The 113,073-nt window shown below is 68.1% G+C and carries 107 protein-coding genes (2 of these 107 cut by a window edge); 68 read left to right on the plus strand and 39 right to left on the minus strand.

The genetic code is table 11. The annotated features are described in order from the left end of the window. From C7R54_RS29125 to C7R54_RS02995, 6 genes are all read left to right on the plus strand, one after another. A protein-coding gene (locus tag C7R54_RS29125) for a DEAD/DEAH box helicase (protein ID WP_240039348.1) crosses the window boundary here: on the plus strand, positions 1-3,047 show its 3' portion. The gene continues 1,666 nt to the left of window position 1, outside the view; the window shows 3,047 of its 4,713 coding nt (coding positions 1,667-4,713); its start codon lies beyond the left edge, outside the window; its stop codon occupies positions 3,045-3,047. A 20-nt stretch (positions 3,048-3,067) separates the two neighbouring features. Beyond that, entirely contained in the window at positions 3,068-3,217 is a 150-nt protein-coding gene (locus C7R54_RS28800; RefSeq protein ID WP_158021135.1) for a hypothetical protein, read from the plus strand. 179 nt (positions 3,218-3,396) lie between these two features. Continuing rightward, the gene (gene imuA, locus C7R54_RS02980) at positions 3,397-4,122 is read left to right on the plus strand and encodes a translesion DNA synthesis-associated protein ImuA (RefSeq protein WP_129148686.1); all 726 of its coding nucleotides are present in this window, start codon (positions 3,397-3,399) and stop codon (positions 4,120-4,122) included. After that, on the plus strand, positions 4,052-5,509 hold the full coding sequence (locus tag C7R54_RS02985) for a Y-family DNA polymerase (protein WP_240039406.1): 1,458 nt from the start codon (positions 4,052-4,054) through the stop codon (positions 5,507-5,509). Before imuA ends, C7R54_RS02985 begins: the two co-directional genes overlap by 71 nt. A 123-nt stretch (positions 5,510-5,632) precedes the next feature. Further along, a complete protein-coding gene (locus C7R54_RS02990; RefSeq protein ID WP_377813590.1) occupies positions 5,633-8,830 on the plus strand; it encodes an error-prone DNA polymerase in 3,198 nt (1,065 codons plus the stop codon). Between the two features lie 102 nt (positions 8,831-8,932). Continuing rightward, positions 8,933-9,154: a hypothetical protein gene (locus C7R54_RS02995; protein WP_192903574.1), complete on the plus strand. Its 222-nt coding sequence runs from the start codon at positions 8,933-8,935 to the stop codon at positions 9,152-9,154. Positions 9,155-9,329: 175 nt separating this feature from the next. Here the strand turns inward: C7R54_RS02995 and C7R54_RS03000 are convergent, their stop codons facing one another. Further along, a complete protein-coding gene (locus C7R54_RS03000) occupies positions 9,330-10,577 on the minus strand; it encodes a D-amino acid dehydrogenase (protein WP_129148689.1) in 1,248 nt (415 codons plus the stop codon). A 208-nt stretch (positions 10,578-10,785) separates the two neighbouring features. Here C7R54_RS03000 and C7R54_RS03005 point away from each other — a divergent pair, with 208 nt between their 5' ends. Beyond that, positions 10,786-11,673 carry a LysR family transcriptional regulator gene (locus C7R54_RS03005; RefSeq protein ID WP_129148690.1) on the plus strand — a complete coding sequence of 296 codons (888 nt, stop codon included), beginning with the start codon at positions 10,786-10,788 and terminating at the stop codon, positions 11,671-11,673. 27 nt (positions 11,674-11,700) lie between these two features. Here C7R54_RS03005 and C7R54_RS03010 read toward each other — a convergent pair whose 3' ends face one another. After that, complete coding sequence (locus C7R54_RS03010) at positions 11,701-12,528, minus strand: 4'-phosphopantetheinyl transferase family protein (protein ID WP_129148691.1); 828 nt, start codon at positions 12,526-12,528, stop codon at positions 11,701-11,703. Between the two features lie 143 nt (positions 12,529-12,671). Here C7R54_RS03010 and C7R54_RS03015 point away from each other — a divergent pair, with 143 nt between their 5' ends. The 18 genes from C7R54_RS03015 to C7R54_RS03100 all read left to right on the plus strand — a co-directional run bounded on the left by C7R54_RS03015 (position 12,672) and on the right by C7R54_RS03100 (position 29,081). Beyond that, complete coding sequence (locus tag C7R54_RS03015) at positions 12,672-13,442, plus strand: beta-ketoacyl synthase chain length factor (RefSeq protein ID WP_129148692.1); 771 nt, start codon at positions 12,672-12,674, stop codon at positions 13,440-13,442. Next, positions 13,439-14,263, plus strand: a complete 825-nt coding sequence (locus tag C7R54_RS03020; protein WP_240039349.1) for a lysophospholipid acyltransferase family protein — start codon at positions 13,439-13,441, stop codon at positions 14,261-14,263. The genes C7R54_RS03015 and C7R54_RS03020 overlap by 4 nt, the downstream gene beginning before the upstream one ends. Next, entirely contained in the window at positions 14,244-14,504 is a 261-nt protein-coding gene (locus C7R54_RS03025; protein ID WP_129148693.1) for a phosphopantetheine-binding protein, read from the plus strand. The genes C7R54_RS03020 and C7R54_RS03025 overlap by 20 nt, the downstream gene beginning before the upstream one ends. 18 nt (positions 14,505-14,522) lie before the next feature. Continuing rightward, positions 14,523-14,777, plus strand: coding sequence for an acyl carrier protein (locus C7R54_RS03030; RefSeq protein ID WP_129148694.1), 255 nt, complete (start codon positions 14,523-14,525; stop codon positions 14,775-14,777). Next, positions 14,774-15,334, plus strand: coding sequence for a COG4648 family protein (locus C7R54_RS03035; protein WP_129148695.1), 561 nt, complete (start codon positions 14,774-14,776; stop codon positions 15,332-15,334). The genes C7R54_RS03030 and C7R54_RS03035 overlap by 4 nt, the downstream gene beginning before the upstream one ends. 8 nt (positions 15,335-15,342) lie before the next feature. Continuing rightward, positions 15,343-17,289, plus strand: coding sequence for an ApeI family dehydratase (locus C7R54_RS03040; RefSeq protein ID WP_158021136.1), 1,947 nt, complete (start codon positions 15,343-15,345; stop codon positions 17,287-17,289). After that, entirely contained in the window at positions 17,279-18,025 is a 747-nt protein-coding gene (locus C7R54_RS03045) for a glycosyltransferase family 2 protein (protein WP_204524280.1), read from the plus strand. The genes C7R54_RS03040 and C7R54_RS03045 overlap by 11 nt, the downstream gene beginning before the upstream one ends. Positions 18,026-18,069: 44 nt before the next feature. After that, positions 18,070-19,044 carry an LpxL/LpxP family acyltransferase gene (locus C7R54_RS03050; protein WP_240039350.1) on the plus strand — a complete coding sequence of 325 codons (975 nt, stop codon included), beginning with the start codon at positions 18,070-18,072 and terminating at the stop codon, positions 19,042-19,044. Then, on the plus strand, positions 19,037-19,471 hold the full coding sequence (locus tag C7R54_RS03055; RefSeq protein ID WP_129148698.1) for an acyl-CoA thioesterase: 435 nt from the start codon (positions 19,037-19,039) through the stop codon (positions 19,469-19,471). The genes C7R54_RS03050 and C7R54_RS03055 overlap by 8 nt, the downstream gene beginning before the upstream one ends. Further along, entirely contained in the window at positions 19,468-20,082 is a 615-nt protein-coding gene (locus tag C7R54_RS03060; RefSeq protein WP_129148699.1) for an outer membrane lipoprotein carrier protein LolA, read from the plus strand. The genes C7R54_RS03055 and C7R54_RS03060 overlap by 4 nt, the downstream gene beginning before the upstream one ends. Then, a complete protein-coding gene (locus tag C7R54_RS03065; protein ID WP_129148700.1) occupies positions 20,057-22,432 on the plus strand; it encodes an MMPL family transporter in 2,376 nt (791 codons plus the stop codon). The genes C7R54_RS03060 and C7R54_RS03065 overlap by 26 nt, the downstream gene beginning before the upstream one ends. A 32-nt stretch (positions 22,433-22,464) precedes the next feature. Beyond that, positions 22,465-23,763, plus strand: coding sequence for an NAD(P)/FAD-dependent oxidoreductase (locus C7R54_RS03070; protein WP_240039351.1), 1,299 nt, complete (start codon positions 22,465-22,467; stop codon positions 23,761-23,763). Between the two features lie 24 nt (positions 23,764-23,787). Then, positions 23,788-24,327 carry a C2 domain-containing protein gene (locus C7R54_RS03075; RefSeq protein ID WP_129148702.1) on the plus strand — a complete coding sequence of 180 codons (540 nt, stop codon included), beginning with the start codon at positions 23,788-23,790 and terminating at the stop codon, positions 24,325-24,327. After that, complete coding sequence (locus C7R54_RS03080) at positions 24,324-26,045, plus strand: beta-ketoacyl-ACP synthase (RefSeq protein ID WP_129148703.1); 1,722 nt, start codon at positions 24,324-24,326, stop codon at positions 26,043-26,045. The genes C7R54_RS03075 and C7R54_RS03080 overlap by 4 nt, the downstream gene beginning before the upstream one ends. A 5-nt stretch (positions 26,046-26,050) precedes the next feature. Then, the gene (fabG, locus tag C7R54_RS03085; protein ID WP_129148704.1) at positions 26,051-26,791 is read left to right on the plus strand and encodes a 3-oxoacyl-ACP reductase FabG; all 741 of its coding nucleotides are present in this window, start codon (positions 26,051-26,053) and stop codon (positions 26,789-26,791) included. Continuing rightward, positions 26,791-28,017 (plus strand): beta-ketoacyl-ACP synthase, encoded by a 1,227-nt coding sequence (locus C7R54_RS03090; protein ID WP_129148705.1) that lies wholly within the window; start codon positions 26,791-26,793, stop codon positions 28,015-28,017. The genes fabG and C7R54_RS03090 overlap by 1 nt, the downstream gene beginning before the upstream one ends. Positions 28,018-28,086: 69 nt before the next feature. Further along, positions 28,087-28,527 (plus strand): excinuclease, encoded by a 441-nt coding sequence (locus C7R54_RS03095; protein ID WP_129148706.1) that lies wholly within the window; start codon positions 28,087-28,089, stop codon positions 28,525-28,527. Between the two features lie 89 nt (positions 28,528-28,616). After that, positions 28,617-29,081, plus strand: a complete 465-nt coding sequence (locus tag C7R54_RS03100; protein ID WP_129148707.1) for a GatB/YqeY domain-containing protein — start codon at positions 28,617-28,619, stop codon at positions 29,079-29,081. Here C7R54_RS03100 and dinB read toward each other — a convergent pair whose 3' ends face one another. Further along, on the minus strand, positions 29,082-30,161 hold the full coding sequence (gene dinB / locus C7R54_RS03105) for a DNA polymerase IV (RefSeq protein WP_129148708.1): 1,080 nt from the start codon (positions 30,159-30,161) through the stop codon (positions 29,082-29,084). An 89-nt stretch (positions 30,162-30,250) separates the two neighbouring features. On the opposite strand from dinB, the gene C7R54_RS03110 reads away from it, so the two are divergent. Then, complete coding sequence (locus C7R54_RS03110; RefSeq protein WP_129148709.1) at positions 30,251-30,703, plus strand: PaaI family thioesterase; 453 nt, start codon at positions 30,251-30,253, stop codon at positions 30,701-30,703. A 30-nt stretch (positions 30,704-30,733) separates the two neighbouring features. Here C7R54_RS03110 and C7R54_RS03115 read toward each other — a convergent pair whose 3' ends face one another. Further along, positions 30,734-31,162 carry a BPTD_2524 family lipoprotein gene (locus C7R54_RS03115; RefSeq protein ID WP_240039352.1) on the minus strand — a complete coding sequence of 143 codons (429 nt, stop codon included), beginning with the start codon at positions 31,160-31,162 and terminating at the stop codon, positions 30,734-30,736. 213 nt (positions 31,163-31,375) lie between these two features. On the opposite strand from C7R54_RS03115, the gene C7R54_RS03120 reads away from it, so the two are divergent. Beyond that, on the plus strand, positions 31,376-33,277 hold the full coding sequence (locus tag C7R54_RS03120; protein WP_377813592.1) for a S9 family peptidase: 1,902 nt from the start codon (positions 31,376-31,378) through the stop codon (positions 33,275-33,277). 235 nt (positions 33,278-33,512) lie between these two features. Here C7R54_RS03120 and C7R54_RS03125 read toward each other — a convergent pair whose 3' ends face one another. Further along, positions 33,513-34,778 (minus strand): MFS transporter, encoded by a 1,266-nt coding sequence (locus tag C7R54_RS03125; RefSeq protein WP_129148712.1) that lies wholly within the window; start codon positions 34,776-34,778, stop codon positions 33,513-33,515. 178 nt (positions 34,779-34,956) lie between these two features. On the opposite strand from C7R54_RS03125, the gene C7R54_RS03130 reads away from it, so the two are divergent. Further along, positions 34,957-35,772, plus strand: coding sequence for an AraC family transcriptional regulator (locus tag C7R54_RS03130; protein WP_129148713.1), 816 nt, complete (start codon positions 34,957-34,959; stop codon positions 35,770-35,772). 324 nt (positions 35,773-36,096) lie between these two features. Next, positions 36,097-38,757, plus strand: coding sequence for a penicillin-binding protein 1A (locus tag C7R54_RS03135; RefSeq protein WP_129148714.1), 2,661 nt, complete (start codon positions 36,097-36,099; stop codon positions 38,755-38,757). A gap of 240 nt (positions 38,758-38,997) precedes the next feature. Here the strand turns inward: C7R54_RS03135 and C7R54_RS03140 are convergent, their stop codons facing one another. Both C7R54_RS03140 and C7R54_RS03145 read right to left on the minus strand, forming a co-directional pair. Then, the gene (locus C7R54_RS03140; protein ID WP_129148715.1) at positions 38,998-39,696 is read right to left on the minus strand and encodes a ribonuclease activity regulator RraA; all 699 of its coding nucleotides are present in this window, start codon (positions 39,694-39,696) and stop codon (positions 38,998-39,000) included. A 31-nt stretch (positions 39,697-39,727) separates the two neighbouring features. Continuing rightward, entirely contained in the window at positions 39,728-40,453 is a 726-nt protein-coding gene (locus tag C7R54_RS03145) for a metallophosphoesterase (RefSeq protein WP_377813594.1), read from the minus strand. A 407-nt stretch (positions 40,454-40,860) separates the two neighbouring features. Between C7R54_RS03145 and C7R54_RS03150 the strand changes: the two genes are divergently transcribed. Then, positions 40,861-41,715, plus strand: coding sequence for an NAD(P)-dependent oxidoreductase (locus tag C7R54_RS03150; RefSeq protein ID WP_129148717.1), 855 nt, complete (start codon positions 40,861-40,863; stop codon positions 41,713-41,715). Positions 41,716-42,158: 443 nt separating this feature from the next. Continuing rightward, entirely contained in the window at positions 42,159-43,010 is an 852-nt protein-coding gene (locus tag C7R54_RS28805; protein ID WP_158021137.1) for a hypothetical protein, read from the plus strand. A 165-nt stretch (positions 43,011-43,175) separates the two neighbouring features. Here C7R54_RS28805 and C7R54_RS03160 read toward each other — a convergent pair whose 3' ends face one another. From C7R54_RS03160 to C7R54_RS03180, 5 genes are all read right to left on the minus strand, one after another. Further along, entirely contained in the window at positions 43,176-43,817 is a 642-nt protein-coding gene (locus C7R54_RS03160; RefSeq protein ID WP_129149421.1) for a nucleotidyltransferase family protein, read from the minus strand. An 87-nt stretch (positions 43,818-43,904) separates the two neighbouring features. Next, a complete protein-coding gene (locus C7R54_RS03165; RefSeq protein ID WP_129148718.1) occupies positions 43,905-44,153 on the minus strand; it encodes a hypothetical protein in 249 nt (82 codons plus the stop codon). 289 nt (positions 44,154-44,442) lie between these two features. After that, on the minus strand, positions 44,443-45,558 hold the full coding sequence (locus C7R54_RS03170; RefSeq protein WP_129148719.1) for an AGE family epimerase/isomerase: 1,116 nt from the start codon (positions 45,556-45,558) through the stop codon (positions 44,443-44,445). Between the two features lie 132 nt (positions 45,559-45,690). Further along, positions 45,691-46,272 carry an RcnB family protein gene (locus C7R54_RS29460; RefSeq protein ID WP_377813277.1) on the minus strand — a complete coding sequence of 194 codons (582 nt, stop codon included), beginning with the start codon at positions 46,270-46,272 and terminating at the stop codon, positions 45,691-45,693. Positions 46,273-46,446: 174 nt separating this feature from the next. Next, positions 46,447-46,662: a hypothetical protein gene (locus C7R54_RS03180; protein WP_129148720.1), complete on the minus strand. Its 216-nt coding sequence runs from the start codon at positions 46,660-46,662 to the stop codon at positions 46,447-46,449. 146 nt (positions 46,663-46,808) lie between these two features. Here C7R54_RS03180 and C7R54_RS03185 point away from each other — a divergent pair, with 146 nt between their 5' ends. The 3 genes from C7R54_RS03185 to C7R54_RS03195 all read left to right on the plus strand — a co-directional run bounded on the left by C7R54_RS03185 (position 46,809) and on the right by C7R54_RS03195 (position 49,464). Beyond that, a complete protein-coding gene (locus tag C7R54_RS03185; RefSeq protein WP_129148721.1) occupies positions 46,809-47,138 on the plus strand; it encodes a hypothetical protein in 330 nt (109 codons plus the stop codon). Positions 47,139-47,324: 186 nt separating this feature from the next. After that, complete coding sequence (locus tag C7R54_RS03190; RefSeq protein ID WP_129148722.1) at positions 47,325-48,308, plus strand: Bug family tripartite tricarboxylate transporter substrate binding protein; 984 nt, start codon at positions 47,325-47,327, stop codon at positions 48,306-48,308. Between the two features lie 55 nt (positions 48,309-48,363). Beyond that, entirely contained in the window at positions 48,364-49,464 is a 1,101-nt protein-coding gene (locus tag C7R54_RS03195; protein WP_129148723.1) for an ornithine cyclodeaminase family protein, read from the plus strand. A 101-nt stretch (positions 49,465-49,565) separates the two neighbouring features. On the opposite strand, the gene C7R54_RS03200 is transcribed toward C7R54_RS03195, so the two are convergent. From C7R54_RS03200 to C7R54_RS03250, 11 genes are all read right to left on the minus strand, one after another. Then, positions 49,566-49,793, minus strand: a complete 228-nt coding sequence (locus C7R54_RS03200) for a hypothetical protein (protein ID WP_129148724.1) — start codon at positions 49,791-49,793, stop codon at positions 49,566-49,568. Positions 49,794-50,223: 430 nt separating this feature from the next. Further along, positions 50,224-50,367, minus strand: a complete 144-nt coding sequence (locus C7R54_RS03205; protein WP_377813597.1) for a glycine zipper 2TM domain-containing protein — start codon at positions 50,365-50,367, stop codon at positions 50,224-50,226. Between the two features lie 188 nt (positions 50,368-50,555). Next, positions 50,556-51,797 (minus strand): cystathionine beta-lyase, encoded by a 1,242-nt coding sequence (gene metC, locus C7R54_RS03210; protein ID WP_129148726.1) that lies wholly within the window; start codon positions 51,795-51,797, stop codon positions 50,556-50,558. Further along, positions 51,794-52,420: a cysteine dioxygenase family protein gene (locus C7R54_RS03215; protein WP_129148727.1), complete on the minus strand. Its 627-nt coding sequence runs from the start codon at positions 52,418-52,420 to the stop codon at positions 51,794-51,796. The genes metC and C7R54_RS03215 overlap by 4 nt, the downstream gene beginning before the upstream one ends. 34 nt (positions 52,421-52,454) lie before the next feature. Then, positions 52,455-53,339 (minus strand): amino acid ABC transporter ATP-binding protein, encoded by an 885-nt coding sequence (locus C7R54_RS03220; protein WP_129148728.1) that lies wholly within the window; start codon positions 53,337-53,339, stop codon positions 52,455-52,457. Beyond that, positions 53,326-54,228 (minus strand): amino acid ABC transporter permease, encoded by a 903-nt coding sequence (locus C7R54_RS03225; protein WP_240039353.1) that lies wholly within the window; start codon positions 54,226-54,228, stop codon positions 53,326-53,328. Before C7R54_RS03225 ends, C7R54_RS03220 begins: the two co-directional genes overlap by 14 nt. Then, positions 54,218-54,955 (minus strand): amino acid ABC transporter permease, encoded by a 738-nt coding sequence (locus tag C7R54_RS03230; RefSeq protein WP_129148729.1) that lies wholly within the window; start codon positions 54,953-54,955, stop codon positions 54,218-54,220. The genes C7R54_RS03225 and C7R54_RS03230 overlap by 11 nt, the downstream gene beginning before the upstream one ends. Beyond that, complete coding sequence (locus tag C7R54_RS03235; protein ID WP_129148730.1) at positions 54,952-56,205, minus strand: aminotransferase class I/II-fold pyridoxal phosphate-dependent enzyme; 1,254 nt, start codon at positions 56,203-56,205, stop codon at positions 54,952-54,954. The genes C7R54_RS03230 and C7R54_RS03235 overlap by 4 nt, the downstream gene beginning before the upstream one ends. Positions 56,206-56,207: 2 nt before the next feature. Continuing rightward, positions 56,208-57,032, minus strand: a complete 825-nt coding sequence (locus C7R54_RS03240; RefSeq protein ID WP_129149424.1) for a transporter substrate-binding domain-containing protein — start codon at positions 57,030-57,032, stop codon at positions 56,208-56,210. Between the two features lie 103 nt (positions 57,033-57,135). Further along, positions 57,136-58,014 (minus strand): transporter substrate-binding domain-containing protein, encoded by an 879-nt coding sequence (locus C7R54_RS03245; RefSeq protein ID WP_129148731.1) that lies wholly within the window; start codon positions 58,012-58,014, stop codon positions 57,136-57,138. 292 nt (positions 58,015-58,306) lie between these two features. Beyond that, entirely contained in the window at positions 58,307-58,987 is a 681-nt protein-coding gene (locus C7R54_RS03250; RefSeq protein WP_240039354.1) for a GntR family transcriptional regulator, read from the minus strand. A 262-nt stretch (positions 58,988-59,249) separates the two neighbouring features. Here C7R54_RS03250 and hydA point away from each other — a divergent pair, with 262 nt between their 5' ends. From hydA to C7R54_RS03280, 6 genes are all read left to right on the plus strand, one after another. Next, entirely contained in the window at positions 59,250-60,812 is a 1,563-nt protein-coding gene (hydA, locus tag C7R54_RS03255) for a dihydropyrimidinase (RefSeq protein WP_129148733.1), read from the plus strand. A gap of 74 nt (positions 60,813-60,886) precedes the next feature. Next, positions 60,887-62,347 (plus strand): amidohydrolase family protein, encoded by a 1,461-nt coding sequence (locus C7R54_RS03260; RefSeq protein ID WP_129148734.1) that lies wholly within the window; start codon positions 60,887-60,889, stop codon positions 62,345-62,347. A 63-nt stretch (positions 62,348-62,410) separates the two neighbouring features. After that, complete coding sequence (locus C7R54_RS03265) at positions 62,411-64,102, plus strand: ABC transporter substrate-binding protein (RefSeq protein WP_129148735.1); 1,692 nt, start codon at positions 62,411-62,413, stop codon at positions 64,100-64,102. Between the two features lie 6 nt (positions 64,103-64,108). Further along, a complete protein-coding gene (locus C7R54_RS03270) occupies positions 64,109-65,050 on the plus strand; it encodes an ABC transporter permease (protein ID WP_129148736.1) in 942 nt (313 codons plus the stop codon). A gap of 24 nt (positions 65,051-65,074) precedes the next feature. Further along, a complete protein-coding gene (locus C7R54_RS03275) occupies positions 65,075-65,977 on the plus strand; it encodes an ABC transporter permease (RefSeq protein WP_129148737.1) in 903 nt (300 codons plus the stop codon). A 76-nt stretch (positions 65,978-66,053) separates the two neighbouring features. After that, positions 66,054-67,742, plus strand: a complete 1,689-nt coding sequence (locus C7R54_RS03280; protein ID WP_129148738.1) for an ABC transporter ATP-binding protein — start codon at positions 66,054-66,056, stop codon at positions 67,740-67,742. A gap of 136 nt (positions 67,743-67,878) precedes the next feature. Here C7R54_RS03280 and C7R54_RS03285 read toward each other — a convergent pair whose 3' ends face one another. Further along, positions 67,879-68,787 carry a LysR family transcriptional regulator gene (locus C7R54_RS03285; RefSeq protein WP_192903575.1) on the minus strand — a complete coding sequence of 303 codons (909 nt, stop codon included), beginning with the start codon at positions 68,785-68,787 and terminating at the stop codon, positions 67,879-67,881. Positions 68,788-68,954: 167 nt separating this feature from the next. On the opposite strand from C7R54_RS03285, the gene C7R54_RS03290 reads away from it, so the two are divergent. The 11 genes from C7R54_RS03290 (at position 68,955) to C7R54_RS03340 (ending at position 78,547) form a co-directional block, all read left to right on the plus strand. Continuing rightward, entirely contained in the window at positions 68,955-69,164 is a 210-nt protein-coding gene (locus C7R54_RS03290; RefSeq protein ID WP_129148740.1) for a hypothetical protein, read from the plus strand. Further along, on the plus strand, positions 69,161-70,570 hold the full coding sequence (locus C7R54_RS03295) for an amidase (protein WP_129148741.1): 1,410 nt from the start codon (positions 69,161-69,163) through the stop codon (positions 70,568-70,570). Before C7R54_RS03290 ends, C7R54_RS03295 begins: the two co-directional genes overlap by 4 nt. A 70-nt stretch (positions 70,571-70,640) precedes the next feature. Further along, positions 70,641-71,813: an ABC transporter substrate-binding protein gene (locus C7R54_RS03300; protein ID WP_129148742.1), complete on the plus strand. Its 1,173-nt coding sequence runs from the start codon at positions 70,641-70,643 to the stop codon at positions 71,811-71,813. An 83-nt stretch (positions 71,814-71,896) separates the two neighbouring features. Further along, positions 71,897-72,763 carry a branched-chain amino acid ABC transporter permease gene (locus tag C7R54_RS03305; RefSeq protein ID WP_129148743.1) on the plus strand — a complete coding sequence of 289 codons (867 nt, stop codon included), beginning with the start codon at positions 71,897-71,899 and terminating at the stop codon, positions 72,761-72,763. 47 nt (positions 72,764-72,810) lie between these two features. After that, the gene (locus C7R54_RS03310; protein ID WP_158021138.1) at positions 72,811-73,779 is read left to right on the plus strand and encodes a branched-chain amino acid ABC transporter permease; all 969 of its coding nucleotides are present in this window, start codon (positions 72,811-72,813) and stop codon (positions 73,777-73,779) included. Beyond that, the gene (locus C7R54_RS03315; RefSeq protein WP_129148745.1) at positions 73,776-74,558 is read left to right on the plus strand and encodes an ABC transporter ATP-binding protein; all 783 of its coding nucleotides are present in this window, start codon (positions 73,776-73,778) and stop codon (positions 74,556-74,558) included. Before C7R54_RS03310 ends, C7R54_RS03315 begins: the two co-directional genes overlap by 4 nt. Further along, positions 74,536-75,246, plus strand: coding sequence for an ABC transporter ATP-binding protein (locus tag C7R54_RS03320; RefSeq protein WP_192903576.1), 711 nt, complete (start codon positions 74,536-74,538; stop codon positions 75,244-75,246). Before C7R54_RS03315 ends, C7R54_RS03320 begins: the two co-directional genes overlap by 23 nt. Positions 75,247-75,248: 2 nt before the next feature. After that, positions 75,249-76,019, plus strand: coding sequence for a glucose 1-dehydrogenase (locus C7R54_RS03325; RefSeq protein WP_129148746.1), 771 nt, complete (start codon positions 75,249-75,251; stop codon positions 76,017-76,019). 30 nt (positions 76,020-76,049) lie between these two features. After that, the gene (locus tag C7R54_RS03330) at positions 76,050-76,871 is read left to right on the plus strand and encodes a phytanoyl-CoA dioxygenase family protein (protein ID WP_129148747.1); all 822 of its coding nucleotides are present in this window, start codon (positions 76,050-76,052) and stop codon (positions 76,869-76,871) included. Positions 76,872-76,903: 32 nt separating this feature from the next. Then, positions 76,904-77,800, plus strand: a complete 897-nt coding sequence (locus C7R54_RS03335) for a polysaccharide deacetylase family protein (protein WP_129148748.1) — start codon at positions 76,904-76,906, stop codon at positions 77,798-77,800. Between the two features lie 108 nt (positions 77,801-77,908). Next, positions 77,909-78,547, plus strand: coding sequence for a flavin reductase family protein (locus C7R54_RS03340; protein ID WP_158021139.1), 639 nt, complete (start codon positions 77,909-77,911; stop codon positions 78,545-78,547). A gap of 144 nt (positions 78,548-78,691) precedes the next feature. On the opposite strand, the gene C7R54_RS03345 is transcribed toward C7R54_RS03340, so the two are convergent. From C7R54_RS03345 to C7R54_RS03370, 6 genes are all read right to left on the minus strand, one after another. Then, positions 78,692-79,510 carry an HpcH/HpaI aldolase/citrate lyase family protein gene (locus tag C7R54_RS03345; protein WP_129148750.1) on the minus strand — a complete coding sequence of 273 codons (819 nt, stop codon included), beginning with the start codon at positions 79,508-79,510 and terminating at the stop codon, positions 78,692-78,694. Beyond that, on the minus strand, positions 79,510-80,706 hold the full coding sequence (locus C7R54_RS03350) for a CaiB/BaiF CoA transferase family protein (RefSeq protein WP_129148751.1): 1,197 nt from the start codon (positions 80,704-80,706) through the stop codon (positions 79,510-79,512). The genes C7R54_RS03345 and C7R54_RS03350 overlap by 1 nt, the downstream gene beginning before the upstream one ends. Continuing rightward, on the minus strand, positions 80,703-81,533 hold the full coding sequence (locus tag C7R54_RS03355) for an HTD2 family dehydratase (protein WP_129148752.1): 831 nt from the start codon (positions 81,531-81,533) through the stop codon (positions 80,703-80,705). The genes C7R54_RS03350 and C7R54_RS03355 overlap by 4 nt, the downstream gene beginning before the upstream one ends. A 104-nt stretch (positions 81,534-81,637) precedes the next feature. After that, the gene (locus C7R54_RS03360) at positions 81,638-82,435 is read right to left on the minus strand and encodes an enoyl-CoA hydratase-related protein (protein ID WP_129148753.1); all 798 of its coding nucleotides are present in this window, start codon (positions 82,433-82,435) and stop codon (positions 81,638-81,640) included. Next, the gene (locus C7R54_RS03365) at positions 82,432-83,586 is read right to left on the minus strand and encodes an acyl-CoA dehydrogenase family protein (protein ID WP_129148754.1); all 1,155 of its coding nucleotides are present in this window, start codon (positions 83,584-83,586) and stop codon (positions 82,432-82,434) included. Before C7R54_RS03365 ends, C7R54_RS03360 begins: the two co-directional genes overlap by 4 nt. 28 nt (positions 83,587-83,614) lie before the next feature. After that, positions 83,615-84,823 carry an acyl-CoA dehydrogenase family protein gene (locus tag C7R54_RS03370; protein WP_129148755.1) on the minus strand — a complete coding sequence of 403 codons (1,209 nt, stop codon included), beginning with the start codon at positions 84,821-84,823 and terminating at the stop codon, positions 83,615-83,617. A gap of 246 nt (positions 84,824-85,069) precedes the next feature. Here C7R54_RS03370 and C7R54_RS03375 point away from each other — a divergent pair, with 246 nt between their 5' ends. From C7R54_RS03375 to C7R54_RS03390, 4 genes are all read left to right on the plus strand, one after another. Next, positions 85,070-85,468, plus strand: coding sequence for a Zn-ribbon domain-containing OB-fold protein (locus C7R54_RS03375; protein WP_129148756.1), 399 nt, complete (start codon positions 85,070-85,072; stop codon positions 85,466-85,468). Next, a complete protein-coding gene (locus C7R54_RS03380; RefSeq protein WP_129148757.1) occupies positions 85,465-86,637 on the plus strand; it encodes a thiolase in 1,173 nt (390 codons plus the stop codon). The genes C7R54_RS03375 and C7R54_RS03380 overlap by 4 nt, the downstream gene beginning before the upstream one ends. 334 nt (positions 86,638-86,971) lie before the next feature. Beyond that, on the plus strand, positions 86,972-87,943 hold the full coding sequence (locus C7R54_RS03385) for a Bug family tripartite tricarboxylate transporter substrate binding protein (protein ID WP_129148758.1): 972 nt from the start codon (positions 86,972-86,974) through the stop codon (positions 87,941-87,943). A 19-nt stretch (positions 87,944-87,962) separates the two neighbouring features. Next, positions 87,963-88,916 carry an NAD(P)H-dependent flavin oxidoreductase gene (locus C7R54_RS03390; protein ID WP_129148759.1) on the plus strand — a complete coding sequence of 318 codons (954 nt, stop codon included), beginning with the start codon at positions 87,963-87,965 and terminating at the stop codon, positions 88,914-88,916. A 189-nt stretch (positions 88,917-89,105) separates the two neighbouring features. On the opposite strand, the gene C7R54_RS03395 is transcribed toward C7R54_RS03390, so the two are convergent. Together C7R54_RS03395 and C7R54_RS03400 are read right to left on the minus strand one after the other, a co-directional pair. Beyond that, positions 89,106-90,098, minus strand: coding sequence for a Bug family tripartite tricarboxylate transporter substrate binding protein (locus C7R54_RS03395; protein ID WP_129148760.1), 993 nt, complete (start codon positions 90,096-90,098; stop codon positions 89,106-89,108). A gap of 171 nt (positions 90,099-90,269) precedes the next feature. Continuing rightward, positions 90,270-91,169, minus strand: a complete 900-nt coding sequence (locus tag C7R54_RS03400) for a LysR substrate-binding domain-containing protein (RefSeq protein WP_129148761.1) — start codon at positions 91,167-91,169, stop codon at positions 90,270-90,272. A 175-nt stretch (positions 91,170-91,344) separates the two neighbouring features. On the opposite strand from C7R54_RS03400, the gene C7R54_RS03405 reads away from it, so the two are divergent. The 5 genes from C7R54_RS03405 (at position 91,345) to C7R54_RS03425 (ending at position 96,934) form a co-directional block, all read left to right on the plus strand. After that, complete coding sequence (locus C7R54_RS03405) at positions 91,345-92,256, plus strand: SDR family NAD(P)-dependent oxidoreductase (protein WP_129148762.1); 912 nt, start codon at positions 91,345-91,347, stop codon at positions 92,254-92,256. A 10-nt stretch (positions 92,257-92,266) separates the two neighbouring features. Then, a complete protein-coding gene (locus C7R54_RS03410) occupies positions 92,267-93,121 on the plus strand; it encodes a MaoC/PaaZ C-terminal domain-containing protein (protein WP_129148763.1) in 855 nt (284 codons plus the stop codon). A gap of 3 nt (positions 93,122-93,124) precedes the next feature. Continuing rightward, positions 93,125-94,321, plus strand: coding sequence for a CaiB/BaiF CoA transferase family protein (locus tag C7R54_RS03415; protein ID WP_129148764.1), 1,197 nt, complete (start codon positions 93,125-93,127; stop codon positions 94,319-94,321). 85 nt (positions 94,322-94,406) lie between these two features. Beyond that, complete coding sequence (locus tag C7R54_RS03420) at positions 94,407-95,567, plus strand: acyl-CoA dehydrogenase family protein (RefSeq protein ID WP_129148765.1); 1,161 nt, start codon at positions 94,407-94,409, stop codon at positions 95,565-95,567. A 2-nt stretch (positions 95,568-95,569) separates the two neighbouring features. Then, the gene (locus tag C7R54_RS03425; RefSeq protein ID WP_129148766.1) at positions 95,570-96,934 is read left to right on the plus strand and encodes an MmgE/PrpD family protein; all 1,365 of its coding nucleotides are present in this window, start codon (positions 95,570-95,572) and stop codon (positions 96,932-96,934) included. A 43-nt stretch (positions 96,935-96,977) separates the two neighbouring features. Here the strand turns inward: C7R54_RS03425 and C7R54_RS03430 are convergent, their stop codons facing one another. After that, positions 96,978-97,415: a PaaI family thioesterase gene (locus C7R54_RS03430; RefSeq protein ID WP_129148767.1), complete on the minus strand. Its 438-nt coding sequence runs from the start codon at positions 97,413-97,415 to the stop codon at positions 96,978-96,980. Between the two features lie 237 nt (positions 97,416-97,652). Here C7R54_RS03430 and C7R54_RS03435 point away from each other — a divergent pair, with 237 nt between their 5' ends. From C7R54_RS03435 to C7R54_RS03450, 4 genes are all read left to right on the plus strand, one after another. Then, positions 97,653-98,621, plus strand: a complete 969-nt coding sequence (locus C7R54_RS03435) for a Bug family tripartite tricarboxylate transporter substrate binding protein (RefSeq protein ID WP_129148768.1) — start codon at positions 97,653-97,655, stop codon at positions 98,619-98,621. A gap of 2 nt (positions 98,622-98,623) precedes the next feature. Beyond that, positions 98,624-99,319 carry a 3-oxoacid CoA-transferase subunit A gene (locus tag C7R54_RS03440; protein ID WP_129148769.1) on the plus strand — a complete coding sequence of 232 codons (696 nt, stop codon included), beginning with the start codon at positions 98,624-98,626 and terminating at the stop codon, positions 99,317-99,319. Positions 99,320-99,334: 15 nt separating this feature from the next. After that, positions 99,335-100,057 (plus strand): 3-oxoacid CoA-transferase subunit B, encoded by a 723-nt coding sequence (locus tag C7R54_RS03445; protein WP_129148770.1) that lies wholly within the window; start codon positions 99,335-99,337, stop codon positions 100,055-100,057. A 134-nt stretch (positions 100,058-100,191) separates the two neighbouring features. Continuing rightward, a complete protein-coding gene (locus tag C7R54_RS03450; protein ID WP_240039355.1) occupies positions 100,192-101,172 on the plus strand; it encodes a tripartite tricarboxylate transporter substrate binding protein in 981 nt (326 codons plus the stop codon). 28 nt (positions 101,173-101,200) lie between these two features. On the opposite strand, the gene C7R54_RS03455 is transcribed toward C7R54_RS03450, so the two are convergent. Next, positions 101,201-102,109, minus strand: coding sequence for a LysR family transcriptional regulator (locus C7R54_RS03455; RefSeq protein WP_129148771.1), 909 nt, complete (start codon positions 102,107-102,109; stop codon positions 101,201-101,203). Positions 102,110-102,280: 171 nt separating this feature from the next. Between C7R54_RS03455 and C7R54_RS03460 the strand changes: the two genes are divergently transcribed. Beyond that, on the plus strand, positions 102,281-103,252 hold the full coding sequence (locus C7R54_RS03460) for a Bug family tripartite tricarboxylate transporter substrate binding protein (protein ID WP_129148772.1): 972 nt from the start codon (positions 102,281-102,283) through the stop codon (positions 103,250-103,252). A 79-nt stretch (positions 103,253-103,331) separates the two neighbouring features. Continuing rightward, positions 103,332-104,471 carry a mandelate racemase/muconate lactonizing enzyme family protein gene (locus C7R54_RS03465; protein WP_129148773.1) on the plus strand — a complete coding sequence of 380 codons (1,140 nt, stop codon included), beginning with the start codon at positions 103,332-103,334 and terminating at the stop codon, positions 104,469-104,471. A 75-nt stretch (positions 104,472-104,546) separates the two neighbouring features. Here C7R54_RS03465 and C7R54_RS03470 read toward each other — a convergent pair whose 3' ends face one another. From C7R54_RS03470 to C7R54_RS03480, 3 genes are all read right to left on the minus strand, one after another. Then, a complete protein-coding gene (locus C7R54_RS03470; protein ID WP_129148774.1) occupies positions 104,547-105,665 on the minus strand; it encodes a mandelate racemase/muconate lactonizing enzyme family protein in 1,119 nt (372 codons plus the stop codon). Positions 105,666-105,722: 57 nt separating this feature from the next. Continuing rightward, positions 105,723-106,700, minus strand: coding sequence for a Bug family tripartite tricarboxylate transporter substrate binding protein (locus C7R54_RS03475; protein ID WP_158021140.1), 978 nt, complete (start codon positions 106,698-106,700; stop codon positions 105,723-105,725). A gap of 117 nt (positions 106,701-106,817) precedes the next feature. Beyond that, a complete protein-coding gene (locus tag C7R54_RS03480; protein ID WP_129148776.1) occupies positions 106,818-107,807 on the minus strand; it encodes a LysR substrate-binding domain-containing protein in 990 nt (329 codons plus the stop codon). Positions 107,808-107,961: 154 nt separating this feature from the next. On the opposite strand from C7R54_RS03480, the gene C7R54_RS03485 reads away from it, so the two are divergent. Then, positions 107,962-108,810, plus strand: coding sequence for an undecaprenyl-diphosphate phosphatase (locus tag C7R54_RS03485; protein ID WP_204524295.1), 849 nt, complete (start codon positions 107,962-107,964; stop codon positions 108,808-108,810). A gap of 4 nt (positions 108,811-108,814) precedes the next feature. On the opposite strand, the gene C7R54_RS03490 is transcribed toward C7R54_RS03485, so the two are convergent. Continuing rightward, on the minus strand, positions 108,815-109,225 hold the full coding sequence (locus tag C7R54_RS03490) for a hypothetical protein (RefSeq protein WP_129148778.1): 411 nt from the start codon (positions 109,223-109,225) through the stop codon (positions 108,815-108,817). 360 nt (positions 109,226-109,585) lie between these two features. Between C7R54_RS03490 and C7R54_RS03495 the strand changes: the two genes are divergently transcribed. Further along, complete coding sequence (locus C7R54_RS03495) at positions 109,586-110,746, plus strand: helix-turn-helix transcriptional regulator (RefSeq protein ID WP_129148779.1); 1,161 nt, start codon at positions 109,586-109,588, stop codon at positions 110,744-110,746. Here the strand turns inward: C7R54_RS03495 and C7R54_RS03500 are convergent. After that, positions 110,743-113,073 carry the 3' portion of a bifunctional diguanylate cyclase/phosphodiesterase gene (locus tag C7R54_RS03500; protein ID WP_129148780.1) on the minus strand. The gene runs 324 nt beyond the window's last position, so the window shows 2,331 of its 2,655 coding nt (coding positions 325-2,655); its start codon lies off the right edge, out of view — the gene reads right to left on this strand; it ends in the stop codon at positions 110,743-110,745. The genes C7R54_RS03495 and C7R54_RS03500 overlap by 4 nt on opposite strands.

Here is a 113,073-nt window from a genome sequence, read left to right on the forward strand (position 1 = left end):
CGGGGCGCGTGCGCGTGGAGGACGCGCACGGCATGGCGCCCAGCATCCCGTTCTGGCTGGGCGAGGCGCCGGGCCGCAGCGACGAGCTGTCGCAAGCGGTCGCGCGGCTGCGCGCACGGGTGGATGGCTGGCTGCGGGATGCGACGCATGCCGCGGACCATCATGCCGCGGACCAGGCTGCCGCGGCGGTGGACGGCGTGGGCCATCATGCCTCCATGACGGCCACCATGACGGCCACCACGGTCGAACCCTCCTCGATCGACCTGCAAGGCGTCATCGACAAGCTATGCGGTGAAACCGGCATCGCCGCGGGCGCGGCGCGCCAGATCGTCGAATACCTGGCGCGCGCGCGCGCCGCCCTCGGCGCGCTGCCGACCCAGGACGTGCTGGTGCTGGAACGCTTCTTCGACGAATCGGGCGGCATGCAACTGGTACTGCACGCGCCCTTCGGCAGCCGTATCAACCGGGCCTGGGGCCTGGCCCTGCGCAAGCGCTTCTGCCGCACCTTCAACTTCGAATTGCAGGCCGCCGCCACCGAGGACGCCATCGTGCTGTCGCTGTCCACCAGCCACAGCTTTCCCCTTGAAGAGGTCTGGCAGTACCTGCGCGCGGCAACGGCGCGCGACGTGCTGGTACAGGCCCTGCTCGACGCGCCGTTGTTCAATGCGCGCTGGCGCTGGAACGCCACCACGTCGCTCGCCATCCCACGCTACAGCGGCGGCCGCAAGCTGGCGCCGCAGCTGCTGCGCATGCGCAGCGAGGACCTGCTTGCGGCGGTCTTTCCCGACCAGGCGGCCTGCCTCGAAAACATCGTCGGCGAACGCGAGCTGCCGGCGCATCCACTGGTGGAACAGACGCTGGACGATTGCCTGCACGAGGCCATGGATTGCGCGGGCTGGCTGGCAGTGCTCCGGCGCATCGAGCAGGGCGACGTGACCCTGCTCGCGCGCGACCTGCCGGCGCCTTCGCCGCTGGCGATGGAAATCCTCGGCGCGAATCCCTACGCCTTCCTGGACGACGCGCCGCTGGAGGAAAGACGCACGCGTGCGGTACAGGCCCGGCGCTGGTCCGACCCTGCCAGCAACGACGACCTGGGCGCGCTGGATCCCGCGGCCATTGCGGAGGTGGCCGCGCAAGCCTGGCCTCGGGTGCGCGGCGCGGACGAGGCGCACGAAGCCTTGATGACGCTGGGCTGCGTCACCGCCGACGAGGCGGCCGGCCTGGGCACGCCGGTCCACGAGGACGATGGCCCGGGGCCGACAGGCGCGGATGCAGGTCCAGGTCCACGTCCAGACCCGGCCCCAGGCGCGGCGCATGATGGTGCCGGCCGCGAGGCCGCGGCCGGCACCGCGACCATGGACACCGCTGCCGTCGGCGACGCTGACTGGCGTCCGTGCTTGCGCAGCCTGGCGCGGTCCGGCCGCGCCACGCAATTGACCCTGCCGGATGGCTCGCGCCTGTGGACGGCGCTGGAGCGCCTGCCCTGCCTGCTGGCGATCCATCCCGATGCCATCCCCGAGCCGCCGTTGATGGCCGCCCCGGAACAGTGTCAACGCGAGGACGCCATCGTCGAACTGTTGCGCGCGCGCCTGTCCGGCCTGGGCCCGCGCACGCTCGCGGAACTCACCGCGCCGCTGTCCCTGACAGCCGCCGAGGGCGTCGCCGCGCTGGCGCGACTGGAACAGGAAGGCGTGATCATGCGCGGCCGCTACACGCCGGCGGCCACGGCGGAACAGTGGTGCGAACGGCACCTGCTGGCGCGCATCCATCGCCTCACCATCGCCCATCTGCGGCGTGAAATCGAACCCGTGACGCGCCAGGAATTCATGCGCTTCCTGTGCCACTGGCAGCGGTTGGCGCCCGCCACGCGCGGCCAGGGAGCGGCGGCGTTGGGCGATGTGCTGGAGCAGCTGGAAGGCTATGAAGCCGCTGCCGGCGCCTGGGAGCCGGACCTGCTGCCCGCCCGCGTGTCCGACTACCAGCCCGCCTGGCTGGACGACCTGGCGCGCGCCGGCCGCCTGGCGTGGCTGCGCATGCCAGGTCCCGCCCGCGGGGCCGCCGCCACGGTACGGGCCACGCCCATCGTGCTGCTGCCACGCCGTCAACTGGCGACGTGGCAGGCCCTGGCCGGGCCGGTCGACCCGGATGCGCTATCGGCGCGGGCCCGCGACGTCCATGACGCCTTGCGAGCCGAAGGCGCGATGTTCTTCGATGAGTTGCTGGCCACCACACGCCTGCTGCCGGTGGAATTGGAAAATGCCCTGGTCGAACTGGTCGCCGCCGGCCTGGTCACGGCGGACAGTTACGATGGACTGCGCGCGCTGCTGCTGCCGGCGTCCCGCCGCGCACCGCCCAGCGGCCGGCGCCGGCGCGGCGGGGCGCCCCCGCCCGGCCTGGACCAGGCCGGCCGCTGGGCCGTGGTGCGCCGCGCGCCGCCGGCCGTCTCCGCGGCAGGAGCGTATGCCGAGGCGGCGGATGCGACAAAAGCAACGCTTGCCAAGGCTGATGCCGGGATCGCGACACGAGATGCGCCGCGACCGGCGCCGCCGCCCGGCCCCGCGGCCGTCACGGCGCGCCCGCCCCGCAGCGATCCGGCGCAGCTGGAATACCTTGCCCGCGTATTGCTGCGCCGCTATGGCGTGCTGTTCTGGCGCCTGCTGGATCGCGAAGCCGACTGGTTGCCGCCGTGGCGCGACCTGCTTCCCGTCCTGCACCGGATGGAAGCCCGTGGCGAGATCCGCGGCGGCCGTTACGTGGCGGGCTTGGCCGGCGAGCAATTCGCCCTGCCCGAGGCCATCCCCATCCTGCGCGGATTGCGCAGGATGGAAGGCGACGGCGCCTGGATCGCCGTATCCGCCGTCGACCCCTTGAACCTGTGCGGCACCCTGCTGCCGGGAGAAAAGATTCCCGCCCTGGCCGGGAACCGCCTGCTGCTGCGCGATGGCCTGCCCATGGCTGCCTGGGTGGCGGGCACTTTCCGGGAATTGACGGCGCTGACGGCCGAGGAACGGCGGGAAGCCCAAGCCGCGTTGTCGCGGCCAGGCTGAAGGGACGTCAAGGAGCGTCGATGGAAGGCGACACGGCCGACATCGACGCCAATGACGAGGCCAACGACGAGGCCACCGACGACGCCGCCAACAAACCGCTTGACAAAGGCGTCGCTCCCTTTATCAGGGTAAATACGTGCAGATCCGGCGCGATTTATCCAGCCCATTGATTTAACAGGGCTTTTTAAATTTTCCAAAAACCTATCCCTAGACTTGTCCACAGAAGATGTTGATAAGTCCGGGGAAGACAGGCCCTGTCCGCCCCTTTTTATTCCCTTTCCAGGACGGCTGGCGGGGGTGATTTTATGCTGTATATTTATCCAGTGCAACGTCCTGTCCTGTCCGTGTCATGTCTTCCGCCGCCCCCCTCTCCCCCGAGCGCATCCATCCCGCCTTGTGGCGCGGGACGCAGCTCGCGCGCGGCACGCGGGCCGCGATACGAACGGGCCATCCCCAACTCACCCGCGAACTGCCGGACGGTGGCTGGCCCACCGGCTCCCTGACCGAACTGCTGCTGGCGCGGCCGGGCATCGGCGAATTGCGCCTGCTGCAGCCCGCCCTGGCCGCGCTGCCTTCCACAGGTCCGATCGCCCTGGTGCAACCGCCCTGTGTCCCGCATATCGCCGCCTGGCGCGGCGCGGGCCTGGACCCCGGCCGCCTGTGGTGGATAGACCCCGCGCGCGAAGCCGATGCGCTCTGGTCCATCGAGCAGATCCTGAAGAACGGCAGTTGCGCCGCGCTGTTGTGCTGGCTGCCCCGGGTGCCCGCGGCCACCCTGCGCCGCCTGCACCTGGCGGCCCAGGGCTGCGGCACCTTGCTGTTCGCCCTGCGACCGGCACGCGACGCCAGCCTGGCATCGCCGGCGCCCTTGCGGCTGGAACTGCGCACCGTCAGCGGCGGCCTGGTCGTCAACCTGCTCAAACGGCGCGGACCCGTCTGCGCCCAACCCTTGTTCATCGCACTGGATACCGCCCTGGTGCCACGCTCCCTGCCCACGCATGCCCATTCCGCTCTGGATCGCCGTATCCCTGCCCAGGCTGGCGCTGGACGCCCTGCGTCCGCCCTGGCCACTTGAAAGCACGGCTTGCGCGGTCATGCAGCAGGATCGCGTCCTGGCCCTGACGACCGCCGCCGCGGACCTTGGCATCCAGCCAGGCCTGCGGCGCGGCGGCGTCACGGCCATCGCCCCGCAGGTCATCATGCTGGAGCGCGACGTCGCCGCCGAGGAAGAGGCGCGCCAAGCCACCGCCCTCGCGTTGCTGCAGTACACGCCCGAAGTCGCGCTGGCCGACGCCGATACCATCCTGCTGGGCGTGGGCGCCAGCCTGCGCGCCTTCGGCGGTGCGCGCCGCCTGCTGCGCCGCGTGCGCGCCACGGTCGCCAGCCAGGACCTGCGGGCGGTGCTGGCCATGGCGCCCACCGCCGGCGGCGCCTGGCTGCTGGCGCAAAGCCCGGCGCGCCGCCGCCGGGTGCTGCGCCTGGATGCCTTGACGCGGCGCCTGGACGCCTTGCCCTGCCGGCTGCTGCCGCAAGCCCGGCCCCACCTGGACTGGCTGCGCGGCATAGGCTGCCAGACGCTGCGGCAATTGCGCGCCCTGCCGCGCGCCGGCCTGCAGCGGCGCTGCGGTCCGGACCTGGTCCTGGCCCTGGACCGGGCCTATGGCCAGGCGCCCCAGGTCCACGCATGGCTGACGGCGCCGGCGCAATTCCGACGGCGCCACGAACTCATCGAACGCATCGAGCACACCGACGCCGTGCTGGCCGTGGCCGGCCGCCTGCTCGAACCGCTGTGCGGCTGGCTGACGGCGCGCCAGCTGGCCGTGCCGCGCCTGCGGCTGGCGCTGGAACACGAACGGGGCCGCCATGCACGGCCGCCAACGCCGCTGGACCTGGCGTTGGCCGAGCCCGCGTGGCAGGCCGATCATCTGCGAACCTTGCTGCGCGAGCGCCTGGCCCGGCTAGTGCTGGAAGCGCCAGTCATCGCGGTGGTGCTGGACGCCTCCGACACCGTGCCGCGGCCCGGCGCCAACACCACCTTGTTTCCGGACCCCGCGCAGCAGGCCGGCGACCAGGCCCGTCTGCTGGACGTCCTGGCCGCGCGGCTTGGGCGCGACCGCGTACGCGTGCCCTGTCCAACCGCCGACCATCGTCCGGAAGCCGCCAACCGCTGGCGCCAGGCGCATGACGCGGCGGGCGCCGCCGGTCCGGCCCCGGCGCTGGACCGGCCCTACTGGCTGCTCGATCCGCCCCATGTCCTGCGGGTACGCGACCAGCGGCCATTCCATGGGTCGCCCCTGACACTGGTGCGCGGCCCGGAACGCATCGAAAGCGGCTGGTGGGACGGAGACCTGGCCTTGCGCGACTACTTCGTCGCCGAGGATGCCGCGGGCGCCCGCTACTGGATCTACCGGGAACGCGACGGGCAGGAGGGGCGCTGGTTTCTGCACGGGCTGTTCGGCTAGCCCGGGGCGAAGGACGGAAGCCGCGCACGGCGGGTGATGGCGCCAGGGGGATAAATCATGCAGGTATTGGACGAAGAGGACGACCGCCACGATGACGGCGACGACGGTGACGGCACCTCCGCCATCGTGCCGACCCTGCCCGGCTATGCCGAGCTTTGCTGCCTGTCGAATTTTTCCTTTCTGCGCGGCGCCTCGCATCCCGAGGAACTGGTCGAGCGTGCCGCCGAACTGGGCTACGAGTCACTGGCATTGACCGACGAGTGCTCGCTGGCCGGCGTGGTGCGAGCACATGTGCAGGCCAAGGCCAGCAAGCTGCGCTTGATCGTCGGCAGCCGCTTCACCTTGTCCTCGGGCATCCACGTGGTGCTGCTGGCGCAGACGCGCGAGGGCTATGGCAACCTGGCCGAACTGATCACACTGGCCCGCACCCGCGCGGCGAAAAAGGGCAGCTACACCCTGACGCCCGAGGACCTGGAAACCCCCGCCGCCAGCCACGCGCATCTGCGCGGCATGCCCGACTGCCTGGCCATCCTGGTGCCGGATCACGGCACGACCGCCGAGGTGCTGACGCGCCAGGCACAGTGGCTGGCCGCGATTTTCCCCGGACGCGCCTGGCTGGGCCTGACCTTGCAGCATTTCAACCGCGACGACCTGCACCGCGCCCACGTCGACGCGGCGGCGCAGGCCAGCGGTTTGCCGGTGAGCGCGCTGGGCCAGGTCGAAATGCACCTGCGCTCACGCAAGCCGCTGCACGATACGATCACCGCCATCCGTCTTGGCAAGCCGGTGCGCGAGTGCGGCTACGCGCTGGCCGCCAATGCCGAGCGGCATTTGCGCTCCCGCCTGCGCCTGGGCGCCCTGTACCCCGAGACCGCCTTGCGCCAGTCGCTCTACATCGCGCGCCGCTGCACCTTCAGCCTGGACGAATTGCGCTACGAATATCCCGATGAAATCGTGCCCAAGGGCGCCACGCCGGCCAGCTATCTGCGGGAGCAGACCTGGCTGGGCGCGCGGCGGCGCTTCGGCGCCATCACCCCGCCGGCGGTGGTCGCGCAGATCGAAAAGGAATTGGCGCTGATCCAGGACCTGCACTACGAAGCCTATTTCCTCACGGTCTACGACATCGTCCTGTACGCGCGCCAGCAAGGCATCCTGTGCCAGGGCCGCGGCTCGGCCGCCAACTCGGCGGTCTGCTATTGCCTGGGCATCACCGAGGTCGACCCGGCGCAGGGCAACAGCCTGTTCGAACGCTTCATCAGCAAGGAACGCAACGAGCCGCCGGACATCGACGTCGACTTCGAGCACCAGCGCCGCGAGGAGGTCATCCAGTACATCTACCGTAAATACGGCCGTCCGCGCGCCGCCCTCACCGCCGTGGTCATCAGCTACCGCCCGCGCAGCGTGCTGCGCGACACCGGCAAGGCGCTGGGCGTGGACCCCGCCATCATCGACGCCGTGGCCAAGGCCCACCAATGGTGGGACGACCGGCGCGCGCTGCTGCAAGGCTTCGGCGCCTGCGGACTGGACCCCGAGTCGCCGGTCGCGCGGCAATGGGCCGCGCTGGCGACGCAGTTGCTGGGCTTTCCCCGCCACCTGTCGCAGCATCCCGGCGGCTTCGTGATCGCGCGCGGCAAGCTGTCGCGCCTGGTTCCCATCGAGAACGCGGCCATGGCCGGCCGCAGCGTGGTGCAGTGGGACAAGGACGATCTCGACGCCATGCGCCTGCTCAAGGTGGATGTGCTGGCGCTGGGCATGCTGTCGGTGATCCGGCGCGCGCTGGAAATGGTCAGCCGGCGCCGGGGCCGGCCTTTCTCCATGCAGGACGTGCCGCGGGAGGATCACGACACGTACCAGATGATCAGCGACGCCGACACGGTGGGCGTCTTCCAGATCGAATCGCGGGCGCAGATGACCATGCTGCCGCGCCTGCGGCCGCAAACGTACTACGACCTGGTCATCGAGGTGGCCATCGTGCGGCCCGGCCCCATCCAGGGCGGCATGGTGCATCCCTTCCTGCGCCGCCGCCAGGGACTGGAACCCATCACGTATCCCAGCGAGAAGGTCAAGGCCGTGCTGGAGCGCACCTGCGGCGTGCCCATCTTCCAGGAGCAGGTCATGCAGATCGCCATGGTGGCGGCCGGCTTCACGGGCGGCGAGGCCGACGAACTGCGCCGTTCCATGGCGGCCTGGCGGCGCAAGGGCGGCGTCGACAAATTCCGCGTCAAGCTTATCGGCGGCCTGCTCGCGCATGGCTATGCCAAGGACTTCGCGGAGGCCATCTTCCGCCAGGTCGAAGGCTTCGGCGAATATGGTTTTCCGGAAAGCCACGCCGCCAGCTTCGCCTTGCTGGCCTATGTCAGTTCCTGGCTCAAGCGCCATGAGCCCGAATCCTTCCTGGCCGCGCTGCTCAACTCGCAACCCATGGGGTTCTATGCGCCGTCGCAGCTGGTGCAGGATGCGCGCCGCCATGGCGTGCGCGTGCTGCCGGTGGATGTGATGCATAGCGATTGGGAATGCACGCTGGTCCATGCCGCGACGGACGCAGGCCCCGTCGCCGCCATCGAAGGCGCGCGATGCTCGCGGCATGCGCCGCAGACCGGTTCCGAACCCCGTCCCGCCGTGCGCCTGGGCTTGAACCTCATCAAGGGCATGTCGCAAGAGACCGCCGACCGCATCAGCGCGGCGCGCGCCGCCGCGCCCTTGCGCGATAGCGAGGACCTGGCGCGGCGGGCCGACCTGAAGCGCCACGAACTCGACGTGCTGGCCGCCGGCGATGCCTTGCGCACCCTCGCCGGCCACCGTCGCCAGGCGCGTTGGGCCGCGGCCGCCGGCGCGCCCGCGCGGGGCCTGCTGCGCGATGCCGCCATCGTCGAGGACGCCGTGCCGGACCTGCTGGCGCCGGACGAAGGCCAGACCATCGTCGAGGATTACCGGGCCCTGGGACTGACGTTGAATCGCCATCCGCTGGCGCTCTTGCGCGAGACGCTGCGCGCGCGCCGCTTCGAGACCGCGCAGGTCCTGCATACCTATCCCGACCGGCGCCTGGCGCGCGCGTGCGGCATCGTCACCGTGCGCCAGCGGCCCGGCACCGCCAACGGCACCATCTTCGTCACCATCGAGGACGAGACCGGCGCGGTCAATGCCGTCATCCGCCCGGAGCTGATAGAAAGCCAGCGCAAGGAACTGCTGGGGGCCTCGCTGCTGGGCATCTATGGCATCTGGCAGAACGTGAACGAAGTGCGCAATTTGATCGCGCGACGCCTGGTGGACCTCACGCCCTTGCTGGGCACGCTGAATACGCGCAGCCGCGATTTTCATTGACGCTCAGCAAGGGCATAACGCTTGCTCGCGTAAGAGGCTCATGCGGAATTCGTCCGCATGAGCCCGCCATCCTGGCGGTCCCGTCAAGCTCAGGAGTTGATGATGAACCAGCAATCGAATCAGCAAGGCCAGAAGCAGCAAGACCAACAAGGCCAGCATGGTCAGCAACAGAACCAGCAATCGCAGCGCTCGCAGCAACAACAGCAGCAGAACCGTCCGGGCCAGCAGCAGCAACCCGGCCAGCAACGTTCGTCAGGCAGCCAGGGCCAGGCGTCGCAGAGCGGCAGCGGCACGCATCAGAAGGACATGCACAAGTCGCGCTGATGGGCACGCCCGCGCTGATCGGCATGTCGCTGCACGCCGTGGGCGCGCAAGGCTGAGCAAGCTCTCGTACGCCACGCACATCCGGCTGTAGAACCACCCCGCCGGCCGCGCCGCCCCGGGCTCGAAACGAGCGCGGGGCGGCGCAAGACCAGGCCGGCGGACTACCCGCCCCGCCTCATCCGGGCAGGAAAGGCGCGGCATCGATGGGCGTGGGCACGCCCGCCATCTGGGCCGTCAACAACGCGGCGCTGCCGCAGGCCAGGGTGAACCCCAGCGCGCCCTGGCCCAGGTTCAACCATAGATTCCGCGCCGCCCGGCTGGCTCCGATGATGGGCTTGCTGCCTGGCGTGGCCGGCCGCAGCCCGGCCCAGGCGGTCGCGGCATCCAGGTCCAGCCGCGGGAAGACCTCGGCCACCTGGCGCTTGAGCAGGTCGATGCGTCGCGGATCGATGGCGGCGTCGGCGCTCCCGATATCGACCATGGCCGCGATGCGCAGCGTCTTGCCCATGCGCGCATAGACGATGCGCCTTTCGTAATCGGTCACGCTGATGGCGGGCCCCTCGTCCTTGCGCGCCAGCGGCACGCTCAGGCTGTAGCCCTTGAGCGGATACAGGGGCACGTTCACGCCCAGCGGCCGCAGCAGCGCGCGGCTGCCCAGGCCCGACGCCACCACGAAGGCGTCGGCCTCGATCTCGCCCCTGTCGGTGTCGGCCGCGGCGATGTCGGCGCCGCGCCGGCGCAGGCCGCGAACATTCGTGCCCATGCGCAAGGTCACGTTCGGCAGCGTCTTCAGGCGCTCGAACAAGCCCTCGGTGAAGAGGCGGCAATCGCCGCTTTCCTCGCTGGGGGTGTAGATGGCGCCCGCCAATTGCCGGCGCATGCCGCCCAGGGCGGGCTCCAGCGCCAGGGTTTCCTCGGCCGAGAGCACCGACTGCTCGGCCCCATGGGCCGCCTGATAGGCCACGAGGCGGCGCGCCTTTTCAAGCAGGCCGGCATCGCGATAGGCGATCAGCTTGCCGTTGCGCACATGGCCGAACTCGATCGGGTCCTGCGCGAGCAGGCCGTGCATGGCATCGCGGCTCAGATAGGACAGGGTCGACAGTTCGGCCGTGGAAGCGCGCGCCACGGCCGCGCGGCAGGCCAGCGCGAAATCCAGGCACCAGCGCCATTGATGCGGGTCCAGTCGCGGCCGGAAACGCAGCGGCGAGTCGGCCCGCAAGAGCCAGTTCGGCACGCTGGGCAGCACGCCCGGCCCGGCCAGCGGCGCCACATAGCTGTAGCTCAGTTGGCCGCCGTTGGCAAAGCTGGAGACCTCGGCGGGCCGCTCCCGCGCATCCGCCAGCGTCACGTCGAAGCCCTGGCGGGCCAGAAAATAGGCAGAGGACACCCCGATCACACCGGCGCCTATCACGCATACGCGCATGAAATCATCCTGAAAGAACCGTCTGCGCCGATTCTGGACTTCGCGCGGCCCCCCCGCAAATGCCAAAGCCGCGAGATGGCATAACCTTTGGATATGGCAAGCGGGCCAAACTGGGTTTTCCTCAGGGTTTCCCTGATAGACGATCCAGAGGGCGCGATTATGGGTAAGCTGCCGCATAACCTACAGCTATTGCTTTCAGAATACGTCCATGCGCCTGCGCCACATAGAATTGTTCGAAGCCATCCGCGCCACGGGATCGCTAAGCCGCGCCGCCCAGACCCTGCACATTTCCCAGCCGGCGGCCAGCAAGATGCTGGCGCATGCCGAGGCGCAAGTCGGCTTCAAGTTGTTCGAGCGCATCAAGGGAAGGCTGCAGGCCACCCGTGAGGCGGACATCCTGGCGCCGGACATCGCCCGCTTGTCACGGGACCTGGAAAGCGTCCGCAAGCTGGCCGCCAACCTCCGGCATCATCCGCAAGGCCACTTGCGCGTGGGTTGCGCGCCCAGCCTGGGCCTGGCCATCGTGCCGCGCGCGACCGGCCTGAGCCGGGCCCGCCAGCCGGACATCACCTTCAGTATCCACACGCACCACACGGGGGAATTGATCGCGGGCCTGCTGGCGCGCGAAATCGACATGGCGGTGACCTACGAACCGCCGGCCCACCCCGGCATCGCGCGCATCGACCTGGACCGTTCCGAAATGGTCCATGTCAGCCGGGAACCGGGCGCCGCGCCGGTGCCCCTGGGGTCCGTCGATGGCAACCGCCTGATCTCCATGGATCCGCAGGACCCGTTAGGCGGGCTGCTGCAAACGGCCCTGGCCGAGCACGGTGTCAGCCTGGGGACGGCGCTGCGGGTGCAGACCCACTACATGGCCTGCGCCATGGTCGAGGCCGGCTGCGGGGACGCCATCGTCGACGCCTACAGCGCCCAGGGCGTTGCACGGCCCAGCCTCTCGCTGCGGCGATTGGAGCCGCCGGTCTATTTCCACATCGGCGCCATGGTGCATGCCGACGACCCGCTGTCCGCGCTGCACCACGGCTTCCTGGACTGCCTGCGCACGGCGTGCGCGGAGGCGGCCAAGTCCCTGCCATAGGGACTTAGGTGCTTGGGGGCTTGGGGTTTAGGCGCTGCCCGCAGGCCCCTGGCGGTCGGGCGTGGCGTACAGGAGACGGACGGACGGCAGGGCGCAACCGCGCGCAACCCGCCAGGCGCCCCCGACGCCGGACGCCACCTCGCTTCGCTCGGGCCCGGGCCGCGCCTCCTGCCGGTCCGCCGCCCCGCCGGGCCCGGACGTCTTCCCATCCTCCGCCACGGACCACGCCACGCTGGCCACCCAGTCCTCGCCAATTTCCCAGCAACGCGCGCCCCAGGTGCCGCGTGGCGTGCGCAAGGTCCATCCCTGTTCCTGCGCGCGCAAACCCACGCCGCGCATATCGGCCGGGAAATCCAGTTCGGCCGCCTTGATGAACGCCTCCTTCAGGGTCCACAGCTGGTAGAAGAACGTCAAGCGCGCGGCCTCCGGAAGTGTGGCCAGATGCGCCCGTTCGCCGGCATCGCAGCACCAGTGCGCCAGCGCATCAAGGTCTCTGGTCCGCCGCCGCTCGAGGTCCACGCCCACCCGCCAGCCCGCCGGCGCCCAGGCGACCAGCGCATGGCCGTCGCTATGGCTGAGCGACCAGGCCCGCTGTGCATTGCCCTGGGTTCCCACGCCGGCCTGCCGCAACGCCGACCGGCTGACGCGCCATTGCAACGACGCCCGCGCGCCGCGAGGCAAGGCCGCCCGTGCGGCATCGGCGGGCGACAGGACGCCCGCGTCGTAATCCGCGGCCGCCGCCGGACCAGCCCACAGCAGGCCGGGAACGCCGCGCGCATCCGCGGTCAAGGTAAAACCACTGCTTGTATCGGAATGCAGCACATCCCGGGGAACTTCCATCTTGAATTCGGACACCCCTCTGTTCCTGTTCAATCGCCTCTAGCGGCCGGACTACCATAACTTACAGAAACCTGAATATAACAAAATGTATTGCATTATGGAGACAGTGTGACAAGAATGTCTCGTGGACGATCGCCCGGCCCGGTACACTGCGCGCCATGCTGAAATTTTCAATTCCGCACTGGCACGCCTGGGCGCCCGGAATTGACAGCGTCGAAGCTTGGCGGCAATGGGCTCAGGCCCCATTCGTCCCGCCTGCCGACACGCCCGCGCCCACGCCACCTCTCGGATTCCTCCCCGCAATGCAGCGGCGCCGTCTCAGTACGCTGGCGCGCATGGCCGTGGGCAGCGCCTGGCCGCTGACCCAGGCGGGCGAAGCCCTGCCCATGGTTTATGCATCCCACCACGGCGAAACCACCCGCGGTTACGAATCGTTGCAAATGCTGGCGCGCGACGAGGCCCTGTCGCCCACGTCCTTCAGCCTGTCGGTCCATAACGCCTGCGCCGGCATGTGGTCCATCCTGCGGCACGATACCACCGAGACGGTGGCCTTGTCGGTGCAGGGAGACGGCCTGGAAAGCGCCATCATCGAAGCCTGCCTGCTGCTGGCCGCCGGCCATCCCGCCGTGCTCGTGGTGCTGGCCGAGGAGCAGGCGCCCGCTGCCTATATGACATGGATCGACGACATTCCCTTTCCCTACGCCCTGGCGCTGCGACTGACCGCCGGTCATGACTACGAACTGGCATGGTCCGACCGCGCCGATCCCGCCGTCGACAACCCGTCGGCGCCCCAGGCGCGCGGCGCCAGGGACGGCGAGTCCCTCGCCCTTCCCAATCCATTGAGCCTGTTGCGCCACCTGGCGCTGGGCACCGTCACCTGGACGCACGCGCACCAACGGCGCCACTGGCGCTGGCAACACCTGTCATGAGCATGGAAAACCGTATCGATCCCGTCGCCGAATCCCTGCCGCCCAGGCAGGACGCGTGGCTGCTGCGGCTGTTCGCCACCGCCTTCGCCTTCGCCGCCTTCGGCGTGGGCGGACTGCTCCTGCGGCTGGCGGTCTTTCCGCCGCAGCGGCTATTCTGCGCGGACCTGTCTCGCCGGCAGCAGCGCGCACGCGGCGCCATCTTCTGGACGTTCGGTGTATTCATACGGCTGCTGGTGCGCACCGGCGTGCTGACCTTCGAATTCCGCGGCGCCGAACGGCTGGGCCGCCCGGGCCAGATGATCGTGGCCAATCATCCGTCGCTGCTCGACGTGGTGTTCCTGCTGGGCCACGTTGCCAACGCCAACTGTATCGTCAAGCACAGCCTCGCGACCAATATCTTCACCGGCGGGCCCGTGCGCAACGCGCGCTACATTACCAACGATGAAAGCCTGGAGATGTTCGACCGCGCCGCCACGGTCCTGCGCGACGGCGAGACCCTGCTGGTATTTCCCGAGGGCACGCGCACACCGCGCGGCGCTTCGCCGCGCTTCCATCGCGGCGCCTGCGCCATCGCGATGCGCGGCGCGCGCGCCGTCACGCCGGTCGTCATCCACATGAACACGCGCAGCCTGACCAAGGGCGAGCCGTGGTACCGCATACCGCGCCAACGCATGCACTACATTTTCGAAGTCGGTCCGGACCTCGATCCGCAGCGATGGACCAGCCAGCACCCGCTTCCCATCGCGGGCCGGCTGATGAATGAACATTTGCATAACTATTTTGAAATGGAGCTGAAGCGGGATGAGCCAGCTGGAAAATGAAATCAAGATCCTCATCATCGAGGCGCTGGGATTGGAAGACATCACGCCCGAGGATATCGACAGCCATGCCGAACTCTTCGGCGACGGATTGGGCCTGGATTCCGTCGATGCGCTGGAGCTGGGGCTGGCGCTGCAAAAGCGCTATCGCATCTCCATCGACCCCGAAACCCGGAACATGCGCAACCATTTCGCCACCGTGGCCAATTTAAGCGAGTTCGTCTCGGCGCAACGTGGCGCCTGAGTATCTGGAGTGAGTGTGATGCAGACCCGGGAAGACATTTTCAACGTGCTTCGCGACGCGATGGTGGACCTGTTCGAAATCGAGCCCGAGCGCGTGGTGCCCGCCGCCAATCTTTATACCGACCTGGAAATCGACAGCATCGACGCCATCGATCTGCTCGATCACATCAAGCGCAAGACCGGCCACAAACTGGCCGCGGAGAACTTCCGCGCCGTGCGCACCGTCCAGGACGTCGTCGACGCGGTGATGCGGCAGCAGGAAAGCGCCGCATGACGCGAGCCGTCCTGGCGCTCGCCTTGCTTGCGGCCGGACTGGCCTACCCGTTTGTCGTTCATGCCGGCCTGCAAGGCGGCGGCGCCCGTTGGATCGCGCTACCGCTGGCCGTGCTGTGGCTGGCGCGCGCCCTGACGGCGCGGCGCGGCCAGGCGGGCGGCCGCCTGCTGCCGGCCCTGGCCCTGGCTTTCTGCCTGGTGCTGGCCTTTGCCGAGGACCCCCGCTGGCTGCTTTGGTATCCGGTCCTGGTCAACGCCGGCCTGTTCACTGTCTTCGGCGCCAGCCTGGTGCGCGGCATGCCGGCCATTGAACGCCTGGCGCGCTTGCGCGAACCCGACCTGCCCGCGTCGGGCGTCGCGTACACGCGCCGCGTGACGCAGGCATGGACCCTCTTCTTCGCCCTCAACGGCGCGGCCGCGGCCGCCCTGGCCCTGTGGGCGCCGACCGCCTGGTGGACCCTGTACAACGGCTGCATCAGCTACATCCTGATCGGCATTCTGATCGCCGGCGAATGGCTGCTGCGGCCCCACGCGCGCAAGGCAGCCCAGGCCAGGTAGACAAGAATATGGCCTGGATTCCTCTTCATGCGCTGCTGGACGGCGCATCCGCCAACCGCCAGGTGGCCCACGACCCCGACCTGGACCTGGCCACGCTGGGGCGGCACAGCCTTGCCCTGGCGGGCGCCTTGCAGGCCCGCGGCGTACGCCGCGCCGGCCTGTGGTTCGACGATGCGGCGCAATTAGCGGTCGCCCTGCTGGCCTGCTGGCGTGCCGGCGCCACGGCGGTGCTGGCGCCGGACGGCCGCGCGGCCACGCGCGCCGACCTGTCGCGGCAGGATGCCGGGCTGGACCTGTGGCTGACGGATGCCGGTCCGGAGGTCGATCCGGACCCGACGGCCGAGTCCGCCGGCATGGGCGGTGACAAGGGCGGTGACAAGGGCGCCGGCATGGACACCAATACGCCGCCGCGGACGCGGCCCGGCCCGGTGGCCGCCACGATCGAAAGCCTGATGGCCGGCGCTGCGCCCTTGCCAGGCGGGCCGCTGAACCTGGATACCGGCGCGGTCGTCCTGTGCACGTCCGGCTCCAGCGGGCAGCCCAAGCAGATCCGCAAGGGCTGGCGCCAGCTGGCAGCCGAGATCGAGGCGCTGGAGGCCTTGTGGCATTGGTCCGAGCGCCCGGCGTGCGTGCTGGGCAGCGTCAGCGCGCAGCATATGTATGGCCTGCCCTTCCGCCTGCTGTGGCCGCTCTGCGCGGGCCGCAGCCTGGCCCGGCGCCAGTTGGTCTACCCCGAAGCCCTGCAGCACGCCAGCCTGCCGCATGCCGGCTTCGTCTGGATCGCCAGCCCCGCCTTGCTCAAGCGGCTGGGCACCTCCCTGGACCACGCCGCGCTGCGTGGCGGCCTGCGCCAGATCATCTCCTCCGGCGGCCCGCTGCCCGCGGAGGTCAGCGACAGCCTGGCGCGCGACCTTGACTGCCGTCCCTGCGAAATCTACGGCAGTTCGGAAACTGGCGCGGTTGCGTGGCGCCAAGGCGCTGCGGCCTGGCGTCCCCTGCCCGGCGCGGAAGTTGGCATTGGCTCCGGTACTGGCTCCGGTACTGGCTCCGGCTCCGGCATCGGCACCGGGCAGGCGCTGTGGGTACGGTCGCCCTGGCTGGAGGGCGGCCAGGCGTTTCACACCAGCGACGCCGTGCAATTGACCGACGAAGGCTTCATCCTGCTGGGCCGCATGGATCGCATCGTCAAGATCGAGGAGAAGCGGATCGCGCTGCCCGCGGTCGAGCAGGCGCTGGCGACCCATCCCTGGGTGCGCGAGGCGCGCATCGACCTGGCGGCCGGCGAGAAGCGCCTGGCGGCCCTGGTCGCGCTGACGCCGCGGGGCGTTCATGCGCTGCGCAATGGCGGCCGCGCCGCGCTGGCCCAGGCCTTGCGCGCCCACCTGGCGCCCACGCAGGAGGCGCTGGCGGTGCCGCGCCATTGGCGCTTCTTGCGGGACCTGCCCTGGAACGCGCAGGGCAAGCTGCCGCGCGCCGATTTCGAACACGCGCTGCAGCGGCCTCGCTGGCCGATGGAAGTCGCGATCGGCGCCGGCGACAAGGCGGCGCCGGACGGCGGCCCCCGCGATGCCCGCGATGCCAGCAACGTCCGTGATACCCCCCACATCGACGGCCCGGCCGGCTCGGCGTCAACGCCGGCCGCGCGCCGCTACGTACTGGACGTCCCCCTCGACTTGCGCCAGTTCGACGGTCATTTCGCCGCCACGCCGGTGGTGCCCGGCGTGGCGCAGATCGACTGGGCCATGAAGCTGGCCCGCCGCGACCTGTCTCCCAGCCTCGCCTTCCGGGGCGTCGACGCGCTCAAGTTCCAGCGCCTGATACGCCCGGGCGATCGCATCGACCTGTCGTTGCGATGGGAACCGGCGCGCGGGCGCCTGTATTTCGAATTCCGCGGAGATGGCCAGCCCTGCTCCTCCGGGCGGATCCTGACGGAAGCGCGTGCCGATGATGTTTAATCCCTGCGCCGTGATCCCCGTCTACAACCACCCCGCCACCGTGCGCGCGGTGGTCGAACGCGTGCGGGCCGCCGGGCTGCCTTGCGTGCTGGTCGATGACGGCTCGCACGCCGAATGCGCGCGCACACTGGATGAACTGGCCGGCGAGGGCCTGGCTCGCCTCCTGCGCCGCCACGTCAATGGCGGCAAGGGCCAGGCGGTGCAGGACGGCCTGCGCCACGCCGCCGCGCTGGGCTACAGCCATGCGCTGCAAATCGATGCGGACGGCCAGCACGCGCTTGACGATATCCCCGCCTTCCTGGACGCTGCCCGTCGCCGTCCCGATGCCGTCATCTGCGGCGCGCCCGCCTATGGCGCCGACGCGCCGCGCAGCCGGCTTTACGGACGCTGGCTGACCCGTGTCTGGGTATGGATCAATACGCTGTCGAGCGCGATTCCCGATGCCATGTGCGGATTCCGCGTCTACCCGCTGGCGCCCACCCTGGCGCTGCTGGCACGCTGCAATCCCGGCCGCCGCATGGACTTCGATATCGCCGTTCTGGTGCGCCTGCACTGGCGCGGCGTGCCCATGGTCTGGCTGTCCACGCGCGTCTCTTATCCGGCGGGCGGGGTCTCGCATTTCAAGGGCTTGCGCGATAACCTCTTGATCAGCCGCATGCATGCGCGCCTGTTCTTCGGCATGTTGCCGCGCGCCCCATCCCTGCTGGCGCGCCGCTTGACGGGACGCGCGCCATGAGCCCGTCCCATCGACCAACCGCGCGACCGCCCGGATCCGATACGGTGGACGCCGCCCGCGCGACGCCCGCCGCCGGCTGCAAGCCGCCACATCCGGACGCGCTTCCGGACAGCCACTGGGCCAGCCGGCGGGAACGCGGCGTGGCGCCGCTGCTGAATCTCACCGCATGGGCTGCCCGCAGCTTCGGACGGCGCACGATGCGGCCGCTGGTCGCGCTGATCGTGCTGTATTTCTTCTGCTTCGCGCCGCGCGCGCGCGGGGCCATCGCCGCTTACCAGCGGCGCCTGCGGTCGCAAGGACTGGCCGGCGCGCTGCCGGCGCGGCGGCCGGTGCTCGGCCAGTTCATGGCCTTCGCCGACGCCATCCTCGACAAGCTCGATGTCTGGCAGGGCCGCCTGACGGCCGCCGACGTCACCATCCTCGATCCGCATGGCGTGCGCACGCAGGTCAATGGCAGCCGCGGCCAGATCCTGGTCTGCTCGCATATCGGCAACATGGACGTCTGCCGCGCGCTGGTCGAGCGCAGCGGCACGCTGGCCCTCAACATCCTGGTCCACACCCGCCACGCCCAGTCCTTCAACCGCCTGCTGGAACGGCACGGCGCCAGCCGCTTGCGCCTGTACCAGGTCACGGAACTGGATCCGGCGACCATGCTGGACCTGCATCAACGCATCGAGCGGGGCGAATGGCTGGCCATCGCGGGCGACCGCGTGCCGGTGCATGGCCAACGTATCGTGACGGCGAACTTCCTGGGCGCGCCCGCGTCCTTCCCGCAAGGCCCGTGGCTGCTGGCCGGTCTGCTGCGCTGCCCCGTCAACCTGCTGTTCGGCACCAAGATCGACGGCCGCTATCGCATCGCCATGGAGCGCCTGAGCGATGGCATCTCGTGGTCGCGCGGCGGCCGCGACGCCGCCATCGCCGAGGCCGCCCAGCGCTACGCCGACCGCCTGGCGCGCGAGTGCGCGGACGCGCCGCAACAATGGTTCAACTTTTATTCTTTTTGGAACGACGATGCGTAAGCGCGGTGTATACAACGTCGAGATATCCTTGACGGTTCCGTTCTTCGACGTCGATTCCATGAACGTCGTCTGGCACGGCCACTATGTGAAATATTTGGAGCAGGCCCGTTGCGCGCTCCTGGATGCCATCGGCTACGGTTACGACGCCATGCGTGTATCGGGCTATGTTTTCCCGGTCATCGACCTGCAACTCCGTTATGTGAACCCCGCCCTGTTCGGGCAGCGCGTGTCCGTCCGCGCCGAACTGGTGGAATGGGAGCATTGTTTGAAGATTCATTATTTGATTACGGATGCCACCACCGGCACCCGCCTGACCCGGGCCAGCACCACCCAGGTCGCCGTCGCCATCGCCAGCCGCGAAATGCAGCTGGTCTCGCCCGAGCCCTTGCTCGCCGCCGTGAGGAAAATACGGGGGGACGCAGCATGAAGCGTTTCCTGCGTTGCCTGGGTGCATGCGGCGCGCTGCTGCTGGGGGCGGCGGCGCTACCTGCCCAGGCCTTCGACCTGAACGACCTGCAACGGCAGTTGCAGGCCACGCCCGTCGTGCGCGGCCAGTTCGTGCAACAGAAGTTCCTGCGCTCGCTGCCGCAGCCGCTGACCAGCAATGGCGCCTTCGTCCTGTCCTCTCAATACGGCCTGCTGTGGGAGTTGCGCGTGCCGCTGTTCCAGGACCTGCTGATCACGCCGGAGGGCATGTTCCGCCGCGCGGACGGCGGCAAGTGGCAGGCCCTGCCGCAGCAGATAGGCTCCGGCCGCGAAACCCGCCTGTTCCTGGCGGTGCTGGCCGGCGATACCCGGGGCTTGCAGGATAACTTCGACATGCAGGTCAGCGGCTCGGCGAGCGCCTGGCAGTTGGTCATGACGCCCAAGTCCGCCCTGCTCAAGCAGATCTTCCAGGACATCCGCATCAATGGCGGCAAACTGGTCGACCGCATCGAGCTGCGCGAGACGCAGGGCGACCGCACCGTGATGGAGATGAAGAACGCACGCGCCGACAACAAGCTGGATGCCGATGAAACCCGAGATTTCGCGCCTTGATACCGAAGCGCCCAGCAAGCGCGAGCGCCTGCTTGCACTGATATTCCGCGTGGCCATGGTGCTGGTGCTGCTGCTGGGCGCCTGGCAAAGCCGCCATGGCCTGCCGGTGTCCTCCAGCCTGCTCGACCTGCTGCCCAATGTCAGCAGCGACACGCTGCGCCGCCAAGCCGACATCCAGATCCAGAAGCCGCTGGCCCGGCAGATGGTGGCGCTGGTCGGCGCCCCGGACCGGGAACGGGCGGTCGAACTGGCGCGCGGCGTGGGCCACCTGTGGAACCACAGCGGCTTGTTCGCCAGCGTGCAGGTAGATGTCGACGTCAACCTGGACGCAGTGCGCCAGCAGTTGGTGGCGCAACGGCTTTCGCTCATTTCCGGCGCCGACCGCAAGCGCCTGATGGACGATCCGGCCGCCTACGCGGCGCAGCGCGTACGGGAACTGGCCGATCCCTTTTCCGTCGGCGGACTGGTGCCCGCCGACCAGGACTTGCTGGGTATCGCGCGCCTGGCGGAAAAATCCCTGCGGCCGCCCGGCAAGCTGCGCTTCGATCTGGCCAGCGGGACCTTGTTGACCGAACAGGACGGCAAGTATTGGGTCCTGCTGCGGGCGCAGACCAGCGGCGATGCCTTCGACCAGCGCTCCCCGGCTGGAATCGCCACGCTGGTGGCCGACACCCGCGCGGGCGTGGCCAAGGACGGCGGCGAGCTGTTGGCCGCCGGCGGCGCGCTCTACGCCGCCGCCGGCCAATCCCAGGCGCAGTCGGAAAGCGGCTGGATAGGCGGCGGCTCGCTCCTGGGCATCGTGCTGCTGTTGCTGCTGGCCCTGCGCCGCTGGCGCGCGTTGCTGGCTTTCGTGCCCGTGGCGGCCGGCCTGCTGTGCGGCGTCGTGGCCTGCGTGGCGGTGTTCGGCAGCGTCCACATCCTGACCCTCGTCATCGGGGCCAGCCTGATCGGCATCGCCGTCGACTTCCCCCTGCACTACCTGGGCAAGAGCTATGGCCTGCCCGACTGGACCGCGCGCGACGCGCTGCGGCGGGTGCTGCCCGGCCTGAGCATCATCCTGGCGGCGACCCTCGTGGGCTACCTCGCCCTGCTGTTCACGCCCTTCCCCGCGTTGACGCAGACCGCCGTATTTTCCGCCGCGGGCCTGGTGGGCGCCTATGCCTGCACGGTATGCGAGCTGCCACGCTGGTTGCGCGGCTGGGCGCCTCGTCCGTGGCAAGGCCTGCCGCGCGTGGCGCAGTCGCTGCTGGAGACGCTGTCCGTCTGGTCCGCGCGCCGCACGCTACCCTGGCTGGCCCTGGGTGTCGCGCTGGTTTGCGCGGGTGGCCTGCTGAAGCTGCGCGTGCAGGACGACCTGCGCCTGTGGCTGAGCCTGCCGCCGTCGCTGTTGGACCAGGCCAAACGCATCGGCGAGATCACCGGCATCATGCCCACCAGCCAGTATTTCCTGGTCCGTGCACCCGACCTGGGCACGCTGTACCAGCGCCAGGCCGCCCTCGGCCAGAACCTGGACGCCCTGGTCGGCAGGCAGGCTTTGGGGTCCTACCTGTCGCTGAACCAGCTGCTGGCCCCCGAATCGGCCCAGCAGCAGTTGCGCGACCGCATGCGCGACCCGGCTTGGCGCGCCCGCCTGACGCCCTCCTTCGAGACGGTGGGCATTCCCGCCTCCGCGGTGCTGGCCAGCATCGATACCCTTGTCGGCCTGCCGCCCGTCAAGATGACGGATGCCCTGGCCGGCCCGCTGGGCGAAAGCCGGCGCGACCTATGGCTGGGCGAGCATGACGGCCAGGTCGCCGCCATCGTCAGCCTGCAAGGCCTGCGCGACACGGCGGCCGCGGCCAGCGCGGCGCAGGGGCTGGAAGGCGTGAGCTACATCGACCAGACGGGCGACCTCAACCGCAGCTTCGCGAGCACGCGCTGGGAAGCCGCGGAACTGAAGCTGTTGTCCTACCTGGTCGCGGCCGGGCTGCTGTGGGCCACGCTGGGCCGACGCGCGACCTGGCGCCTGCTCGCCGTACCCCTGGCCGCGTCGGCCTGCACGCTGGGCGCACTAGGCATACTGGGCCAGCCGCTCACCCTGTTCAGCCTGTTCGGACTGCTGCTGGTCTCCGCCATCGGCCTGGACTACGCCATCGTCATGTACGAGCGGGTGGCAGGCGCCGCCTCCTGCCTCATCGGCGTGGCGCTCGCGGCTCTCACCACTTTGTTGTCCTTCGGCCTGCTCGGCCTGAGCAGCACGCCCGCCATTGCCAATTTCGGCATCGCCGTGGCGCTGGGCGTCACCTTCAGCGTGCTGTTCGCGCCATGGGTGCGGCCGGCGGCACAGTCCCCGCATCCCCCCTCGCACTAGGAAAAGAGAATCAGGACATGCAGCAATCGGACATGCAAGATCCGCATGAAATCGTGGTGATCGGCGCCGGGCCCGCGGGCGCCATCGCCGCGGCGCTGTTGCAGCGCCGCGGCCACCAGGTCACCATTTTCGAACGCCAGCGTTTTCCCCGCTTTTCCATCGGCGAGAGCCTGTTGGCGCACTGCCTGGAATTCGTCGAGGAAGCGGGGATGATGGATGCGGTCCGCGCCGCCGGTTTCCAGCAGAAGAACGGCGCCGCGTTCGCCTGGGGCGACCGCTATTCGGCCTTCGATTTCCGTGAGAAATTCTCGCCCGGCCCCGGCATGACCTTCCAGGTTCTGCGCTCGCGGTTCGACCAGGTGCTGGCCGACGAGGCGGCACGCCAGGGCGTGCGCATCCACTACGAACATGAAGTGGTGGCGGCGGATTTCGATGGCCCACGACCGTGGCTGCAAGTACGCGACCTGAAGGCGGGCGCCGACGCCGCGCCGCGCCGCGTCGATACCCGATTCGTGCTGGACGCCAGCGGCTACGGCCGCGTGCTGGCGCGCCTGCTGGACCTGGAACGTCCCACCAGCTTGCCTCCGCGCCGCGCTATCTTCACCCATATCGAAGACCATATCGACGCCGCCGATTTCGATCGCCAGAAAATCCTCATCAGCGTGCATCCCGAGCACGAAGACGTATGGTTCTGGACCATCCCGTTCTCCAACGGCCGCTGCTCGCTGGGCGTGGTGGGCGCGGAAGAAAAGATCCAGCCCGCCGATGGCGACCTGATGGGGGCCCTGCGCCGCTGGGTCGAGGGCACGCCCAACCTGCGCCGCATACTGGCGCGGGCCGCCTGGGATACACCCGCCAACACGATCGGCGGCTATTCCGCCAGCGTACGATCCCTGCACGGCCAGGGCTGGGCGCTGCTGGGCAACGCGGCGGAATTCCTGGACCCGGTGTTCTCGTCCGGGGTGACCATCGCCATGCATTCCGCCAAGCTTGCCGCCGAATGCCTGCACCGGCAGCTGGGCGGCGAAACAGTGGACTGGGAAGCCGCGTTCGCCACGCCGCTGATGCGCGGCGTGCAGTGTTTCCGCACCTATGTCCAGGGATGGTACGACGGCAGCTTCCGCGACGTCGTCTTCTACGAGCAGGCCCAGCCCCAGATCCGCGCCATGATCTCTTCCATCCTGGCCGGCTATGCCTGGGACGAGGCCAATCCCTTCGTCGCCGAGCACGAGCGGCGCCTGCGCATGCTGGCGGAGGTCTGTCGCGGCGGCTTCAGGGACCGGCCCCTGTCCGACAAGGCCATGGGGCAGGCCACCACCGAACCGGCGTGAACCCCGCATAATGACGCCCAGACCATGATTCAAGCCAGACGCATCCTGTATTCCGCGTTGTCCGCCGCGCTGCTTGCGGGTTGCGCCTCCGCGCCCCCCGCGCCGGTGGCGACCGCGGACCTGCACCTGCCCCGCTGGGTGCGGGTGCATATCAGCAAGCCGGGCCAGCCCGACGAGGACGCCATGCTGGCGGTCCAGGCCGAAGGCCAGGGCGCGACCCGCTGGCTGCTGTACGACCCCATAGGCATGCCCCGCGCGCGCCAGGTCCTGCAGGACGGCAAATGGCGCAACGACGGCTTCATGCGTCCGAACGGCAAGGCCAGCGACATGTTCTCCGCCATCCTGTTCGCGTGGACGCCGGAGCCGTCCCTTGCCAGCGCCTATGCCGGCAAGGACTGGCACAGCCAGCCCACGCCCACCGGCGGCCGCACCCGCATCCTGGACGAGGATTGCTCGCCACGTTGGCAGGTCACCTGGACCGCCAACGCGCCGGACGATACCTTTTCCATCCGCCAGCCCGACGGCACCACGCTGGATATCTCGCCGCTGAAGAACGCGCCATGACAGCACCCTCGACCGCCTGGCTGGGCCGTCCCGGCGTCGTTTGCGCGCTGGGGCAAGGCATGGACGCGGTGCATGCGGCCACCCTGCGCGGAGAAACCGCCGGCATGACGGCGCGAACGGGCTGGCTGCCGGGACGCAGCATCGTGGTCGGCGCCGCCGCCGGCGAACTGGACGAATTGCCCGCCACGCTTGCCGACGGCAAGGCGCCGCCGCCCCACTATCACAGCCGCAACAACCGCCTGCTGATGACGGCCGCCAACCAGATCGCCGATACCCTGCGCGCGGCCATCGCGCGCCATGGCGCCACGCGGGTGGGCATCGTGCTGGGCACCAGCACCTCCGGCATCGGCGAGGCCAGCCTGGCCTTCCGCGCCCGACAACAGGATGGCGCCTGGCCGCCCGACTACGACTACCGCCGCCAGACGCTGGCGGCGCCGGCCACGCTGCTGGCCGATTGGCTGGGCATCGCCGGCCCCGCGTACACCCTGTCGACGGCCTGCACGTCAGGCGCGCGCGCCCTCCTGTCGGCCAAGCGCCTGCTGGATGCCGGCCTGTGCGACGCCGTGATCTGCGGCGGCGTCGACGCGCTGTGCCCGCTCACCATCAACGGTTTCGCCTCCATCGAAGCCATCGCCGCGGGTCTGAGCAACCCCTATTCCGCCCATCGCGACGGCATCAATATCGGCGAGGCCGCCGCGCTGTTCCTGATGCAGCGCGAGCGCCCGCAAGGTGCGGCCGTCCGCCTGCTCGGGGGCGGCGGCAGCTCGGACGCCTGGCACATGTCGGCGCCCGACCCAACCGGCCAAGGGGCGATACTGGCCATGCGCGCGGCCTTGCGCGATGCGGGCGTCGCGGCTGCCGATATCGGCTGGATCAACCTGCACGGCACGGGCACGACGCACAACGACGCCATGGAAAGCCACGCGGTGCACGCCGTATTTCCGCAAGGCGTGCCCTGCACCACCACCAAGCCGCTGACCGGCCATACCCTGGCCGCTGCCGGGGCGCTGGAGGCGGCGCTGTGCTGGGCCGTGCTGGACCCGGCCTCGGACGGCGCCCTGCCGCCGCAGCGCTGGGACGGCGAGGCCGACCCCGCCCTGCCGCCCCTGCGCCTGACCGCGCCCGGCGAGCGCCTGCCTGCCGGCCGGCCCCGTATCGTCATGAGCAATTCCTTCGCCTTCGGCGGCAACAACACCTGCCTGGTGCTGGCGCAAGCCGACGACGCGCCGCCCGCCGACCGGGCGTGGCCGGTCGGCGACTGGCCGGTCGCGGAACTGCTGCCGCACACCGGCGCCGCCGTCCTGCTGGACGCCGTGCTCGCCTGCGACGAGGAAACCCTGCGCGCCAGCGCCACCGTCCGCCGCCACGACGCCTATGGCGACGACGCGGGCGAGCTGCCGCCCTGGCTGGGCCTGGAACTGATGGCCCAGGCCGTGGGCGCCTGGGCCGGCTGCCAGGCGCGCCGCGCCGGCGAACCCATGCAGCTGGGCTTCCTGCTCGGAACGCGCCGCTATGACTGCCGCGTGCCCGCATTCACTCCGGGCATGGCGCTGACCATCACGGTCGAGCGCTCCTTCCAGGACACCGCCGGCATGGGTGTCTTCCTTTGCGAAATCCACCATGGCGCCGAGTGCCTGGCGCAAGCCCGCCTGAACGTCTATCGTCCGCCGGATCCCGGCGCCTTCATCCACGAACCGTCCCCCGTGGACCTCGCCTGAAACCCATGACCTCACCTCTTTCCAACGCCGTCCTGGTCACGGGATCCAGCCGTGGTATCGGCCGCGCCATCGCCCTGACGCTGGCGCGGGCCGGCCACGACCTGATCCTGCATTGTCGCGCGCGCCGCGAGGACGCCGAAGCCGTGCGCGCCGACATCCAGGCCCTGGGCCGCGACTGCCGCATCCTGCAATTCGACGTCGCCGACCGCGCCGCCGCCGCGGCCGCGCTGGACGCCGACGTCCAGGCGCATGGCGCGCCCTACGGCGTGGTGCTCAATGCAGGCCTCACGCGCGACGCCGCCTTTCCAGCGCTGGGCGGCGAGGACTGGGACCAGGTGCTGCGCACCAACCTCGACGGCTTCTACAACGTGCTCCACCCGCTGGTCATGCCCATGGTGCGGCGGCGCGCGCCAGGCCGCATCGTCTGCATGGCGTCGGTATCCGGCCTGGTGGGCAATCGCGGCCAGGTGAACTACAGCGCATCCAAGGCCGGCCTGATCGGCGCGGCCAAGGCCCTGGCCATCGAGCTGGCCAAGCGGCGCATCACGGTCAACTGCGTGGCGCCCGGCCTGATCGAAACCGACATGATCGACGAACACGTGCCAGTCGAGGAAATCCTCAAGGCCATCCCGGCGCAGCGCATGGGGCAACCGGAGGAAGTCGCGGCGGCGGTGGCGTTCTTCATGTCGCCGGCCGCGGCCTACGTCACCCGCCAGGTGCTGGCGGTCAATGGAGGATTGTGCTGATGCATCGCGTCGTCATCACCGGCATGGCCGGCATCAGCGCCCTGGGACGCGACTGGAACACGGTGCGCGCGGCCTTCGAGGCGGGGCGCAACGCCATCCGTACCATGCCCGACTGGAATGTCTACAAGGAACTCAACACCCGCCTGGCCGGCCCTCTTCCCGAATACGCGCCGCCGTCGCACTGGACCCGCAAGCAGCTGCGCAGCATGGGCCGCGTTTCGCAACTGGCGGTCAATGCGGCCGAGATGGCCCTGGCCGACGCCGGCCTGCTGGGCGACCCCTCCATCGCCGATGGCCGCATGGGCGTGGCCTGCGGCTCGTCCACCGGAAGCACGGCGGATGTCATGGCGTTCGGCAACATGCTGCTCAACGGCGTGACCGACGATCTCAACGCCAATTCCTACGTGCGCATGATGCCGCACACCACGGCCGCCAACATCGGCATTTTCTTCGGGCTGAAGGGCCGCATCATCCCCACGTCCAGCGCCTGCACGTCAGGCAGCCAGGGCATAGGCTACGCCTACGAAGCCATCCGCTACGGCCGCCAGCGCATGATGCTGGCGGGCGGCGCCGAGGAGCTGTGCCCCAGCGAGGCCATCGTCTTCGACGCGCTCTACGCCACCAGCCAACGCAACGACACGCCGGAGCTGACGCCCCGCCCCTACGACGCCACCCGCGACGGCCTGGTCATCGGCGAAGGCGCCGGCATGCTGGTGCTGGAATCCCTGGAGCACGCCCAGGCCCGCGGCGCCCGCATCCATGCGGAAGTCGTCGGATTCGGCAGCAACTCCGACGGCACCCACATCACCCGCCCCGAAGCGGCAACGATGCGGATCGCCATGGAAATGGCGCTGGCCGATGCCGGCTTGCCGGCGCAGGCCATCGGCTACGTCAACGGCCACGGCACCGCCACCGAGCAGGGCGACATCGCCGAGACCCAGGCCACCCAGGCCGTCTTCGGCGAACGCATGGCGATCAGCTCGCAGAAAAGCTACCTGGGCCATACCCTGGGCGCCTGCGGCGCGCTGGAATCCTGGTTCACCATCGAGATGATGCGCAACGACTGGTATGCCCCCACCCTGAACCTGAACCAGGTCGATCCGCGCTGCGGCGAACTGGACTACATCACGGGCGACGGCCGGCGGCTTTCCAGCGAATATGCGATGAACAACAATTTCGCCTTCGGCGGCGTCAACACGTCGCTGGTGTTCCGCCGTTGGCCGTAGTTTTTTCCAGTCCACTTTGCAAGGCCATCCTTTTTCAACTCGATCGTTTTCATCCGCTAGGAGTGCTTGATGCATAAGTTTTCCAAAACGCTGGTCGGCCTGACCCTGTCCCTCTCCTGCGTCGCCGCGGCCCACGCGGCCGACCGCATGTCGATGAACTCGTTCCAGGCCGCCGTCGAGGCCGGCAAGGCCGAGGGCAAGCTCGACGGCAGCGTCAAGTTCTACCTGGCCGGCACCGGCCCCAAGGGCAAGATCCTGCAAGCCGACGCGGTCACCAACCGCAAGACCAACGCCTTCGGCAAGAGCGACGACAAAGCCTGCGTCTGGGCGGCCATGTCGGCCCTGATCAGCTTGCAGGAAGCCGCCAAGAAAGTCGGCGCCAACGCGGTCATCAATATCGTCAGCTACTACAAGAAGAACGTGAACCAGAACGCCACGCAGTATGAATGCCATGCTGGCGCGGTGGTCGCGGGCGTCGCGCTGCGCGGCGACCTGGCGGTGGTGAAGTAAACTTTGCGTCTCCCCGCCATGGCGCGGCCCGCGCCCGTCGGCGTCCCCGCCGTGGCGCGTGCCCAACGCTTTTTTTGCAAGGTTCCATCATGAGCACATCCACGCTCAAAGACACCATTTCGGCCCAGGTCAAGGAAGCCATGCGCGCCAAGGACACGGCCCGCCTCGGCACGCTGCGCTTCCTGCTGGCGGCGATCAAGCAGAAGGAAGTCGACGAGCGGCGCGATCTCGGCGATGCCGAAATCACCGCCATCGTCGAAAAGCAGGTGAAGCAGCGCCGTGAATCGATCGCCGCCTTCGAACAGGCCGGACGCACCGAAACGGCGGACCAGGAAAAGGCGGAACTGGCCGTCCTCCAGGAATTCCTGCCCCAGGCCGCCTCGCAAGCCGAAATCGATGCCGCCGTCGCCGCCGCCATCGCCGAGGTCTCGGCCAGCGGCGTGACCGGCGCCCCGGCCATGGGCAAGATCATGGCCATCCTGAAACCGGCGCTGGCCGGCAAGGCCGACCTGGCCGCGGTCTCGCAACAGGTCAAGGCGAAACTGGCCGGGTAGCTAGGGGTCGAGGTCCGCGAACAGGTCCGCCTGGCGCGGCCCCTGCGGGTCATCGGCATCGGGAAAATTGCTCATGCCGACGCCCACCAGCCGGTAGCGCGTGGTGGCCGGCAGCTCCACCCGTGCGCGCATCCGCCGCGCGATCTCGGCCAGCGCCTGTGCCGACGCCGGCAGCACCGGGGACGTGATGCTCCGGGTCAGCAAGCGGAAACGGTCCGTCTTCAGCTTCAGCGTCACCGTATACCCCCGCCCCCGCTTGCGCATCGCCTGCTCCCAGACACGCGCGGCCAGCTTGTCGATGACCTCGCTCAGGTCGGACAGCGGACGGTCATCCTCGAACGTGGTCTCGGCCGACACCTGCTGGGCCAATTGATCGGCCTCCACCGGGCGCTCGTCGATCCCGCGGGCCAATTCATACAGCCGTCGACCATAGCGTCCGAAGCGCAACTCCAGTTCGGGCAGGCTGCGGTTGGACAGGTCGCCCACCGTCAATATGCCCATTTGCTCCAGCTTGCCCTGCATCACGGCGCCCACGCCGGGCACCTTGCGCACCGGCAGCGGGGTGAGGAAGTCCAGCACATCGCGTGGGCGCAGCACGAACAGGCCGTCCGGCTTGTTCCAGTCCGAGGCGATCTTGGCCAGGAACTTGTTCGGCGCCACGCCGGCTGACGCGGTCAGGCCGGTCTCCGCCTGGATCTGCGTCCGGATGGCGCGCGCCACGTCGGTGGCCGACGCCAGCCCGCCCTTGTTCTCGGTGACGTCCAGGTAGGCCTCGTCCAGCGAAAGCGGTTCGATCAGGTCGGTGTGACGGAAGAAAATCTCCCGCACCTGGCGCGAGACGTCGCGATAGCGGTTGAAATCCGGCGGGATATAGATGGCTTGGGGACACAGGCGCAGCGCGCGCGCCACCGACATGGCCGAGTGCACGCCGTAGCGGCGCGCTTCGTACGAAGCCGCGCAGACCACGGAGCGAGGCCCTTTCCAGGCCACCACCACCGGCTGGCCCTTGAGGGTCGGATTGTCGCGTTGTTCGACGGACGCATAGAAGGCGTCCATATCGACATGTACGATTTTGCGCATCTCAACTGCTGGACGGTTCTACCGCCCGTGCCGTCAATACGGCGTAAAAACGCCTATTATGGCGCCTCACTTCATCGGTTAAGAGCAACATGGAAACCAAGCAAGGCACGGCCCCCCAGTTTTCCGTCGACTATTTCGGCGCCCAGATTCCCTTGATGGAGTATCTCGGCCTGATTCCCGAACACATCGAGGCCAACCTGGCGCGCACCCGGCTGCCCTGGCGCGTCGAGCTGACCAACAGCCGCGGCGACGTCCATGGCGGCACCCTGATGAGCGTACTGGACTTCACGCTCAGCGCGGCGGCGCGCGGCTCGCTGGAGCGCGGCGTCAGCATGGCCACCATCGACATGACCACCAGCTTCATGGCGCCGGCCACCGGCGACCTGGTGATCGAGGGCCGCTGCATCAAGCTGGGCAAGTCCATCGCCTTCTGCGAGGGCGACATCCATGACGCCAATGGCCAGCGCGTCTGCAAGGCGTCGGCCACGTTCAAGGTGATCCGGCCCCGTCCCGACGGCGGCGGCAAGGTCGGCACCGACTGAAGTCACCGCCCGGCGCGCCGTGCCCCGCCCTTATTGCTGCGGCGGACGCACCGGATTGTTGGTGTCGCTGGGCATGTAGGACACGCACGTCGGCACCTGGAAGCGGATGGCGTCGCGCATCGCGATCATGGCGTCGCCGTTCCAGATCGAGCGGCCCCACATGGCGATATGCACGTCGCTGTGGCCGGCGTCGATGCCGACGATGTCCACGCGTGCGACGTCATTGTCCGTCAACGGCGCCGTCACCCGCAGGGTGGCCTTGCGGCCGGCGTCATCCACCTCGCCACGCACCTTGTAGGCGTCCTTGGCGGTCAGGCAGAGTTCCGCCTGGGCCCGCGCCGCCTCGTAGGCCTTCCGATAGCCCACCTCGACCTTGTAGTCGCCGCTGGGCGACTGGCCGGGCTGGATACCCATGGAACACCCGGCCAAACTCACGGCCAGCACAGTGGCGGCCGCCATGATCCTCGACATAAGACCTCCAATAAACGGCGCAATTATGCTCCATCCGGCGCCGCCATTGAGCCCGATCGCCGTCAAGTTACCGGGATTGCACAATGCGCAGCCCCACCATCCGCCCGATTCGACACCCCCGACGCCCCTATGGCATGATCAAAGACCCGTCGCGGACGCCTCCTTGCGGCCGCATCACCGGAGAAGCCTTTGTTCAAATTCATGACCCGGTCCCTGCTGGCCGCCACGCTGATCGGCGCCGCCTCGGGCGCGGCCGCGCAATCGCCCAAGCAATATCCGCTGAAAGATTTCTTCCGCAATCCCGACCGTGGCTACTTCCGCCTGGCCGAGGACGGCAAGACCCTGGGATTCATGCAACCTGTCAGCATCGACGGCCAGCCCGCCCGCATGAACATCTTCGTGCAGAAGCTGGACGGCTCGGCCCCGGTGGGCGAACCGCGCAAGCTCACCAACGAAAGCGCGCGCGACATCAGCAACTATTTCTGGAAGGGCTCCGACACCATCCTGTACGCCAAGGATTTCGGCGGCGACGAGAACTTCCACGTCCTGGCGGTCAATGTCGCCGACGGCAAGGTCACCGACCTGACGCCTTACGAGCACGTGCGCGCCGGCATCGAGGACGACCTGGAGGACGACCCCGATCACATCCTGGTCAGCCATAACCAGCGCGACCCGCAGGTTTTCGACGTCTACCGCGTCAACGTGCGCACCGGCGCGTCCGAGCGCGTGGCGGAGAATCCCGGCAACGTCATCGGCTGGCAGACCGACCACGCCGGCAAGGTGCGCGCCGCCGTCACCAGCGACGGACTGAACACCACGCTGCTGTACCGGGACAAGGAAAGCGACCCGTTCAAGCCCCTGATCACCACCGACTACCGCACCAGCGTCAATCCGGCGCTGTTCACCTTCGACGACAAGCGCCTGTACGCCCTGAGCAATCGCGGCCGCGACACGCTGGCGCTGGTGGAGATCGATCCCGCCCGTCCCGATGACGAAAAGCTGCTGTTCGACCCGCAACAGGCCGACCTGGGCGGCATCGGCTACTCGCGCAAGCGCAAGGTGCTGACGGCGGCCGTCTACCAGACCGACAAGACGCACCGCAAGTACTTCGACGACCAGACCGAGGCGCTGCACGCCAAGCTGGCCGCGCGCCTGCCCGGCTATGAATTCACCATCCAGGGCGAAACCCGCGACGAGGACAAGTTCATCGTCGCCGCCTATAACGACCGCACGCCGGGTTCGCGCTACCTGTACGACGCCAGGACGGACACGCTGGCCAAGCTGGCCGACATCAACCCCGCCCTGCCGGAAGGCGACATGGCGGAAATGCGCCCGATCACCTTCCAGAGCCGCGACGGCCTTGCCATCCACGGCTACCTGACCGTGCCCAAGGGTCGCGCCGCCAAGGACCTGGCGTGCATCGTGAACCCGCACGGCGGCCCGTGGGCGCGCGACAGCTGGGGCTACAACCCCGAGGTCCAGTTCCTGGCCAATCGCGGCTACTGCGTGCTGCAGATCAACTTCCGCGGATCGACCGGCTACGGCCGCAAGTTCTGGGAAGCCGGGTTCGGCCAGTGGGGCCTGTCCATGCAGGACGACATCACCGACGGCGTCCAGTGGCTGATCAAGGAGGGCATCGCGGATCCCAAGCGCATCGGCATCTACGGCGGCAGCTATGGCGGCTACGCCACGCTGGCCGGCATCACCTTCACGCCGGATCTCTATGCCGCCGCGGTGGACTATGTCGGCGTGTCCAACCTGTTCACCTTCATGAACACCATTCCGCCGTACTGGAAGCCGCTGCTGGCCAAGATGCACGACATGGTCGGCGATCCGGAAAAGGACAAGGAACGCCTGGCCGCCACCTCGCCCGCGTTGCACGTCGACCGCATCAAGACGCCTTTGTTCATCGCCCAGGGGGCCAAGGATCCGCGCGTCAACAAGGCGGAAAGCGACCAGGTGGTCGAGGCCTTGCGCAAGCGGGGCGTCGAGGTCGAATACATGGTGAAGGACAACGAGGGCCATGGTTTCCACAACGACGAGAACAAGTTCGAGTTCTACGCCGCGATGGAGAAGTTCTTCAACCAGCACCTGAAGCCTTAGGAAGGCCCACCCCAGCGCGCTGCGCGCGCCCCCCTCAAGGGCGGCACTGGTGGACCGGAAGGAAGGACCACCCCAGCGCGCTGCGCGCGCCCCCCTCAAGGGGCGGCACTGGCGGACCGGCGGAGCCGGATCCGCTGTGCCCCCGGTCTGGCCCGGGTTCTTGAGCAAGAATAAAGGCACGCGCCAGCGTGCCTTTTCCTTTTCGGGTCCGCCTGCGTGGGCCCCGGGGACCGCGCTACGCGCGAGTGGGGGCGACCTTCCTCCGCCCCATGTCGGGGAGGAAAGCGGCGACCATGCCCAGCAAGGGCAGGAACGAGCACACCTTGTAGACGAACCCGATGCTGGTCGCGTCGGCCAGGTTCCCCAGCACCGCCGCGCCCACCCCGCCCAACCCGAACGACAGGCCGAAGAACAGGCCCGCGATGGTGCCCACCTTGCCCGGCACCAGTTCCTGCGCGAACACCACGATGGCGGAAAACGCCGACGCCAGTACCAGCCCGATAATGGCCACCAGCACCGCCGTCCAGAACAGGTTGGCGTAGGGCAGCATCAGCGTGAACGGCGCGACGCCCAGGATGGACACCCAGATCACCGTCTTGCGCCCGATCCGGTCGCCCACCGGCCCGCCCACCACCGTTCCCACCGCCACGGCGGCCAGGAAAACGAACAGGTAGAGCTGCGCCGTGCGCACCGGCAGATGGAACTTGTCCATCAGGTAGAAAGTGAAATAGCTGTTCAGGCTGGACAGGTAGAAGTACTTGGAAAACACCAGCACGGCCAACACTCCGAGGGCCAGGCCGACCTTGCGCCGGTCCAGGACGGCCGCTGCGCCGTCGCGCCGCTGCTTGGGCTTGAGGCGCCACCGGTTCGCCGCATACCACCGGCTGATGCCGATCAGCACCATGATGCCGAACAAGGCCGCCAGCGAAAACCACGCCACGCTGCCCTGCCCGTGCGGGATGATCAGCAGCGCCGCCAGCAAGGGCCCCAGCGACGAACCCACGTTACCGCCTACCTGGAACAGCGACTGCGCCAACCCGTGCTGGCCCCCCGACGCCATGCGCGCCACGCGGGACGATTCCGGATGGAAAATGGACGAGCCCGTGCCCACCAGCACCGCCGCCATCAGCAGGAAGGGATAGGACGGCGCCACCGACAGCAGCAGCAGGCCCACCAGCGTGAATCCCATCCCCACCGGCAGCGAATACGGCAGCGGCCGCTTGTCGGTATAGAAGCCGATGCAGGGCTGCAATAGCGACGCGGCGATCTGGTAGGTCAGCGTAATCAGGCCGATCTGGCTGAAGCTGAGCTGGAAGGAATCCCGCAGCATGGGATAGATGGCCAACAGGATCGACTGGATCATGTCGTTCATCAAGTGCGCCACGCTGATCGCACCCAGCACCTTGAAAGCCGTGTTGTCCTTGGGCGGAGCCGCGGTGGGGGATGCGACCGCGACCGGCGGCGTGGTCGCCACGATGGGAGTCTCGATGGAAGTAGTCATTATGGGCGGACGGTAGCTATGTGACGGGCAGTCGCCTGGAAGGGCAAAAAATGGGGACGCACTTTACGCGACCACCAAGGCAACCGTCCTGCCAGGCGCAGCACGGCCGTCACGCCAGTGTAAACAGGTCGACATGCGGCCGAGTGACAACTTTCGTCGAATAAGTGACACTGTCGACATGTCAGCCCGCCCTCCCGCCCATGCGCCATGGCGCAGCATCGATGCCGATGACTACCAGCGCGTGCCTCGACCGGTCACCGCGATGGCCAAGGAATTCGACGCGCGCTTCAACACCGGCCCCCACACGCATGCGCGGGCGCAGCTGATCTATGCCGCCGAGGGCGTGATGCGCGTGACCACGGCCCAGGGCGTGTGGGCCCTGCCCGCGCTGCGGGCGCTGTGGGTGCCGCCGGGGGTGGAGCACGCGGTGGACATGATCAGTCCTGTATCCATGCGGACCTTGTACCTGGACGGGTCGATCGCCGGCCGCCTGTGGGCGCAGTGCTGCGTCATCGAGGTGTCCGGCCTGCTGCGCGAACTGGTGCTGGCCTTGGCGCGCGAGCCCATCGAGTATCCGCTGGATGGCCGTTGCGGCCAGATCGCCAGCCTGATCCCGGCCGAGCTGGCCGTCGCCAAGGTCTTGCCCATCCGCATTCCCTGGCCTGCCGACCGCCGCCTGCAGGCGGTTTGCCGGGCAATACTCGAAGATCCGGGCAGTCCGCGCACGGTCCATGAATGGGGCGACGCGGTGGGCGCCAGCGGGCGCACCCTGATCCGCCTGTTCCAGTCCGAGCTGGGACTGAACTATCGCCAATGGGTGCAGCAGGTACGCCTGGCCGACGCCGTCGGCCGCCTGGCCCTGGGCCAGCCCGTCGCCCGCATCGCCGTCGAGCTGGGCTATCGCAGCCCCAGCGCCTTCGCCGCCATGTTCCGGCGGGCGATGGGGAGTCCGCCGAATTTGTATTTGCTGCCGGGCCGCTCCCAAGGCAAATAGCGCCCCCTCGGGGGGCAGCAAGCGGCGTAGCCGCGCGGCGTGGGGGCAACCATCCACTGCCGGGCCGCTCCCAAGGCAAATAGCGCCCCCATGGGGCAGCAAGCGGCGCAGCCGCGCGGCGTGGGGGTAACACCCCGCCCCCCGCGGGGCAGCATTTGAATCAGCCTGTATCCGGCACCGAAGAGCAGCGCCGGGCATCCCCCGCGCGCCCCGCGCCGCGCCTTCATCCCCGCGCAAGCCTCACCTGCGATAATGCGCGTTTGGTTACTCGAAACCTATTTGCTCCTGGGCGGTCTACCAACATCTGCCCTAGAATCGCCTGCGATGAGCCAAGCCGCACCTCCCAATACCCCCCGCCCGGACGGCAAGCCGGCCCGCCCCTCCTTCCTGCGCCGTTTCGTCGTCAAGGCCGCGATCCTCGCTGTCGGCGCCGGCCTGTGTGGCCTGGTGGCCCTGGCCCTGGCCCTCGCGCTGGCCTGGCCCAGCCTCCCCGACCTGCACGCCATGACCGACTACCGGCCGCGCGTGCCGCTGCGCGTCTACACCGCCGACAAGGTGCTGATCGGCGAATTCGGCGAAGAACACCGCAACGTGCTGCGCTTCGATGAAATCCCCGAGGTCATGCGCCATGCCGTCCTGGCGGCGGAAGACGACCACTTCTACCAGCACGGCGGCGTCGACTGGAGCGGCGTGGTGCGCGCCATGCTGGCCAACGTCGTGCGCGGCTCCAAGAGCCAGGGCGCCAGCACCATCACCATGCAGGTCGCGCGCAACTTCTACCTGTCATCGGAAAAGACCTACTCGCGCAAGTTCTACGAACTGCTGCTGACCTTCAAGATCGAATCGACGCTCACCAAGGACCAGATCCTCGAGCTGTACATGAACCAGATCTACCTGGGGCATCGCGCCTACGGCTTCGCCGCCGCCGCGCGCACCTACCTGGGCAAGGAACTGGCGCAGGTCACGCCGGCCGAGGCCGCGCTGCTGGCCGGCATCCCCAAGGCGCCCTCGCGCTACAACCCCATCACCAACCTGCCCCGCGCGCAGATCCGCCAGCATTACGTGCTGGGCCGCATGCGCGCCCTGGGCTGGCTGGACGAAGCGGGCTACCAGGCCGCCATGGCGCAGCCGCTGGCGGTGCGCTCCGGCCCGGAAAGCAGCGGCGGCAATGCCTTCCGCGTGCATGGCGAATACCCCGCCGAGCTCGTGCGCCAGGCGATGTACGGCATCTTTGGCGACCAGACCTATTCGCGCGGCATCAACGTCTACACCACCATCGACGCCAAGGACCAGGAAGCGGCCTATAAATCGGTGCGTGCCGGGGTGCTGGACTACACCCGCCGGGCGGCCTATCCCGGCCCCGAAGACAACATCGACCTGCCCGACGACATCGAAAAGGATCCCCAGGCGCTGGACGACCTGCTGGACGGCCTGCAGGAAAAATACCCCGACAGCGACGACCTCTACGCCGGCGTCGTGCTGGAGGCCAGCCCCACGGCCATCAAGGTGGCGCGCGGCGGCCACGAAATCATCACCGTCGACGACAAGAAGGCCTTGTCGGTGGTGGCCCGCGCGCTCGGCCCCAAGGCCAAGGACGACGTCCGCATCCAGCGCGGCTCGGTGGTCTACGTACACAAGAACGGCGACGCCTGGGAAGTCATCAACATGCCGGCGCTCCAGGCCGCCCTGATATCCATGGCGCCGGAGGACGGCGCCATCCGCGCCATGATCGGCGGCTTCGACTTCAACCGCGGCAACTTCAACCGGGCCGTGCAGGCCTGGCGCCAGCCCGGTTCCAACATCAAGCCCTTCATCTATTCGGCGGCGCTCCAGCGCGGCCTCACGCCGGCCACGCAGATTTCCGACGAGCCCTTCTCGCTGACGGCCGAACAGACCGGCTCCAAGGCCTGGAATCCGAAGAACGACGGCAATGCCTACGAGCCCATGCTGACGCTGCGGCAGGCCTTGTACAAGTCGAAGAACATGGTCTCCATCCGCATCCTGCAAGCCATCACGCCGGCGTACGGACAGGATTTCCTGACCCGCTTCGGCTTCGACAAGGCACGCTGGCCCGCCGTGCTGCCCATCGCCTTGGGCGCCGGTTCGGCCACGCCGCTGCAAGTGGTCAATGCCTATTCCGTGTGGGCCAACGGCGGCTATCGCGTCACGCCTTATCTCATCGACAAGGTCACCGACAGCGACGGCAAGGTGCTGATGCAGGCGCAGCCGCAGAAAGCCGGCGACGAAAGCCTGCGCGCGGTCGATCCCCGCGTGGCCTGGGTCATGGACGACATGCTCAAGGGCGTGGCCACCTATGGCACCGCGGCACGCGCCCACCAGGTCCTCAAGCGCGGCGACGTGGGCGGCAAGACCGGCACCACCAATGACTCGGTGGACGTCTGGTTCTCCGGCTACACGCCCGCGCTGGCCACCACGGTGTGGATGGGCTTCGACCAGCCGCGCTCGCTGGGCTCCAACGAATTCGGTGCCGGCCTGACGCTGTCGGCCTGGCTGCAGTACATGCAGGCGGCGCTCAAGGGCGTGCCCGAAGCCAAGCCGCGTCCGCAACCGCAAGGCCTGCTGGTCGACAACGGCGAGTACTACCTGTCCGAGTTCCCGCCGGGCCAGGCGGTGGCGTCGCTGGACCTGCCCACCGAGGACCCGCTGGGGGATTTCCTGAATCGTGGCAGCACGGGCGGCCTGCCCATGCTGAACCCGCCGCCTCCGCCGCCCGCGCCGCAGCCGGGCTCGCCGTCGGGCGCCCTGCCGGCGCCGCCGCCGGGGGTCCAGAGCCTGCCCATTCCCGTGCCCCAGGCGGGCGACGCCATCCGGCAGCGTCCGTTGGCCACGCCCGCCGCGGCGCCGGCCCAGGCCGCGCCGGCCGGCCAGCAAGTGCCCGCGCAGCAGCCCTTCTTCCCGCCGATCCCGGTTCCGCGCGTGGATGCGGGGCCAGGCGGCGAGCCGGTGGCCATGGCGACGCACTGACGCAGCCATCCGCTGATCGCGGCCCGGCCGCCCCATCCATAGCCCATGGCCGGCCGGCGCCAGGGCAGGCAAATGCGCCAAGGCAGGCAAAAAATAGCGGGGCGCTGCAACCATGCAGCGCCCCGCTTGTTTTTACCCGCCCACGGCAAGAAGCGCCGCGGGATAGACCCGGCGGCGCGGCGGCTCGATCATCCTCGGCCGCTCCCTCATGCGCCCGCCACCACGCCGCGGCGGCAACACTCAGCCCTTGCTTGCCTCGTGGCGAGCCTTGGCTTCCTCGTTCGGCGGATACAGGCCGGGCAGCGCGGCGCCGTTGTCGACCTCCTGCATGATCCATGCTTCCTGGCGTTCCTGTTCCACCGCGATGGGCACGATTTCATCGAGCAAGGCGGCGGGGATCACCACGGCGCCATCGTCATCGACCACGATCACGTCATCGGGAAACACCGCCACGCCGCCGCAACCGACCGGCTCCTGCCAGTTCACGAACGTCAGGCCGGCCACCGACGGCGGCGCCGCCACGCCCTGGCACCATACCGGCAAGCCCGTCCCCAGCACGCCCGCGCCATCGCGCACCACACCGTCGCTGACCAGCGCCGCCACGCCGCGCTTGCGCATGCGGGCGCAGAGGATATCGCCGAAAATGCCCGCATCGGTGACGCCCATGGCATCGACGACCGCCACGCATCCCGCCGGCATCGCCTCGATCGCGGCGCGCGTGGAGGTCGGGGACGACCACGACGCCGGCGTCGCCAGGTCCTCGCGGGCCGGTACGAAACGCAGCGTGAAGGCGCGGCCCACCACGCGCGGCTGCCCGGCGCGCAGGGGGCGCGTGCCACGCATCCAGACATTGCGCAGCCCCTTCTTCAGCAACACGGTGGTCAACGTCGCGGTGGAGACACCGCTCAAGGCATCGATGATCTTCTGGTCTAGCGTCATGCCAACAATTCTCCTGACTGCGTAAGCGGCCTCAGGCCAGGGCCGCGGAAGGTAGAGGGCGCGCCGGCACGGCGCGCAATGTCGATAAGTCCAGCAACGTGAAGTAGCCGTCCGGCCGCCAGCCGCCGGTATCGATATGGTAGACGTTGCCCAGCACCGTCGGGCGCGCCACTGGGGTATGTCCCACCACCAGCGCGTGCAAGCCCGCCACGCAGGTCGCGTCATGCCGTTCCAGGCGCCGGCGCGACCATAGGCAGATGTCGCGGGCGCGCCGGGGCCGGGAATGTAGCATCCCTTCCAGCTTGTCCCAGTCGCGTACGGGACTGTCGGCGTGCAGCAGTCCCACCAGGCCCGCCTCGGTCTCGACCTCCAGCGCCAGGGGCAAGCGCGCCAGCGCCTCGGCATAGCGCCGCTGGTCCTCGTCCGTCATCGACAGGAACCAGCCGCCGCCGTTGACGCGCCAGTTGTCGGCGTCCACCAGGCCGTGGCGCACATGGCGCACGGCGTAGTCCTCGTGGTTGCCCTGCACCGCATGGAACCAGGGCTGGGCCAGCCACTCCAGGGCCGCGTGGCATTCGGGGCCCCGGTCGATCAGGTCGCCGACCGAAAACAGACGATCGCGGGTGCAATCGAAACCGGTTCGCGCCAGCGTGTCCCGCAAGCGCGAAAAATAGCCATGGATGTCCCCGACGGCCCAATCGCGCCCGGCGGTATTGCGTGCGTAGCGTTGAATGACGGGTTGAATGACGGGTTGAATGACGGGCGGCATGGCGGTAGTCCCGATAACGCAGCCATGCGCCGCGGCCGGCGCCGCGACGCGCGATCCCCATACGCTAACACGGCCGCCGGGCGCGATCATCGGCCGCGCCGGGCGGGAGGCTCGCCCATACAGGCTACCGCGCCGCCCGTCGAATATGAATATGCGCCGCCGGATAAGCAGGGAATAAGCGCCGGGCTCGCGCCGAATACACGCTTGGACTCGCACAATCCGCGATCGCGCGTGTACATTGACCGGTGCCGGCCCCAACTATCCACACGGTCCGGCGGGGCCCCATAGGCGCCGCCGGATCGACACGCGTTGCGGTTTCGCCCGGCGATGCCGGCGCGCGCGGCTGGTCCGCGGCAGCCGGGGCAGCACCGCAACGCGCTTGCAGGAGCATCCACATGAAGCCACGTGTCGCCATCGTCGCCCCGGGCGCCATGGGTAGCGCCATCGGCCGCCGCCTGGACGAACACGGTCTGCAAGTCCTGACGTCCCTGACCGGACGCAGCGGCGCGAGCGTCGAGCGCGCCCGCGCCGCCGGCATGCACCATCGCACCGACCCAGAGCTTGCCCACGCCGACCTCTTCCTGTCCATCGTCCCTCCGGCCGAGGCCGAACCGGTGGCCCGCCAATACGCGGCCCTGTTCCGCGATGCGGGGCGATCGCCCGTCTATGTCGATTGCAACGCCGTCAACCCGCGCACCGTGGGCCGCATCGCCGGTATCATCCAGGGCAGCGGCGCGGCCTTCGTCGATGGCGGCATCATCGGCGGACCGCCCAAGCCGGGCCAGCCGGGCCCGGTCCTCTACTGCTCCGGGCCGGCCGCGGGCGCGGTGGAGGCCCTGGGGCGCGCCGGCCTGCGCGTGCGGGTGCTGCCCGCCGACATCGGCGCGGCGTCCGCCTTGAAAATGTCCTATGCCGGCATCACCAAGGGCCTGACCGCGCTGGCCGCCACCATGCTGCTGGCGGCGACCCGCAACGGCGCCGCGGAGGCCCTGCATGCGGAACTGGCCGACAGCCAGCCCCACCTGCTGACGCAATTCCGCCGCGCCGTGCCGGACATGTTCGGCAAGGCCTACCGCTGGGTCGCGGAGATGCACGAAATCGCCGACTTCCTGGAAGAGGACGATGCCGCCCGCGATGTCTACCGCCGCTTCGGCGACATCTATGAAGCGCTGGCGGCCGCGCAGCGCGACCAGGGCGATCCCATCGCGCAGTTGCGGGACTTCTTCGAGCAGGACGCGGCGCGGCCGTAGCGGCCCCGACGGGGCTTGTAGGAAAAATCTCTCGAAATGTCGGAACCAGAGTTAGTAAACCGCAACCTACCTGCCGAACTGTGCAGTTAATCGATTAAAGATTAACGATTAACCCTCGTCCTGGACGTTCGCCTTGTCGATCCGCCTTCGCGATCGGCCGCACATTTCCTCGTCGTGTTTACAACGAAGTTCCGGAGACAAAAATCTTGCAACATATCCCCGCTTTCTCCCGGCAAACGCCGTGGGCCGGGCGCGCCCTCTTCGCCTTGCGCGTCCGGCGCGCGCACCGCCTGCTCGATCCTGACAAGGCCCCATCCGCGCCGCCGTGGCAGCCATTGCGTCACGCCCTCGCGGCCATACCGCGCCACGGCCGGTACCTGACCCGCCTCGCCCGCCGTCGCGTGACGGCCAGCCAGCATTAACCGCCCACCGGAGACCACCGCATGGAAGTTAGCCTGAACACCGGCGTGACGCCGTTCGACCTGGCCCAGCGCTCAGACATGAATCCCTCCCCAGACGCCAGCAAGGCACGCCGGGGATCACTTGCGTTCACCGCCTCGGCGGGGCCGAAGAGCCGAACGCATTCCGCGCCGGAAGAAGCAAAGCCAGATACGCCCCGGATTGTCCTGACCAGCGACGGCATGCCGCGCACGACCACGTCCTCGTCCCCGTCCTCGCCGCCGTCGCCCTCCCCCTCGCTATCGCCATCGCCGCCGTCTTCGCCAACGCGCGCGCCCGCGTCCACGTCAACGTTCACGTCCGCACCCGTCAGGGACGCCGCCGCGCTCACGCTGGAGACCAGGGAAACCACCGAGTCGCACACCGGGACGCTCACCGGCGAAACGCCCCTGCCCCCGCCCAGGAAGAACGGCCACGTGCGTTCGCTTTCCATCTCGCTAGGGAAGATGTGGCCCTTCAAGCGGTCGGAGTCCACCGTGCAATCCCGCCCCGCCAGCGCCGCGCCCGACCAGGCGCAGGCGGATTCCACGCAGCCGGCGAGAATGCTCCGTTCGATCTCGGAAAGCACCGCGGAGCTGGAAGAAGCCCCCGAGACGGCGCGTTTGCTCCAGGCGAACGAGAACGGCCGCCGCTCCGTCGACTCGAGCGACCCGCGCCACGGCGGGGTCTATATGGGCGAAGACGCGGACTCCGGAATGGACGAGGCATCGACCGAAATCCTGGCCAAGTCGCCGGAAGCGGTGCTCACCCAGGAACAGGACGAGCGGCAAGCCGGGCAGGACAAGCGTAAACCGAGCCGCTTCTTCGGTTGCATCAAGCCTCGCACCCTCGAGTGACGTTCCCTTGCCGTTGAAGATCCGGGGTCGACCGGCGCCTGACTGGCCCCGGGCAGGCGCCACCTGACGCGAACTGCCCGGCGCCAGTCAGGCGCCGGCACGAGCCCCCGGAGCCCAGGCCACCGCTCCCTCGGCGTTGCGCACCATGCGCACGAGCCGGGGGATTCAGCCCAGGTCCGCTACCGTATCGATGTCGCGCACCACGCCCGCATCCTGGCAAGGCAGCTCGTGGACCCCATGGCGCAGCAGCAGCGCGCGCGCGCCCGTGTCGCCGTCGAGCGCGGCCAGTTCCGCAAGCAGATTCCACGCGAAGGCGACGGGATGTCCGCGCCGGCCCGCGCACGCCGGCGCCACGATGGGATGCATGACGCCCGCCGCGCACACCGCCTCCAAGGTCCGCGGCGCGATCCAGGGCATATCGCCCAACGCCACCAGCACGCCATGGGGGGCAGCACCCGCATCGCGGGCATATCGCGCCTGTAGATAGCGCGCGGCGGCGGCCAGGCTGGCGCCCATGCCGCGCGCGGCGTCGGGCGTCTCGATCAGTTCGCAGGCGGGCGCTTGCGCCAGCGCATCCCGCAAGGCGGGACGGCCGGGGCGCAGCACCGCCACCACGGGCGCGGCCACCGCACAAAGCGCCGTGGCCGCGGCCAGCACCACCGGATGGCCATCCGGCAAGGGGGCAAGCAGCTTGTCGACACCATCGTCGCCGGCCGATGCGCGAAAGCGCGTACCCTGGCCCGCCGCCAGCAAGATGGCGGCATAGCGAGGCACAGGGGGCGAGCGCAAGGAAAAGGACAAGTCCATGGACATCGCGCCAGTGTACGCGCAGCGTGTCATGGCGCGGATGCGGCCGGTCATGGACGGCAGCGCCCATGACCGGCCGCCGTGGTCCTACTCGGGCATCGGGTCCGGCACGCCGTCTTCGTCGACGTGCTGCACGGCCGCCAGCGCATTGCGGGCCGCCGACATGGCCTCGATGCCGCTGCGAAAACGGCGGGTCTTGAAGATGCGGAAAGTCAGCGGCTCGTCCTCGCTGCCTTCCTTGCGGGTTTCCATGTACGCGCACGCCGGCCCGTCTTCGTTCGGCGGCGTTGAATAGGCGTAGACCGTATAGCCACTTATCAGCCTGGGACTCGTCATCGGCGATTTCCTGTACTGGGGAGACCTTGAGGGCGCACCAGGCGCCCAGGTCGCGCCTGCCATGAAGCCCGCGGCAGGCGCAAAGGCCTACGCGCGGCTACCCGGTGCAAGCGGGTGGCAGGTCCTGAGCGGTCCAGGATCGCAGAAAATCAAATAATTCGCAAGAATTACGAACAATATGAAATATGGCTGTCATCCGGGGACGTCCCTGTGGGGACGTTCCGTCCACTGGCGGGTACACGGCCGTCACACGTCGACGCGCCGCCCCCGCCCGCCTCGACACGGCGCTTTACGCCGACGGCAAGGCCGCGTAGCTGGTGGCCAGATGGTAAGGCGTGGTGGATGGCATATCGGTGCGGGCCACGCGGCCATCCGCGCGCAGGCATTCATACCAGCCGCGCGGTTGCAGGAAGCGTTCGCGCAAGCGCCGCAGCTGGCGCTTGAGCACCGCCATCAGCGCGGGATCGCCATGCACCGCCAAGGCACGCGCGTATTCGGTCTGCGCCCAGATCCGCTGGGTGGCGTCGATGATCCCGCCATCCAGGCCGAGCGCCGCGCACACCCCGTCCGTGGCCATGTCCACGCCGCGGGACTGCGCGAACGTGAAAGCCCGCTCCAGCGCCTCGCCCAGCAGGGTGTCGTCGAAAACGTCCGGCGCGCTGCGCGACAGGGCCAGCCATTCGAATTGGTGGCCGGGCTCGATGCGATTCTCCGGTGCCCCGACGCGCAACTCCGTGATGCATTGGGTAGGTGCGTGCAGGAAAGCGCCCGCCATGCCGGCGACGATGCGCTGCAAGGCCGTGGTGTAGGCGGCATCGCCCGTCGCGTCGCGCGCCGCCAGGTACGCCTCGGTCAAGTGCATGACGGGGTTTTGCTGCACATCCTGCAAGGGCCCGGACCAGTCCGGCTTGAGTTGCGCCCAATAAAGACCGGCCGGCGCGGCGAACCGTGCTTCGACCTGGCCAGCTGTAGCGGCCAGCAGGTCCAGGGCGCGCCGGTCGCGCGTGGCGCCATGGTGCGCCGCGCACGCGAAGATCACGAAGGCATAGGTGTAGAGGTCATGCGTGAGATCCAGCGGCGCGCCTTGCGCGTCGACGCTGTAGACCCAGCCGCCTTCGGGATGGACAAAGCGCGTGCGCAAGGCGTCGAACAGCCGCGCGGCGTGCCCCGCCGCCCCCGCCGTCGTGTGCACGTAAAGCTGGCGCGCGCACGCCATCGTGCGGTAGCGGGCGACCGGCAGCACCTGCAGGCGCGCGCCGTCCACGGCTTCGTAGGGTAATTGCAGGTCGGGGTTATAGCCTGTCGTGCGCCACAGCGGCAGCACGATATCGCTGTAGTGCCGGCGCAGGTCGGCGACCAGGGCCAGGAGGGACGAATCGACGGGATCGGATGGGAAGGCGGGCATGAAAACGCGCGGACGGCAGCGAAAAAAACCACAGTCCGCACGATACCCGATGCGCGCGGCACGGACCAGCGCAAGCCGGCCGCGCCCGCGTCCCGGGCGTCCCGGGGGGCCGGGGCATCCCGGACATCCCGATCAACGCCCCAGCACTACCTGCAACACGACACCGGTGCCGATGGCGGTCAGGACGAAGTCCGGACCGATGCCCATCCACTGATAACCGCGCGGCGGGGGCGCCAGGTTATAGCCGCGCCAGTTGTCGATCACATACTGGCGGTTGCGATATTCCGGCGGCAGGCGGTCGCCCTTGGCCCAGCGCGGGCCGCCGGGGCCGTGGGCGTTGGGGCCGTAGCCTTGCGGCGGATGGCCGTTGTTCTTGCCCGGTCCGGCGTTGTGCGGTCCTCCTTTCGGACCACCGTTCGGGCCGCCGGGACGGCCGGGTTCCTGTGCACCCGGACCGCCTGAATGGCCCGGACCCGAACCACCTCCCTGGGCCCCAGGGCCGCCGGGACGCCCCTGGCCTCCCGGACCGCCCGGTCCACGGTCCTGCTGTGCCAGCGGCCCGATGGCTCCCTGACCACGATCACGGTCATCGGCATGCGCCGGCGCGCTGATCGCCAGCGAGGCCGCGGTCAGCATTCCCGCCATCAGCGCGCCGGTTGCGCGCAGCGCGCGCTGCCGAGCCGGAGAGGCGTTGTACAACGGTGGTTTGTTCATGATCGGTTTCCTTTCCCCGCGCGGCACGCAAACAATCGCGTAGGCCCCTCGCACGGGAACCACTCTAGGGTACAGATATTGGGGCCGGGACATGGCGCAAGCCGCCGCATAAATACGGAAAATTCGGCACTACATGCGAACAAATGTAACAACAGGCGGATCACAGCCGGGCGATCACCCTAGCCCCGAACGTTCCATGTGCAGCGCCAGCCGCCCCTTCTCCGTCACCGTCAGTACGCCGGCGTCATTGCGCGCCACGCAGCGCAAGGTGACCAGGGCCTCGACGAATTCCGGCGGAATGGGCACATAGTCCTTTTCACCCCCGAAATTGTCTGCCACGACTTGCAACCAATGACCCAACTCGCCCTTCTTGAAATTGTGCAGCGGCATCGATGACCTCCCGGATGCTGGATGCTGGCTGGAAAATATGCGCATTATCGGCCATCAGAACATTCCGGCCGCCGTGCGACGCCGTCTCCGTTTCCGGAATCCGGCGCCTGTCCTGCATAATGTGCGCCAAATCGCCTGGAGTCTCCATGTCATTCCGTTTTGCCCTCTTCGCTGTTGCGCTGGCCGCGCTAGCCGGCTGCACGACCACCATGAGCCCTGTCATGGAAACCGGAGAGCCGGATCAATACACCATCAGCAACCGCAGCACCATCCAGAGCGTGTCCTGGGTCGACCTCAAGAGCCAGGCCTTGCTGCGGGGCAGCGACTACTGCCAATCCATAGGCCGCAAGATGACCAAGCCGGTCATCACGTCCAACCATGCCACGGGCCTGGGCACGCGTATCGCCTACGTGACCTTCACCTGCTCGCCCTTCCCGCAACCCAGCGACAAAGACGCCGACAACAGCGGCAAGTAAACCGCCCGCCGCGGTCGACACATTCCCTTACCCCACCGGCCACGCCGGGCGGGTGGCGCACGCCTGCCCGCGCGGGGGATGCACCTCATTGCCGGGCCGATATAAATGGTATACCGTAGGATACAAACATAGAACCGGCCATGGCTTTGCACCGGTCATCCCCCAAAGGAAAAACGGAGACGCTACATGGATATGCCCCGCCGCCTGGCCTTGTGCGCCCTTATCGCGCTGGCCCCCTTCGCTATGAGCCATGCCGAGAAAACGCCCGCGGACAACTATCCGAGCCGCCCCATACGCCTGATCTCGCCGTATGAGCCGGGCGGCGGCGTCGATATCATGGCCAGGCTGGTCGCGCGCAACCTGGGCACGGAACTGGGCGTCGCGGTGGTCGTGGAAAACCGGCCGGGCGCGGGCGGCGTCGTCGGCACCCAGGCCCTGACGGCGGCCGTCCCGGACGGCTACACCCTCATCCTGGATTCGCCGTCGCCGCTGGTGGTGGCGCCGTACCTGATGAAGAAGCTGAACTATGACCCGCAAAAGGACCTGGAGCCCATCAGCCTGATTGCCGATGTCCCGGCGGTACTCCTGGTCAGGAACGACTCCCCCATCCATACGGTCGGCGACCTGCTCGCGCTGGCCCGCAAGGAACCCGGCAAGCTGACGTTCTCGTCCTCCGGACTGGGCGGCACCGCCCACCTGTCGGCGCAATTGCTCAAGGTGCTGGCCGACGTCGACATGCTGCACGTGCCCTACAAGGGCACCGCCCCCGCCATCCAGGCGGTGCTCTCCGGCGAGGTCACCATGACTTTCGCCGACATGACCGCCGGCCTGCCCTTCGCCCGGAACCATCAATTGCGCGCCGTGGCAGTGACCACGCCCAAGCGCACGCCCGCCCTGCCCAATGTGCCGACGGTGGCCGAAACCGTGCCCCATTACGCGGCCAGCGTCTGGTATGGCGTGCTGGCGCCCAAGGGCACGCCGCGTCCGATCATCGACAAGCTCAATATTGCCCTCGTGAAGTTCGTCCATACGCCCGACGTCAACAAGATGCTGGTCGAGGAAGGCGCCGAACCCGCGGGGTCCTCGCCGGAACAGTTCCGCGCCTTCCTGCGCCGCGAAAGCGAGCGCTGGGGCGAAGTCATCCGCAAATCCGGCCTGCAGCCGCAATAGCGTTCGACGCGAGCCAGGCCCGGACGGGCCCGGCCGCCGCATCCCAGGAGAAACCATGCTGTTGATCAACAATGAAGTCGTCGAAAAAGTGCTCTCGATGCGCGAGTGCATCGAAGCGCAGGAACAGGCCTTCGCGGGCCTGTTGACCGGCGCGGCCATAGGCCGCCCCCGCCTGGACATGTACGTCCCCTGCGACCGCGACGACGGCTATTACCGCTGGGGTTCGGTCGAGGGCAGCAGCGGCGGCATCCTGGCGGTCCGGTTGAAATCCGACATCCTGGTATGGCCCCGCGACAAGGGCGCGGGCGGCAGCGAGCAGAAATACTGCATGACGCCCGGCACCTACTGCGGGCTGGTCTTTCTCTTCGGCACCGGCAATGGCGAGCCCCTGGCCCTGCTCAACGACGGCCACCTGCAGCACATGCGCGTCGGCGGCGCGGCCGGCATCGGCACGCGCCTGCTATCGCGTGTAGACTCGCGCGAACTGGGCATCATCGGGTCTGGCGGCATGGCCCGGACCTTTCTCGACGCCATACTCGCGGTGCGCGACATAAGGCGGGTGCGCGTCTACAGCCGCAGCGCCGAGAACCGCGAGCGCTACGCGCGCGAAAGCGCCGACCGCCACGGCATAGAAGTGATCGCGGTGGATGACCCGCGCGATGCCGTGCGCGGCGCCGACATCGTCGCCACTTGCACCGACAGCATGACGCCGGTGCTGCAACCCGACTGGCTGGAGCCTGGCATGCACGTGGTGGCGCTGACGCCGCGCGAAATCGATCCGGCCATCGTCCAGCGCTTCGATGTCGCCGTACAGCAGGGCCGCGAGGAAATGCCCATGGCCGAGACCGAGCGCTTCCGCAAGGGCATCTCCGGCAGCCCCCAGGCCTATGTCGCCGGCAGCGAAGAAGAGCAACTGCGCCTGCCCAAGCCGCGGCACGCGCGCCTGCCCACGCAGGACTGGCCGGTCTACACCGACGTCATTTCCGGCAAGGCGCCGGGACGCACGCGCGATGACCAGATCACCTTCTACTACACCGTGGGCAATTGGGGCGTGCAGTTCTCCTCGGTGGGCGGACTGGTCTATCGCAAGGCCAAGGCGCAGGGCCTGGGCCACACCTTGCCGCTGGAGTGGTTCATCCAGGACATCCGCAACTGAGGCGATGGGTCATGCGGGCAGGGAAAGCCGCATGGAGGGGGACAACGGACGATACGGGGTGCGCTTGGCCGGATACCTGGATGGCGGGCCAGCACCACCGCCTAGGCCGAAAAGTTCTCGTCTATCCAGCTGCGCGCCCACTGCTCCGCGCCTTGCCGCGCCATCCCCGGCGTGGCGATGCGCACACCCGGATAAGGCGGGAACTCGAAACCGTTCACCGGCGCTCCGCCCTCCAGCAGCGAGATGAAGATGCGCGCCTGGTACTGCCCGGCCTGTGACGGCGCCGCTTCGACCGCGCATTCGATAATGAAGTCCTTGTACTGGATCATGGGGCTCGCTCCGGTAGTGAAGGTGTTGCCGCGAACTAGCGTCGCGCCTGCCGTGCACCGTCACTATCGCACTGCAAAAGCCTTACGCCTAGGCGCGCAGACATTGCAATTGCAAGGACAATTGTCGCCGCCCGCCTTGTAGAGGATACGGCGTGGAAGCGCGCATCCTGCCATCGGCTGGTATCCACTTATGTAGAAAGGGACGGGATACTTCCCGCTTTAGCGCCCTGCTCCGGAAAGAGGATGAATACTCCAGGGGCCCGGGCCCCGTCCATCGGCGCAAGCCCGGCGCTCATCCAGGCGTCGGAGGCCTCAGCCGCCGGCATGACGCACGGCGTGGATCCGCCCCCTGGCCGTCCTACAGCGCATGCCCGATGGCGTGTTTCGCGCCGCCGGAGCACGCCTCACATGATGCCGCAGGGCAAGGACGTCAGTCCTTGCCGATTTCGTGACCGATCACCCCGCCCACCACCGCGCCCCCTACCGTACCGGCGGTGCTGCCGTGCGTGGCTTCGTGGCCGATGACCCCGCCTGCGGCCGCGCCGCCCAGGGTGCAACCAGACATCAATGGCATGCCCAAGGCAAGCGCAGCCGCCGCAACGTACTTGATGATGTGTCGCATTTTCCGTCTCCCTAAAAAAATAGGTACGGAGAGGGGTAGCAAGGGGTGTACCCGAAATCAGCTCCGCAGGCCGTGCTCGGCAGTTGCGGCGAGCGGGCGGGGCCGACCGTCGCGCGCGAGGAGTTTCACGCGACGGCGGTTCACGCGATGCGCCGCGCGGCCAGGTCCGTCGCCTCGAACGCCTGCGCCAGGTCTTGGATGAGGTCGCGTGGATGCTCCAGGCCGATGTGCAGGCGCACGACGGGTCCATGCCCATTCCAATAGCTGTGTTCCGACAGCCGCTCCGGCGCGGCTTCCAGCGCCAGGCTCTCATAGCCGCCCCAGGAAGCCCCGATGGCGAAATGGCGCAGGCTGTCGATGAAGTCGGCGCCCCTGCGCGCGGCGCCGTCGCGAAATGCGAAAGACACCAGCCCGCTGGCGCCGGTGAAGTCGCGCTGCCACAGCGCGTGCCCGGGATCTGCCGGCAAGGCGGGATAGTAGACGCGGGCCACGTCCGCGTGGCCCGCGAGATAGCGTGCCACCTCGGTCGCATTGGCCTGGTGCCGCGCCAGGCGGACATCGAGCGTGCGCAGGCCGCGCAGCACTAGATACGCCTCGTCGGCGCTCACCGACAGTCCCAGCGCGTCGTGGATGGCGCCGACACGCCGCGCCAATTCGGGGCTGTCCACCGTCACCACGCCCAGCATCGCATCCGAATGGCCGCCCAGGTACTTGGTCGCGGCCTGCACCGAGATATGTGCGCCCAGCGCCAAGGGCCGGTAGTAAAGGCCGCCGCTCCAGGTATTGTCGGCCGCCACCAGCACGCCATGCCGTCGCGCGATGGCCGCCAGCGCGGGCAGGTCGAGCACCTCGTACAACAGCGAGCTGGGCGATTCCAGGTAAAGCAGGCGCGTGTTCGGACGGATGCGCGCCTCGATATCGTCATGCGCGGGCGAGAAATACTCGACCTCGACGCCATAGCGCTGCAACAGCGTGTGGTCGACCTTGCGCACCGGCGAGTACACGCTGTCGGACACCAGGGCGTGATCGCCGGCCGCCAGTGTCGCCAGGAGCACGAGCGTGATGGCGGACAGTCCGGATGGCGCCAGCAAGGCCCGATACCCGCCCTCCAGGGTCGCCACCGCCTCTTCCAGCGCACGATGCGTGTCCAGGCCATGACGGCCGTAGGTGGCCACCGCCGCACCGGCGGCGCGGCTGGCGCTCAGGGCGGCGTGCGTCGCGGTATTGGGGAAGCGGACGGTGCTGGTCCTGACCACGGGCACGTTGACGGGGCCGGCGCGACCGTCTACCGGCGCCGGCGTGCCCGCGTGCGCCAGGCGCGTTTCGATATGCAGCCCGTCGGCGCGCGGCGCGTGGCCGTCCTGGGTGGCTTCTCTATTCATGCCCGCGCCACCTGGCTGTCGCGCAGGTGGTTCTTGTTGTAGTTGATGATCTCGCCGGTCTCCAGGTTCACGCCGATCCGGTCCGACAGCGTTTCCAGGGGGCGGCCGTACAGGTGGAAATGCAGGGTCGGTTCCTGCCCGGTGACATGGATGCTATGGATGTCGTCCGGCAGGAAGGCAATGGACTGGCCGGGGCGCACGACGACTTCGCGCGCCTGCTCCAGGCTGGCGCGCGACGGGTCGCTGCCATCGTCGGTGCGTCGATAGACGCGGTTCAGTTCGTCGCCCGCGATGGCGACGATCACCGCCCACGTGGTGTGGTTATGCGGCACCGTGGTCTTGCCGGGGTTGATGGAATTCAGATAGAGCGCCAGGTCCTCGTCGCTGTCCTCCGGATTGAGCCGGTAGCGGGTGGACGCGCCCGCGTCGCCACCGGGCGCCGGCGGCGGAAAATCCTCGCGCGGGAACAGGTGGGTGGCAGCCGCCAATTGCTCCAGGCGACGGGTTACCTGGTCCAGCACGCCGCGACCGAGCGCGGCGCCGGCCAGCAGCGCGCGCACGTCGGCCAGCGCGGTCTTGACCTGTTGTTGCCGCTCGGCGGCGATGGAAGTAGCCTGGGTCATGGTATCTCCACGAAAATGACAAGGACGGCGCCGCTCAGTACGCCAATGCGGTTAGCGGAACCGGAGAAAATCTTTGCTGCCGCGCGGACGCATGCTCGTCGCGGCCGGGATGGGCGGCCCGTTGCAGGAAGGCCCGGGTACGTGGGTTGGCGGGCGCGCCAAACAGGCGCGCGGGCGGCCCCGCCTCGACGATGCGGCCGGCTTCCGTGAAGTAAACCGTATCGCTAACGTCCTCCGCGAACCGCATTTCATGCGTCACGAGCAGGCAGGTCAGCCCGTCCTCCACCAGGTCGCGGATGACGGTGAGCACCTCGCCGACCATTTCCGGATCCAGGGCCGACGTCACTTCGTCGAAGAGGATCAGCTTGGGACGCATGGCCAGGGCCCGCGCGATCGCCACCCGCTGCTGCTGGCCGCCGGACAACTCGCCGGGATAGGCGCGCTCCTTGTGCTCCATGCGCACCTTGGCCAGCAGTTCGCGCGCGTGCGCGATGGCCCGGGCGCGCGGCACGCCGCCCACCCGCACGGGCGCGATGACCAGGTTCTCCAGCACGCTCAGGTGGGGGAACAGGTTGTACTGCTGGAACACGAAGCCCACCTGCTTGCGCAGCGCGATAAGCTGCGCCTCCGCGGCCAGCGCATGGACGGCCACGCCGTCCACGTGGATGGCGCCCCGCTGGGGCCGCAATAGCCCGGTAATGCAACGCAGGATGGTGGACTTACCCGAGCCCGACGGACCGATGATGGAGACGGCCTGCCCCTGTCCGACCTCCACGTCTATCCCCTTGAGCACCTCGGTGGCGCCGAAGGCGAGATGCACGTCGCGCAGGCTGACGAGGGGCCGTGGCCCAGGCTGAGATCCAGGCTGAGATCCAGGCTGCGATTGCCGCTGTCCGGCATGGATTTCAATGACGGACATGGCGAGCCTCCAGGCGGCGCGTCCAGCGCGAAATGGGATAGCAGTAGGCAAAGAACAGTACAAGCATCGTGAAGTAGACGCAGATGGTGAAATCGGTGCGGGCCACGGTATTGCTGGCGACGGTGGCGGTATCGACCAGGTCGTGCACGCCTACCAGGGACGCCAGCGCCGTGCTCATCGTGATGCTGGCATAGAGATTCATCCACGGCGGCAACATGCGCCGCACGCACTGCGGCAGCACGATCATGCGAAAGATCTGGGAACGGCGAAACGCCAGCGATTGCGCCGCCTCCCATTGCGCGCCGGGAATGGACTGGATCGCGCCGCGGAAGATCTCCGCCACGTTGGCGCTGGCCGGCAGCGCCAGGCCGATCACGACCTTGATCCAGTCCGGGAATGCCACCGACCAGGAGAACAGGCGCAGTTCGAAGGGAAATACATAGGTCGTGAAATAGATCAGGACCAGGATGGGCGCGTTACGGAACACCTGCACATAGCCACGCGTCAGCGACCGCACCGCCCGCAACGGCGACAGCGAGAGCGCGCCGACGAACAGGCCCAGGAGGGTGCCGAGCGCCATGGCCAGCACGCTGAGCCCCACGTTCACGCCCAGGCCCAGGAGCAGCGCCGGCGCCCAGCGCCAGAGATGGCGCAACACGTCGGGCACCACGCCGGCCGTGTCCAGCGCGTATCCGGCGACCGCCACCGCCGCCAGCAAGGCCGGCAAGGCCAGGGCAAGCAGCACGCCACGCCCGGCGGCGCGCGACCACGGCCACCGCCATGCCCCCGACCGGGCAGGACCGGGCGCGCGGTCCGCCGTATCGTCGCGCCGCGCCGGTCCGGCCGGCGTCGGCGTCGCTTCGCCGCGCAAGGTCAGGTCATTGGCCATAGCCCGGCATCCTCAGGTGTTGCTCCAACCACCGGCCCAGCACGCTGACCAGCCAGGTCAGGAGGCCGAAATACACCAGGATGAACAACAGCAGTTCCAGCACATTGTCCCGGTGCGACCAGATCATGATGGACTCGTAGGTCACGTCGCCCACCGCGATGGCCGATGCGATCGCGGTCATCTTGACCAGGTCGACCAGGTTGTTCACCAGCGCCGGCAGCGCGAAGCGCAAGGCCAGCGGCAATTGCACGCGCGCCAGCGTCTGGCCGCGGGTGAAGGCCAGCGAGCGCGCGGACTCCAGCATCACGGGCGGCACTGCCTCGATGCCGGCGCGCAGGGCTTCCGCATGGAAGACGGCCTTGTGCAGGCCGACCACCAGCACCACCCACATGAAAGGCGTGATGGGATTGGCCTCGCCCAGGCGCTGGGTGATCAGCATGTTCAACACCAGGAAGGCGCAATAGAGCTGCACCAGCGTCGGCGTATTGCGCGTCAGTTCGACGAAGCCGCGCAAGGGACGCCGCACCCATGCGGGTCCATTCGACAGGCCGGCGGCGATGAGCACGCCGAACAACAGGCTGACCGGCATCGTCCAGGCGCACAGCTCCAGCGTCACCCACAGGCCATGGGCGAACGACGCACGCTCGGCGCCGTCCAGCAGGAAGCCATAGTTCAAGCCCAGGGGCTTGCAGAGCCTGACCCAGGCCTGCAATACCGTATCGATCATGCCGCGGCCTCCTGCTCGGCCGGCACCGCCGACAAGGCTTCGACCGCGCGTCCGATACGGACGATGGCCTCTTCGATATGCGCGTCGGACGCGGCGAACGATAAACGGAAATACGGCGACAGCCCATAGGCCGCGCCGGGCACCACGGCGACGCCCTCGGACTCCAGCAGCCAGTCGACGACGTCGCCGTCGGTTTGCAGCGGACGGCCGTCGGGGCGCAGGCGGCCCAGCAGGCCCGCCACGCCGACCCAGGCGAAGAAGGAACCGCGCGGCTCCGTCACGGTCAGTCCCGGCACCCGCCCCAGCCCCGCCACCACTTTCCCGGCGCGGCGTGCGTAGGCGCCCCGCGCATGCTGCACGAAGCCTTCGGACCGCCCCTGCAACCCGGCCAGCGCGGCCGCCTGGCCCACTGAGCTGGGCCCGGAGGACACCTGGGACTGCACCGCCTCGAAGGCATGGATCAACGGCGCGGGGCCGATGCCCCAGCCTATGCGCCAGCCCGTCATGGCGAAGGTCTTGGACACGCCGCCGACGATCAGCGTGCGGTCGCGCAGGTCCGGCGCCACCTTCAACAGGTGCGCGGGCGCGTCAGGGCCGAACCAGATCTGTTCGTACAACTCGTCCCACAGCACCAGCACATGGGGCGCCTCGCGCAGCACCTCGGCCAGCTCGGCAAGTTCGCCCGCCTCATAGACCGCGCCCGTGGGATTGCCGGGGGAATTGAGGATCAACCACTTGGTGCGCGGGGTGATGGCGCGCCGCAGCGCCGCCGCGGTCAGCTTGAAGCCGTCGGCGGCCCGGGTCTCGACGACCTTGGCCACGCCGCCATTGACCCGAACGCTGTCGGGAAACGTCGGCCAGTAAGGCGCCGGCACGATGACCTCGTCGCCCTCGTCCAGCACCGCCGCGAAAGCCAGGTAGATCACCTGCTTGCCGCCGTTGGACACGATGACATTGCCCGCCTCGTAGTCCAGGCCGTGGCGCGTCGCGTAGTCCCGCGCCACCCCGCCGCGCAAGGCCGCGGTGCCGGCGGTGGGCGTGTACTTGGTCTGCCCCTGCGCCAGCGCGACGGACGCGGCGTCCTTGATGGCCTGCGGGGTATCGAAGTCCGGCTCGCCCGACGTCAGGGCGATGATGGAACGCCCCTCGGCCGCCAGGCGCGCGGCGCGCTGGCCGGCCGCGGCGATGGGCGAGAGCGCCACGCTGAGCGAGCGGCGCGACAGCACGCCGGGAAACAATAGCGAGCTCATCTTCACTGCTCCTGTATTTCGGCGGGCGCCTTGTCGAATTTGCCCAGCCGCGCGTTGTCCGAGGCCTTGCGGATATAGTCGTCCGGCACGCCGAATTTCCTGGCCTGGGCCAGCAGGTAGCCGCTCTTGAGCCAGTCCTGGATCACGCCGTCGACGAAAGCGCGCGTATCGGCCTCGTTGCGCCGCGTCCAGATCACCGTCGGCGAGGGAATCAACTGGTCCGCGGTGGCCAGCGTGTACCCTTCCCACTCCTTCGCATGGGGCCCGTGCAGCAGTTCGTACAGGGCCGGCTGGATATGCACGGACGCCGCGCACGTGCCCCCCTTGAGCGCCAGCAGCGACTCGGGAATGCCGCGCAGCCCTTTCACGACCGCGCCATACGTCTTGTCCAGGGGCTCGGCGTAGTTGCTGCCCTGCGACACGCAAGCCACCTTGCCCTTCAGGTCCTCCCAGCGGGTGATGCCGCTGCGCTTGGACACCAGCGCCGCGCCGCCGACCTCGTTATAGGGCGTGGGCGCGTAGCTGAGGCTGGCGCTGCGCTCGCGCGTCCACTGGATATTGGCCACCAGCAGGTCCACCTTGCCCGCCTGCAGGAACTGCACGCGCGTGGATGCCGTCACGCTCACCGTTTCCAGCTTCACGCCTAGACGGCGCGCGATATCCGCGCCCAGCTCCGTCTGGAAGCCGCCTACCTTGCCCGTGGCGGGATCCATGATGCCGAACGGCGGGCTGGCGCCGTCCACGCCCACCACCAGCGTGCCGCGTTGCTTGATCCTCTCCAGCGTGGCGTCGGCGCGGGCTGGAGCCGCCACGGCGAACGATGCCATGGCCACGGCGACCGTGGCGGCGGCGGACGCGCGCACGCGAGGCGCGAAGGCAAGACGGCGTGGAAAATGAAGCGAAGAATGGAGTTTCATGCTCGCTCCCGCCCTACTTGCCAGCCGCCGGCGCGACCGTCGCCGCCTGCGCGACCACCGGCGCCCAGCCTTCTTTTTCCGCCTGGCGATGCAGGTCCTGCAGCAGCGGCAGCGCGGGTTCGATGCCCAGGCGCTTCTCGGTGTCGATCAGCCAGCCGCTGCGGTGCCAGCCGCGCACGATCTTGTCCACGGCCGCGATGGTGTCCGCTTCGCCCTTGCGCGTCCAGACCACCGAATTGGCCGGCAGCACCGTGTCGGGAATGGGTGCCTCGTAGCCGCTCCACTCCGGGTTGGACTTCAACAGCGGATAGATAAGCGTGGAGTCATGGACTGCCGCCACGCACTGGCCGCCGCGCAGCGCCAGCAAGGAATCCGAGGAACTCTTGTAGCCCTTGACCTGGGCGCCATACTGTTTCGACAGGGGCTCGGCGAAGCTGCTGCCCTGCGAAACGCACACGGGCTTGCCGCGCAGGTCTTCCCATCGATGAATGCCGCTGCCCTTGCGGATGGCGGCCGCGCCGCCCACGCGATAGAAGGGCGTGGGCGCATGACCCAGGATCTCGGCGCGCTCGGGGTTCAGTTCCATCGACGCCACCAGCAGGTCGACCTTGCCCGAGATCAGGAACTGCACGCGGGTTGCCGTCTGCACCGGCACCAGGTCGACCTGCACGCCCAGCCCCTGCCCCAGCGCGCGCGCCAACTCGGGATTCCAGCCCACCAACTGCTGCGTGGCGGGGTCGATGGAGCCGAAGACCCCGCCGTTCACCAGCACGCCGACGGCGACCTTGCCGCGTTCGTGGATCTTGTCCAGCGTCGCGTCGGCATGGGCGACGCCAGCGGCCGCGAGCAGCACCCATGCCGCGGTCATATTGAAAATCTTGCGCAATGCCATGAGCCTTGAGACCTTGTCGAAATAACAAGGCCACATGCTGCAGGCGCGCCGCCCGCATGGCAAAGAATGCTTTCAGATATCCATATGACCAACCACGTGCCGTGCCGTGGCATACGGGGAAGCACCCGCGTTTCCGGTTGTATGGATATGCGTGTTCAGCGGGTTCCGCGACTCGCCGGCGCAACAGCGCAACAGCGCAACGGCTCAACGGCGCAGCGGCGCAGCGGCGTGACGATCCAACGGCCCCGCGCGGCGTCAAGGGCCCGGGCCAATCGCGCCGCATCGCGCCGCGTCAAAGACGGAACACTTCCTCCAGGTCCTGCGTCGCGTCGAAAGGTTCCAGCTTCACGCTTTCCTCGATGTGATCGAGATGATGCAACGTCAGCGCCTCCGCGCGCGACACGTCGCGCGCCTCGATGGCGTCGATGATCAGCACGTGGTCGTCGTCGCGGCAGCTGGTGGCCGTGGGCAGGTTGTACAGGAAGATGACCAGGCAGCTCAGCGTCGACAACTCGCGCATGATGCGCGCGTACTCGCCATTGCCGGCCAGGTCGCTCAACACGATGTGGAACTCGCCCGCCAGGCGGATGATGGCGCGCTTGTCCTTGCGCTCGCGCGCCTCGCGCTCCAGCTTCACGTGGGCGCGCAGCCGCGCCAGCTTCTCGGGCGTCAGGCAGCCGATCAGGCGCCGCACCACGGCGGGCTCGATCAGCCGGCGCGCCTCGAAGACATCGATCGCCTTCTCGATGGAGGGCTTGGCCACGTAGGCGCCGCGTTGCGGAAAGAGCTCGACGATCTGCTCGTGCGCCAACCGCGCGAGCACTTCGCGCACGCGCGGCCGGCTGACGGCGAAGATCTCGGCCAGGCGCTCTTCCACCAGCTTGGTGCCGGGCTTGAGCCGGTTGTCCAGGATGGCGCTGTAGATGTGCTCATAGACATCCGCGCTGGAAAGCTCCCGTTTTTCGGTCGCCATCGTCTGCTGTTTGGATTTCGCCTGACGTGCCATTCGCTGCAGTGGAAAGGATAGGGAGTTGGAAGATAACTGATCGAGAACGCGCAAGCCAGCCCGGTCAGCATGATGCCTGAAAAATGTAAACATTTTGAGCCATAAATGTTTTCCATCGGGTAATCACTAATGTTTTCAGAATAGGCTCGGGTCCAGAATGCCTTGGCCGGCTACAGGGGAACCGCGTTGCGGATCGATGGACCGGCCGTGAAAAAAAGGCGCATCGAAAATGACAGCAAGGGCTTTCGACCTGGTCATCCGCAATGCCAAGGTGACAACGGCCAGCGACACGTACGCTGCCGACATTGGCATCGTCGATGGCTGCATCGTCCAGATCGGCCGGCAACTGGGGCCGGGAGCGCGCGAAATCGACGCCGCCGGCCGCACGGTCACGCCCGGCGGCATCGACGCCCACTGCCATCTGGACCAGCCGATGGCGCCGCCGGTCCGCCTGGCCGATGATTTCTTCACCGGCACGCGCTCGGCTGCCTGTGGCGGCACCACCACCGTCATTCCCTTCGCCGCGCAAAGGAAAGGCGGCACGTTGCGGGCCGCGCTGGACGACTATCACCGGCGCGCCGGCGGGCGCGCGTGCGTGGACTATGCCTTCCACTTGATCATCACGGACCCCACCCCGTCCGTCCTGCGCGACGAATTGCCCGAGCTGATCGGCCAGGGCTACACCTCGTACAAGCTGTACATGACCTACGACCGGCTGAAGCTGGACGACGGCCAGATCCTGGACGTGCTGGACGTGGCGCGCCAGCATGGCGGCATGCCCATGATCCACGCGGAAAACGCCGACTGCATCACCTGGCTGACGCAGAAGCTGGAGGCCGCGGGCAAGATCGCGCCGCGCTTCCATGCGTTATCGCGCCCGGCCCTGGTCGAGCGCGAAGGCGCGCATCGGGCCATCGCCCTGTCCGAGCTGCTGGACGTGCCGGTGCTGCTGGTCCACATCTCGGGCGCCGAGGCGGTCGAACAGATACGGGCCGCACGCGTGCGGGGCCTGAACATCTATGCCGAAACCTGCCCGCAATACCTGTTGCTGACCGCTCTGGACCTGGGCATCGACGACAGCTACCACGGCGCGCGCTGCGTCTGCAGCCCCCCGCCACGCGACACGGACAGCCAGCATGCCATCTGGCAAGGCCTGGCCGACGGCCTGTTCACGGTGGTGTCATCCGACCACTCCCCCTTCAACCTGGAAGGACCGGACGGCAAGACGCCGGGCGGGCAGGAGGTGGCCTTCCGCCATATTCCGAACGGCATTCCCGGCATCGAAACCCGCATGCCGCTGCTGTATTCGGAAGGCGTGCTGGGCGGCCGCATCAGCGCCAACAAGTTCGTCGAACTGACCGCCACCGGGCCGGCGCGGACGTACGGCCTGTATCCGCGCAAGGGCACCATCGCCATCGGCAGCGACGCCGACCTCGTCATCTGGGACGAGCGCGAGTTCACCCTGGCCAACGAACACCTGCATCACGCCGTCGACTACACGCCGTTCGCGGGGCGCACCCTGCGCGCGTGGCCGGCGATGACCTTGCTGCGCGGCGCCACGGTCTGGGACGGCCGCGACTTCACCGGCACGGCCGGCGGCGGCGCCTTCCTGCGGCGCGGCCTGCCGTCGATTGCGGCCATCGGGTTGCGCACGCCTGCGCGCTCGGCGTGGCTGCGGGATGCCTTGCCGCGCGTCGGGGCGGCGAGTCCCGTATCGGCGGACCCAGCGCCGGACCTAGCGCCGGACCGGGCGCAGAGCCCGGCACCGCCGCCCCCCGCGCAGCCCGCCTGATCCGATTTTCGCCGCGCCACGCCGCGTCGGCATGCAACCACTTTAGCCCTGGATACGCCACCGAGGACCTCGCCGTGCACAACAACGCAGCCCACACCACCCTCATCAAGAACGCCCACACCGTCGTCGCCTGGGACGATACCCGCCAGACCCATGTCTACCGGCACCAGGCCGACGTCGCCTTCGCCGGCGGCCAGATCGTGCACGTGGGCCCGGACTACGTTCCCGCCGCTGGCGCGGACTGCACCGTGGTGGACGGGTCAAGCATGATGGCCATGCCCGGGCTGGTCGACATCCACAGCCATCTCATCCACGAGCCCATCAACAAGGGCTATACGGACGAAACGGGCTCCGCGGGCCTGTACAACTCCAACCTGTACGAATACATGCCCACCATGGAGGGCGACGCCGAGGCCGCCCCCGCGCAGTTGACCCTGGCCGCCGCCGAACTGCTGATGTCCGGCGTCACCACGGTGGTGGACATGTCCATCATCCACGAGCACTGGCTGGACGTGCTGGTGCAAAGCGGCCTGCGCGCCTACGTCGCGCCCATGTTCCGTTCCGCCCGCTGGTACACGCGCAACGGCCATGTGGTCGAGTACGACTGGAACGAGAAGGCCGGCGTCGAGGGCATGGAGCGGGCGCTCAAGCTGATCGACCGCGCCGAGGCGCATGAATGCGGGCGCCTGCGCGGCATGGTGGTGCCGGCGCAGATCGATACCTGCAGCGCGGACCTGCTGCGCGACAGCCACGCCGAGGCGCGCCGCCGCAAGATCGGCTGGCAGACCCACGCCGCCCAGTCCCTCTCCGAGTTCCATGAAATCACGCGCCGCCACGGCCTGACCCCGGTACAGTGGCTGCATCACCTGGGCGTACTGGACCCGGACAGCGTGGTCGGCCACGGCATCTTCGTCGACGACCATCCCAACACGCACTGGAGCACGGCCACCGACCTGTCCATCCTGGCCGAGACCGGCGCCAGCGTGGCGCACTGCCCGACCGTCTTCATGCGCCGCGGCATGGCCTTGCGCGATTTCGGGCGCTATCGCCGCGCGGGCATCAACCTGGGCATAGGCACCGATACCTATCCGCACAACATGATCGAGGAAATGCGCCACGTGGGCTACCTGGCGCGCCTGATGGCCCAGACGCCGCGCGCCACCACCACGGGCCAGGTATTCCACGCCGCCACCGCCGGCGGCGCCAAGGCGCTGGGCCGCACGGACATCGGCCGCATCGCCGTGGGCGCCAAGGCCGACCTGGTGCTGGTGGACATGACGCATCACCTCATGCAGCCCGCCCGCGATCCCATCCGCAGCCTGGTCTACGCCGCCGCCGACCGCGCCGTGCACACGGTCTACATCGACGGCCATCGCGTCGTGCACGAGGGCGAGGTGCACTCGCTGGACTACCGTGACGCCGCCATGAAGGTCAACGAGGCCCAGCAGCGCGCGCTCAAGCTCGTGCCCCAGCGCGACCGCGTCGCCGGCCGCAGCGCCGAGCAAATGTCGCCGCTGTCCTTCGACACGATCTGATCCCGTAACGCCGCCATCCACAACGGAGCCGCACCGCCGGCTCTTTCATACAAGGGGAATGCAATGACCGTCACCACCGGGACGACCGCGACCGCCAGCATCGCCGTCGCCGAGACCGCAGCCGAGGCCGCAGCCAGAACCCAGTCCGCGTGGCAGCATGCCAGGTGCACCACGCGACCGGGCCTGCGCAAGCGGCTGGGCCAGGCTTGCGGCGCCGCCCTGCTCTCGGCCTTCTGCGCCTCCGCGGCCTGGTCGCAGACGCTCACGGCCGTCATGGCCAGCAAGGTAACCGTGCTCGATCCGGTGCTGACCGCGTCGCACCAGACGCGCAATCACGCCTACATGATCTACGACACGCTGCTGGCCACCGACGCCGAGAACCACGTGCGACCGCAAATGGTGGACAAGTGGGACATTTCGGCGGACGGCAAGACCTACACCTTCACGCTGCGCGACGGCCTGAAGTGGCACGACGGCGCGCCCGTCAAGGCCGAGGACTGCATCGCGTCCATCCAGCGCTGGGCCCAGCAGGACAAGATGGGACGCCAGATCATGCCCCTGGTGGCGTCCATGAACGTCGTCGACGACAAGACCTTCACCGTGGTGCTGAAGGAAGCCGTCGACATACTCCCCGCGTTGGCCAAGCCCAGCGGCCTGCCCGCTTTCATGATGCCCAAGCGCGTCGCGCAGACGCCCGCCACCCAGGCCATCACGGACTACACTGGGTCCGGCCCCTTCAAGTTCGTGCAAGCGGAGTACAAGCCCGGCGTGAAGGCGGTGTACGCGAAGAACACCGACTACGTGCCGCGCAACGAGCCGCCCAGCGGCACGGCCGGCGGCAAGGTGGTGAAGGTCGACCGCGTCGAATGGGTCAACATGCCCGACGCCATGACCGCCATCAATGCCTTGCAGAACGGCGAAGTCGACTACATGGAGACGGTGCCCTACGATCTCACGCCCATGATCGAAGGCAACAAGGACCTGACCTTGCGCGTGCTGGACAAGATGGGCTACCAGCCCATGTACCGCTTCAACCAGCTGCAGAAGCCCTTCAACGACAAGCTGGTCCGCCAGGCCGCCATGTACGCCATCGGCCAGGGAGACATCCTGAAGGCCCAGGTCGGCAATCCCGCCTACTTCAAGGTGTGCGGCGCCGTCTTCGGCTGCGGCATGCCCTACGCCAGCGAGATCCGCGCCGACATGATCGTGCCGTCGAACATCGCCAAGGCCAAGGAACTGCTCAAGCAGGCCAAATACGACGGGGCGCCCGTCGTCATCCTGCAGGCCACCGACATCGCGATGGCGGCGGCCATCCCGGTCGTCATGGCGCAGCAGCTGCGCCAGGCCGGCTTCAACGTGCAGTTGCAGGCCATGGACTTCATGACCATGCTTTCGCGTCGCGCCAACCGCGACACCCCCGAGAAAGGCGGCTGGAGCATCTTCGTCACCACCTGGCACATGAGCGAGATCGCCGACCCCTTGCGCAACTACGGCGTCTCGGCCAACGGCGAGCAGGCCTGGTTCGGCTGGCCCACCGTGCCGGTCGTGGAAGAACTCCGCGGCAAGTTCCTGCTGGCCCGCACCGATGGCGAGCGCAAGCAGATCGCCGACAAGCTGCAGGACGTCATGCTGGACGAAGGCGTGGTCGTTCCCCTGGGCCAGATCAATAGCGTGGCGGCCTATCGCAACACGCTCAAGGGCGTGCTCGAATCGCCGGCGCCGGTGTTCTGGAACATTTCCAAGTCCGGGAAGTAAGCCAGCATGTTGAGCTACATACTCAGGCGCATCCTGGCCACCATCCCCGTGGTGCTGACGGTGGCGGTGCTGGTGTTCGGCCTGCTGCGACTCACGCCGGGCGACCCGGCGCTGATCCTGGCGGGCGATTCCGCCACGCCGGAACAGCTCCAACAGATCCGCGCCCACATGGGCCTGGACCGGCCCATCACCACGCAGTTCGCGTTGTGGGCCGGCCAGGTGCTGCGTGGCGACCTGGGTGTGTCGCTGCATTCCGGCACGCCGGTCACGTCCATGATCCGTGACCGGCTGGCGCCCTCGCTGGCCCTGGCGCTGAGCACCATCGTGGTGTCCACGCTGATCGCCGTGCCCCTGGGCGCCTACGCGGCGTGGCGGCGCGGCAGCCGCATGGACCGCGCCATCATGGCTTTCTCCGTGCTGGGGTTCTCCGTACCCATCTTCGTCACCGGCTACGCCCTGATACTGCTGTTCGCCATGAAGCTGGGCTGGCTGCCGGTGCAGGGGTACAAGCCGATGCAGGACGGCCTGGCCCTGTTCACCCAGCACCTGGTGCTGCCCACGCTGGCGCTGAGCACGGGCTTCGTCGCGCTGATCGCGCGCATCGCGCGCAGCAGCATCCTGGAGGTGATGGGGGAAGACTACATCCGCACCGCGCGCGCCAAGGGCATCACCGAACGCGCGGTGCTGCTGGCCCATGCCTTGCGCAATGCGGCGGTGCCCATCATCACCATCATCGGCATCAGCATCGCCCTGTTGATCAGCGGCGTGGTGGTCACCGAATCCGTCTTCAACCTGCCCGGGCTCGGGCGCCTGGTGGTCGAGTCCGTCCAGGCGCGCGACTATCCCTTGATACAAGGGCTGATACTGCTGTTCTCCCTGGTCTACATCGTCGTCAACCTGACCATAGACGTGCTGTATTCGGTCTTCGACCCCCGCATCCGCTACTGAATCCGCTCGCACAGGCAGACTCGCATGACGCAAGCCACTTCCGACATCCCGCCGGCCCCGGTTTCCGCTCCGGGCGCCGATCGTCCGCCCAGGCCTCGTTCAGCCCTGCGCGCCAACTTCGGCTCCGGCCCGGTCATCGCCGCCTGCGTGATCCTGGCGGTCATCGTCCTGGCGGCGCTGGCGGCCAACCTGCTGGGACTGGCCGATCCCCTGGCCATCAACCCCATGGAACGCCTGAAGGGCTTCGGCGCCGCGCACTGGTTCGGCACCGACGCCTATGGCCGGGATGTGTTCTCCCGGGTCATATACGGCGCGCGCAACTCCCTGCTGATCGGCGCCGGCACCACCATCGCGGCGCTGGTGCCCGGGTTGCTCCTGGGCGTGATCGCCGGGTACTTCCGCGCCGCCGACATGGTGATCATGCGCATCCTGGACGGCATCATGTCCATCCCCAGCATCCTGCTGGCGATAGCCTTCGTCGCCGTCACCGGCGCCAGTATCACGACCGTGCTCATCGCCATCGCCGTGCCGGAATTCCCGCGCGTGGTGCGGCTGGTGCGCGGCCTGATACTCAGCCTGCGCGAGGAGCCTTACGTCGAGGCCGCGATCTCCCTTGGAACGCCGACGCCGCTGCTGATGCTGCGCCACCTGGTTCCCAACACCGTCGCGCCGCTCATCGTGCAAGGCACCTTCATCTTCGCGTCGGCCATCCTGTCGGAAGCCGTGATGAGTTTCCTGGGCGTGGGCATGCCGCCCGAGATACCCTCCTGGGGCAACATCATCGCCGAGGGCCGCATGTATTTCCAGCTCAAGCCCGAACTCATCCTGCTGCCCGGCACCTTCCTGGCCTTGACCGTGCTGTCGGTCAATCTACTGGGTGACGCCATGCGCGACGCGCTGGATCCCAAAATGGCAAAGCGGGTTTGATACCACAGGGGCTGATGCCACAGGGTTTGATCTCCCGCCCCTCCCTCGATAAGCGTTCTCTCGTAATGGCAGGCCTATGACTTCCACACCCGCAAGCTCCGCGACCGGCGCGCCCGTCCTGCAAATCCAGGGCCTGGCCGTGCGCCTGACCGACGCATCGGGCGGCGATCCGTCGGGCGGCGATCCGTCGGGCGGCGCGCCGCGTCACGTCGTGCAGGACATCAGCTTCGACATCCATGCCGGCGAAACCCTCTGCGTGGTCGGCGAGTCCGGGTCCGGCAAGTCCGTCACGTCGTTCGCCGTGATGGGACTGCTGGCGCCCGACGCCCTGCGGCCCTGCGCCGGCCGCATCCTGCTCGACGGCGAGGACATCCTCGCCTGCTCCCCCGAACGCCTGCGCGAACTGCGCGCCACCCGCATGTCCATGGTGTTCCAGGAACCCATGACCGCCCTCAATCCCGTGCGCACGGTCGGCTGGCAGATCGACGAAGTCCTGCGGGCGCACAGCAAGCTCAACACGGCGGCGCGCAAGAAGAAGATCCTCGACATGCTGCAGGCCGTGCGCCTGCCCGACATCGAGCGGATCTACGCCTCCTATCCGCACCAATTGTCCGGTGGACAGCGCCAGCGCATCGTCATCTGCATGGCGCTGATATTGAACCCCAGGCTGCTGATCGCCGACGAGCCCACCACCGCGCTGGATGTCACCACGCAAAAGCAGATCCTGACGCTGATCCGCGAACTGCAGCAGACCCACGACACCGCCGTGCTGTTCATCACGCACGATTTCGGCGTGGTCGCGGACATCGCCGACCGCATCGCCGTCATGAACCGCGGCCACATCGTCGAAGTGGGCACGCGCGAACAGATCCTCACCCAGCCGCGCGAGGCCTACACCCGCATGCTGGTCTCGTCGGTGCCCAGCCTGGCGCCGGCGGCACGCGGCGCGCCCGACGGCACGCCGCTGCTGACGGTGCGGGGCCTGCACAAGACCTATACCGAACGCGGCTTGTTCAAGCCGCGCCGCACGGTCAATGCCGTCAACGACGTAAGCTTCATGCTGCGCAGGAAGGAAATACTGGGCATCGTCGGCGAATCAGGCTCGGGCAAATCGACCGTCGCGCGTTGCATCGCCCGGCTGATCGATCCCAGCGCGGGCAGCGTACGCATCGACCAGCAGGAAATCGCCACGGCCTCCCGGCGCACGTTCCGGCCCTTGCGCCAGCGTATCCAGGTGGTTTTCCAGGATCCCTACCGGTCCTTGAATGCGAGGATGCGCGTCGGCGAGTCCATCATCGAGGGCTTGCGCAATTTCGGCACAGGTCGGCACGAGGCACGCCGACGCGCCATGGAACTATTGGAAGTGGTGGGATTGAGCGCCGACGCGATGGAGCGTTATCCGCACCAGTTCTCGGGCGGCCAGCGCCAGCGCATCTGCATCGCCCGCGCGCTGGCGTTGTCGCCGGACATCCTCATCGCCGACGAAGCCGTCTCGGCGCTGGATGTGTCCGTCCAGGCCCAGGTCCTGGACCTGATCGAAGCGATCCGCGAGCGCACCGGCACCGCGGTGCTGTTCATCACGCACGACCTGCGTGTCGCGGCGCAGATCTGCAACACCATCGTGGTCATGAAATCCGGCCGCATCGTCGAAGCCGCCTCCGCCCACGAAGTCCTCAGCCAGCCGCGCGACGCCTACACCCGCCAGTTGATCGACGCGGCCCCCGGCCGGCACTGGGACTTCCAGCACTTCCGGCCGGCCGCCTGACCCCGGGCCAGCTCGGCAAAATCCGATTTCCCAGACGCCATCTGGGAAATCGGAGCGCGGGGAAAAGCGATGCCGGCTGCGATATCGACTGCAATACCGACTGCGATATCGACTGCGATGCCGACTGCGATGCCGTTCAACTTCGTTCCGTGCGCCGTTGGCGTATTCCGCGGTCGACCGGTGCGATCTGTTCCAGCAGTTGGACGAAAGCCATGGCCAGCGGGCTCAGCGTTGCGCGCTTGCGGAACAGCACGCCTATCGTGCGCTTGCAGGCGCGGCCCGGCAGCGCTTCCGCGTGCAGGTCCACCATGTTCACGCCTTTCAGCCCGCTGCTGGGCAGGATGGTGACGCCCAGCCCGTTGCGAACCATGCTTACGGCCGTGCCCATGTAGGCGACCTCGATGGCCGGCACCAGATTGGGGCGGTTCTGGCGCATGGCCCGGTCGGACGAGCCTTGCGCCAGCGTGATCAGCGGGTACGAGTCCAGCTTCTGCCACGTGACGGGGCCGTCGAAAAAAGCGTGGTCCTTGGGCGCCACCACCACCAGGTGGTCGCGAAACAGCGGCTTGAACTCGACTTCCGGATCGCCGTTGAGCTCCGACCCCACGCCCAGCTCGACATCGCCGCGCTTGACGGCGTCGATGACGGCGACGTTCAGCTCTTCCCGCATCAGCACGCGCACGCCGGGATAGCGGGAACGGAACTGGCCCAGCACCTCCGTCAGCAGTCCGAATGCCAGCGACGGCAAGGCGGACAGCTGCAACTGGCCCGCCACGCCCGCGCCCACGTCGGTAATGCGGCCATAGACATCGCGCAGCTCCTTCAGGATGGGCGCGACCTCGCGATAGAAACTCTGGCCCGCCGCCGTCAGGCGGCAGGTTCGCGTGGTGCGCTCGAACAGGTGGATGCCGATGTCGTCCTCCAGCTGGCGTATCTGCACGGAAAACGACGGCTGCGTGACGCACAACTCCGCCGCCGCCTTGGCGAACGACCCGGACCGCGCCGCCAGCACGAAGGCCTGCAACTGCCGATATTTGATGTTCATGCACCCCGCCTTGCGCGCGTGTGGCCCCATGCGGACCCACTGAAGGCTCGATGCGGGCCCGGCCTTGAATACTTAGTTTTTTACTAATAATGCTTGCATATTATCGAATAGTTTTTCACCCCACAATCAGCGCAAACTACAGTTCCTTTCACATCGAGTGGGAAGCAATGATGACGTCCCAGAACGCGGAAACGCCGCTGGCTCCGCTTTTCTCACTGTTGGCCGAAGACGCGGGACTGCAGGAAGTCGCCACCCGCTACAGGCAGGATCTCTACGTCGCGGTCCAGTCCGCCATGCAGCTGCGCAACGCCCTGCTGGCGCTGGACGACGTCGCCGCCGAACCCTGGCCCCCCATGCAAACCAGGACCGCCATATGACCGACATCCATTGGATGACCGCTGGCGACCTGGGCCGCGCCTATCGCGCCGGCACGCTGACGCCGGACGTGGTCGTCGAAAAGCTGCTCGAACGCATCGCCGCCTTCGACGGCGCCATCAACGCCTTCGTTTCCGTGGACGCGGAACAGGCGCGCGCCCAGGCCCGCGCCGCCACCCGGGACATGGCGATGGGCATCTGGCGCTCCCCCCTGCATGGCGTGCCGGTGGGCATCAAGGACCTCATCGATATCGCCGGCCAGGTGACCAGCTGCCACTCACGCCTGATGCTGGACCGCGTGGCCACGCACGACGCGACGGTGGTGGCGCGCCTGCGCGAGGCCGGCGCGATCCTGCTGGGCAAGCTGGCGCTGCACGAATTCGCCATCGGCGGCCCCAGCAACGACGCCGCCTATCCGCCGGCCCGCAACCCCTGGGACACGCGACACCAGACGGGCGGCTCGTCCTCCGGATCCGGCGCGGCCGTGGCGGCCGGCTTCGTGCCCATCGCGCTGGGCACGGATACGGGCGGCTCCATACGCAACCCGGCGGGGCACTGCGGCGTGGCCGGCCTGAAACCAACCTATGGAGCGATCTCCCGGCATGGGGTTTTCCCGCTGTGCTTCACCCTGGACCACGTCGGCCCGATGGCCCGGTCCGTGGAGGACCTGGCGCTGGCGATGGACGTACTGGCGGCGCACGACCCGGCCGACCCCGGCAGCGTGTCCGCCCCCACGGGCGACCACCTGGCGGAAATAAACGCCGGCCTGGCGGGATTGCGGTTCGGCATCGTGCGCCATTTTCACGAGCAGGACCTGCGCGCCAGCGACGAAGTGATAAGCGCCATCAATCATTGCGGCGATACGCTGCGGCAGGCGGGCGCGCAGGTGACCGACATCCAGTTGCCGCCCTTGAGCCGCTACACCATGGCGCAGCGGATCATCTTCCACGCGGAATCCTGGGCGGTGCACGCGCACTGGCTTCGCACCCGGCCGGCGGACTATTCGTACATCGCGCGGCGCAAGCTGATGGTGGGCGCTTTCCTCGGCGCCGGCGACTACGTACAGGCGCAGCGCTGGCGCAAGCAGTTGATCGAAGCCACCGACCGGGCCTTGCAACACGTCGATGTCCTGGTCGTGGCGAATTCGTTCGAAGCGGCTTCCGCGATCGGCAACGAAGCGGAGTTCAGTCGCACCTATAGCCGGCATGCCCGGTCCCCCTTCAACCTGACCGGGCACCCGGCCCTCGCCCTGATGTGCGGCATTTCCGGCAACGGCCTGCCTTTGTCCGTCCAGTTCGTCGGCCGCAGCCGGGCCGACCCCGTGCTGCTGCGGGCCGGCGCCGGCTTCGAGCGACACGCCGACTGGTCCCGCAAGCATCCGCCCGTGCCGTTCCCACGGGCCGCCTGACCCGCCGTCGGCGGGCCTCGATCCCAAAACAAGCTGCACCACCGATAACCATACAGTTCAAGGGAAAATCATGCTCAAAAGCATAAAGACACTGTTGTTCGCGGCCGCCATGCTCGTTGTTTCCGCCAGCCATGCGCAGGAGGAGTTGAAGATCGGCGCCATCGGCCCACTGTCCGGCGGCGGCACGGCCTGGGGCCTGGCCCTGCAACGCGGCATCCAGATGGCATTCGACGAGGTCAAGGCGCAGGGCGGGCTCAAGGTCGGCGACAAGGTCTACATGCCCAAGCTGGTCATGTACGACGACAAGTACACCGCGGCCGGCGGCCGTTCCGCCGCCGACCGGCTCATCAACGCCGACAACGTGAAGTTCATCATCGGTCCGATCGGTTCGCCGTCCGTGCTGGCCACCGTCGCCGTCACCACGCCGGCCAAGGTGATCCTGCTGTCCAACGGCTTCGCCCCGGGCATATTGAAAAACGACGCCAAGTCGCCCTACAACTTCCGCGCCATGAACAGCACCGTGGAATTCGGTCCGCCCATGGTCAAGTGGTTCCACGACAACTTCCCCAACGTCAAGAAGGTCGCGCTCATCGCGCCGAACGACGCCGTGGGCCAGGCGGTCATCCCGCAGCTGGAGGCCTATTACAAGGCCAACGGCATGGCGGTCTGGACCGAACTGTACGACCGCGGCACCAAGGAGTTCACGCCGTTGATGGCGCGCATGATGGCGCAGAACGTCGATGCGCTGGACCTGAACAGCAACGCGCCCGGCGAAGGCGCCTTGCTCCTGAAGCAGGCGCGCCAGAGCGGCTTCAAGAAGCCCATATGGCAGATCGGCGGCCCGGCGGTTGACGAAATGATGGAAATCGCCGGCCCGCTGGCCGACGGATTCATCTCGTTGAACGTCTTCAACTTCGACTCGCCGGAAGCGAAGAAATTCATCGATACGTACCGCAAGAGCTATGGCGACGCGGTCATCAACGCCCAGACCCCGGGCTGGTACAACGCTGCCAAGATCATGATGGAGGCCATCCGCCGCGCCGGCACCACGACGGACACGACCGCCGTGCGCGATGCGCTGGAGAAGCTCGAAGGCTACGAAACCACCCTCTACGGGCCGGTGCGCTGGGGCGGCATGGGCGACTACGACGTGAACCACCAGCTGTTGATGAAGTTCTGGATGGTCAAGGTCGAGGGCGGCAAGATCAAGGTCATCCAGGCGCTGGATCCGGAAAAACGCTAGGCCACACCGTCCGCCGGTAACCCGGCCGGCCCGCGCCGCGGGCCCGGCCGGCGCCCCATCCGTGCCCATCCGGAGCCAAACCGATGTTTACATTACCCATCCTGAGCCAGGTCTTCATCAACGGGCTCAGCCTGAGCGCGATCTACATTCTCGTCGCCCTGGGTTTCACGCTGCTGTTCGGCATCATGCGGGTGGTCAATTTCGCCCATGGCGCCTTCGCGATGCTGGGCGGCTATGCGCTGTTCTACCTCTACGGCGTCTACAAGCTGCCCTACCCGATCGCGATCCTGGGCGGGTCCATGCTGGTCGCGGCGCTTTCGCTGGTGCTGGAGCGCCTGGTGTTCCGGTGGTTCTACCACAAGATGTTCCAGAGCATGATCGCGCTGCTGGGCTTGAACCTGGCGCTGGTCTATACGGCGGTGCTGGCCTGGGACGTCAATGAACGCTCCCTGCCCTCCGTCTCCGACAGCGTCATCGATATCGCCGGCATCCAGGTCCCCGCGGACAGGCTGGTCATCATCGGCATGGCTGTCGTGGTGCTGGGGCTGTTCTGGCTGTTCGTGACGCGCACCCGCCAGGGACTGGCGATGCGGGCCGCGGCGCTGGATCCGGAGATCGCGGCGACCCAGGGCATCAATACCCGCGGCATCTACATGCTGGCCTTCGTCATCGCCGTGTTCATGACCGCCCTGGCCGGCGGCCTCTACGCCCAGACGTATGCCCTGTCGCCGTTCATGGGCGACCGTCCCCTGATGGTCGCCTTCATCGTGGTCATCCTGGGCGGCATGGGCAGCGTGCCGGGCGCCGCCCTGGGCGGCCTGCTGCTGGGCTTCACGGAGAGCTTCCTGTCCACGTTCTACGGGGCGTCGATCTCCTCGTTCGTCTCCTTCGGCGTCGTCATCGCGCTGCTGGTATTGCGGCCCTGGGGGCTGCTGGGGAAACCGGAATGACTCAGTCACAAGCGGGCCTCGCGCCTACTCTCCGCACGGAGCCTCATATGCCTTCTGTCGCACGACGCGCGCGCCCGATACGCGCGTGGGCCGTGGCGGCCGCGCTGCTGCTGGCCGTGGCCTGGCCGCTCGCGAGCCCGAACATCTTCTACATCAACATCGGCATCCTGGTGGTGCTGGCCGCCATCGGGGCGGTCACGCTGAACCTCATCATCCGCACCGGGCACATATCGCTCGCCCACGGCGCGTTCATGGGCGTGGCGGCCTACACCTGCGTCCTCCTGCAGACCCGCGCCGGCATTCCCTTTCCGGTCGCGATGATAGTCGGATGCCTGGCCTCCGGCCTGCTCGCGCTGGTCATCGGCCCCATCATCCTGCGGCTGACAGGCAAGTATTTCGTGCTCGTCACCTTCCTGCTGGGCGAAGTCATACGCCTGGTGTTCCTGGAGTGGCAGTCCGTCACGGGCGGCGCCAACGGGATAGACCAGATCCCGCCGGGCCTGGACCTGTTTCGCTCGCCCGTCGGCTTCTACTACTTCTGCCTGGCGATCTCCGTCCTTTGCATAGGCATCGTCTGGCGCATCCTCTGTTCCGATCTGGGCCGCGCAATCGACGCCATACGGGAAGCCGACCGCATCGCGGAGAGTTCCGGCGTCCCGGTCATACGCATCAAGGTCATGGTCTTCGTCGTCGCCTGCACGCTGGTCGGCCTGCAAGGGGCGCTGCAAGCCCAGATGATCCACGCCATCGAGCCGGCATCCTTCAACATGGATGTGTCGCTGGGCATGGTGGTGATGAACGTGCTCGGCGGCATGTACTACCTGGTCGGCCCCCTGATCGGCGCCGTGTTCATGGTGGGCCTGCCGGAATTGCTGCGCGGCTATGTCGAGCTGCAGCAGATCATCTTCGGCATCATACTCATCGTCGTCATGGCGGCGCTGCCCGGCGGGATGATAGGCGCGTGGCACCTGGCGCATCGCGCCTGCACCCGCAAGCGGAACGGGAGCCGGGCATGACCGCGCTGCTCGAGGTATCGAATCTCTCCCGGCGCTTCGGCGGCCTGGTCGCCGTGAACGATCTCAGCTTGCAGGTGGGGGAAGGCGAGATCGTCGGCCTCATCGGCCCGAATGGCGCCGGCAAGACCACCGTCGTCAACCTGGTCAGCGGCATGATCCTGCCGTCCACGGGCCGCGTCGGCTTCGCCGGCCGGGACATCACCACGCTGCCGGCGCACTCCCGGGCGCGCCTCGGCCTGGTGCGCACCTTCCAGTCGACGGCGGTGTACCGGGACTGCACCGTGCGCGAGAACGCCGAACGAGGCACCTACCTGCAATGCTTTCCCGGTTCGCTCGCCGCGTTCCTGGGAACGCCGCGCGCCCGCGCCATGCACCGCGCGGGGCGCGAGCAGGCGGCAGAGCTGCTGGCCTGGCTGGGCCTGGAGCACCTCGCCGACGTCCGCGCCGACGCCCTGCCCTACGGCCACCAGAAGACCCTGGGCATCGTCATCGCCCTGGCCGCGCGGCCCCGCCTGATCCTGCTGGACGAACCCGTCGCCGGGCTCAGCGCCGAGGAGACCGACCACGTGCGCGACACCATCCTGCGCGTGCGCGAGCGCGGCATCTCCGTCATGGTCATCGACCACAACATGCGCTTCATCTCGGGGCTCTGCGACCGCCTGTACGTATCCGCGCAAGGATGCAAGATCGCCGAGGGCACGCCGGCGGACGTGCTGGCGCATCCGCGCGTCATCGAAGCCTATCTGGGGAAGGCCTATGCCGCTGCTGACCGTCCATAACCTGCAGGTCGCCTACGGCCATATCCAGGGCACGCGCGACGTGTCCCTGGACATCGAAGCCGGCGAGACCGTCGCCTTGATCGGCGCCAACGGCGCCGGCAAGAGCAGCACGCTCAAGGCGGTCCTGGGGCTGGTGCGCTGGCAGTCGGGCGACATCCGCTGGCAGGACCGCAGCCTGCGCGGGCGCGCCCCCCACGACATACTGAAGACCGGCATCGGTTTCTCGCCCGAAGGACGTCGCGTGTTCACGCAACTCAGCGTGCAGGAGAACCTGCGCGTGGGCGGCTACACGCGGCCGGCCGACCAGGTGCGGGCCCGCATGGAGCAGATATACGGCTATTTCCCGCGCCTGAAGGAACGCTACCGGCAGGACGCGGGCAGCCTGAGCGGAGGCGAACAGCAGATGCTGGCGATCGGCCGGGCCCTGATGTCCTATCCCAAGCTGTTCCTGCTGGATGAACCCTCGCTGGGCCTGGCGCCCATCATCGTCGAGCGCATCGGCGAAATCCTGCAGGAGATACAGCGGGCGGAGAACCTGGCCATCATGCTGGCCGAGCAGAACGCCACCTGGGCGCTGAGCATCGCGCATCGGGGCGTCATCCTCGAAATGGGCCGGGATGTCGACACCGGAAGCTCGCGCAGCCTGCGCGAGAGCCCGAAAATCCGCAGCGCCTACCTGGGACTGTAGCCATGATCGAACAGAAATTGCGCGACAAGGTCGCCGTCATCACGGGCGCGGCCTCCGGCATCGGCGCCGCCTCGGCGCGGCTGTTCGCCCGGCATGGCGCGCGGGTGGCGCTGATCGATATCGACGAGGACGGGCTGGCGCGCGTCGCCGCCGACATCGCGGCCGACGGCGGCGCCTGCAGCACCGGCGCGTGCGACGTGACGAAGGGCGCGCAGGTCAACGAGCACGCAAGGCGCATCGTCGCCGAATGGGGCGGCGTCGACGTGATCATGCCCTGTTCCGGCGTGTCCGTCGGCGGCACGGTCGTCACGATAGACGAGGCGCTGTGGGACCGCGTCTTCGACATCAACGTCAAGGGGACCTACCTCTGGCTGCATGCCGTGCTGCCGTCGATGATCGAACGCGGCGGCGGCTCGGTCATCCTGCTGGGATCGCAGCTGGTCGCCTCCAGCGGCGGCAACAACGCCGCCTACATCGCATCCAAGGGCGCGCTGGCGACGCTGGCCAAGACCATGGCCGTCGACCATGCCGCCCAGGGCATACGCGTCAATGCCCTGATGCCGGGCGTGACGGATACGGCGATGTCGCGCAGGTCGCTGCAACGCTATCCCGACCCTGAACAGACGCGCCGGCAATGGATGGCGCGCCATGCGATGGGCCGGCTGGGGCTGCCGGAAGAAGTCGCCCGCGCCGCCCTCTTCCTGGCGAGTGACGACTCGTCCTTTACCACCGGCAGCCATCTCTACGTCGATGGCGGCTGGGCCGCCAAGTGATTTGCGCTTCATCATCCTCGGAGAACCCAGATGGGCAAGAAACTTACGCAAGGCATGATCGAGCAGTACCGGGAAAAGGGCTATGTGTCGCCCGTCGATGTTTTCAGCGCGGCGCAAGCCGCCGACTACCTGGCCCAGCTGGAGTCCTTCGAGGCATCGCAAGGGCGGCAACTGACCAAGGGCTTCAACTTCAAGCCCCATCTGCTGTTTCCGTGGGTGGCCGAGATCGCGCGCCATCCCGCCGTGCTGGATGCGGTCGAGGACCTGATCGGCCCGGACATCCTGCTCTTTCACCTGTCCGTGTGGCCCAAGAACCCGCACGATCCGGCTTATATCAACTGGCATCAGGACGCCACCTACTTCGGCCTGGACCCGTCGACGCAGGTGACCGCCTGGGTCGCGCTGTCGGACGCCTCCGTCGAGGCTGGCTGCATGGAAGTAGTGCCGGGGTCGCAAAAGCTGGGCCAGCTGCACCACGGGCAGAATCACACGGACAACATCCTCCTGTCCAAGGGACAGACGGTCGACGTACCCTTCGACCGCTCCCATACCGAGTTCATGCCGGTGTCCGCGGGCCAGATGTCCCTGCACGACACTTTCCTCATCCACGCATCCGGCCCGAACAACACCGACCGTCGCCGCGTGGGCCTGGGCTTCAGCTACATCCCGGCCAGTTCGCGCTGCGTCAGCAAGACACGCCTGACGGCTTCGCTGGTGCGCGGCAGGGACTACGGGAATTTCGACCTCGAACCCGCGCCGATGGTCGCCAACGGCGAGGCCGAGCGCGCCTTCCACGAAGACGCCGTGCGGCGCTTCCGCAGCGCCAACGACGAACTGGCCGCCACCTACTGACGCATCGCCCCACCCACCCGGAGATCGACATCATGCTGGAACTGCCCCACCACGGACGCTACGCCTACTCCGCCATCACCCGCCGGCCGGACTACAGCTGGCCGGAAGGAAAGCGGCTCGCCGTGTACTTTGCCCTGAACATCGAGCATTTCGCCTACGGCGAAGGCCTGGGCCATGCGATGACGAATACGCTGCCCGGGCCGGACCCGCGCACCTTCGCCTGGCGCGACTACGGCAACCGGGTAGGCGTCTGGCGGCTCTACGAACTCCTGGACGAATTGCGCGCGCCGGCCTGCCACCTGGTCAACACCGCCATCATGGACTACTGCCCCGAAGTGATAGAACCCATCGTCGCGCGCGGCGACGAGATCATCGGCCACGGGCGCACCAACGCCGAGCGCCAGGGCCAGTGGTGGGAAGCGGACGAAAAGCGCGTCATCGAGGAAGTCCGCGACACCATCGCCCGTCATGCCGGGCGGGCGCCGCGCGGCTGGATGGGGCCATGGATGTCGCAAAGCCAGGTGACGCCGGACCTGCTGCAGGAAGCCGGCTTCGCCTTCGAAATGGACTGGCCGGGCGACGACCAGCCCGTCTGGATGCGCACCCGCAAGGGGCGCCTCATGTCCATGCCCTACTCCCTGGAGATCAACGACTCGCCGCAAATCCTCGTGCGCCACCATACCGGCGAAGAGTTCGCGACCATGATCGTCCACCAGTTCGAGGAAATGCTGCGCCAGTCCGAGCGCCAGCCGCTGGTCCTGGGCATCGCGCTGCATACCATGATCGTCGGCCAGCCTTACCGGCTATACGCCTTGCGCAAGGCGCTGGAGCATATCGTCCACCACCCGCGCGCCGACAAGGTGTGGTTGACCCGCCCTGGCGAGATCTACGATCACCTGATGACCTTGCCGGAGGGCACGGTGGTGTGATCGGTGGCGGCCCACCGCAGTCCACGGCGGTCCACGGCAACCCATGACAGCCCGCGACGATTTCGCGCTACCGGCGCCTTCAACCTTCCCTGCCCGAAAGGACGCATCTTGCAAATCGATATCCAGACCCTGGCGCCGGCGGACCAATACCGGCTGCTATCGTCGACCGTGGTGCCCCGGCCCATCGCGCTGATCACCAGCTATTCCCAGCGCACCGGCCATAACGCCGCGCCCTTCAGCTTTTTCAACGTAATGGGAGAGGCGCCGCCGGTGCTGGCGATCGGCCTGGAAGACAAGCGCGGCAGCGGCGACCTGAAGGACACCACCATCAACATCAAGGAAACGGGAGAGTTCGTCGTGCACCTGGTGGACGAAGGGCTGGCCGCCGCCATGAACGTCTGCGCCATCGCCTTCCCGCCCGAGGTGAATGAAGTCGAGCAGGCCGGCCTGACGCTCGTGCCCAGCGCCAAGGTGCGGCCGCGGCGCATCGCGCAGGCGCCGGTGGCCTTCGAATGCCGCAAGATCGCCATGCTGGAAATCAATCCGCACCGGCACATCACGCTGGGCGAAGTGCTCTGCATGCACGTGCGGGAGGGCCTGTTCGACGCCGAGATGCGCTACATCGATCCCAATAAATACCATCCTATCGGCCGCATGTTCGGACGGCTATATACGCAAACCCGCCAGCACTTCGAAATGGAAGTCCCCGAATACGAAGCCTGGCTGGCCGGCAAGGCCGAAGGCTAGGCGCGGCGTGTGCCGCCCGGCGAGGCATGGTCGACGGCGCGGCAACCTGGCCGGGGCCGGCCCGGGCTTAGCCCAGGTTTAGCCCGGGGCTTGGCCCAGGGTTTGGCCCGGGGTCTGGACCGCTATCCTGGCCAGGCGAACCCATCACGCGGCATCCATCGCCGCGCGCGCCAGTACCTGCCGCGCGCGGGCCAGGACGGGGGCGTCGACCATCTTGCCTTCGAAGCGGAAGGCGCCGGCGCCGCTTTCCCGCGCGGCGGACAGTACCCGTTGGGCCCAGTCGAGGTCGGCCTGGGCCGGCCTGAGGGCCTCGTGCACGGTCCGCACCTGCGACGGATGGATGCACAGCATGCCGGCGAAACCCATGTCGCCCGCCCGCACGGCCATGGCCCGCAAGCCGTCCGTGTCGGCGATATCGGGATGGACGCCGTCCAGCGGCGCCGGCAGCCCGGCCGCCCGGCTGTGCAGCAGCACCTGGCCGCGCGCCTGGTCCAGCAGCACGGCCGCCGCGTCGGTGCCGGGCGTCAGGCCCAGGTCCACGCCATAGTCCAGGCTGCCGTAGGCCAACAGGGCCACGCCCGGCGCGGCCGCGACCTCGGCCAGGTTCACCATGCCGCGCGCGGTCTCGATGATGGGCACCACCGGCACGCCCTGTCCGACCCGGGCGACCTGCGCGGCGGATTCGGCCTTGGGCAGCATGATGGCCGCCACGCCCGGCTTGCCGCGCAGGGCGGCCAGGTCGTCCTCGTGCCAGGCGGTGGTGGCATCGTTGACCCGTACCCATACGCGCACGTCCGGATGCGCATCGAGAAACGCCGCCAGCGCCTCCCGCGCGGCGGGCTTGGCCGCCGGCTCGACGGCGTCCTCCAGGTCGACGATGACGGCGTCGGCGCCGCTGGCAAGCGCCTTGGGGATGCGGTCGGCGCGCGAGGCGGGAACGAAGAGCGCGGTGCGGACTCCCATCACACGGCTCCCCCGGCACGCAATTGCCCTACTTCGGCCGCGTCATACCCCAACGATGCCAGCACCGCGTCGGTATGCTGCCCGACGTCCGGCACGGCGTCCATGCGCGGCTCGAAGGCATTGTTCGACCCCGGCGGCAGCAGCGCGGGCAAGCTGCCCTTGGGGCTATCCACCTCCCGCCAGCGGCCGCGGGCGCGCAGTTGCGGATGCGCCCACACCCCGGCCATGTCGTTGACGCTGGCGTTGGCGATGCCGGCGGTCTCCAGCTTGTCCGCGACCTGGCCCAGGGTCATCTTCGCGAAGGCCTCCACGATATAGCCGCGCAAGGCATCGCGGTTGGCGTTGCGCGCCGAGTTGGACGAGAACCGCGCGTCGGACGCCAGGTCCGGCTGGCCCAGGACCTGCGCGCAGAACACCTGCCACTCGCGTTCGTTCTGCAATCCCAGCATGATGGTGCCGCCATCGCCCACCGGGAAGGGTCCGTAGGGATAGATGGTGGCGTGCGCCGCGCCGGCCCGCGCCGGGGGAGGCGCGCCATCGAAGGCGTAGTACATGGGATAACCCATCCACTCCACCGTGCTTTCCAGCATGGAGACGTCCACGCGGCTGCCCTTGCCCGTCTTCTGGCGCAGCAGCAGCGCGTTCAGGATGCCCGAATAGGCGTACATCCCCGCGGCGATGTCCGAGATCGAGCACCCCGCCTTGGCCGGCGCGTCGGGCGAGCCGGTGACCGACACGAAGCCGCTCTCGCTCTGGATCAACAGGTCGTAGGCTTTCTTGTCCTGGTACGGACCGCCCTCTCCATATCCCGAGATATCGCACACGATCAAGGACGGATGGGCGGCGTGCAGCGCATCGAAGGACAGGCCCTGGCGCGCGGCGGCGCCCGGCGCCAGGTTCTGCACCAGCACGTCCGCCTGCGCCAGCAGGCGCTTGAGCACGTCGCGCGCGGCGGGATGCTTCAGGTCCAGCGTGAGGCTTTCCTTGGAGCGGTTGGTCCAGACGAAATGCGACGCCAGGCCGCGCACGCGCTCGTCGTAGTTGCGGGCGAAATCGCCCACGCCGGGGCGCTCGATCTTGATCACGCGGGCGCCCATGTCCGCCAGTTGGCGGGTGCAGAAAGGCGCGGCGATGGCGTGTTCGAAGCTGACGACGGTGATGCCGTCCAGGGGACGCGGCGAAGTGGCGGCGGTCATGCGGAGAACCTCAGTTGTGCCTGGTGGGCCAGGGTGCCGTCCTGCTCGGCCCACAAATCGGCCTGGCCCGGCGCGGTCACGCGGCCGGCGACCTCGAAAGGAGTCGGCGCGATGAGCGGGCGCAGGCCACGGTAGGACAGGTGCTCGAGCTGCTTGCCGGGGTTGGCGTGGCGGAAGGCCGCCACCATCAGGGTGGCGATCATCGGGCCGTGCACGACCAGGCCCGGATAGCCTTCCGTATCCGTCACATAGGGATGGTCGTAATGGATGCGATGGCCATTGAAGGTCACCGCCGAATAGCGGAACAGCAGCACGGGCGTGGGATCGACGCGTTCCCGCCAGGCCGCGGCCGGGGCCGGCTCCGTGCCCTCCAGCTTGGGCGGCGCGGGCTGGCGATAGACGATGTCCTGTTCCTCGGCGATGGCGATGGCGCCATCCTGCCAGTAATCGTGCCGCACGGTCACGAACAGCAGCGAGCCGGTGCGGCCGTTCTTTTCCTTGACGTCGGCGATGGTGGAACGGCGTTCCGCCGGCACGCCCACGCGCAGCGGCGACCGGAATTCCACGCGGCCCCCCGCCCACATGCGGTTACGGTCGGCCGCGGGCGGCAGGAAGCCGCCGCGCGCCGGATGGCCATCGGCGCCCAGCCCGTCCATGGGCGCGGTCTGGATAAAGAAGGCCCATTGCCACAACGGCGGCAGCGGGTCCCCCGCCTGGGGCGCGGGTTCGCCCAGCGTGGCGGCCACGCGGCCCGCCAGCGTGGGATCGAGGCCGTCGGCCACCGTCTCGCCACGGCCGATCCAGGCGGTCGGGTCGGAATTGTCCATTGTTCGGTCTCCCTTCCTGTATGTGTGATCTTGCGCTTTTTGTAGCACGGCCCCGCGCGTGGCATGCAATCCCTGCCGCCCTGGGGCCATCCCTGCATTTCCGCTCAACGCCCCGTGAATCGCGGCGGCCGCTTCTCGGCAAATGCCCTCATGCCTTCCAGATAGTCGTCGGTATAGCCCATCGCGCGCTGCAGCTCGGCTTCCAGATCGAACTGCTGCATCAGGGTATTGCCGCCCGAGGCGCGCAGCGCCTGCTTGGTCGCCGCCAGCGCCAGGGTCGGCGCGCCCGCCAGCGTGGCGGACACCTCGTCCAGCGTCTGCTGCAAATCCGCATCGGGCACGCAGCGCCAGATCAGGCCGCAGTCGGCGGCCTGGCGCGCCGTGAGGGTCTCGCCGAACAGGGCCATGCCCATGGCGCGACCTTCGCCCACCAGGCGCGGCAGGAACCAGCTGCCGCCCATGTCCGGCACCAGGCCTATCTTGCTGAACGCCTGCACGAACTTGGCGGACTCCGCCGCGAATACGACATCGCAGGCCAGCGCGAAGCTCATGCCGGCCCCGGCCGCAACGCCGTTGACCACGCAGACCACGGGCGCCGGCATGGACCGCAGGCGCTCCATGAGTGGCCGGTATCCAGTGCGCAGGCCTTCCGACAGGTCGCGTCGCTGTCCTTCCGGCAGCGGCTTGCGGTCGGCCAGGTCCTGGCCAGCGCAGAAGCCGCGCCCCGCGCCCGTGATCACCACGCCGCGCAGGCCCGCGCTGGCGCGCGCTTCGTCGAGCGCACGGGAGATTTCACCGCGCATGACGTCGGTGAGACTGTTGAGCCGCTCCGGCCGGTTCAGCGTAATGCGCGCCACGCCATCGGCGAGCGCAAAGAGGATTTGCTCGTAGCTTCCGCTCATGTCGTTTCCTCCATGGTGGTCGTCGCGTCCATGGTGGCCGCTTCATCCATGGCGGCCGTCTCCTCCATGATGCCCAACTGTTCGGCGGTGTCGCCGAACAGCAGCTCCACGACGGTCAGGCGCTTGAAGAAGTCGCCAACCTCCAGCTCGTCCGTCATGCCCATCCCGCCGTGCAACTGCACCGCCAGCTGGCTGACGCAGCGGCCGGCTTGCCCCGCCTCGATCTTGGCGGCGGCGATCATGCGGCGGCGCGTCCGCGCGTCGGGTTCCGCCAGGGCCGCCGCGGCGACGTACGCCATCGACAAGGCCATCTCCCTGGCCACCACCATCTCGGCCATGCGGTGCTGCAAGGCCTGGAAGGCAGCCAGGGGCTGGCCGAACTGCTTGCGCGTCTTGAGATAGTCGACGGTGATATCCAGCAGCCGGGCGATGGCGCCGGCCGCATGCGCGCACAACGCCGCCGTGCCCCACTCCAGCGCCAGCGCCAAGGCGGCCCGGGCCGCTTCGCCGCGCGCCAGCACCTGGTCCGGCGCCAGCCGGGTCCGGCTGAAATCGATGCGCGCGCAGCGGGACCGGTCCAGGGTGCTCATGTCGCTCACCGCGACGCCCGGCGCGTCGGCCGGGACCACCAGCAGCACCGGCTCGCCATCGGCCGTGTCGCGCGCCGACACGATCCATGCGTGCGCCTCGGCGCCATGCCATACCAGGTGTTTGCTGCCGTCCAGCACTAGGCCGGACAAGGCGCAGGTCTCCGGCGCGACGGCATAGCGGCGGCCCGGTTCCTGATAGGCCAGTGCAAGAATGGCCGCGCCGGACGCGATGGCGGGCAGCCAGCGCGCCGCCGCCTCGGCATTGCCGCTGGCGCGGAGGGCCGTCGCGCTCATCACGCCGCTGGCGATGACCGGTTCGTCGACCAGGCCCCGGCCCAGCTCCAGGTGGACGGGCAGCAGGCTGGCCGGCGCTTCACCGAAGCCGCCATGCTCGGGGTCTATCGTCAGGCCCAGCACGCCCAGTTCGGCCAAGGCGTTCCAGGCAGCGGGATCGAGCCCGCCCTCGCGGGCCCGGCGCCGCGCCAGCGTCCAGTTGTCCGCCACCAGGCGCGCCAGGCTGTCGGCCAGCATGCGCTGTTCCGTGCTGTATTCGAAATCCATGATTTATTCCGTGGAAGGGGCGGACGTATCACACGCCCAGGATCATGCGGGCGATGATGCCCTTCTGCACTTCCGTCGTGCCGCCGTAGATGGAGGTCTTGCGCATATCGGCGTAGCCTGCGCCGGCCGCCGCCGTCATGGCCTCGCCCGGGCCATGGAAAGGCGCGTCGGCCTCCATCCATGCCGGGTCGTAGGGCCACGCATCGGGACCGGCGATCTCCATCTGCAACATCGCCAGGTCCTGCTGGATCTCCGACCCGCGGATCTTGAGCACCGACGCCTCCGGCCCTGGCGGGGCGTCGCCACGGGCGGCGGCCACCCGATACAGCAGCATTTCCAGCGCCATGATGTCCACCTCGATCCGCGAGATGCGGTCGCGCATGCGGCCGTCTTCCAGTATGGGCCGCCCCGACGACGACCGCGTGCGCGCGGCCAGGTCCTTCAGTATGCGCAGTTCCCGATGGCAGTGTCCCAGGCCGGCGATGCCGGTGCGCTCGTGGCCCAGCAGGTACTTGGCATAGGTCCAGCCCTTGCCCTCTTCGCCCACGATGTCCGCGACCGGCACCTTCACGTTGTCCAGCCAGACCTCGTTGACGTCGTGGCCGCCATCCAGCGTCTTGATGGGCCGTACCGTCACGCCCGGCTGGCGCATGTCGATCAGCAGCATGGAGATGCCCGCCTGCGGCTTGACGTCCGGGTCGGTGCGCGCCAGGCAGAACATATGGTCGGCGTACTGCGCCAGCGTGGTCCAGGTCTTCTGGCCAGTCACCAGGTAATAGTCGCCGGCGGGATCCGCCACCCGTTCCGCGCGGGTCTTGAGCGAGGCCAGGTCCGATCCGGAGCCCGGCTCGGAATAGCCCTGGCACCACCAGTCGTCGACGCGCACCATGCGCGGCAGCAGCTCCTGCTGCTGTTGCTTCGTACCGTACTTCATGATGACCGGCCCGATCATGGACAGGCCGAAGGGCAGCAGGCGCGGCGCGCCGGCCGAAAAGCATTCGATTTCGAACAACAGCCGCTGGATGGGCGTCCAGCCCGTCCCGCCGTGTTCCTTCGGCCAGGTGGGGGCGCCCCACCCGTGCGCATCGAGCACGCGGTGCCAGCGGACATAGTCGTCGCGGTGCAGGCGCTGGTGACGCATGACCTTGTCGCGGATGTCGGCGGGCAGATTCGCCGTCACGAAGGCGCGAACCTCTTCCCGGAAGCGGCGCTCTTCAGGCGTCCACGTCAATTGCATGGCTGGTCTTCTCCGTGGTTGGTTTTTTTCTGGGGCAAGCTTACCCACGCCCCGTCCCGGCGGACAATCTGCCTCTGCGAAAGCCCCGCTTTCGTTCAAGCGAAGCAAGGCGCCCGCCCCGCGCGCTTGCGCTGAACCGAAGCCCTGCTTCAGCAATGAAAAATGGTCAAGCGACGGGCGTCCGTACACACTGCGCCCAGGCTGCCCCGCAACGGCGCAGCGCGTGACAAGAATCGGTGGAGACCCATGACTCAGCACAACCCCGGCCAGCAGACCGGCGCCGACCTGCATTACCAGCAGGCGCTCGCCCAAGGCCAGTTCCTCATCCAGCGCTGCGAGGCCTGCTCGCGCGCGGTGTTCTATCCTCGCATGATCTGCCCGCACTGCGGCAGCGACAAACTGGCCTGGCAAGCGCCCAGCGGTCGTGGCACGGTGTACTCGACCACCGTCGTGCGCCGCAAGCCCGACGCCGGCGGCGACTACAACGTCGCCCTGGTCGACCTGGAGGAAGGCGTGCGACTGATGAGCCGCGTCGACGGTGTCGCTCCCGCCGACGTGCGTATCGGCATGCCGGTCCAGGCCAAGGTGCAGGTTCGCGACGACAGCGGCCTGCTGGTATTCGTGGCGCGGGAGGGCCAGGCATGAATCTCAAGGATCTGCGCGGCGCCGCCGCCATCGTGGGCGTCGGCCATGCCGGCCTGGGCCAGGCCAACGGCTATACCGAAATGGAAATCCTGGTGCAGGCGGCCCACCGCGCCGTCACCGACGCCGGCCTCACCATGCAGGACATCGACGGCATCTGCACGGCCAGCGTCGCGGCCACCATGTGGTCCATGCCCGTCATCGAGCACCTTGGCATCCGCCCCACCTTCATCGACTCGACCATGCTGGGCGGGTCCAGCTTCGTCGCCCATCTGCTGCCGGCCATCCATGCGCTGTCCACCGGACAGTGCAATGCCGTGCTGGTGTGCTACGGCAGCACGCAGCGCACGTCCACCCTGTCGCGCGCCGAGATCGGCCGGGTGCGCAAGAACTTCGACCCCCAGCCCTACGAAACGCCCTACGACCCGCTCAGCCCGCTGAGCTCCTACGCGCTGGCCGCGGCGCGCCACATGCACCAATACGGCACCACGCGCGAGCAGTTGGCCGAGGTGGCGCTGTCCGCCAGCAAATGGGCCCAGCTCAATCCCGAGGCGCAGCGCCGCAATCCCGTTACCCTGGATGAAATCCTGGCCTCGCCCATGGTGTCCGACCCGCTCACCGTGCGCGACTGCTGCCTGGTGACCGACGGCGCCGGCGCCTACGTGCTGGTGCGCGCCGACCGCGCCAAGGACATGCGCCACAAACCCGTCTATGTGCTGGGCAATGCCACCGCGGTCTGGAATCGCCAGATCTCGTCCATGCACGACGTCACCGTCACCGCGGCCCAGGAGTCCGGCCGCCGCGCCTTCGACATGGCCGGCGTGCGGCCAGCCGACATCGACGTGCTGGAACTCTACGATGCCTTCACCATCAACCCCATCCTCTTCCTGGAGGACCTGGGCTTCTGCGCCAAGGGCGAAGGCGGGGCCTTCGTGTCGGGCGGACGCATCGCCCCGGGGGGCGAGTTGCCGGTGAATACGAACGGCGGCGGCCTGTGCTGCGTGCACCCGGGCATGTACGGCATCTTCATCACCATCGAAGCCGTGCGGCAGTTGCGTGGCGACACGGGGGCACGGCAGGTGGCAGGCGCCAGGCTCGCCCTGGTGCATGGCAACGGCGGCACGCTGTCGAGCCAGTCGACGGCCATCCTGGGCACCGCCGACGCGCTGTAGGAACGTTGCACGTTGTAGTTGCTAGCTGTAGTTGCGGGATGTAGTTGCAGGCTGTCGTTGCAGGCTGTCGTTGCAGGCTGTGGTCGCAGGCCGTTGTCGAAGGCTGTCGTCGAAGGCTGAAGCCGCAAGCTGTCGTCGCAAGCTGTCGTCGCAGGCTGTAGCTCCACGCAGAGGGCGCACCGTTACGGACCTCGCACGCGCAGCCCCGGGGGGCCCGCTTTTTTGGGGGGGCGGCCTACGCCGCCCCCCCTCCCAGTTGCCGCATGGAAGCACCGAAGCCCCCCGCGAATGTCGTATCCATAGATCCATAAATAGAACCGGAGACAAGAAGCCCATGAAACTGAAGACCTTGTTCGCGGCGGCCTGCGCCGTTGTCGCCTGGACCCAGGGAGCGCCCGCCCACGCCGACTACCCTGACCGCCCCATCCGCCTGCTGGTCGGCTACGCGCCCGGCGGCCCGGTCGACACCACCGCCCGCGTCTTCGCCAAGTACCTGACCGACAAGCTGGGCCAGTCCGTCGTGGTGGAAAACCGCTCGGGCGCCAGCGGCATGATCGCCCTGGACGCCACCGCCAAGGCCGCCCCCGACGGCTACATCCTCGGCTTCGTGGCCAGCCCGCCCCTGACCATGTCGCCGCACGTGCAGCACAGCAACCTGTTCGATCCACGCAAGGACTTCACGCCGGTCGGACTCATCGTCGACTACACCAACGTCCTGCTGGTCGGGCCGCAGGCGCCGGTCAACAGCGTGGGAGAACTCATAGCCTATGCCAAGGCCCACCCCAGCTCCGTCACCTTCGGCTCGGCGGGCAACGGCGCGTCCAACCACCTGTCGGCGGAACTGCTCAAGCAGCAGTCCGGCGCGCCCATGATGCACATTCCGTATCGCGGCAACGCGCCCGCGATGGTCGACGTGATCAGCAGCAAGATCACCTTCATGTTCGACATCACCAGCACCGCCATTCCTTTCATCAAGAGCGGCAAGGCCAAGGCGCTGGCCGTCACGTCGAAGACGCGCAACCCGGAACTTCCCGACGTGCCCACCATGATCGAGTCCGGCCTGAAGGACTACGAGGTCGTGGGCTGGTACTCGCTCATGGGGCCGCCCAAGCTGCCCGCCGACGTCAATGCGCGGCTGGTCAAGGCGCTCCACGACGTCGAGACCGACCCGGCCTTCCGCAAGGCCATGGCCGATGGCGGCTACACGTTGAACGACGGCGACGCCAAGGTGCTGCAGCAGCGCATCAACCGCGAATACGAGCTGTGGGGGGACGTGGTCAAGAAGGCTAACATCTCGGTCAACTGAATCCCATCCGGAGTCTTCCATGAACGCCTTGCAACGCCTGCGCGAGCAGACCCGCCTGCCCGTGATCGCCGCGCCCATGTTTCTCGTTTCAGGCCCCGACCTGGTGGTCGCGCAGTGCGCGGCGGGCGTGATAGGCACCTTTCCCTCGCTCAACGCGCGTCCGCAGGAACAATTGCCTGACTGGCTGGCGCGGATAGAGGGCGGGTTGGCGCAGGCACGCAAGGCAAACCCCGACCGTCCCGTCGCGCCCTATGGCGTGAACCTTATCGTGCATGACTCCAACCCGCGCTGGCGCGGCGACCTGGAAATCTGTGTCGCGCACCGGGTGCCGCTGGTCATCACGTCGCTGCACGCGCCGGACGCCGTGGTGCCCGCGGTGCATGCCTATGGCGGCGTGGTGCTGCACGACGTGACCACCGTGCGCCATGCCCGCCGGGCGCTGGAGGCGGGCGTCGACGGCCTGATCCTGGTGGCCGCGGGCGCGGGCGGGCACGCCGGGCGCATCAACCCCATTGCGCTGATCAACGAAATACGCGCCTTCTACGACGGCCCGCTGGTCCTCTCCGGCTGCATCAGCCACGGCAAGGACATCCTGGCGGCGCAGGTGCTGGGCTGCGAGTTCTCGTACATCGGCACCCCGTTCATCGCCACCGAGGAATCGCTGGCGCCCGAACGCTATCGCGATATGGTGGTCGGGGCCACGGTCGACGATGTGGTCTATACCCCGTATTTCTCGGGCGTGCCGGGCAACTACCTGGCGCCCAGCATCCGCGCGGCCGGCCTGGACCCGGCGGACTTGCCGAACCAGCGCCCCGCGGCCGTCAACATGGACAAGAGCACCCGTCCCAAGGCCTGGAAGGATGTCTGGAGCGCCGGCCAGGGCGTGGGCGCCGCCCAGGAGGTGCTGCCCACCGCCGTGCTGGTGGAGCAACTGGCCGGCGAATACGAAGCGGCCCGCCGCGCCCTGCGGTAGCGGCGTCCAGGCCGGCCGCCGTTCCTGCCCTTGTCCGCGGGACAGCCGCGACCGGAGCCGCCGCCGCGTTCCCCCGCCCCGGCCGCGCGGCAGCGCGGCAACGGCCGCGGCGTTGGTCCGCCGGGCCGGGGACGGGTCCGGCACCGAAGCCGTCCCCGGAGCCAGTCAGGGCGCCTGGCTGCCCCTTCCTCAGCTACCTTCTTCCACCACGATGTGGGCCTTGGTAATGACCTCGTGCCATTTCGCCAGCTCGGACGCCAGGAAGGTACGGAACTGCTCCGGCGTACCCGGCATGGGTTCGGCCCCGGCCGCCAGCATGCCCTTGGCCGTGTCGGCATCGGTCAGCACCTTGACCAGGTCCGCGTTGACGCGCTTGATCACATCGGGCGGGGTGCCGCGCGGCGCCAGCAGGCCGCTCCAGGAATAGGCCTCGTATCCCGGCACGCCCGCTTCCGCAATGGTGGGCACCTCGGGAAACATGGCCGAACGTTTCAGGTTGCCGACGCCCAGCGCCCGCACCGCCCCGCTCTTCATGTGCGGCACCGCCGACGGCCCGTCGGCGAACATGATCTGCACCTGCCCCGCCAGCACGTCCTGCATGGCCGGCGCGCTGCCCCGGTACGGGATGTGCTTGATCCTGGTTCCCGTCATGCTGTTGAACAGCTCCCCCGCCAGGTGGGTGCCGCCGCCGGTGCCCGAGGAAGCAAAGGACAGCTCGCCCGGATGCGCCTTGTCGTACTCGATCAGCTCGGTCACCGTTTTTACCGGCAGCTTGGGATTGACCACCAGCACGATGGGGAACACCGCCGCCATGCCGACCGGGTCGAAATCCTTCTGGATGTCGTAGCGCAGGTTGGCACGCAGGCTGGGCAGCACCGAGTGGTGTATCGAGGCGAAGAAAAAGTGATAGCCGTCAGGCTCCTGCTTGGCCGCGGTCTGCGCGCCCACGATGCCGCCCGCGCCCGCGCGGTTGTCGACGATGGTGGGCTGGGACCACAGCTGCCCCAGCGGCCGGGTGACGAAGCGGGCCGTCGTGTCGACCGGACCGCCTGGCGGGAAGGGCACGACAAAGTTCACGGGGCGGCTGGGCCACGCGGCGGCATGGGACAGGGAAGGCAGCCAGGGCGCCGCCAGGGACGCGCCCAGCCCCGCGATGACGCGGCGGCGTTGCGGATTCTGCATGATTTCGTCTCCGGATATTGTTTTTCGAGGCGAACCGCGGCGAGGTGGCCGCGACGCACCCGGCATTATTGGCCGGCCGGACGAAGATACCGCTTCTTTTTTTCCTAACCCCGGCTTCAGCGGGGGCGCAATCCGCAATCGCCGGCGCCCCGCATCGGGCGGGACCCGCCGTCAAGCCTCCCGGGCGGCTCGCAGCAGGTGCTCGATGAACTGCTCGACGAACCGTGGCAGGTCCCGCCCGCGCTGCCGGCACAGCAGGCGCTCGCGCTGCGCCCAGGGATCTTCCAGCTTGAGTATGTGCAAGGCGTTCGGCTGGCTATGGTGGCGCATGCAGCCGCGCGGCACCACCGCCACGCCGACGCCGGCCGCCACCATGCGGCACACGGCCTCGAAACTGTTCACGTGCACGCGCTGGATGATGTTCTTGCCCAGGCCCGACGCGATGTCCTCCAGGAAGATCTGGATGGCGCTGTCGGGGTGGATGCCCACGAAAGGATAGGTATCCAGCAGGTCGATGAAGCGCACGGACGTGTGCTCCACCAAGGGATTCTTGACCGACACCACCACCACCAGTTCGTCGCGGAACAGCGGCATGACGTCCAGCCCCTCGACGTCGACATTTCCGGCCACCAGGCCCAGGTCGCCCGCGCCGGCCCGGATGGCCATCGCGATGTCGCCCGAGATTTTCTCCTGCAACTCGATATCGACTTCGGGATACTCGGCCAGGAAGCTCGACAGGGCATCGGCCAGGAAGGAGTTGGTCGACGTGGTATTCGCCAGCAGGCGCAGGCGTCCCTTGATGCCGTTCGAATAGGGCTGCAGGTCGGCGTTCAGGCATTCCAGCTGGCCCAGCACCACCCGGGCGTGCTTGAGCAGCACCTCGCCGGCCGCTGTCAGCGACACGCCGGTGGCCTGGCGCACCAGCAGGCGCGTCTTGAAGGCTTCCTCCATGTGCTTGATGCGGGCGCTCGCGGCCGGCAGGGACAGGAAGGTCCTCTCCGCCGCCCGCGTCAAGCTGAACGTGTCTCCTACGTTCACGAACAACCGCAGGTCTGTAAGGTCATGTCTCATGGTCGAACTGTTCCACCACACAAAAGGGGGGTGTCTTGAATATCGAATTCTGTTGCCGCCGCCAGGAATCTACCATGCGGGAAGCGTCCGGATCAGGAAGGCGCCGCCACGGCTAGGCGCGGCGCCCGTGGGAAGGATCCCAGGGAAAACCCCAAGAGCAACAGTGGAGAGACACATGAGTGAAATGGTTTCCGGCAAAGTCGTCGTGGTAACCGGCGCCGGCGGCGGCGTGGGCCGCGGCATCGCCCTGGCCATGGCCAAGGCAGGCGCCAAGGTCGTGGTCAACGACCTCGACCTGAAGCGCGACGGCACGGGCGGCCCGGCGGCCGCGGTCGTCAAGGAGATCGTCGACGCCGGTGGGCAGGCCGTGGCCTGCACCGACAGCGTCAGCACCTACGAGGGCGCCACCAACAATATCAAGACGGCCGTCGACGTCTTCGGGCGCATCGACGCCGTGGTCAACAATGCCGGCAACCTGCGCGACCGCGTCTTCCACAAGATGAACGAGGAAGAATGGCGACAAGTGCAGGACGTGCACCTGAACGGCTCCTTCTTCATGAGCCGCGCCGCCGCGCCCTATTTCCGCGAACAGGAATCGGGCGCCTTCGTGCACATGACATCTACCTCGGGCCTGATCGGCAACTTCGGCCAGGCCAACTACTCGGCCGCCAAGATGGGCATCGTGGGCCTGTCCAAGTCGATCGCCCTGGACATGTCGCGCTACAACGTGCGCTCGAACTGCATCGCGCCCTTCGCCTGGACCGCCATGACCAGCTCCATCCCGGCCGACACCCCCGAGGAAAAGGCGCGCGTCGAAAAACTCAAGAAGATGGAAGCCGGCAAGATCGCGCCGCTGGCCATCTATCTCGTCAGCGACGCCGCGGCGCAAGCCGGCATCACCGCGCAGATCTTCTCGGTGCGCGCCAATGAGATCATGCTGTTCTCCCAGCCGCGGCCCGTGCGCACGGTGCACTACTCCGAGGGCTGGACGCCGGAACTGATCGGCGAGATCGCCATCCCCGCCATGCGCAAGCACTTCTACGCCCTGGAGCGCTCGCCCGACGTCATCGACTGGGATCCGATCTGAGGCCGCCGCCATGCCCTTGAACTACGACACCATCAAGAACTGGCATTTCGACGAGATACGGCATACCTATACCGGGAAGGACACCATGCTGTACGCCCTGGGCATCGGCCTGGGCGAGGATCCGGTCGACGCCCGCCAGCTGCGCTATGTGTACGAAGGGAACCTGCAAGCCTTCCCCACCATGAGCGTGGTGCTGGGGTACCCGGGATTCTGGATGCGCGATCCGCGCGCCGGCATAGACTGGGTGCGCCTGGTGCATGGCGAACAGCGCCTGACCCTGCACGCCACGCTGCCGGCCCAGGGGACGGTCATCGCCAGGAGCCGCATCACCCACGTCATCGACAAGGGCGCCGACAAGGGCGCGCTGGTGGTCACGGAACGCACGCTGCATGACGAAGCGGGCGTGTGCCTGGCCACGCTGGCGCAGACCTCGTTCTGCCGCGGCGACGGCGGCTTCGGACAAGGCGACGCACCGCCCCCCGCCCTGCCCGCCGCGCCCGACCGCGCGCCGGACCGCCAGGCCCGGCTGCGCGTCTCGCCGCGGGCGGCGCTCATCTACCGCCTGAGCGCCGACATGAACCCCCTGCATGCCGACCCCGAGGTCGCGCGCAAGGCCGGCTTCGAACGTCCCATCCTGCACGGCCTGTGCACCTACGGCATGGCCGCCCGCGCCATCGTGGACGCCTGGGCCGAGGGCGACGCCGGTCGCCTCGCGCGGCTGGACGTGCGCTTCTCTTCGCCCGTGTACCCCGGCGAGACGCTCGCCTTCGATATGTGGCGCGAAGGCGATGAGATCCGCTACACGGCGCGCAGCGTCGAACGCAACATCGTGACGCTGAACTGCGGCGTCGCCAAGGTGAACTAGCCCATGAGCGAGCATCGTCCCCCGCCCCTGGAGGGCATCCGCGTGCTGGACCTCAGCCGCATCCTGGCCGGCCCGTGGTGCACCCAGAACCTGGCCGATCTCGGCGCCGACGTCATCAAGGTGGAACGCCCCGGCGCCGGCGACGACACGCGCGGCTGGGGCCCGCCATACATGAAGGGTCCCGACGGCAAGGACACGTCCGAAGCGGCCTACTATCTCTCCTGCAACCGCAACAAGCGCTCCATCACGGTCGACTACGCCACGCCCGAAGGCGCCGACCTCATCCGCGAACTGGCCGCCAAGAGCGATATCCTGGTGGAGAACTTCAAGGTGGGCGGCCTGAAGAAGTACGGGCTCGACTACGACAGCCTGCGGGCCGTCAATCCGCGCCTCATCTACTGCTCGGTCACCGGCTTCGGCCAGACCGGCCCTTACGCCGAGCGCCCCGGCTATGACTTCATGATCCAGGGCATGGCCGGATTGATGAGCATCACTGGCGAGCGCGACGACCTGCCCGGCGGCGGTCCGCAGAAGGCCGGCGTAGCCGTCACCGACATCATCACGGGCATGTACGCCACCGTCGCGGTGCTCGCCGCCCTGCAGGAGCGCCACCGCAGCGGCCTGGGCCAGCAGCTGGACATCGCGCTCTTCGACTGCCATGTCGCGATGCTGGCAAACCAGAACTCGAACTTCTTCACGTCGGGCAAGGCGCCCCGGCGGGCGGGCAACGCCCACCAGAACGTGGTGCCCTACCAGGTGTTCGCCACCAGCGACGGCCACATGATCGTGGCCACCGGCAACGACACGCAGTACCGCGCCTACTGCAAGGCCATCGGCGCGCCCGAACTGGGCGAGGACCCGCGCTTCGCCCTGAACAGCGGCCGCGTGACCCATCGCGACGTCCTCATCCCCCGCCTGGTGGCGATCATGAAGACGGGCCGGCGCGATGACTGGATCGCCAAGCTGGAAGCCGTGGGCGTGCCTTGCGGACCCATCAACGACATCGCCCAGGCCTTCGGCCATCCGCAGGCGCAAGCCCGCGAATTGCGCCGCGAGATTCCGCACCGGCTGGGTGGCGCCGCGCCGGTCACGGCCAGCCCCTTGCGCTTTTCCGGGTCGCCCGTGCAGTATCGGCGCGCGCCGCCCATGCTGGGCGAGCATACCGAGGAAGTGCTGCGCGACGTCCTGGGCAAGCCCTAGGCTCTGGCCCGGCCCTGCCCGGCCGGCTTCCGGACCGGGCGCCATACGTGTAAAAGAAAACCTGCCATCTCCTCAGACCGATCCCATGTCCGACTCCTCCCAAGACTTCCAAGACATCCGCGAAGCGGTGCGCGACCTGTGCGCCCAGTTCCCGGCCGAATATTTCCGCAAGATCGACGCGGCCCAGGGCTACCCAGAGGAATTCGTCGATGCCCTCACCAAGGCCGGCTGGCTGGCCGCGCTGATTCCGCAGGAATACGGCGGGTCCGGCCTGGGCCTGACCGAAGCCTCGGTCATCATGGAAGAAATCAACCGCGCCGGCGGCAACTCGGGCGCCTGCCACGGGCAGATGTACAACATGGGCACCCTGCTGCGCCATGGCTCGGACGAGCAGAAGCAGCGCTACCTGCCGCGCATCGCCAGCGGCGAGCTGCGGCTGCAGTCCATGGGCGTGACCGAGCCCACCACCGGCACCGACACCACCAAGCTCAAGACCACCGCCGTCAGGAAGGGCGACCGTTACGTGGTCAACGGCCAAAAGGTGTGGATCTCCCGTGTGCAGCACTCCGACCTGATGATCCTGCTGGCGCGCACCACGCCCGTCGACCAGGTGAAACGCAAGTCCGAGGGCATGTCCATTTTCCTCGTCGACCTGCACCAGGCCATCGGCCACGGCATGGAAGTGCGCCCCATCCCCAACATGGTCAACCACGAGACCAACGAGCTCTTTTTCGACAACCTGGAAATTCCGGCCGAGAACCTCATCGGCGAGGAAGGCAAGGGCTTCAAGTACATCCTCGACGGCCTGAACGCCGAACGCACCCTGATCGCCGCCGAGTGCATCGGCGACGGCTACTGGTTCGTCGACAAGGTGTCCGCCTACGTGAAGGAGCGGGTGGTGTTCGGCCGCCCCATCGGCCAGAACCAGGGCGTGCAATTTCCGATCGCCCGCTCCTTCGTCAACGTGGAGGCGGCCAGCCTGATGCGCTATGAAGCCGCGCGCCGCTTCGACGCGGGCCTGCCCTGCGGCACCCAGGCCAACATGGCCAAGCTGCTGGCCGCCGACGCCTCATGGGAAGCCGCCAACGCCTGCCTGCAGTTCCACGGCGGCTTCGGCTTCGCGCACGAATACGACGTCGAACGCAAGTTCCGCGAAACGCGCCTGTACCAGGTCGCGCCCATTTCGACCAACCTGATCCTGTCCTACGTGGCCGAACACGTGCTGGGTCTTCCCCGGTCCTTCTGATCATGACGACGACATCCCACCCCAGCGCCGAGCTTGCCGCCTTCGCCAGCTCCCTGCGCTACGAAGACATTCCCCCCGCCGTGCTGCGCCGCTGCGAAGACCTGCTGCTGGACACGCTGGGCTCCATCCTGGCCGGCGCGCGCTCGCGGCCGGTGCTGTCGATCGACAAGGTCGCCCGCGCCATGGGACCGGCCGACGGCGCCGCCGAAGTGCTGGTCTCACGCCGCAAGACCTCGCCGTTGTTCGCGGCCATGGTCAACGCCGCCGCCGCGCATATGGTCGAGCAGGACGACGTGCACAACGGGTCCGTGTTCCACCCCGCCGCCGTGATTTTCCCGCCCGTGCTGGCAGTGGGACAAGCCATCGGCGCGACGGGACGCGAACTACTGACCGCCGCCGTGGCGGGCTACGAAGTGGGCATCCGCATCGGCGAATTCCTGGGCCGCTCGCACTACAAGATCTTCCACACCACGGGCACGGCCGGCACGGTGGCCGCGGCGGCCGCCGTGGGGCGCCTGCTGAAGCTGGATCCGGGACAAATGCTGGATGCATTCGGTTCGGCCGGCACGCAGGCCGCCGGTCTGTGGGAATTCCTGCGCGACGCCGCGGACTCCAAGCAATTGCACACGGCCAAGGCCGCCGCCGACGGCATCCTGGCGGCCTACCTGGCACAGGACGGCTTCACCGGCGCGAAGCACATACTGGAAGGCCCGCAGGGCATGGCCGCCGGCATGTCCACGGACGCGGACCCCGCCCGCCTGACCGATCGGCTGGGCAAGCGCTGGGCCCTGGCGGAAACGTCGTTCAAGTACCATGCCTCGTGCCGCCACACCCATCCGGCCGCCGACGCGCTGCTGCAAGTGGTGCGCGAACACCGGCTCGAAGCGGCCGACATCGACCGTGTGGTCACCCATGTGCACCAGGGCGCCATCGACGTGCTGGGGCCGGTCGTGGATCCGCGCACCGTGCACCAATCGAAGTTCTCCATGGGTTCGGTGCTGGCCTTGATCGCGCTGCGCGGCTACGCCGGCCTCACCGAATTCGACCTGGGCCTGAAAGACCGGGACGTCGCGGCATTCCGCGACAAGGTGACCATGCAGCTCGACCAGGAGGTCGACCAGGCCTACCCGGCCCGCTGGATCGGCAAGGTCACGGTCTACACCAGGGATGGGCGCGAGCTTCATGGCCGCGTGGACGAGCCGAAGGGGGATCCGGGCAACACGCTGTCGCGTCCTGAAATCGAGGACAAGGCGGTGCGCCTGGGCACCTACGCCGGCGCGGCCACGGAGGCCGAAATGCGGTCGCTGATCGACTGGGCGTGGAAGCTGGCCGACCTGGATCGCGCGGGACAGTTGCTGCCGTCCTGATACGCCACGGGGCGTGCGCGCGCCCCGTCCCTGCTGCCGCGTCTCAGCCGTCGAAGGCCTGGCTCGGCGGCGACGCCGGGCCGATGACGGCGAACACGCCATTGGCCTTGAGCACCATCCGGCCTGCCACCTCCAACTGGCAGGCGGCGTGGACCAGCCGCTTGCCCGGCTTGTCGATGCGCACCCGCGCCTCCAGCCAATCCCCTTCCTTGACGGCATTGAGATACTCGACGCCCAACTGCACCGTCACCACCGCGACGCCGCGCTGGCGCACGATCACGTGTCCCAGCACGCAATCCGCGATGGTGGCCAGGAAGCCGCCGTGGGCGATGCCCACATTGTTGCCGTGGGCCTGCGTCACGCGCACGCCGAAGGCGTCGTCCGATTCGCGCCAGTAGATCGCGCCCAACTGGTTCAGATGGGTCATGTAGGGGCTGGCGGGCTGCCACGGCGCATAGCCGTCGGGAATAAGGTCGCTCATCGTTGCTCGGTTGTTGAAATCTTCTGTCGTTCCGGATCGCCTTCAGCCGTCCGGCCGGGGCGGGCGCGGATTCTTCTTCACGCCGGGACTATGTTAGCGCCACCGGCCGACCCGCGCCTTCTCGCGGACCGAAGCCCGCATTCCGCAATCACGAATAGACGCTCACGCCGGCCGCCTCGGATACTCACGCCACATCGACAATAAAAGCCGGCGCCACGCCGGCACGAGGAGACCGACATGGCATCGACGCGCGCCCGCTGGCTCGCGGGCATCATGCTGCTGGGTGCGTCGCACCTGGCGCAGGCGGCCTGGCCCGACCATCCCATCACGATCATCGTCCCGGCGGCGCCTGGCGGCACAACGGACATCGCGGCGCGCCTGCTGGCCGAGAAGATGACCGCCGCATTGGGGCAATCGATCATCGTGGAAAATCGCGCCGGCGCGGCCGGCATCATCGGCTCGCAAGCCGTTGCGCGCGCCGCGCCCGACGGCTATACGCTGGTGATGGGCAACATCGGTCCCAACGCCATCAACTACAGCCTGTACAAGACGCTGCCCTACAAGCCCAGCGACTTCGCGCCCATCACGCTGGTGATCTCGGTACCCAACGTGCTGGAGGTCAACGCGGCCCAGCCCGTGAAGACCGCCGCCGAACTGGTGGCCATGCTCAAGCAGGATCCGTCCAAGCGATCCTTCGGCTCGTCGGGTTCCGGGCAATCGCCGCATATGTCGGCCGAACTCTTCAAGGAGCGCACCGGCGTGGACGCCACCCACGTGCCCTACAAGGGCGCGGGCCCCGCCGTCGCGGCGCTGCTGGCCAACCAGTTCACCTTCATGATCGACAACCTGCCCAGCTCCATGCCGTCCATCAAGGCAGGCAAGCTGCGCGCGCTGGCCGTCACGGGCGAGAAGCGCTCGCCGGAACTGCCCGACGTTCCCACCATGAAGGAGGCCGGCATCGACAACATGGTGGTCACGGCCTGGTTCGGCCTGCTGGCGCCGGCCGGCACGCCCGCGCCGGTGATCGACAAGCTTTACCAGGCCGCGCGCCAGGGCCTGGCCTCTCCCGACATCGCCAAGAAATTCCACGAACTGGGCGGCGAGCCCGGTGGCAATACGCCCGCGGCATTCGGCGCCTTCATCGACCATGAGCGAACGATGTGGGAACAGACCGTCAAGGCCGCCGGCATGTACAAGGAGCAGTAAACGTGATTGACAAGATCCAGCCTTCGATCGTGGAGGCGGTGCAGATCATCCCGGACGGCGCATCGATACTGGTGGGCGGATTCGGCGAGGCAGGCGTTCCCTTCGAGCTGCTGTACGCCCTGCGCGACCTCGGACGCCGCGATCTCACCATCATCAGCAACAATGCCGGAACGTACGAGATCGGCATCGCCGCGCTGATCGTGGCCAAGCTGGTGCGCAAGGTCATCTGCTCGCACCCTCGTCCGCCCAACTCCGAAACCTTCGCCGCCGCCTACCGCGCCGGCCAGGTCGAACTGGAAGTCGTCCCGCAGGGGACGCTGGCGGAGCGCTTGCGCGCCGCGGGCGCGGGCCTGGGCGCCTTCTTCACGCCCACGGGCTATGGCACGCGCCTGGCGGACGGCAAGGAAACGCGCGTCGTCGACGGCGTGGGCTATGTGCTGGAACAGCCGCTGTTCGGCGATTTCGCGCTGATCAAGGCCCATCGGGGCGACCGCTGGGGCAACCTCACCTACCGCTGGGCGGCGCGCAACTTTGCGCCCGTGATGTGCATGGCGGCCCGCCATGCCATTGCCCAGGTCGACCAGGTGGTGGCGCTGGGCGAATTGCCTCCGGAACACGTCATGACCCCCGGCATTTTCGTCAAGACCGTGGTTCCCCTCCATGCCAAGGACCCGGCCACGTCGGCAGCCACGGCCTAACCCGCAGGCACACGCATGAACACGACTATGCAAGCAGAGACCCGCCCCCGCCTGACGCGCCAGCAGATCGCCCAGCTCGTCGCGCACGACATTCCCGATGGTTCGATCGCCAACCTGGGCATCGGCATCCCCACGCTGGTGTCCGACTACCTGTCCAGCGATCGCGAAATCATCATGCACAGCGAGAACGGCATCCTGGGCATGGGCGGCCTGGCCGCCGAGGGCCAAGGGGATCCCGACCTCATCAACGCCAGCCGCCAGCAGGTCACCCTGCTGCCTGGCGCCTCGATTTCCGAGCACACGGTGTCCTTCGCCATGATGCGCGGCGGCCACCTGGACTACACCGTGCTGGGCGGCTTCCAGGTCGCCGAGAACGGCGACCTCGCGAACTGGATCACCAACGCGGAAGACACCATCCCGGCCGTGGGCGGCGCCATGGACCTGGCGGTCGGCGCGCGCAAGGTGTACGTGACCATGGAGCACGTGGCGCGCGACGGTACGCCCAAGCTGCTGCGGCGCTGCTCCTATCCCTTGACGGCCGCCGCCGCGGTCGACCGCGTCTATACCGACCTGGCGGTGCTGGACGTCGGTCCGCAAGGGTTCGAGGTGCACGCGCTGGTGGCGGGCATGACGCTGGACGCCTTGCAGGCGCTGACCGAGGCGACGCTGCATACGCCGCGGGCGCCGCTGGCCATCCGCATCGACGAAAGCGGCTGGGCCCGCTACCACGAGGCCTGAGCCGCGACAAAGAGGCCAACAGGTCAACAGGCCAACAGACCAAGAGACCCAAAGGCCTCGACTTCGAACGCGACCGGCGCTATGCCGGTCATCCCTACGACAACGATAACGACAAGCCGACAGGAGTATCACCCATGCGTTCCTACATGCGCCGCGCCGTAATGGCCCTATGCCTGGCCGCGACGGCAACCGCCGCGCTGCCCGCCCACGCCGCGGGCTATCCCGACAAGCCGGTCACGTTGCTGATCCCCTACCCGCCCGGCGGCAGCACCGACATGCTGGCGCGGCCGCTGTCGGCGTTGCTGCAGAAGCGCTGGGGCCAGCCGCTGGTGCTGGAATACAAGGCCGGCGCGGGCGGCACCATCGCCACGTCGCAACTGGCGCGGTCCAAGCCCGACGGCTACACGCTGATCATGGTGCTCGCGGCGCACGCCATCAATCCGTCCCTATACGCCAAGCTGCCCTACGACTCGCGCAAGGACTTCGCGCCGGTCTCCCTGACGGCCACCCTGCCCATGCTGGTGTCGGCGCCGCTGTCCACGCCCGCCAACAATATGTCGGAGCTGGTGGCCTATGCCAAGAAGCATCCCGGCGAACTGACTTTCGCGTCGGCGGGTCCGGGCAACACCAGCCACCTGGCCGGCGAAATGTTCAGGGCCGCCACGGGCATCAATATGCTGCACGTGCCCTACAAGGGCAGCGGTCCGGCCGTGGTGGCCCTGCTGGGCGGCGAAGTTTCCCTGATGTTCGACAGCTTCTCCACCTCGTATCCCCAGGTGCAGTCCGGCAAGCTGAAGGCCCTCGCCGTCACGGGCGCGAAGCGTTCGCCCCTGCTGCCCAACGTCCCCACCGTCGCCGAGTCCGCCGTCCCGGGCTTCGTCGTCAACGGCTGGTACGGCATCCTGGCGCCGGCCGGCACGCCGGCCGACATCGTCAACAAGCTGAGCCGGGATATCGCCGAGGCGCTCAAGGACCCCGACCTGAACAAGCAACTCGCCGCCTATGGCTACGAGCCGGTCGGCTCGACCCCGGAAGAGTTCGGCAAGTACATCGACGAGGAAACCGCCCGCTGGGGCGCCGCCGTCAAGGCCTCGGGCGTGAAGCTGAACGACTAGCCCCGAGGGGCGGGCGTCCAATTCCTGGCTATGCCCGATCCCGGGCAATGCCCAGGAATTGCCGGGCTGCTTCGTTCAGGCCATCGGGGCGGTACGCCACGCATATCCTCACTTCCAGCAGGCTCGGATCCGCCAGGATGGGGCGGCAAACCACGCCGGCGGGAATCAAGGTCGACACGGCGCCGGGCAGCAGGGATATGCCGACACCGCCGGCAACCAGTCCCATCACCGTGGAGATCTGCACCGCCTCCTGCGCGATGCGCGGCTCGAACCCGGCCTGGCGGCAAAGCGCGGCGACGCGGGACGACAGCGTCGGCACGCCTTGCGCGGAGAACATGACGAACGATTCGTCCGCCAGCGACGCCAGGCGGACCGCCGCCTCGCCGCCTAGCCTGTGGCCGGCCGGCAGGACCACGGCCAATACATCCGTCACCAGGGTATCGACAGCGATGTCGTCATCCAGGTCCGTCGGCGGCACCAGGAAGCCAACGTCCACGGTGCCATCGAGCAGCATGGCCGCCACCTGCATCGAACTGCCTTCGTGCAGCGTCACGTCCACGCCGGGAAATCGCTCGCGAAACGTCCGGATAAGCCGGGGCAGCAGGGCGAACATGGCAGGACCGATGAAGCCGACGTGCACGCTGCCGAGTTCGCCGCGGTCGGCGCGCCGGGTCCTGTCCACGGCGCGTTCGGCCTGGCGCAACAGCCGTGTCGCCTCGTCCCTGAATACCTCGCCGGCCGGCGTCAGGCGGACGCCACGCGCCGACCGCTCGAACAGCCGCGCTTCCAGCAAGCTTTCCAGGCGCTTGATCGCCTGGCTCAAGGGCGGCTGGGCCATATGCATCTGTTCGGCCGCCTTGCGGAAACTGAGCGTATGCGCCACGGTGAGGAATTGGTGGACCATGCGCAAGTCCAGGCTCGATGCACGCGTCGTCATGAAATCCCGCCAGTGATATCCGGCGAGCGGCTACCTGTGTGAAACCGGCAGCGTATCGCCCAGGACGATTTTGGTATTAGACCATCCGCGCCGATCTGCCTACCATCGTCCCGAAACCAACGAAGCGGATGCGCGGCATCACCGCCGCGACACCCGCAAGGAGACAACGCCATGCGCCGCCTGCCCCTCTTCCTCGCCTGCCTTGCCATGCTGCCTGCCGCCGCCTCGGCGGCCGGCTCGGCCTACCCCGATCACCCCATCACCATCGTCGTCTCCTCTCCGGCCGGATCGACGCCCGACACGGGCACGCGGGCCATTGCGCAATCCATGGCGCGGGTCCTGGGCCAGCCCGTCGTGGTGGAAAACCGGCCTGGCGCGAACGGGCAGATCGCCGCCCAGGAGGTGCTGAAGAATCCCGCCGACGGCTACACCATCCTGGTCGCCGCCGGCAGCACCATGGCGATCAACCCGCACATCTATCCTAACCAGGCTGTCAACGTCCTCAGGGACTTGGCGGCAGTCGGAAAAATCTATTCGACGGATTTCTTCCTGATCGTGCGCAGCGACAGCGGCATCGAATCCATGGCGGCCCTTGTCGCCAGGGCCAGGCAGAAGCCAGGCGCCTTGGTCGCCGCCAACAGCGGTCCCGGCAGTGCCGCGCAACTGGCCACCGAAGTCCTGAAGGATCGGACCGGCACGGACATCTACCAGGTTCCCTTCAACGGCAGCCCCGCCGCGGCGCTAGGCGTGGCCGCGGGCAACGCGGACATGCTGATAGAAACCCAGGCGGTGACGGAGCCCTTCGTCTCGTCGGGCAAGGTGCGCCGCCTGGCGACGACGGGACGCGAGCGCAATCCCGCCTATCCGGATATTCCCACCATGGCGCAGGCCGGCATCCCCGGCATGGAAATCTCGTCCTGGGGCGGTGTCTTCGCAAGAACGCAGGTTCCCCGGGACCGCATCGAGAAGTTGAACGCGGCCATGAACCAGGCGCTGGGGGAACCGGGTGTGCGCAAGGTGCTGCTGGGAGCCGGCCTGGCGCCCGGCGGGGGATCCAGCGGGGCATTCCAGGAAGAGTGGCAGGCACAGTCCCGCCTCTGGGCCGAGGTCGTTGCCCGTTCTCCCGGCTTGACCAATCACTGACCCGCCGATCCGTCGCGCCGCCTCGTTGTCCCGCTATCGCGGCCTGCCCCCAAGTCCCGCCCTCCCATCGCATCACATCATGACTGTCTCGCACATCGCCCGTATCGACGCCTACGTCCTGCAGGATGACAAGCCCGCCGCCGTACGGGCCTCCTTCGGCACATTCACGCAGCGCACGGCCGTGCTGCTGAAAGTACAGGATCAATTCGGCCATCATGGCTGGGGTGAGATATGGAGCGGCTACCCGGCCTTCGGCGCCTACCATCGCGCCGCCATGATCGAACAACTGGTCGGCCCCATGGCGCTGGGACGCGCGCTCGTGGACATTCCCGCGCTCCAGGAAGAATGGGAAACCGCCCTGCTGCCCATGCTGCGGCTGGCCGGCGAGCCCGGTCCCATCGCCCAGGTGCTGGCGGGACTGGATTGCGCCCTGTGGGATCTCGCGGCCCGTGTGCAAGGCGTCCCGCTATACGAGTTGCTGGGCGGCGCAGCGCGCCCCTTACGTGCCTATGCCAGCGGCGTCTCCCCCAGCCTCTCGCGCGCGCAGCTCGACCAGTTGCGCGCCCAGGGCTTTGGCGCCTTCAAGTTCAAGGCGGGCTTCCCGGAAGATAGCGCCCTGGACGACCTGCAACGGACCGTCGCCATGCTGGCCGGCGATGAAATCGCCATGATCGATGCGAACTGCGGGTGGAATCCCGATCAGGCGCATCGGGCGCTCGCGCGGATTCGTTCCCTGCCGCTGCAATGGACGGAAGAACCCATCGGCTGCGAGCGCAGCCCGACGGAATGGCGCGCACTGCGCGCCGCCTCGGCCCACCCTTTCGCGGGCGGCGAAAACCTGCTGGGTCTGGCCGCATTCCGTGCCGCCTACGAATGGCTGGACGTCATCCAGCCCGACCTGGGCAAATGGGGAGGCGTCAGCCGCGTACTGCCCTTGGCGAAGGAGGTATTGGATCGCGGTCTGCGCTACTGCCCGCATGCGTTCGGCACCAATGTCGGACTGGCGCTGGCTGCCCACGTGCTGTGCGCCGCCGGCGGCGACGGCATACTCGAAATGGACGCCAACCCCAATCCGCTACGGATCCTCAGCGGCGCCTTCGTCACGCCGGAGCAAGGCTGCCTCATCCCCCCGCCCAGGCCCGGCATAGGCGTGGACCCGGACGAACGGGCCATGGGAGCCTACTTGCGCCACCATGCCGTCGCGGCCCGCGGATCCTGATGCGGTGCTTGGCGCGGCGCGGCGGCAAGCACCGCATGCCGCGGGTCGCGCCTGCTGCCGGGGCCGGCCGGCCGCCTAGGCCACCACCGCCGACCACACGGTGTGCCGCGCCAACGCTGCCTCGTCGGGGACGAAACCCAAACCCGGGACGCTCGGCAAGGTCATCTTGCCGCTGCGCGCATCGAAGGCCGGATTCACTGCCGGCGCCTGCAAGGTGATATAGGGCGTCTCAAGCAGCATCGACCGCGGATCGGCGGCGATCAGATGGGCCGTGGCCAGGTACCCTGGTCCCCAGAAATAGCAGTGCGGCGCCACCCGCACGGTGTAGCTCTCGGCCAGCGCATAGACCTTGCGCATGGCGGTGATGCCGCCGGCCTTGATGACGCTGGGCTGCACCACATCGACGGCGCGCGCTTCGAACAGCCGCTTGAAGTCGTGCAGCGTCGTCACATTCTCGCCGGCCGCGATCGGCACCCCTTCCTGCCGCAGGCGCGCCATGCCGTCGTAGTCCTCGGGCGGCCAGACCGGTTCCTCCAGCCACTCGAAATCCTCGGCGGCGATCCGGCGCGCCATCGTGCGCGCCTCTTCCACTGTCCAAGGGCAGTTCACGTCCAGCGCCACCCTGGCCCGGTCGCCGGCCGCCGCGCGCGCGGCCAGGAAGGCCGGCAAGGTGGATTCGTGCAACTTGATCATGGCGAAGCCCGCCTCGGCCGCCTTCGCCGTATTGGCTGCAACGACATCGGTATCGCCGCCGTAGCGCGCGAAGCTGGCGTAGCGCTGGATCTCCTGCCGGTTGCCGCCCAGCAGGCGGTACAGCGGCAGGCCGGCCCGCTGCGCGGCGACATCCCACAGGGCGATATCGATGGCCGACAAGGCGTAGCGCACCGGGCCGTTGCGGCCGAAGCCATAGAACGCGCGCTCCGCCTGGTCCATCACGGTGGCGATCGCGCTGCCGTCCTTGCCGATGAACCAGGGCGCGACGAGGTTTTCAAGGATCGCCGCGGTGCCCGCATTGGAGAAATGACCGAAGGCCTCCCCCCAGCCGCACGCCCCGTCGCGGAAGTGGACGCGAACGATCAACGCTTCCATCCGCGTCCAGGGTGCCAGGCCGGGCCTCAAGCCGTTGCGCGGACCGTCGATTTCAAAGGGGACCGAAACGCGGGCAAGCTCTATGCGTTCGATGGTGTTCGGCATGGCGGCGATTTTCCGAATGAAGATGACGGTAGAAACAGGGGATGCAGCGATCGCGATCTATTGCAGGTGGATGCCGGCGTCGTGGATCACCTTGCGCCACTTTTCATTCTCGCGCCGGATCATGTCGGTGAACATGGCGCGCGACATGCCGTCCGGCGTGAAGGCCATCGCCTTGAGCTGTGCGCTGACCTCCGGGTCCGCGAGCGCGGCGACCACTTTTTCGTTGAGATAGTCGAGCACCGGGACCGGCGTGCCGGCTGGCGCGGCCAGCCCCATCCAGCCCACGGCGTCGAAGCCAGGCAAGCCGGACTCCGCCACCGTCGGCACGTCCGGCAACAGCGGCGACCTTTGCGCGGACGAGATGGCCAGCGCGGTGTACTTGCCGGAATTGACGTTGGCCACCACGGCAGGAATCGCATCAAACATCACGCTAACGGTGCCGGCGAGCAGGGCCGAGGCGGATTCCGCGCCCCCTTTGTAGGGAATATGCACGAGATCGATGCCGGCGCGCGACTTGAACAACTCCATCGTGATGTGCTGGTTCGATCCGGACCCGGCCGACGCGAAGTTGATCGTGCCGGGCGCCGCCTTCGCCTTGGCGATCAGGTCCTGCATGGAACGGTAGCCGGCTGCGGGATTGGCCACCAGCACCGTCGGGGTCAGTGCTATGTCGGTGATCGGCGCAAGGTCCTTGATGGGCGAGTACGCCAGGCGCGGATACAGGTAAGGCGCCTGCGACAGGGGGCCGATGGTCGCTACGACCAGCGTGTAGCCGTCCGGCGCGGCCTTGGCTGTCATGGCGACGCCCAGTGTTCCACCGGCGCCGGGACGGTTCTCGACCACGAACGTGCCGCCGGTCGTCTTGTTCAGTTTTTCCGCAAGCACCCGTGCAACCAGGTCCGAAGCCTGTCCGGGCGCGAACGGAACGATCAGGCGCACCGGCTTGTCGGGATAGGCGGCACCAGCCGGTCCGCACGCCAGCATTGCCGCGAACAAGGATGCGACCGCGGCAAGATTGCGCAGGCGGATGAACATGGAGCCTCCTCGACATGGTGGGTCGCGGACGATGCATGGTCGACCGCTTGCCCGCACTGTAGCGGGCACGGACGTGCGGCGCATATCGAATTGTCGGCCCCGGAGTTGAGCAAATGCTCAACCCTGGCCGGGCCGCGCGCCGCGATGGCGGCGCACCAGTTCAGCGAGCAGGGCCTGGGTATCGTCACGGCCGGCCTCGGCGCGCCGTATCAGGCCGATCGGCGCCTCCAGCATGGCGGTATCCAGGGGCAGGATATGCAGGGGCCCGACCAGGTCCTGCGCGAGCAGGAAGCTGTGCGACGCGATCCACACCGCCTTGTGGCGCAGCGTGAACGCGCGGGCAAAGTTCAGATCCAGGATCTCGATGACACGCGGCGGCTCGCCGATGCCGTTGGCCAGGAATAGCCGGCGCACTTCGTCCCACACCACCGTCTGCTTGGGCGGGGTGATCAACGTGTGGGCCATCAGGTCCCGCATGCCAAGGCGCTTGCGTCGCGCCAGCGGGTGGTTCCTGGCGACGGCGAATACATACTGGTCCAGCATGATCTGTTCGAACGACAGGCCGGCCATATCCTCGGAGGGCGGCAGGCGGCCGACGATCACGTCGACCTTGCCCTGGCGCAGGTCCTCCAGCAGCGTATCCTTGGGGCCGACGATGACTTCCACCAGGCAGCGAGGGAAATGCTCCACGAAATGCTGCAACACCGTGGGCAGGTAGATCGCCGAGGCAATGGGCATGGCGCCCATCCGCAGCGTGGCCTGGCGCCGGTTGCCGCAGTTGCCGGCCTGGTCCGCCGCGGCTTGCAGCCCTTGCAGGATCTCGCGGGCCCGCTGCCCGAACGCCGCGCCCACGGCGGTCGGGCGCATGCCAGTGCGCAGGCGTTCGAACAGTTGCGCCCCGAGGATCTCCTCCAATTCGCCGATGGTCTTGGAAACCGCGGACTCGGTAACATGCAGCCTGGCCGCGGCGGCCCCCAGACTGCCGCCCTCGACGACTTCCAGGAAGCATGAAAGATGACGCAGCTTCAGCCTGGCCGCCAGCGCGGGCGACAACAGCGGTCGACGGGCGCCGCCGGCGTCAATACGGGCGGGTTGGCGTGGGGGCATGGCCTGTCGATCTCCAAGGTCGGGGCACGATGGCAAGTGTGACGCATCGCCTGGAAATCCGCTTCACATTTTCTCGACAGCGCATGACGTAAACTCCCGCGGGAACGCGCCCCCCCTCCGCGTCGCCCAGGCAAGGAAGATCTCCCACATGGATTTGCACTTTCTACAGATTTTGATACTGGCCGTCGTCCAAGGCGCCGCCGAGCTGCTGCCGGTTTCCAGTTCGGCGCATGTGATCCTGGCCGAAAAGCTGATGGGGCTGGACCCCACCACGCCCGAGATGACCATGCTGCTGGTCATGCTGCACACCGGCACCATGTTCGCGGCCATCGTCTACTTCTGGAAGGCCTGGGTGGCCACGTACTTCTCTTCCTGGTCCGCCTTCCGCACCAATGCGCTACGCATCGTGGCAGCCACCGCGGCGACCGGCGTGGTGGGACTGGCGCTGCTGTTCGCCATCAAGCGGCTGGTCTTCGGGCACGCCTCCAGCTTCGAGATCGAGCACCTGTTCGGCAATGCCACCCTGATGGCGGCGGCGCTGGCCGCGGCGGGCGTCCTCATCATCGTGGCGGCACGCATCCCCGTACGCGAAGGCGACCTCACCCTGCGCCACGGCGTCATCATCGGCGCCGTGCAGGGCCTGTGCCTGCCCTTTCGCGGCTTCTCGCGCTCGGGCGCGACGATCTCCACCGGCCTGGCCCTGGGCGTCTCGCGCCGCCGCGCGGAGGAATTCAGCTTCGCCCTTGCCGTGGTGCTGACGCCGCCGGTCATCGTGAAGGAAGCCTGGCGCCTGTACCAGGCCGCGCACGCCAATGCGGCGGGCGGAGGCCAGGCCGTCAACTACGCGCAGCTGCTCGGCCCCAGCCTGCTGGGCATGGTGTTCAGCTTCCTGGCCGGCCTGCTGGCGCTGCGCTGGCTGTCGAAATGGCTGGAGCAAGGCCGCTGGCACTTCTTCGGCATCTACTGCCTGGTGGCGGCCTGCGTGGTGCTGGCGGTGGGCTAGTGGCCTAAGCGTCTGCCATCGACCGCAACGCTACGCTCTCTATCCCTATACCCCTCTCATGACGACCCTGATGCCCATCCGGCCTTCTGGCGCAGACGCAGATGGCGATGGGCTCCAGCTTGTCCAGCATCCACGTGGTGGGTTGCGCTTCGCGGGCCGTCTCGGAGTCGGCGCGCTCGACCTTGAAATACTGTTCGCGGGTGCCGGCATCGCTGTATTCGACGAGCACTTCGTCCGCGCCCATATCGAAGTGCTTGTGCACGAGATGCAGCGCGAATCGGTCCAGCTTTCCGTGCCTGGCGAGTGCCGCGCGCACATCGCGCATGCAGACCAGATCCGCTTCAGAGACCGGTTCGCAATCGTGCAGATCCTGGATTCTGGCCCACTGCATGGGCCGCAATACGACTTGAGACATGGCGTTCTCCGGTAGTGTCGCTATAGATGTCGCTTCAGGGAGCGGCTGCCGCTAGCCGACGCCTTTCGTCCGGCCAGGCGTGCCGCGCAACCAAATTTACGGCAAGGCCCTGGTCCCGCCATCTCCCAAACAGGAGAGATCGACGCGCTGCCTCCCGCGTCGAGATCCTTCAGCGCCTATTCTCAGCCGACGGCCGCCGGCGCGCATGCTCGTCCTTTTGGCGACCACCGTATGACCGAGCCGCAGGCGCCCCCGGGGGAGCCATGCGCGCCGGCCGGTGTTCTCGCGGCTCGACGCATCTGGACCATTCCTTTCCCATGCCTTACAGTCCGCCGCAGGGATAGCGAAAGGGGAAAGCGTATGCGCAATCGCGATGAAAACGCGGATAGGCTGGCCCCCCTGCTCGACCTCCTCTACGACGCCGCGGTCGATGATGGCAAATGGCGCGACATCGCCGGCGCCATCGCCGCCACCTTCTCTTCGTCGAGCGCCGTGCTCAAGACCTGCGGAGGCGCCCGGGAACCGCAACTCGAAAGCGTCACGGACAACCTGCGCATCGCGCCCGGCGAACGTGCCTGGGCCGACTATTGGCACCAGAACGACCTATGGGTGGAGCGTTCCGCGCAATTGAAGATGGGCGACGTCTTCACCAGCCAACGCCTGCTGACCGACGTGCAGTTCGAACGCACGGGCTTCTACCAGGACTGGACCCGCAAACTCGACATCTATCACATGGTGGGCGTCCTGTTCCCCGTCGGCAAGGGCGAGATCGGCGTCCTGGGCGTGCACCGCGCCAAGGACGCCGGCCCTTACGGCGCGGCGGATCGCCACCGGCTCGAAGCGCTGTACCTGCATGTACGGCGTGCGCTGGGAATGCGTCATCGCCTGCACGAGATCGCGCTCGCGCACCATGCCGCCGTCGATGCGCTGGAACGGCTCGACACCGGCGTCATGGTCGTCGATGCATCTTGCACGGTGCTGTACGCGAATCGCGCCGCGGAAGGCCTGCTGCGCGCCGCCCAGGGGCACCGGGCGCGGGATCGCCGGTTCTGCCTGGACGACCCCGCATTGAACGCGCGCCTCGCCAAGTCCGTGCGGGAGGCCGCGCGGATCGCGGAAGGCCAATACCACCAATACCCGCGCCCCGGCACGGCAATCGCCGTGCCGCGAACCGGCCGGCTGCCGATCACGCTCATCGTGTCGCCATGGAAAGCGGAATGGGCGCCGGCCGACGTGGCGCGGCCGGCCGCCATGATCTTCCTGCGAGACCCCGAAACGTCCGCGCCGACCGCCGCCCAGACCTCGATGGAGCTGTTCGGCATGACGCGCGCGGAGGCTACCGTCGCCATCGCCATCAGCCAGGGCGCTTCGCTCGAATCGATCGCCGCCTCGCTGGGCGTGCGCCTGGGCACCGTGCCCACACATTTGAAAAAGGCCTTGTTGAAGACCGGCACGCAGCGGCAAGGCGCGCTCGCCGCGCTGGTGGCGCGCAGCGTCGCGGGCATTTCAACGCCGCGCTAGGCCCGCACGGTGGATGCCGACTTGATGACCATGGCCTGTAAATCGACCAGAGGCACCGGCGGGCTGAACAGGTAGCCCTGGTACAGGTCGCAGCCATAGCTGCCCAGGAACTCGCGCTGGGCCTCCGTTTCCACGCCCTCGGCGATCACTTCCAATTCCAGCGTGCGCGCCATGCCGATGATGGTCTGCACGATGGCGTCGTCGCCGGCGCGCACGCCCAGGTTGCGCACGAAGGACTGGTCGATCTTCAACTGGTGCAGGGGCAGCCGCGTCAAATAGGCCAGCGACGAATAGCCGGTGCCGAAGTCGTCCACCGAAAAACGTACGCCCTGGGTCCGCAGCAAGTACATCTTGGCGATGGAATCGTCCACGTGGTCGATCATCAGCGACTCGGTCAGCTCCAGCTTCAGCAGATGGGCCGGCGCCCCCGCCTCACGGATCTCGCGGATGACGATGTCGGCGAAGTCGCTCTGGCGAAACTGGCGGGCGCTGACATTGATCGACAGCTGCAAGCCGGCACAGGCCGGCTCGTGCTGCCATCGTGCCAGCTGCCGGCAGGCGGTGCGCAATACCCACAGTCCCAGCGGCACGATCAGGCCGCAATCCTCCGCCACCGCGATGAACTCGCCGGGCGCGATCAAGCCCCGTTGCGGATGACGCCAGCGCAACAGCGCCTCGGCGCCCACGATGCGGTGGTCCGCCGTGACCTGGATCTGGTAGTAAAGCGTGAACTGCTCCTCGGCCAGCGCGGTCTGCAGCTCGCTTTCCCACAACGCCCGCTGGTTGATGGCGGCCTGCATCTGCGGGTCGAAGAAGCACAGCGCGTTGCCGCGCGCCGACTTGGCCTGGTACATGGCGATATCGGCCTGCCGCAGCAGCTCGGGGGCCGTCTCCGGCCCCTGGCCGAACAGCGTGGCGCCGATGCTGCATACGCCCCGGTAGGCCTGGCCGCGCAGACTGTACGGCAGGTTCAGGCTATGCAGGATCTTCTCGCCCATCTGCTGGACCTGGGCGACGGCCTCCACGCTGTCCGTACCCAGGGAGGTCAGCACCACCACGAATTCGTCGCCGCCCAGGCGCGCCACCGTGTCGCTGGCGCGCACGGCGCCCTTCAAGCGTTCACCGACCAGTTGCAGCAATTGGTCGCCCACCTCATGGCCGCGCGTGTCGTTGATCAACTTGAATTGATCCAGGTCCAGGAACAGCAAGGCGCCCAGGCTGCCGGAGCGCCCCGCCTGCGCCACGGCCTGTGTCAACCGGTCCAGCAGCAGGCGCCGGTTCGGCAACGCGGTCAGGGGATCGTAGAACGCCAGGGACTCGGCCTCCTCGCTGGCGCGGCGCAGGGCCGTGACGTCATGGCACGTGAGCACCAGGCCGCCGCCGGGGATGGCGCGCTCGGTGATCAGGATGGTCATGCCCATGGGCAATCGCTGTTCGTGCGTATCCGTGGGACCGGCCTGCCGCTGCATGCGTCGCCGCACCCAATCGTTCACGGCCTCTTCGCTACCATGGGGCAAGTACTGGCGGGCCGTGCATTCCAGCAAGGCGCGAAACGGCACGCCAGGCGCGAGCACCGGCTTGAGCCAATAGCAGACTTCCTCGTAGCGCTGGTTCCACTGCACCACGCGATGCTCGGCGTCGAGCACCAGGAAGCCGCTGACCATGGATGCCAGCGCCTGGTCCAGCGTGGCCTTGGCTTCGGCCGTGGCCCGCCGCGCCGCATTGATGCGGATGAGATACGACTGCACCAGGGCGCCGGTAACCACCAGCATGGCGGACAGCAGCACCGCCGCCGCGATGACGCTGTACCGCACGGCACGCGCGTCCTCCAGCGCAATCGCCTTGGGCAGGCTAGCCGAGATCCACAAGTCCTGGTAGACGGTGGGATGCGCCACGACCAGCGAACGCTGGCGGCTCAGCCGCGCACGCTCGGACCAGTCGGCGTGCTCGCTCAGGCTGGGTAGCGGCGGCGCCAGCTTGACGTCGTCGGCATCGGCCAGCACGGGCATGCTGAGCAGCAGCTCGCCGCCGCGGCGTTCCAGTGTGACCTCCAGCCCCGGAATATCCACGCTTTGCATCAGCACGGGCATCAGCATGGACACGGGCACCTGCGCCACGGCCACCAGCCGCCTGCCTTCGCCCACGGACAACTGGCGCGCCAGATAAAGCACGCGCTCGGAACTGGTGAAGCTCACGGACGGACGGCTCACGGCCAGCATGGAGATGGGCTGGTCGAGCACCATCCGCAAAAAGCCCGGCGGCAATTCCACGGCCAGGTTGTCGCCCGCGGGGTCGGATGACGTCAGCACCTTGCCCGACACATCGAC

Source organism: Achromobacter aloeverae, from assembly GCF_004121055.1.
In the GTDB taxonomy this organism is placed as follows: domain Bacteria; phylum Pseudomonadota; class Gammaproteobacteria; order Burkholderiales; family Burkholderiaceae_B; genus Bordetella_C; species Bordetella_C aloeverae.

Excerpts from the sequence above, each read along its gene's own strand:
- C7R54_RS28800 (WP_158021135.1), top strand. The coding sequence starts at position 3,068 with ATGGAAGGCGACACGGCCGACATCGACGCCAATGACGAGGCCAACGAC.
- imuA (WP_129148686.1), top strand. The coding sequence starts at position 3,397 with ATGTCTTCCGCCGCCCCCCTCTCCCCCGAGCGCATCCATCCCGCCTTG.
- C7R54_RS02995 (WP_192903574.1), top strand. The coding sequence starts at position 8,933 with ATGAACCAGCAATCGAATCAGCAAGGCCAGAAGCAGCAAGACCAACAA.
- C7R54_RS03000 (WP_129148689.1), bottom strand. The coding sequence starts at position 10,577 with ATGCGCGTATGCGTGATAGGCGCCGGTGTGATCGGGGTGTCCTCTGCC.
- C7R54_RS03005 (WP_129148690.1), top strand. The coding sequence starts at position 10,786 with ATGCGCCTGCGCCACATAGAATTGTTCGAAGCCATCCGCGCCACGGGA.
- C7R54_RS03015 (WP_129148692.1), top strand. The coding sequence starts at position 12,672 with ATGCTGAAATTTTCAATTCCGCACTGGCACGCCTGGGCGCCCGGAATT.
- C7R54_RS03020 (WP_240039349.1), top strand. The coding sequence starts at position 13,439 with ATGAGCATGGAAAACCGTATCGATCCCGTCGCCGAATCCCTGCCGCCC.
- C7R54_RS03025 (WP_129148693.1), top strand. The coding sequence starts at position 14,244 with ATGAGCCAGCTGGAAAATGAAATCAAGATCCTCATCATCGAGGCGCTG.
- C7R54_RS03030 (WP_129148694.1), top strand. The coding sequence starts at position 14,523 with ATGCAGACCCGGGAAGACATTTTCAACGTGCTTCGCGACGCGATGGTG.
- C7R54_RS03035 (WP_129148695.1), top strand. The coding sequence starts at position 14,774 with ATGACGCGAGCCGTCCTGGCGCTCGCCTTGCTTGCGGCCGGACTGGCC.
- C7R54_RS03040 (WP_158021136.1), top strand. The coding sequence starts at position 15,343 with ATGGCCTGGATTCCTCTTCATGCGCTGCTGGACGGCGCATCCGCCAAC.
- C7R54_RS03045 (WP_204524280.1), top strand. The coding sequence starts at position 17,279 with ATGATGTTTAATCCCTGCGCCGTGATCCCCGTCTACAACCACCCCGCC.
- C7R54_RS03055 (WP_129148698.1), top strand. The coding sequence starts at position 19,037 with ATGCGTAAGCGCGGTGTATACAACGTCGAGATATCCTTGACGGTTCCG.
- C7R54_RS03060 (WP_129148699.1), top strand. The coding sequence starts at position 19,468 with ATGAAGCGTTTCCTGCGTTGCCTGGGTGCATGCGGCGCGCTGCTGCTG.
- C7R54_RS03065 (WP_129148700.1), top strand. The coding sequence starts at position 20,057 with ATGAAACCCGAGATTTCGCGCCTTGATACCGAAGCGCCCAGCAAGCGC.
- C7R54_RS03070 (WP_240039351.1), top strand. The coding sequence starts at position 22,465 with ATGCAAGATCCGCATGAAATCGTGGTGATCGGCGCCGGGCCCGCGGGC.
- C7R54_RS03075 (WP_129148702.1), top strand. The coding sequence starts at position 23,788 with ATGATTCAAGCCAGACGCATCCTGTATTCCGCGTTGTCCGCCGCGCTG.
- C7R54_RS03080 (WP_129148703.1), top strand. The coding sequence starts at position 24,324 with ATGACAGCACCCTCGACCGCCTGGCTGGGCCGTCCCGGCGTCGTTTGC.
- fabG (WP_129148704.1), top strand. The coding sequence starts at position 26,051 with ATGACCTCACCTCTTTCCAACGCCGTCCTGGTCACGGGATCCAGCCGT.
- C7R54_RS03090 (WP_129148705.1), top strand. The coding sequence starts at position 26,791 with ATGCATCGCGTCGTCATCACCGGCATGGCCGGCATCAGCGCCCTGGGA.
- C7R54_RS03095 (WP_129148706.1), top strand. The coding sequence starts at position 28,087 with ATGCATAAGTTTTCCAAAACGCTGGTCGGCCTGACCCTGTCCCTCTCC.
- C7R54_RS03100 (WP_129148707.1), top strand. The coding sequence starts at position 28,617 with ATGAGCACATCCACGCTCAAAGACACCATTTCGGCCCAGGTCAAGGAA.
- dinB (WP_129148708.1), bottom strand. The coding sequence starts at position 30,161 with ATGCGCAAAATCGTACATGTCGATATGGACGCCTTCTATGCGTCCGTC.
- C7R54_RS03110 (WP_129148709.1), top strand. The coding sequence starts at position 30,251 with ATGGAAACCAAGCAAGGCACGGCCCCCCAGTTTTCCGTCGACTATTTC.
- C7R54_RS03115 (WP_240039352.1), bottom strand. The coding sequence starts at position 31,162 with ATGGCGGCCGCCACTGTGCTGGCCGTGAGTTTGGCCGGGTGTTCCATG.
- C7R54_RS03120 (WP_377813592.1), top strand. The coding sequence starts at position 31,376 with ATGACCCGGTCCCTGCTGGCCGCCACGCTGATCGGCGCCGCCTCGGGC.
- C7R54_RS03125 (WP_129148712.1), bottom strand. The coding sequence starts at position 34,778 with ATGACTACTTCCATCGAGACTCCCATCGTGGCGACCACGCCGCCGGTC.
- C7R54_RS03130 (WP_129148713.1), top strand. The coding sequence starts at position 34,957 with ATGTCAGCCCGCCCTCCCGCCCATGCGCCATGGCGCAGCATCGATGCC.
- C7R54_RS03135 (WP_129148714.1), top strand. The coding sequence starts at position 36,097 with ATGAGCCAAGCCGCACCTCCCAATACCCCCCGCCCGGACGGCAAGCCG.
- C7R54_RS03140 (WP_129148715.1), bottom strand. The coding sequence starts at position 39,696 with ATGACGCTAGACCAGAAGATCATCGATGCCTTGAGCGGTGTCTCCACC.
- C7R54_RS03150 (WP_129148717.1), top strand. The coding sequence starts at position 40,861 with ATGAAGCCACGTGTCGCCATCGTCGCCCCGGGCGCCATGGGTAGCGCC.
- C7R54_RS28805 (WP_158021137.1), top strand. The coding sequence starts at position 42,159 with ATGGAAGTTAGCCTGAACACCGGCGTGACGCCGTTCGACCTGGCCCAG.
- C7R54_RS03160 (WP_129149421.1), bottom strand. The coding sequence starts at position 43,817 with ATGGACTTGTCCTTTTCCTTGCGCTCGCCCCCTGTGCCTCGCTATGCC.
- C7R54_RS03165 (WP_129148718.1), bottom strand. The coding sequence starts at position 44,153 with ATGACGAGTCCCAGGCTGATAAGTGGCTATACGGTCTACGCCTATTCA.
- C7R54_RS03170 (WP_129148719.1), bottom strand. The coding sequence starts at position 45,558 with ATGCCCGCCTTCCCATCCGATCCCGTCGATTCGTCCCTCCTGGCCCTG.
- C7R54_RS29460 (WP_377813277.1), bottom strand. The coding sequence starts at position 46,272 with ATGAACAAACCACCGTTGTACAACGCCTCTCCGGCTCGGCAGCGCGCG.
- C7R54_RS03180 (WP_129148720.1), bottom strand. The coding sequence starts at position 46,662 with ATGCCGCTGCACAATTTCAAGAAGGGCGAGTTGGGTCATTGGTTGCAA.
- C7R54_RS03185 (WP_129148721.1), top strand. The coding sequence starts at position 46,809 with ATGTCATTCCGTTTTGCCCTCTTCGCTGTTGCGCTGGCCGCGCTAGCC.
- C7R54_RS03190 (WP_129148722.1), top strand. The coding sequence starts at position 47,325 with ATGGATATGCCCCGCCGCCTGGCCTTGTGCGCCCTTATCGCGCTGGCC.
- C7R54_RS03195 (WP_129148723.1), top strand. The coding sequence starts at position 48,364 with ATGCTGTTGATCAACAATGAAGTCGTCGAAAAAGTGCTCTCGATGCGC.
- C7R54_RS03200 (WP_129148724.1), bottom strand. The coding sequence starts at position 49,793 with ATGATCCAGTACAAGGACTTCATTATCGAATGCGCGGTCGAAGCGGCG.
- C7R54_RS03205 (WP_377813597.1), bottom strand. The coding sequence starts at position 50,367 with ATGCCATTGATGTCTGGTTGCACCCTGGGCGGCGCGGCCGCAGGCGGG.
- metC (WP_129148726.1), bottom strand. The coding sequence starts at position 51,797 with ATGAATAGAGAAGCCACCCAGGACGGCCACGCGCCGCGCGCCGACGGG.
- C7R54_RS03215 (WP_129148727.1), bottom strand. The coding sequence starts at position 52,420 with ATGACCCAGGCTACTTCCATCGCCGCCGAGCGGCAACAACAGGTCAAG.
- C7R54_RS03220 (WP_129148728.1), bottom strand. The coding sequence starts at position 53,339 with ATGTCCGTCATTGAAATCCATGCCGGACAGCGGCAATCGCAGCCTGGA.
- C7R54_RS03225 (WP_240039353.1), bottom strand. The coding sequence starts at position 54,228 with ATGGCCAATGACCTGACCTTGCGCGGCGAAGCGACGCCGACGCCGGCC.
- C7R54_RS03230 (WP_129148729.1), bottom strand. The coding sequence starts at position 54,955 with ATGATCGATACGGTATTGCAGGCCTGGGTCAGGCTCTGCAAGCCCCTG.
- C7R54_RS03235 (WP_129148730.1), bottom strand. The coding sequence starts at position 56,205 with ATGAGCTCGCTATTGTTTCCCGGCGTGCTGTCGCGCCGCTCGCTCAGC.
- C7R54_RS03240 (WP_129149424.1), bottom strand. The coding sequence starts at position 57,032 with ATGGCATCGTTCGCCGTGGCGGCTCCAGCCCGCGCCGACGCCACGCTG.
- C7R54_RS03245 (WP_129148731.1), bottom strand. The coding sequence starts at position 58,014 with ATGGCATTGCGCAAGATTTTCAATATGACCGCGGCATGGGTGCTGCTC.
- C7R54_RS03250 (WP_240039354.1), bottom strand. The coding sequence starts at position 58,987 with ATGGCGACCGAAAAACGGGAGCTTTCCAGCGCGGATGTCTATGAGCAC.
- hydA (WP_129148733.1), top strand. The coding sequence starts at position 59,250 with ATGACAGCAAGGGCTTTCGACCTGGTCATCCGCAATGCCAAGGTGACA.
- C7R54_RS03265 (WP_129148735.1), top strand. The coding sequence starts at position 62,411 with ATGACCGTCACCACCGGGACGACCGCGACCGCCAGCATCGCCGTCGCC.
- C7R54_RS03270 (WP_129148736.1), top strand. The coding sequence starts at position 64,109 with ATGTTGAGCTACATACTCAGGCGCATCCTGGCCACCATCCCCGTGGTG.
- C7R54_RS03275 (WP_129148737.1), top strand. The coding sequence starts at position 65,075 with ATGACGCAAGCCACTTCCGACATCCCGCCGGCCCCGGTTTCCGCTCCG.
- C7R54_RS03280 (WP_129148738.1), top strand. The coding sequence starts at position 66,054 with ATGACTTCCACACCCGCAAGCTCCGCGACCGGCGCGCCCGTCCTGCAA.
- C7R54_RS03285 (WP_192903575.1), bottom strand. The coding sequence starts at position 68,787 with ATGAACATCAAATATCGGCAGTTGCAGGCCTTCGTGCTGGCGGCGCGG.
- C7R54_RS03290 (WP_129148740.1), top strand. The coding sequence starts at position 68,955 with ATGATGACGTCCCAGAACGCGGAAACGCCGCTGGCTCCGCTTTTCTCA.
- C7R54_RS03295 (WP_129148741.1), top strand. The coding sequence starts at position 69,161 with ATGACCGACATCCATTGGATGACCGCTGGCGACCTGGGCCGCGCCTAT.
- C7R54_RS03300 (WP_129148742.1), top strand. The coding sequence starts at position 70,641 with ATGCTCAAAAGCATAAAGACACTGTTGTTCGCGGCCGCCATGCTCGTT.
- C7R54_RS03305 (WP_129148743.1), top strand. The coding sequence starts at position 71,897 with ATGTTTACATTACCCATCCTGAGCCAGGTCTTCATCAACGGGCTCAGC.
- C7R54_RS03310 (WP_158021138.1), top strand. The coding sequence starts at position 72,811 with ATGCCTTCTGTCGCACGACGCGCGCGCCCGATACGCGCGTGGGCCGTG.
- C7R54_RS03315 (WP_129148745.1), top strand. The coding sequence starts at position 73,776 with ATGACCGCGCTGCTCGAGGTATCGAATCTCTCCCGGCGCTTCGGCGGC.
- C7R54_RS03320 (WP_192903576.1), top strand. The coding sequence starts at position 74,536 with ATGCCGCTGCTGACCGTCCATAACCTGCAGGTCGCCTACGGCCATATC.
- C7R54_RS03325 (WP_129148746.1), top strand. The coding sequence starts at position 75,249 with ATGATCGAACAGAAATTGCGCGACAAGGTCGCCGTCATCACGGGCGCG.
- C7R54_RS03330 (WP_129148747.1), top strand. The coding sequence starts at position 76,050 with ATGGGCAAGAAACTTACGCAAGGCATGATCGAGCAGTACCGGGAAAAG.
- C7R54_RS03335 (WP_129148748.1), top strand. The coding sequence starts at position 76,904 with ATGCTGGAACTGCCCCACCACGGACGCTACGCCTACTCCGCCATCACC.
- C7R54_RS03345 (WP_129148750.1), bottom strand. The coding sequence starts at position 79,510 with ATGGGAGTCCGCACCGCGCTCTTCGTTCCCGCCTCGCGCGCCGACCGC.
- C7R54_RS03350 (WP_129148751.1), bottom strand. The coding sequence starts at position 80,706 with ATGACCGCCGCCACTTCGCCGCGTCCCCTGGACGGCATCACCGTCGTC.
- C7R54_RS03355 (WP_129148752.1), bottom strand. The coding sequence starts at position 81,533 with ATGGACAATTCCGACCCGACCGCCTGGATCGGCCGTGGCGAGACGGTG.
- C7R54_RS03360 (WP_129148753.1), bottom strand. The coding sequence starts at position 82,435 with ATGAGCGGAAGCTACGAGCAAATCCTCTTTGCGCTCGCCGATGGCGTG.
- C7R54_RS03365 (WP_129148754.1), bottom strand. The coding sequence starts at position 83,586 with ATGGATTTCGAATACAGCACGGAACAGCGCATGCTGGCCGACAGCCTG.
- C7R54_RS03370 (WP_129148755.1), bottom strand. The coding sequence starts at position 84,823 with ATGCAATTGACGTGGACGCCTGAAGAGCGCCGCTTCCGGGAAGAGGTT.
- C7R54_RS03375 (WP_129148756.1), top strand. The coding sequence starts at position 85,070 with ATGACTCAGCACAACCCCGGCCAGCAGACCGGCGCCGACCTGCATTAC.
- C7R54_RS03380 (WP_129148757.1), top strand. The coding sequence starts at position 85,465 with ATGAATCTCAAGGATCTGCGCGGCGCCGCCGCCATCGTGGGCGTCGGC.
- C7R54_RS03385 (WP_129148758.1), top strand. The coding sequence starts at position 86,972 with ATGAAACTGAAGACCTTGTTCGCGGCGGCCTGCGCCGTTGTCGCCTGG.
- C7R54_RS03390 (WP_129148759.1), top strand. The coding sequence starts at position 87,963 with ATGAACGCCTTGCAACGCCTGCGCGAGCAGACCCGCCTGCCCGTGATC.
- C7R54_RS03395 (WP_129148760.1), bottom strand. The coding sequence starts at position 90,098 with ATGCAGAATCCGCAACGCCGCCGCGTCATCGCGGGGCTGGGCGCGTCC.
- C7R54_RS03400 (WP_129148761.1), bottom strand. The coding sequence starts at position 91,169 with ATGAGACATGACCTTACAGACCTGCGGTTGTTCGTGAACGTAGGAGAC.
- C7R54_RS03405 (WP_129148762.1), top strand. The coding sequence starts at position 91,345 with ATGAGTGAAATGGTTTCCGGCAAAGTCGTCGTGGTAACCGGCGCCGGC.
- C7R54_RS03410 (WP_129148763.1), top strand. The coding sequence starts at position 92,267 with ATGCCCTTGAACTACGACACCATCAAGAACTGGCATTTCGACGAGATA.
- C7R54_RS03415 (WP_129148764.1), top strand. The coding sequence starts at position 93,125 with ATGAGCGAGCATCGTCCCCCGCCCCTGGAGGGCATCCGCGTGCTGGAC.
- C7R54_RS03420 (WP_129148765.1), top strand. The coding sequence starts at position 94,407 with ATGTCCGACTCCTCCCAAGACTTCCAAGACATCCGCGAAGCGGTGCGC.
- C7R54_RS03425 (WP_129148766.1), top strand. The coding sequence starts at position 95,570 with ATGACGACGACATCCCACCCCAGCGCCGAGCTTGCCGCCTTCGCCAGC.
- C7R54_RS03430 (WP_129148767.1), bottom strand. The coding sequence starts at position 97,415 with ATGAGCGACCTTATTCCCGACGGCTATGCGCCGTGGCAGCCCGCCAGC.
- C7R54_RS03435 (WP_129148768.1), top strand. The coding sequence starts at position 97,653 with ATGGCATCGACGCGCGCCCGCTGGCTCGCGGGCATCATGCTGCTGGGT.
- C7R54_RS03445 (WP_129148770.1), top strand. The coding sequence starts at position 99,335 with ATGAACACGACTATGCAAGCAGAGACCCGCCCCCGCCTGACGCGCCAG.
- C7R54_RS03450 (WP_240039355.1), top strand. The coding sequence starts at position 100,192 with ATGCGTTCCTACATGCGCCGCGCCGTAATGGCCCTATGCCTGGCCGCG.
- C7R54_RS03455 (WP_129148771.1), bottom strand. The coding sequence starts at position 102,109 with ATGACGACGCGTGCATCGAGCCTGGACTTGCGCATGGTCCACCAATTC.
- C7R54_RS03460 (WP_129148772.1), top strand. The coding sequence starts at position 102,281 with ATGCGCCGCCTGCCCCTCTTCCTCGCCTGCCTTGCCATGCTGCCTGCC.
- C7R54_RS03465 (WP_129148773.1), top strand. The coding sequence starts at position 103,332 with ATGACTGTCTCGCACATCGCCCGTATCGACGCCTACGTCCTGCAGGAT.
- C7R54_RS03470 (WP_129148774.1), bottom strand. The coding sequence starts at position 105,665 with ATGCCGAACACCATCGAACGCATAGAGCTTGCCCGCGTTTCGGTCCCC.
- C7R54_RS03475 (WP_158021140.1), bottom strand. The coding sequence starts at position 106,700 with ATGTTCATCCGCCTGCGCAATCTTGCCGCGGTCGCATCCTTGTTCGCG.
- C7R54_RS03480 (WP_129148776.1), bottom strand. The coding sequence starts at position 107,807 with ATGCCCCCACGCCAACCCGCCCGTATTGACGCCGGCGGCGCCCGTCGA.
- C7R54_RS03490 (WP_129148778.1), bottom strand. The coding sequence starts at position 109,225 with ATGTCTCAAGTCGTATTGCGGCCCATGCAGTGGGCCAGAATCCAGGAT.
- C7R54_RS03495 (WP_129148779.1), top strand. The coding sequence starts at position 109,586 with ATGCGCAATCGCGATGAAAACGCGGATAGGCTGGCCCCCCTGCTCGAC.